Annotated in this window: 123 protein-coding genes and 1 tRNA gene (2 of these 124 only partly in view); 61 read left to right on the top strand and 63 right to left on the bottom strand. The window is 66.4% G+C overall.

Going from position 1 to position 108,485, the window contains the following annotated elements; genetic code table 11:
* Nucleotides 1-68, bottom strand: partial view of a redoxin domain-containing protein gene (locus tag NOW55_RS16905; RefSeq protein WP_256401283.1) — the start only. The gene continues 448 nt to the left of window position 1, outside the view; only the first 68 of its 516 coding nucleotides appear in the window; its start codon is at nucleotides 66-68; its stop codon lies beyond the left edge, outside the window.
* Complete coding sequence (locus NOW55_RS16900) at nucleotides 68-328, bottom strand: glutathione S-transferase N-terminal domain-containing protein (RefSeq protein ID WP_256401282.1); 261 nt, start codon at nucleotides 326-328, stop codon at nucleotides 68-70. Before NOW55_RS16900 ends, NOW55_RS16905 begins: the two co-directional genes overlap by 1 nt.
* A 122-nt stretch (nucleotides 329-450) precedes the next feature.
* Here NOW55_RS16900 and NOW55_RS16895 point away from each other — a divergent pair, with 122 nt between their 5' ends.
* Nucleotides 451-1,857 carry a hemolysin family protein gene (locus NOW55_RS16895; protein ID WP_256401281.1) on the top strand — a complete coding sequence of 469 codons (1,407 nt, stop codon included), beginning with the start codon at nucleotides 451-453 and terminating at the stop codon, nucleotides 1,855-1,857.
* A 15-nt stretch (nucleotides 1,858-1,872) separates the two neighbouring features.
* Here NOW55_RS16895 and NOW55_RS16890 read toward each other — a convergent pair whose 3' ends face one another.
* Together NOW55_RS16890 and NOW55_RS16885 are read right to left on the bottom strand one after the other, a co-directional pair.
* A complete protein-coding gene (locus NOW55_RS16890; RefSeq protein WP_256401280.1) occupies nucleotides 1,873-3,057 on the bottom strand; it encodes an inorganic phosphate transporter in 1,185 nt (394 codons plus the stop codon).
* A 121-nt stretch (nucleotides 3,058-3,178) separates the two neighbouring features.
* Nucleotides 3,179-3,871, bottom strand: a complete 693-nt coding sequence (locus NOW55_RS16885; protein ID WP_256401279.1) for a DUF5828 family protein — start codon at nucleotides 3,869-3,871, stop codon at nucleotides 3,179-3,181.
* A gap of 229 nt (nucleotides 3,872-4,100) precedes the next feature.
* Between NOW55_RS16885 and upp the strand changes: the two genes are divergently transcribed.
* The 3 genes from upp (at nucleotide 4,101) to NOW55_RS16870 (ending at nucleotide 7,897) form a co-directional block, all read left to right on the top strand.
* On the top strand, nucleotides 4,101-4,778 hold the full coding sequence (upp, locus tag NOW55_RS16880) for a uracil phosphoribosyltransferase (protein WP_256401278.1): 678 nt from the start codon (nucleotides 4,101-4,103) through the stop codon (nucleotides 4,776-4,778).
* Between the two features lie 41 nt (nucleotides 4,779-4,819).
* A complete protein-coding gene (locus tag NOW55_RS16875; protein WP_256401277.1) occupies nucleotides 4,820-5,029 on the top strand; it encodes a DUF7569 family protein in 210 nt (69 codons plus the stop codon).
* 375 nt (nucleotides 5,030-5,404) lie between these two features.
* Nucleotides 5,405-7,897: a hybrid sensor histidine kinase/response regulator gene (locus NOW55_RS16870; RefSeq protein ID WP_256401276.1), complete on the top strand. Its 2,493-nt coding sequence runs from the start codon at nucleotides 5,405-5,407 to the stop codon at nucleotides 7,895-7,897.
* A gap of 6 nt (nucleotides 7,898-7,903) precedes the next feature.
* Here NOW55_RS16870 and NOW55_RS16865 read toward each other — a convergent pair whose 3' ends face one another.
* The 4 genes from NOW55_RS16865 to NOW55_RS16850 form a co-directional block, all read right to left on the bottom strand.
* Nucleotides 7,904-10,018 (bottom strand): S9 family peptidase, encoded by a 2,115-nt coding sequence (locus NOW55_RS16865; protein WP_256401275.1) that lies wholly within the window; start codon nucleotides 10,016-10,018, stop codon nucleotides 7,904-7,906.
* Nucleotides 10,019-10,166: 148 nt separating this feature from the next.
* Nucleotides 10,167-10,763: a cupin domain-containing protein gene (locus NOW55_RS16860; RefSeq protein WP_256401274.1), complete on the bottom strand. Its 597-nt coding sequence runs from the start codon at nucleotides 10,761-10,763 to the stop codon at nucleotides 10,167-10,169.
* A 356-nt stretch (nucleotides 10,764-11,119) separates the two neighbouring features.
* Nucleotides 11,120-11,719 (bottom strand): IMPACT family protein, encoded by a 600-nt coding sequence (locus NOW55_RS16855; RefSeq protein WP_256401273.1) that lies wholly within the window; start codon nucleotides 11,717-11,719, stop codon nucleotides 11,120-11,122.
* Nucleotides 11,716-12,237 (bottom strand): hypothetical protein, encoded by a 522-nt coding sequence (locus NOW55_RS16850; protein WP_256401272.1) that lies wholly within the window; start codon nucleotides 12,235-12,237, stop codon nucleotides 11,716-11,718. Before NOW55_RS16850 ends, NOW55_RS16855 begins: the two co-directional genes overlap by 4 nt.
* A gap of 337 nt (nucleotides 12,238-12,574) precedes the next feature.
* Between NOW55_RS16850 and NOW55_RS16845 the strand changes: the two genes are divergently transcribed.
* Nucleotides 12,575-12,952: a hypothetical protein gene (locus NOW55_RS16845; protein ID WP_256401271.1), complete on the top strand. Its 378-nt coding sequence runs from the start codon at nucleotides 12,575-12,577 to the stop codon at nucleotides 12,950-12,952.
* Nucleotides 12,953-12,959: 7 nt separating this feature from the next.
* On the opposite strand, the gene trpY is transcribed toward NOW55_RS16845, so the two are convergent.
* Together trpY and hisB are read right to left on the bottom strand one after the other, a co-directional pair.
* On the bottom strand, nucleotides 12,960-13,463 hold the full coding sequence (gene trpY, locus NOW55_RS16840; RefSeq protein ID WP_256401270.1) for a TrpY family transcription regulator: 504 nt from the start codon (nucleotides 13,461-13,463) through the stop codon (nucleotides 12,960-12,962).
* A gap of 48 nt (nucleotides 13,464-13,511) precedes the next feature.
* Complete coding sequence (gene hisB, locus NOW55_RS16835; RefSeq protein WP_256401269.1) at nucleotides 13,512-14,099, bottom strand: imidazoleglycerol-phosphate dehydratase HisB; 588 nt, start codon at nucleotides 14,097-14,099, stop codon at nucleotides 13,512-13,514.
* 334 nt (nucleotides 14,100-14,433) lie between these two features.
* Between hisB and NOW55_RS16830 the strand changes: the two genes are divergently transcribed.
* Nucleotides 14,434-14,691 carry a DUF8028 family protein gene (locus tag NOW55_RS16830; protein ID WP_465260943.1) on the top strand — a complete coding sequence of 86 codons (258 nt, stop codon included), beginning with the start codon at nucleotides 14,434-14,436 and terminating at the stop codon, nucleotides 14,689-14,691.
* 107 nt (nucleotides 14,692-14,798) lie between these two features.
* Here NOW55_RS16830 and hisA read toward each other — a convergent pair whose 3' ends face one another.
* Complete coding sequence (gene hisA, locus NOW55_RS16825) at nucleotides 14,799-15,527, bottom strand: 1-(5-phosphoribosyl)-5-[(5-phosphoribosylamino)methylideneamino]imidazole-4-carboxamide isomerase (protein WP_256401267.1); 729 nt, start codon at nucleotides 15,525-15,527, stop codon at nucleotides 14,799-14,801.
* A 102-nt stretch (nucleotides 15,528-15,629) separates the two neighbouring features.
* On the opposite strand from hisA, the gene NOW55_RS16820 reads away from it, so the two are divergent.
* The 4 genes from NOW55_RS16820 (at nucleotide 15,630) to NOW55_RS16805 (ending at nucleotide 19,366) form a co-directional block, all read left to right on the top strand.
* The gene (locus tag NOW55_RS16820) at nucleotides 15,630-16,865 is read left to right on the top strand and encodes an inorganic phosphate transporter (protein WP_256401266.1); all 1,236 of its coding nucleotides are present in this window, start codon (nucleotides 15,630-15,632) and stop codon (nucleotides 16,863-16,865) included.
* Nucleotides 16,866-16,946: 81 nt separating this feature from the next.
* A complete protein-coding gene (locus NOW55_RS16815) occupies nucleotides 16,947-18,092 on the top strand; it encodes an inorganic phosphate transporter (protein WP_256401265.1) in 1,146 nt (381 codons plus the stop codon).
* A gap of 96 nt (nucleotides 18,093-18,188) precedes the next feature.
* Nucleotides 18,189-18,578, top strand: a complete 390-nt coding sequence (gene fer, locus NOW55_RS16810) for a ferredoxin Fer (protein WP_256401264.1) — start codon at nucleotides 18,189-18,191, stop codon at nucleotides 18,576-18,578.
* A gap of 248 nt (nucleotides 18,579-18,826) precedes the next feature.
* Complete coding sequence (locus tag NOW55_RS16805) at nucleotides 18,827-19,366, top strand: hypothetical protein (RefSeq protein ID WP_256401263.1); 540 nt, start codon at nucleotides 18,827-18,829, stop codon at nucleotides 19,364-19,366.
* Between the two features lie 78 nt (nucleotides 19,367-19,444).
* On the opposite strand, the gene NOW55_RS16800 is transcribed toward NOW55_RS16805, so the two are convergent.
* From NOW55_RS16800 to NOW55_RS16760, 9 genes are all read right to left on the bottom strand, one after another.
* Complete coding sequence (locus NOW55_RS16800; RefSeq protein WP_256401262.1) at nucleotides 19,445-20,542, bottom strand: P-loop NTPase family protein; 1,098 nt, start codon at nucleotides 20,540-20,542, stop codon at nucleotides 19,445-19,447.
* Nucleotides 20,542-21,300 carry a hypothetical protein gene (locus tag NOW55_RS16795; protein WP_256401261.1) on the bottom strand — a complete coding sequence of 253 codons (759 nt, stop codon included), beginning with the start codon at nucleotides 21,298-21,300 and terminating at the stop codon, nucleotides 20,542-20,544. Before NOW55_RS16795 ends, NOW55_RS16800 begins: the two co-directional genes overlap by 1 nt.
* On the bottom strand, nucleotides 21,297-22,103 hold the full coding sequence (locus NOW55_RS16790; protein WP_256401260.1) for a DUF8063 family protein: 807 nt from the start codon (nucleotides 22,101-22,103) through the stop codon (nucleotides 21,297-21,299). Before NOW55_RS16790 ends, NOW55_RS16795 begins: the two co-directional genes overlap by 4 nt.
* A 182-nt stretch (nucleotides 22,104-22,285) precedes the next feature.
* Nucleotides 22,286-24,238, bottom strand: coding sequence for an Env/VP5 family phage fusion protein (locus tag NOW55_RS16785; protein ID WP_256401259.1), 1,953 nt, complete (start codon nucleotides 24,236-24,238; stop codon nucleotides 22,286-22,288).
* Nucleotides 24,239-24,246: 8 nt separating this feature from the next.
* Complete coding sequence (locus NOW55_RS16780) at nucleotides 24,247-24,429, bottom strand: hypothetical protein (RefSeq protein ID WP_256401258.1); 183 nt, start codon at nucleotides 24,427-24,429, stop codon at nucleotides 24,247-24,249.
* Between the two features lie 200 nt (nucleotides 24,430-24,629).
* Nucleotides 24,630-25,121 carry a hypothetical protein gene (locus NOW55_RS16775; RefSeq protein WP_256401257.1) on the bottom strand — a complete coding sequence of 164 codons (492 nt, stop codon included), beginning with the start codon at nucleotides 25,119-25,121 and terminating at the stop codon, nucleotides 24,630-24,632.
* A 676-nt stretch (nucleotides 25,122-25,797) separates the two neighbouring features.
* On the bottom strand, nucleotides 25,798-26,016 hold the full coding sequence (locus tag NOW55_RS16770; protein ID WP_256401256.1) for a hypothetical protein: 219 nt from the start codon (nucleotides 26,014-26,016) through the stop codon (nucleotides 25,798-25,800).
* Entirely contained in the window at nucleotides 26,016-28,427 is a 2,412-nt protein-coding gene (locus NOW55_RS16765) for a DNA primase family protein (RefSeq protein WP_256401255.1), read from the bottom strand. Before NOW55_RS16765 ends, NOW55_RS16770 begins: the two co-directional genes overlap by 1 nt.
* Nucleotides 28,428-29,152: 725 nt before the next feature.
* Nucleotides 29,153-29,335 carry a hypothetical protein gene (locus NOW55_RS16760; protein ID WP_256401254.1) on the bottom strand — a complete coding sequence of 61 codons (183 nt, stop codon included), beginning with the start codon at nucleotides 29,333-29,335 and terminating at the stop codon, nucleotides 29,153-29,155.
* A 500-nt stretch (nucleotides 29,336-29,835) separates the two neighbouring features.
* Between NOW55_RS16760 and NOW55_RS16755 the strand changes: the two genes are divergently transcribed.
* Together NOW55_RS16755 and NOW55_RS20960 are read left to right on the top strand one after the other, a co-directional pair.
* Nucleotides 29,836-30,159: a hypothetical protein gene (locus NOW55_RS16755; protein WP_256401253.1), complete on the top strand. Its 324-nt coding sequence runs from the start codon at nucleotides 29,836-29,838 to the stop codon at nucleotides 30,157-30,159.
* A 58-nt stretch (nucleotides 30,160-30,217) separates the two neighbouring features.
* Complete coding sequence (locus NOW55_RS20960) at nucleotides 30,218-30,586, top strand: DUF7344 domain-containing protein (RefSeq protein ID WP_438266581.1); 369 nt, start codon at nucleotides 30,218-30,220, stop codon at nucleotides 30,584-30,586.
* Here the strand turns inward: NOW55_RS20960 and NOW55_RS16750 are convergent.
* The 4 genes from NOW55_RS16750 to NOW55_RS16735 are packed head-to-tail and all read right to left on the bottom strand — an operon-like array spanning nucleotide 30,583 to nucleotide 33,409.
* Nucleotides 30,583-30,822 (bottom strand): DUF8139 family protein, encoded by a 240-nt coding sequence (locus NOW55_RS16750; protein WP_256401252.1) that lies wholly within the window; start codon nucleotides 30,820-30,822, stop codon nucleotides 30,583-30,585. The two genes, NOW55_RS20960 and NOW55_RS16750, sit on opposite strands and share 4 nt — an antisense overlap.
* A gap of 2 nt (nucleotides 30,823-30,824) precedes the next feature.
* Nucleotides 30,825-32,192 carry a class I SAM-dependent methyltransferase gene (locus NOW55_RS16745; RefSeq protein WP_256401251.1) on the bottom strand — a complete coding sequence of 456 codons (1,368 nt, stop codon included), beginning with the start codon at nucleotides 32,190-32,192 and terminating at the stop codon, nucleotides 30,825-30,827.
* A gap of 41 nt (nucleotides 32,193-32,233) precedes the next feature.
* Nucleotides 32,234-33,082: a hypothetical protein gene (locus NOW55_RS16740; RefSeq protein WP_256401250.1), complete on the bottom strand. Its 849-nt coding sequence runs from the start codon at nucleotides 33,080-33,082 to the stop codon at nucleotides 32,234-32,236.
* A 57-nt stretch (nucleotides 33,083-33,139) separates the two neighbouring features.
* The gene (locus tag NOW55_RS16735; RefSeq protein ID WP_256401249.1) at nucleotides 33,140-33,409 is read right to left on the bottom strand and encodes a hypothetical protein; all 270 of its coding nucleotides are present in this window, start codon (nucleotides 33,407-33,409) and stop codon (nucleotides 33,140-33,142) included.
* Between the two features lie 107 nt (nucleotides 33,410-33,516).
* On the opposite strand from NOW55_RS16735, the gene NOW55_RS16730 reads away from it, so the two are divergent.
* The 4 genes from NOW55_RS16730 (at nucleotide 33,517) to NOW55_RS16715 (ending at nucleotide 35,871) form a co-directional block, all read left to right on the top strand.
* Complete coding sequence (locus NOW55_RS16730; protein ID WP_256401248.1) at nucleotides 33,517-33,939, top strand: hypothetical protein; 423 nt, start codon at nucleotides 33,517-33,519, stop codon at nucleotides 33,937-33,939.
* Between the two features lie 116 nt (nucleotides 33,940-34,055).
* On the top strand, nucleotides 34,056-34,364 hold the full coding sequence (locus tag NOW55_RS16725; protein WP_256401247.1) for a hypothetical protein: 309 nt from the start codon (nucleotides 34,056-34,058) through the stop codon (nucleotides 34,362-34,364).
* A gap of 294 nt (nucleotides 34,365-34,658) precedes the next feature.
* On the top strand, nucleotides 34,659-35,003 hold the full coding sequence (locus tag NOW55_RS16720; RefSeq protein ID WP_256401246.1) for a hypothetical protein: 345 nt from the start codon (nucleotides 34,659-34,661) through the stop codon (nucleotides 35,001-35,003).
* A 589-nt stretch (nucleotides 35,004-35,592) separates the two neighbouring features.
* Complete coding sequence (locus NOW55_RS16715; protein WP_256401245.1) at nucleotides 35,593-35,871, top strand: hypothetical protein; 279 nt, start codon at nucleotides 35,593-35,595, stop codon at nucleotides 35,869-35,871.
* 167 nt (nucleotides 35,872-36,038) lie between these two features.
* Here NOW55_RS16715 and NOW55_RS16710 read toward each other — a convergent pair whose 3' ends face one another.
* From NOW55_RS16710 to NOW55_RS16665, 10 genes are all read right to left on the bottom strand, one after another.
* Complete coding sequence (locus tag NOW55_RS16710) at nucleotides 36,039-36,686, bottom strand: hypothetical protein (protein ID WP_256401244.1); 648 nt, start codon at nucleotides 36,684-36,686, stop codon at nucleotides 36,039-36,041.
* A 174-nt stretch (nucleotides 36,687-36,860) separates the two neighbouring features.
* Entirely contained in the window at nucleotides 36,861-37,460 is a 600-nt protein-coding gene (locus NOW55_RS16705) for a site-specific integrase (protein ID WP_256401243.1), read from the bottom strand.
* Nucleotides 37,450-37,887, bottom strand: coding sequence for a hypothetical protein (locus NOW55_RS16700; RefSeq protein WP_256401242.1), 438 nt, complete (start codon nucleotides 37,885-37,887; stop codon nucleotides 37,450-37,452). Before NOW55_RS16700 ends, NOW55_RS16705 begins: the two co-directional genes overlap by 11 nt.
* 153 nt (nucleotides 37,888-38,040) lie before the next feature.
* Nucleotides 38,041-38,325, bottom strand: coding sequence for a hypothetical protein (locus NOW55_RS16695; protein ID WP_256401241.1), 285 nt, complete (start codon nucleotides 38,323-38,325; stop codon nucleotides 38,041-38,043).
* Nucleotides 38,322-38,537, bottom strand: coding sequence for a hypothetical protein (locus tag NOW55_RS16690; RefSeq protein ID WP_256401240.1), 216 nt, complete (start codon nucleotides 38,535-38,537; stop codon nucleotides 38,322-38,324). Before NOW55_RS16690 ends, NOW55_RS16695 begins: the two co-directional genes overlap by 4 nt.
* Entirely contained in the window at nucleotides 38,530-38,769 is a 240-nt protein-coding gene (locus tag NOW55_RS16685; RefSeq protein WP_256401239.1) for a hypothetical protein, read from the bottom strand. Before NOW55_RS16685 ends, NOW55_RS16690 begins: the two co-directional genes overlap by 8 nt.
* A 291-nt stretch (nucleotides 38,770-39,060) precedes the next feature.
* Entirely contained in the window at nucleotides 39,061-39,252 is a 192-nt protein-coding gene (locus NOW55_RS16680; RefSeq protein WP_256401238.1) for a hypothetical protein, read from the bottom strand.
* A 202-nt stretch (nucleotides 39,253-39,454) separates the two neighbouring features.
* Nucleotides 39,455-39,604 (bottom strand): hypothetical protein, encoded by a 150-nt coding sequence (locus tag NOW55_RS16675; protein ID WP_256401237.1) that lies wholly within the window; start codon nucleotides 39,602-39,604, stop codon nucleotides 39,455-39,457.
* Between the two features lie 184 nt (nucleotides 39,605-39,788).
* A complete protein-coding gene (locus tag NOW55_RS16670) occupies nucleotides 39,789-40,835 on the bottom strand; it encodes a tyrosine-type recombinase/integrase (protein ID WP_256401236.1) in 1,047 nt (348 codons plus the stop codon).
* Nucleotides 40,836-41,417 carry a hypothetical protein gene (locus NOW55_RS16665; protein ID WP_256401235.1) on the bottom strand — a complete coding sequence of 194 codons (582 nt, stop codon included), beginning with the start codon at nucleotides 41,415-41,417 and terminating at the stop codon, nucleotides 40,836-40,838.
* Nucleotides 41,418-41,666: 249 nt separating this feature from the next.
* Here NOW55_RS16665 and NOW55_RS16660 point away from each other — a divergent pair, with 249 nt between their 5' ends.
* On the top strand, nucleotides 41,667-42,371 hold the full coding sequence (locus tag NOW55_RS16660; protein ID WP_256401234.1) for a helix-turn-helix domain-containing protein: 705 nt from the start codon (nucleotides 41,667-41,669) through the stop codon (nucleotides 42,369-42,371).
* On the opposite strand, the gene NOW55_RS16655 is transcribed toward NOW55_RS16660, so the two are convergent.
* Nucleotides 42,357-43,586 (bottom strand): M20 family metallopeptidase, encoded by a 1,230-nt coding sequence (locus NOW55_RS16655; protein WP_256401233.1) that lies wholly within the window; start codon nucleotides 43,584-43,586, stop codon nucleotides 42,357-42,359. The two genes, NOW55_RS16660 and NOW55_RS16655, sit on opposite strands and share 15 nt — an antisense overlap.
* On the bottom strand, nucleotides 43,583-44,878 hold the full coding sequence (thrC, locus tag NOW55_RS16650; RefSeq protein ID WP_256401232.1) for a threonine synthase: 1,296 nt from the start codon (nucleotides 44,876-44,878) through the stop codon (nucleotides 43,583-43,585). Before thrC ends, NOW55_RS16655 begins: the two co-directional genes overlap by 4 nt.
* Nucleotides 44,879-45,394: 516 nt before the next feature.
* On the opposite strand from thrC, the gene NOW55_RS16645 reads away from it, so the two are divergent.
* The gene (locus tag NOW55_RS16645; protein WP_256401231.1) at nucleotides 45,395-46,549 is read left to right on the top strand and encodes an A24 family peptidase C-terminal domain-containing protein; all 1,155 of its coding nucleotides are present in this window, start codon (nucleotides 45,395-45,397) and stop codon (nucleotides 46,547-46,549) included.
* On the opposite strand, the gene NOW55_RS16640 is transcribed toward NOW55_RS16645, so the two are convergent.
* A complete protein-coding gene (locus NOW55_RS16640; protein ID WP_256401230.1) occupies nucleotides 46,546-46,770 on the bottom strand; it encodes a hypothetical protein in 225 nt (74 codons plus the stop codon). The genes NOW55_RS16645 and NOW55_RS16640 overlap by 4 nt on opposite strands.
* Before the next feature lie 183 nt (nucleotides 46,771-46,953).
* Here NOW55_RS16640 and NOW55_RS16635 point away from each other — a divergent pair, with 183 nt between their 5' ends.
* From NOW55_RS16635 to NOW55_RS16615, 5 genes are all read left to right on the top strand, one after another.
* Nucleotides 46,954-47,688 carry a DUF7504 family protein gene (locus tag NOW55_RS16635; RefSeq protein WP_256401229.1) on the top strand — a complete coding sequence of 245 codons (735 nt, stop codon included), beginning with the start codon at nucleotides 46,954-46,956 and terminating at the stop codon, nucleotides 47,686-47,688.
* 66 nt (nucleotides 47,689-47,754) lie between these two features.
* A complete protein-coding gene (locus NOW55_RS16630) occupies nucleotides 47,755-48,537 on the top strand; it encodes a DUF7504 family protein (protein WP_256401228.1) in 783 nt (260 codons plus the stop codon).
* 148 nt (nucleotides 48,538-48,685) lie between these two features.
* On the top strand, nucleotides 48,686-50,581 hold the full coding sequence (locus NOW55_RS16625; RefSeq protein WP_368407774.1) for an SLC13 family permease: 1,896 nt from the start codon (nucleotides 48,686-48,688) through the stop codon (nucleotides 50,579-50,581).
* 55 nt (nucleotides 50,582-50,636) lie between these two features.
* A tRNA-Pro gene (locus NOW55_RS16620) sits at nucleotides 50,637-50,709 on the top strand.
* Nucleotides 50,710-50,853: 144 nt separating this feature from the next.
* On the top strand, nucleotides 50,854-51,651 hold the full coding sequence (locus tag NOW55_RS16615) for a group I intron-associated PD-(D/E)XK endonuclease (protein WP_256401227.1): 798 nt from the start codon (nucleotides 50,854-50,856) through the stop codon (nucleotides 51,649-51,651).
* On the opposite strand, the gene NOW55_RS16610 is transcribed toward NOW55_RS16615, so the two are convergent.
* Nucleotides 51,618-52,472: an alpha/beta hydrolase gene (locus NOW55_RS16610; protein WP_256401226.1), complete on the bottom strand. Its 855-nt coding sequence runs from the start codon at nucleotides 52,470-52,472 to the stop codon at nucleotides 51,618-51,620. The genes NOW55_RS16615 and NOW55_RS16610 overlap by 34 nt on opposite strands.
* 84 nt (nucleotides 52,473-52,556) lie before the next feature.
* Between NOW55_RS16610 and NOW55_RS16605 the strand changes: the two genes are divergently transcribed.
* Genes NOW55_RS16605 through NOW55_RS16580 form a run of 6 tightly spaced genes read left to right on the top strand, consistent with a single transcriptional unit; the run spans nucleotide 52,557 to nucleotide 58,742 of the window.
* Nucleotides 52,557-56,069, top strand: coding sequence for an LAGLIDADG family homing endonuclease (locus NOW55_RS16605; protein WP_256401225.1), 3,513 nt, complete (start codon nucleotides 52,557-52,559; stop codon nucleotides 56,067-56,069).
* On the top strand, nucleotides 56,069-56,377 hold the full coding sequence (locus NOW55_RS16600) for a DUF7854 family protein (protein WP_256401224.1): 309 nt from the start codon (nucleotides 56,069-56,071) through the stop codon (nucleotides 56,375-56,377). Before NOW55_RS16605 ends, NOW55_RS16600 begins: the two co-directional genes overlap by 1 nt.
* A gap of 38 nt (nucleotides 56,378-56,415) precedes the next feature.
* The gene (locus tag NOW55_RS16595) at nucleotides 56,416-56,754 is read left to right on the top strand and encodes a DUF7855 family protein (RefSeq protein WP_256401223.1); all 339 of its coding nucleotides are present in this window, start codon (nucleotides 56,416-56,418) and stop codon (nucleotides 56,752-56,754) included.
* Nucleotides 56,751-57,623, top strand: coding sequence for a DUF7856 family protein (locus NOW55_RS16590; protein WP_256401222.1), 873 nt, complete (start codon nucleotides 56,751-56,753; stop codon nucleotides 57,621-57,623). Before NOW55_RS16595 ends, NOW55_RS16590 begins: the two co-directional genes overlap by 4 nt.
* Before the next feature lie 25 nt (nucleotides 57,624-57,648).
* Nucleotides 57,649-58,056: a DUF7857 domain-containing protein gene (locus NOW55_RS16585; RefSeq protein WP_256401221.1), complete on the top strand. Its 408-nt coding sequence runs from the start codon at nucleotides 57,649-57,651 to the stop codon at nucleotides 58,054-58,056.
* Nucleotides 58,053-58,742: a nucleotide-binding protein gene (locus tag NOW55_RS16580; RefSeq protein ID WP_256401220.1), complete on the top strand. Its 690-nt coding sequence runs from the start codon at nucleotides 58,053-58,055 to the stop codon at nucleotides 58,740-58,742. The genes NOW55_RS16585 and NOW55_RS16580 overlap by 4 nt, the downstream gene beginning before the upstream one ends.
* Here NOW55_RS16580 and NOW55_RS16575 read toward each other — a convergent pair.
* Entirely contained in the window at nucleotides 58,696-59,577 is an 882-nt protein-coding gene (locus tag NOW55_RS16575; RefSeq protein WP_256401219.1) for a transcription initiation factor IIB, read from the bottom strand. The genes NOW55_RS16580 and NOW55_RS16575 overlap by 47 nt on opposite strands.
* Nucleotides 59,578-59,747: 170 nt before the next feature.
* On the opposite strand from NOW55_RS16575, the gene NOW55_RS16570 reads away from it, so the two are divergent.
* On the top strand, nucleotides 59,748-60,263 hold the full coding sequence (locus tag NOW55_RS16570; RefSeq protein WP_256401218.1) for a DUF7858 family protein: 516 nt from the start codon (nucleotides 59,748-59,750) through the stop codon (nucleotides 60,261-60,263).
* Nucleotides 60,264-60,269: 6 nt separating this feature from the next.
* On the opposite strand, the gene NOW55_RS16565 is transcribed toward NOW55_RS16570, so the two are convergent.
* The 3 genes from NOW55_RS16565 to NOW55_RS16555 are packed head-to-tail and all read right to left on the bottom strand — an operon-like array spanning nucleotide 60,270 to nucleotide 62,405.
* Nucleotides 60,270-61,118, bottom strand: a complete 849-nt coding sequence (locus NOW55_RS16565) for a DUF7847 domain-containing protein (RefSeq protein ID WP_256401217.1) — start codon at nucleotides 61,116-61,118, stop codon at nucleotides 60,270-60,272.
* Nucleotides 61,119-61,160: 42 nt separating this feature from the next.
* Complete coding sequence (locus NOW55_RS16560) at nucleotides 61,161-61,931, bottom strand: MinD/ParA family ATP-binding protein (protein WP_256401216.1); 771 nt, start codon at nucleotides 61,929-61,931, stop codon at nucleotides 61,161-61,163.
* 48 nt (nucleotides 61,932-61,979) lie between these two features.
* Nucleotides 61,980-62,405 (bottom strand): HIT family protein, encoded by a 426-nt coding sequence (locus NOW55_RS16555; RefSeq protein ID WP_256401215.1) that lies wholly within the window; start codon nucleotides 62,403-62,405, stop codon nucleotides 61,980-61,982.
* A 397-nt stretch (nucleotides 62,406-62,802) separates the two neighbouring features.
* On the opposite strand from NOW55_RS16555, the gene hisI reads away from it, so the two are divergent.
* The 3 genes from hisI to NOW55_RS16540 all read left to right on the top strand — a co-directional run bounded on the left by hisI (nucleotide 62,803) and on the right by NOW55_RS16540 (nucleotide 65,028).
* Complete coding sequence (gene hisI, locus NOW55_RS16550; protein WP_256401214.1) at nucleotides 62,803-63,174, top strand: phosphoribosyl-AMP cyclohydrolase; 372 nt, start codon at nucleotides 62,803-62,805, stop codon at nucleotides 63,172-63,174.
* A complete protein-coding gene (locus NOW55_RS16545; protein WP_256401213.1) occupies nucleotides 63,167-64,270 on the top strand; it encodes a DUF7118 family protein in 1,104 nt (367 codons plus the stop codon). Before hisI ends, NOW55_RS16545 begins: the two co-directional genes overlap by 8 nt.
* A gap of 89 nt (nucleotides 64,271-64,359) precedes the next feature.
* Nucleotides 64,360-65,028, top strand: a complete 669-nt coding sequence (locus NOW55_RS16540) for a hypothetical protein (RefSeq protein ID WP_256401212.1) — start codon at nucleotides 64,360-64,362, stop codon at nucleotides 65,026-65,028.
* Between the two features lie 46 nt (nucleotides 65,029-65,074).
* Here the strand turns inward: NOW55_RS16540 and glmM are convergent, their stop codons facing one another.
* Nucleotides 65,075-66,439, bottom strand: coding sequence for a phosphoglucosamine mutase (glmM, locus tag NOW55_RS16535; protein ID WP_256401211.1), 1,365 nt, complete (start codon nucleotides 66,437-66,439; stop codon nucleotides 65,075-65,077).
* A 120-nt stretch (nucleotides 66,440-66,559) separates the two neighbouring features.
* Between glmM and NOW55_RS16530 the strand changes: the two genes are divergently transcribed.
* The 4 genes from NOW55_RS16530 (at nucleotide 66,560) to NOW55_RS16515 (ending at nucleotide 69,325) form a co-directional block, all read left to right on the top strand.
* Nucleotides 66,560-66,805 carry a DUF8593 domain-containing protein gene (locus tag NOW55_RS16530; RefSeq protein WP_256401210.1) on the top strand — a complete coding sequence of 82 codons (246 nt, stop codon included), beginning with the start codon at nucleotides 66,560-66,562 and terminating at the stop codon, nucleotides 66,803-66,805.
* A gap of 69 nt (nucleotides 66,806-66,874) precedes the next feature.
* Nucleotides 66,875-67,777: an HVO_0234 family beta-propeller protein gene (locus NOW55_RS16525; RefSeq protein WP_256401209.1), complete on the top strand. Its 903-nt coding sequence runs from the start codon at nucleotides 66,875-66,877 to the stop codon at nucleotides 67,775-67,777.
* Nucleotides 67,778-67,864: 87 nt separating this feature from the next.
* Entirely contained in the window at nucleotides 67,865-68,719 is an 855-nt protein-coding gene (locus NOW55_RS16520) for a ribose-phosphate diphosphokinase (protein WP_256401208.1), read from the top strand.
* 69 nt (nucleotides 68,720-68,788) lie between these two features.
* Nucleotides 68,789-69,325, top strand: coding sequence for a heme NO-binding domain-containing protein (locus NOW55_RS16515; RefSeq protein WP_256401207.1), 537 nt, complete (start codon nucleotides 68,789-68,791; stop codon nucleotides 69,323-69,325).
* 24 nt (nucleotides 69,326-69,349) lie between these two features.
* On the opposite strand, the gene NOW55_RS16510 is transcribed toward NOW55_RS16515, so the two are convergent.
* The 4 genes from NOW55_RS16510 to NOW55_RS16495 form a co-directional block, all read right to left on the bottom strand.
* Nucleotides 69,350-71,464 (bottom strand): CARDB domain-containing protein, encoded by a 2,115-nt coding sequence (locus NOW55_RS16510; protein ID WP_256401206.1) that lies wholly within the window; start codon nucleotides 71,462-71,464, stop codon nucleotides 69,350-69,352.
* A 45-nt stretch (nucleotides 71,465-71,509) separates the two neighbouring features.
* On the bottom strand, nucleotides 71,510-74,701 hold the full coding sequence (gene ileS, locus NOW55_RS16505) for an isoleucine--tRNA ligase (RefSeq protein WP_256401205.1): 3,192 nt from the start codon (nucleotides 74,699-74,701) through the stop codon (nucleotides 71,510-71,512).
* Nucleotides 74,702-74,789: 88 nt separating this feature from the next.
* On the bottom strand, nucleotides 74,790-74,936 hold the full coding sequence (locus NOW55_RS16500) for a hypothetical protein (protein ID WP_256401204.1): 147 nt from the start codon (nucleotides 74,934-74,936) through the stop codon (nucleotides 74,790-74,792).
* 91 nt (nucleotides 74,937-75,027) lie between these two features.
* On the bottom strand, nucleotides 75,028-75,276 hold the full coding sequence (locus tag NOW55_RS16495; protein ID WP_256401203.1) for a DUF8151 family protein: 249 nt from the start codon (nucleotides 75,274-75,276) through the stop codon (nucleotides 75,028-75,030).
* Between the two features lie 80 nt (nucleotides 75,277-75,356).
* On the opposite strand from NOW55_RS16495, the gene NOW55_RS16490 reads away from it, so the two are divergent.
* The 3 genes from NOW55_RS16490 (at nucleotide 75,357) to NOW55_RS16480 (ending at nucleotide 76,650) form a co-directional block, all read left to right on the top strand.
* Nucleotides 75,357-75,584 carry a DUF7860 family protein gene (locus tag NOW55_RS16490; RefSeq protein ID WP_256401202.1) on the top strand — a complete coding sequence of 76 codons (228 nt, stop codon included), beginning with the start codon at nucleotides 75,357-75,359 and terminating at the stop codon, nucleotides 75,582-75,584.
* 222 nt (nucleotides 75,585-75,806) lie between these two features.
* On the top strand, nucleotides 75,807-76,028 hold the full coding sequence (locus NOW55_RS16485) for a hypothetical protein (protein WP_256401201.1): 222 nt from the start codon (nucleotides 75,807-75,809) through the stop codon (nucleotides 76,026-76,028).
* Between the two features lie 67 nt (nucleotides 76,029-76,095).
* Entirely contained in the window at nucleotides 76,096-76,650 is a 555-nt protein-coding gene (locus NOW55_RS16480) for an NADPH-dependent FMN reductase (protein ID WP_256401200.1), read from the top strand.
* Here the strand turns inward: NOW55_RS16480 and NOW55_RS16475 are convergent, their stop codons facing one another.
* Both NOW55_RS16475 and NOW55_RS16470 read right to left on the bottom strand, forming a co-directional pair.
* A complete protein-coding gene (locus NOW55_RS16475; RefSeq protein WP_256401199.1) occupies nucleotides 76,651-76,896 on the bottom strand; it encodes a GIY-YIG nuclease family protein in 246 nt (81 codons plus the stop codon).
* Between the two features lie 60 nt (nucleotides 76,897-76,956).
* Entirely contained in the window at nucleotides 76,957-77,106 is a 150-nt protein-coding gene (locus NOW55_RS16470) for a DUF7563 family protein (RefSeq protein WP_256295867.1), read from the bottom strand.
* A gap of 412 nt (nucleotides 77,107-77,518) precedes the next feature.
* Between NOW55_RS16470 and NOW55_RS16465 the strand changes: the two genes are divergently transcribed.
* Entirely contained in the window at nucleotides 77,519-77,686 is a 168-nt protein-coding gene (locus NOW55_RS16465) for a DUF1931 family protein (protein ID WP_256401198.1), read from the top strand.
* 134 nt (nucleotides 77,687-77,820) lie between these two features.
* Here the strand turns inward: NOW55_RS16465 and rpiA are convergent, their stop codons facing one another.
* Nucleotides 77,821-78,522 (bottom strand): ribose-5-phosphate isomerase RpiA, encoded by a 702-nt coding sequence (rpiA, locus tag NOW55_RS16460; RefSeq protein WP_256401197.1) that lies wholly within the window; start codon nucleotides 78,520-78,522, stop codon nucleotides 77,821-77,823.
* Nucleotides 78,523-78,737: 215 nt separating this feature from the next.
* Here rpiA and NOW55_RS16455 point away from each other — a divergent pair, with 215 nt between their 5' ends.
* The 5 genes from NOW55_RS16455 (at nucleotide 78,738) to NOW55_RS16435 (ending at nucleotide 83,918) form a co-directional block, all read left to right on the top strand.
* Nucleotides 78,738-79,481 carry an ABC transporter ATP-binding protein gene (locus NOW55_RS16455; protein ID WP_256401196.1) on the top strand — a complete coding sequence of 248 codons (744 nt, stop codon included), beginning with the start codon at nucleotides 78,738-78,740 and terminating at the stop codon, nucleotides 79,479-79,481.
* Complete coding sequence (locus tag NOW55_RS16450; RefSeq protein ID WP_256401195.1) at nucleotides 79,478-80,716, top strand: ABC transporter permease; 1,239 nt, start codon at nucleotides 79,478-79,480, stop codon at nucleotides 80,714-80,716. The genes NOW55_RS16455 and NOW55_RS16450 overlap by 4 nt, the downstream gene beginning before the upstream one ends.
* 52 nt (nucleotides 80,717-80,768) lie before the next feature.
* Nucleotides 80,769-82,046, top strand: a complete 1,278-nt coding sequence (locus tag NOW55_RS16445) for an MFS transporter (RefSeq protein WP_256401194.1) — start codon at nucleotides 80,769-80,771, stop codon at nucleotides 82,044-82,046.
* 115 nt (nucleotides 82,047-82,161) lie between these two features.
* Nucleotides 82,162-83,541 (top strand): phosphohexomutase domain-containing protein, encoded by a 1,380-nt coding sequence (locus NOW55_RS16440; RefSeq protein WP_256401193.1) that lies wholly within the window; start codon nucleotides 82,162-82,164, stop codon nucleotides 83,539-83,541.
* Nucleotides 83,542-83,603: 62 nt separating this feature from the next.
* Nucleotides 83,604-83,918, top strand: a complete 315-nt coding sequence (locus NOW55_RS16435) for a DUF8066 domain-containing protein (RefSeq protein WP_256401192.1) — start codon at nucleotides 83,604-83,606, stop codon at nucleotides 83,916-83,918.
* A 25-nt stretch (nucleotides 83,919-83,943) separates the two neighbouring features.
* On the opposite strand, the gene NOW55_RS16430 is transcribed toward NOW55_RS16435, so the two are convergent.
* The 4 genes from NOW55_RS16430 to NOW55_RS16415 form a co-directional block, all read right to left on the bottom strand.
* Nucleotides 83,944-84,384, bottom strand: a complete 441-nt coding sequence (locus tag NOW55_RS16430; protein ID WP_256401191.1) for a GNAT family N-acetyltransferase — start codon at nucleotides 84,382-84,384, stop codon at nucleotides 83,944-83,946.
* Nucleotides 84,377-84,901 (bottom strand): peroxiredoxin family protein, encoded by a 525-nt coding sequence (locus NOW55_RS16425; RefSeq protein ID WP_256401190.1) that lies wholly within the window; start codon nucleotides 84,899-84,901, stop codon nucleotides 84,377-84,379. Before NOW55_RS16425 ends, NOW55_RS16430 begins: the two co-directional genes overlap by 8 nt.
* Nucleotides 84,898-85,095, bottom strand: a complete 198-nt coding sequence (gene samp2, locus NOW55_RS16420) for a ubiquitin-like small modifier protein SAMP2 (protein WP_256295876.1) — start codon at nucleotides 85,093-85,095, stop codon at nucleotides 84,898-84,900. The genes NOW55_RS16425 and samp2 overlap by 4 nt, the downstream gene beginning before the upstream one ends.
* Before the next feature lie 66 nt (nucleotides 85,096-85,161).
* The gene (locus tag NOW55_RS16415; RefSeq protein WP_256401189.1) at nucleotides 85,162-86,226 is read right to left on the bottom strand and encodes a bactofilin family protein; all 1,065 of its coding nucleotides are present in this window, start codon (nucleotides 86,224-86,226) and stop codon (nucleotides 85,162-85,164) included.
* Nucleotides 86,227-86,387: 161 nt separating this feature from the next.
* Here NOW55_RS16415 and NOW55_RS16410 point away from each other — a divergent pair, with 161 nt between their 5' ends.
* Both NOW55_RS16410 and NOW55_RS16405 read left to right on the top strand, forming a co-directional pair.
* Nucleotides 86,388-87,368, top strand: a complete 981-nt coding sequence (locus NOW55_RS16410; protein ID WP_256401188.1) for a replication factor C small subunit — start codon at nucleotides 86,388-86,390, stop codon at nucleotides 87,366-87,368.
* Between the two features lie 128 nt (nucleotides 87,369-87,496).
* Nucleotides 87,497-88,087, top strand: coding sequence for a HalX domain-containing protein (locus tag NOW55_RS16405; protein WP_256401187.1), 591 nt, complete (start codon nucleotides 87,497-87,499; stop codon nucleotides 88,085-88,087).
* A gap of 13 nt (nucleotides 88,088-88,100) precedes the next feature.
* Here NOW55_RS16405 and NOW55_RS16400 read toward each other — a convergent pair whose 3' ends face one another.
* Nucleotides 88,101-90,038, bottom strand: a complete 1,938-nt coding sequence (locus tag NOW55_RS16400) for a GAF domain-containing protein (protein WP_256401186.1) — start codon at nucleotides 90,036-90,038, stop codon at nucleotides 88,101-88,103.
* A 62-nt stretch (nucleotides 90,039-90,100) separates the two neighbouring features.
* A complete protein-coding gene (locus NOW55_RS16395; protein ID WP_256401185.1) occupies nucleotides 90,101-90,616 on the bottom strand; it encodes a TspO/MBR family protein in 516 nt (171 codons plus the stop codon).
* Nucleotides 90,617-90,791: 175 nt separating this feature from the next.
* Here NOW55_RS16395 and alaS point away from each other — a divergent pair, with 175 nt between their 5' ends.
* From alaS to NOW55_RS16380, 3 genes are all read left to right on the top strand, one after another.
* The gene (gene alaS / locus NOW55_RS16390; protein WP_256401184.1) at nucleotides 90,792-93,569 is read left to right on the top strand and encodes an alanine--tRNA ligase; all 2,778 of its coding nucleotides are present in this window, start codon (nucleotides 90,792-90,794) and stop codon (nucleotides 93,567-93,569) included.
* A gap of 84 nt (nucleotides 93,570-93,653) precedes the next feature.
* Nucleotides 93,654-94,508 carry a hypothetical protein gene (locus tag NOW55_RS16385; protein ID WP_256401183.1) on the top strand — a complete coding sequence of 285 codons (855 nt, stop codon included), beginning with the start codon at nucleotides 93,654-93,656 and terminating at the stop codon, nucleotides 94,506-94,508.
* 89 nt (nucleotides 94,509-94,597) lie between these two features.
* On the top strand, nucleotides 94,598-95,686 hold the full coding sequence (locus tag NOW55_RS16380) for a DUF4013 domain-containing protein (protein WP_256401182.1): 1,089 nt from the start codon (nucleotides 94,598-94,600) through the stop codon (nucleotides 95,684-95,686).
* Nucleotides 95,687-95,957: 271 nt separating this feature from the next.
* On the opposite strand, the gene NOW55_RS16375 is transcribed toward NOW55_RS16380, so the two are convergent.
* The gene (locus tag NOW55_RS16375) at nucleotides 95,958-97,160 is read right to left on the bottom strand and encodes an HD domain-containing protein (protein WP_256401181.1); all 1,203 of its coding nucleotides are present in this window, start codon (nucleotides 97,158-97,160) and stop codon (nucleotides 95,958-95,960) included.
* A gap of 70 nt (nucleotides 97,161-97,230) precedes the next feature.
* Nucleotides 97,231-98,274 carry a twin-arginine translocation signal domain-containing protein gene (locus NOW55_RS16370; protein WP_256401180.1) on the bottom strand — a complete coding sequence of 348 codons (1,044 nt, stop codon included), beginning with the start codon at nucleotides 98,272-98,274 and terminating at the stop codon, nucleotides 97,231-97,233.
* Nucleotides 98,275-98,331: 57 nt separating this feature from the next.
* Between NOW55_RS16370 and NOW55_RS16365 the strand changes: the two genes are divergently transcribed.
* The 7 genes from NOW55_RS16365 (at nucleotide 98,332) to NOW55_RS16335 (ending at nucleotide 104,574) form a co-directional block, all read left to right on the top strand.
* Nucleotides 98,332-99,102 carry an alpha/beta fold hydrolase gene (locus NOW55_RS16365; protein ID WP_256401179.1) on the top strand — a complete coding sequence of 257 codons (771 nt, stop codon included), beginning with the start codon at nucleotides 98,332-98,334 and terminating at the stop codon, nucleotides 99,100-99,102.
* A gap of 419 nt (nucleotides 99,103-99,521) precedes the next feature.
* A complete protein-coding gene (locus NOW55_RS16360) occupies nucleotides 99,522-100,229 on the top strand; it encodes a type 1 glutamine amidotransferase (protein WP_256401178.1) in 708 nt (235 codons plus the stop codon).
* A gap of 85 nt (nucleotides 100,230-100,314) precedes the next feature.
* Entirely contained in the window at nucleotides 100,315-101,136 is an 822-nt protein-coding gene (locus tag NOW55_RS16355; protein WP_256401177.1) for a DUF8054 domain-containing protein, read from the top strand.
* A 275-nt stretch (nucleotides 101,137-101,411) separates the two neighbouring features.
* A complete protein-coding gene (locus tag NOW55_RS16350) occupies nucleotides 101,412-102,575 on the top strand; it encodes an acyl-CoA dehydrogenase family protein (protein WP_256401176.1) in 1,164 nt (387 codons plus the stop codon).
* A 57-nt stretch (nucleotides 102,576-102,632) separates the two neighbouring features.
* Nucleotides 102,633-102,770 (top strand): hypothetical protein, encoded by a 138-nt coding sequence (locus NOW55_RS16345; protein WP_256401175.1) that lies wholly within the window; start codon nucleotides 102,633-102,635, stop codon nucleotides 102,768-102,770.
* A 118-nt stretch (nucleotides 102,771-102,888) separates the two neighbouring features.
* Nucleotides 102,889-103,644, top strand: coding sequence for an HAD family hydrolase (locus NOW55_RS16340; protein ID WP_256401174.1), 756 nt, complete (start codon nucleotides 102,889-102,891; stop codon nucleotides 103,642-103,644).
* 42 nt (nucleotides 103,645-103,686) lie between these two features.
* Nucleotides 103,687-104,574: a DUF7979 domain-containing protein gene (locus tag NOW55_RS16335; protein WP_256401173.1), complete on the top strand. Its 888-nt coding sequence runs from the start codon at nucleotides 103,687-103,689 to the stop codon at nucleotides 104,572-104,574.
* A gap of 111 nt (nucleotides 104,575-104,685) precedes the next feature.
* Here the strand turns inward: NOW55_RS16335 and NOW55_RS16330 are convergent, their stop codons facing one another.
* Together NOW55_RS16330 and NOW55_RS16325 are read right to left on the bottom strand one after the other, a co-directional pair.
* Complete coding sequence (locus NOW55_RS16330; protein WP_256401172.1) at nucleotides 104,686-105,063, bottom strand: DCC1-like thiol-disulfide oxidoreductase family protein; 378 nt, start codon at nucleotides 105,061-105,063, stop codon at nucleotides 104,686-104,688.
* A gap of 68 nt (nucleotides 105,064-105,131) precedes the next feature.
* The gene (locus NOW55_RS16325) at nucleotides 105,132-105,599 is read right to left on the bottom strand and encodes a cupin domain-containing protein (RefSeq protein WP_256401171.1); all 468 of its coding nucleotides are present in this window, start codon (nucleotides 105,597-105,599) and stop codon (nucleotides 105,132-105,134) included.
* Nucleotides 105,600-105,677: 78 nt separating this feature from the next.
* Between NOW55_RS16325 and NOW55_RS16320 the strand changes: the two genes are divergently transcribed.
* Complete coding sequence (locus NOW55_RS16320; RefSeq protein WP_256401170.1) at nucleotides 105,678-105,998, top strand: tRNA-binding protein; 321 nt, start codon at nucleotides 105,678-105,680, stop codon at nucleotides 105,996-105,998.
* Nucleotides 105,999-106,086: 88 nt separating this feature from the next.
* Entirely contained in the window at nucleotides 106,087-106,410 is a 324-nt protein-coding gene (locus NOW55_RS16315) for a 4Fe-4S dicluster domain-containing protein (protein ID WP_256401169.1), read from the top strand.
* Nucleotides 106,411-106,446: 36 nt separating this feature from the next.
* Here the strand turns inward: NOW55_RS16315 and NOW55_RS16310 are convergent, their stop codons facing one another.
* Both NOW55_RS16310 and NOW55_RS16305 read right to left on the bottom strand, forming a co-directional pair.
* Nucleotides 106,447-106,608, bottom strand: coding sequence for a DUF6757 family protein (locus NOW55_RS16310; RefSeq protein ID WP_256295896.1), 162 nt, complete (start codon nucleotides 106,606-106,608; stop codon nucleotides 106,447-106,449).
* Nucleotides 106,609-106,697: 89 nt separating this feature from the next.
* Nucleotides 106,698-107,477, bottom strand: a complete 780-nt coding sequence (locus NOW55_RS16305; protein ID WP_256401168.1) for a PHP domain-containing protein — start codon at nucleotides 107,475-107,477, stop codon at nucleotides 106,698-106,700.
* Between the two features lie 135 nt (nucleotides 107,478-107,612).
* On the opposite strand from NOW55_RS16305, the gene NOW55_RS16300 reads away from it, so the two are divergent.
* Nucleotides 107,613-107,903, top strand: coding sequence for a DUF5789 family protein (locus NOW55_RS16300; RefSeq protein WP_256401167.1), 291 nt, complete (start codon nucleotides 107,613-107,615; stop codon nucleotides 107,901-107,903).
* A gap of 58 nt (nucleotides 107,904-107,961) precedes the next feature.
* Here NOW55_RS16300 and NOW55_RS16295 read toward each other — a convergent pair whose 3' ends face one another.
* Nucleotides 107,962-108,485, bottom strand: the 3' portion of a protein-coding gene (locus NOW55_RS16295; RefSeq protein ID WP_256401166.1) for a DUF5784 family protein. It continues 484 nt past the right edge of the window; 524 of the gene's 1,008 nt are visible here — the last part of the coding sequence; the start codon falls outside the window, past its right edge; the stop codon is at nucleotides 107,962-107,964.

The raw sequence follows: 108,485 nt of genomic DNA, 5'->3' as shown, positions 1-108,485 counted from the left end.
GGTGCCGTCTCACCGGCCGTCACGGGGTCGCTGTCGGGCAGTTCGACCACGTCGAACTCGAGTTCCATCAGGCCTCACCCCCGTAGGTCGCGTGGAGGTAGTCGACGATGTTCGCGCTCTCGGACATCGTGACGCCGGTGTTCTCGTCGACGATGGCCGGGACGGTGCGCTTTCCGGAGACACGCTTGACGACGTTCCGCCGGGAGTGCAGCGGTTCGACGAACCGCGAGCGGTAGTCGAGGTCGTACTCGTCGAGCACGCGGACGACGCGCTCGCAGAACGGGCACGCCTGGAGCCGGTAGAGTGTGATAGCTGGGCCGTCGGTCATGTCCACAGGTAGGGCCGTCGTCTCCGAAAGGGCTTCGCTCGCGGCAGCGCCCCCGAGTCGGCCGAACCGGTCAGGAAACAAGAAAAGAGTTAATCCCGGGGGCTACCAAGGCTCACTGTCGAATGGGTTCATTGCTTAGTCTCGCGTCAGTGGAGCCCCCCGCACTGTACGAGGTTCCGATTATCGGCGTCAACCTCTCGGAGTCCGTCATCACGGTGCTCGGTGTCGTGACCATCGGGATTCTCATCGGCCTCTCGGCGTTCTTCTCCTCGTCCGAGATCGCGATGTTCTCGCTCGCGAAGCACCGGATCGAGTCCATGCGCGAGGAGGGGAAGCCGGGCTCGGCGACCGTCGCCGAGCTGAAGGACGACCCCCACCGGCTCCTGGTCACCATCCTCGTCGGGAACAACCTCGTCAACATCGCGATGTCGTCGATCGCGACGGGGCTGTTCGCCATCTATCTCGACCAGGGACCGGCGGTCGCCGTGGCGACGCTCACCATCACCGCCCTCGTCCTGCTGTTCGGCGAGAGCGCACCGAAGAGCTACGCGGTCGAGAACACCGAATCGTGGGCGCTGCGCATCGCCCGCCCGCTGAAGTGGTCCGAGTACCTGCTTCTGCCGCTCATTGTCCTCTTCGACTACCTCACCAGGGTCGTCAACAAGGTCACCGGCGGCCGCTCGGCCATCGAGACCTCCTACGTGACCCGCGACGAGATCCAGGACATGATCGAGACCGGCGAGCGCGAGGGCGTCATCGAGGAGGAGGAGCGCGAGATGCTCCAGCGCATCTTCCGGTTCAACAACACCATCGCCAAGGAGGTGATGACGCCGCGGCTGGACATGACGGGCGTCCCCAAGGACGCCGCCATCGACGAGGCCATCGAGACGGCCATCCACTCCGGGCACGCCCGGGTCCCGGTGTACGAGGGCAGCCTCGACAACGTCATCGGCGTCGTCCACATCCGCGACCTCGTCAGGGACAACAACTACGGCGAGGCGGAGCCCGAGGACATCGAGCTGGAGGACCTCATCCAGCCGACGCTGCACGTCCCCGAGTCGAAGAACGTCGACGAGCTGATGGCCGAGATGCGCGAGAACCGCATGCACATGGTCATCGTCATCGACGAGTTCGGCACCACCGAAGGGCTCGTGACGATGGAGGACATGATCGAGGAGATCGTCGGCGAGATACTGGAGGGCGAGGAGGAAGAGCCCATCGAGTCCGTCGACGACGACACGTTCATCGTCAAGGGCGAGCTCAACATCGAGGACGTCAACGAGGCGATGGGCATCGACCTCCCCGAGGGTGAGGAGTTCGAGACCATCGCCGGCTTCATCTTCAACCGCGCGGGCAGGCTCGTCGAGGAGGGCGAGCAGATAACCTACGACGGCATCGAGATAACCGTCGAGCAGGTCGAGAACACCCGCATCATGAAGGCTCGCCTCGCTCGCATCGCGGACGGTGCGGGGGACCTGGGCGACGGCGATGACCCCGACCCGGAGCCCGGCGAGGTCCAGCCGGAGTAAGCGGTTCTCCCGTTCTCAGACCAGCAGCGCGTCGACCACCGTGAAGCCGGCGTAGGCGACTGTGAACGACAGCACGAGCGAGCCGACCCACGCGAGCACCGTCTTCACCATCTTCTCGCGGCTCACGCCGCCCCCGCCGGCCGCGTAGCCGCTGCCGATGATGGCGCTGACGATGATCTCGTTGAACGAGACGGGGATGCCGAAGAAGATGGCCACCTGTGCGATGGCGAAGCTCGGGATGAGCGCGGCGATGGAGCGGCGCGGCCCGAGCGAGGAGTAGTCCTGCGAGAGCGCCTTGATCATCCGCGGCGCGCCCGTCCACGAGCCGACGAGCAGGCCGAGCCCGCCGCCCACCAGCACGGCCACGAGCGGCACGTCGAACTCCGAGAGCAGCGGCGCGAGCGGGCCGACAGCGAGCCCGACCTGGCTCCCGCCCGCGGAGAAGGCGACGAGCCCGCCGAGCACGAGGAGGAACCGCCGCTGTGCACCCGCCTGGTCACGGGCCACGTCGCGGGCGAGGACCAGTGCGGCGGCCAGCGCGATGCCGAGGGTGACCAGCACTGTCGCGGTGAGGCCGGGCAGCGGGAGGACAGGCGCGAGCGTCGCCGCGATGGACGCGCTCCCGTCGGGCGGGCCGAGCAGGGCGAACTCCACGTTCGCGAGGATAGCACCGACGAGCCCGGCGAGCCCGGGCACGAGCCAGCCCTCGTTCAGCGCGTCGCCCCGCAACGCCCGCGCGGTGGCGTACGCAATTCCTCCGCCGAGAAACGGCGTCAGCACCCACAGCGTCGTTATCTCGACGTACTTGCCGAACTGCGGGGTGCCGCCCATCGCGAGGCCGACGCCGACGACCGCGCCGGTGACGGTGAACGCGGTGGCGATGGGGTAGCCCGCGAAGATGCCGATGGCGACCAGTACCGCGGCGACGAGCAGTCCGACGGTGGCGGCCTCGGCCGATAGCGTCACGCCGCCGATGAGTTCCTTGCCCACCGCCTCGGTGACACCCTGGCCCTGCAGCACGGCCCCGGCGAACCCGAGGATGCCGACGAAGAAGCCCGCCCGCATCACCGAGATGGCGTTCGCCCCGACCGCCGGCGCGAACGGCGTCGAGCCCGAGGAGCCCGCGCCGATGGACCACGCCATGAACAGACTCGCCAGTCCCGCGACGAAGAACGTCGCTATCGTCGCGGCACCTACCATTGCCTGGAGCGTCGGCTGGCGGCTATAAGTGGGTGTCGTCTCACGGGTCCCGTTGCTGGCTCTGGTGGTGCAGTCGAACGGCGCGCACTCGCCGTGAGAACCCGGGGTATCGACGCTCTGTTCAGTTCGTCGACGGCTTCGACCGGTCCTCGGACGGCGGCGGTTCGACGCCTTCGGCGGCCTCGACGTGTGTGGTCTCCTTCTCGACGTCGACGTGCCAGCGGTCGACGGTGTCCTCGTACTCGTAGAGGCGGTCGCCGACTTCTCCCTTGAGGTCCTCGTCGTTGACGTTGACCTCGAAGATGAACTCGTCGTCCTCGCCGGCGGACTGCTGGAGGTTCGCGCTGACGAGCTCGTTGTCGAAGTAGTACGGGGCGAGCTGGGTCATCACGCGCTGGTAGACGGTGTCCTCGACCTTGCGCAGGGCCTTCCGGCCGGCCGAGTCGGCCGCGCGAGCGACGTACCCGATGGACTCGTTCCACTTGTCCACCGCCGAGTCGGCGTCGCCGTCCTCCAGCTTCTCGTAGGACTGCGAGAGCTTCTCGCCGGCGGTCTGGACGTCCTCGTTGGGTTGCTTGCCTGCTTTCTCTCCCTGCCCTTCGCCGACGCTGGCCTGCTCTGCGGTCTTCTCGCTGACGTCCTCGTCGATGTCTTCGGTGGCCTTCGGTCGCCACTCGTTCCACTCGGCGAAGGCGTCGGCGTGGTCGCCGTCGTTCACGTCCAGGTCGCGTAGTGCCCTGGTGACGCGTTCGCCGTGTTCGACGACCTCGGGCCAGGTGCCGCGGATCTTGAACCCGGAGATACTCTCTTCCATCGGCTTGCACCGGCCTATGCCCCCGTCAGTGATAAACTTTCTATCCGGTTTCACCCGTGCGATGGCGAAGCGAACCACGGTCTTCCGGTGCCGTCGGGGAGGGCCGTTCCGCTCGACCGGTACACTCGACCCGCCCGCTTCGGAGGTTCAGTGCCCGCGTTCGGTCGTGGGTGGTCCGCCAGACTGGAGAATCGAACGATTTTACAGGTTCGCCCGCGCTGTTGGGTGTATGACTATCGAAGACCGTGGCGACGCGTACCTCGTCACCCACGCACTGGCGACGGACACGCTCACGAAGCTCCGGAGCGTCGAGACCGAACAGGTCGCGTTCCGGAAGGGCCTGGTCAAGCTCGGGCGAATCTGTGGCTACGAGATCATCGACGGCCGGATGGAGACGCAGTACGTCGAGGTGCAGACGCCGCTGGAGAAGACGATGGGCGAGCGCGTGAAGGGCCTCGACGACGTGGTCATCATCAACGTCCTGCGCGCCGCGACGCCGTTCGTCGAGGGGCTGCTGAAGGCGTTCCCGCGCGCCCGACAGGGCGTCATCTCGGCCTCGCGCGACGAGGAGGCGGGCCGCAACGAGGCGGGCGAGTTCCCCATCACCATCGACTACGTGAAGCTGCCGGAGATACACGAGGAGGACACCGTCATCGTCGCCGACCCGATGCTCGCGACGGGCTCGACGATGAACGCGGTGCTCGACCACGTCACCGAGCAGGCACCGGACCCGGAGCACCTCATCGTGCTCTCGGCGGTCAGCGCGCCCGACGGGCTCATCCGCGTCGGCGAGCAGTTCCCCGAGGCGGACCTGCTCACCGTCGCCATCGACGACCATCTCGACGACAACGGCTTCATCGTCCCCGGGCTGGGCGACGCGGGCGACCGCGCGTTCCGCACGACGTGAGGACCTGAACGCCTTTAACTGCCGAGTGCGACGGTCCGCCCATGACCGAGGACCCGTGTGACGACTGCGGCGAGCCAGTCAGTGACGCGCTCTCGCGGACCGTCCAGCTGGCCGTCGACCGCACGCAGATCGACGCACAGCGGCTCTGCCCCGACTGTTTCGCCGAATGGATCGACCGCTACCAGCACGAGATGAGCACCGACGACGGCTCGTCCGTCGACATCGACGACGACGACATCATCGTGGACTGAACCCCCTCGCTTCGCGTCGAACCCGCACGCAGGCGGCGGGGGAACCGTGGAAATTCTCCGTCTGAAACGACCCGATAGAGCCCTCCGGAGCCGAGTGGACCGCGATGGAGCGACCGGTTACCGTTTCCTCGGCCCCGGGGCCGAACCCCTTCGTTTCGGCTCCGAACCGATAGACGAGGGCGGGTCGAGCCGGAGAAATCTCCGTTCGAAACGCACCCCCGTTTGGCAATATGTAGCGAGGAGACGCCTGCGGTCGGGCCGCCCCGCGGCGGTCGACGAACCGTCGCTGGTGGGACGACGACACGCGTGGCCCCGGGCGGCGAGTACATCTTTACTCTAGCCGCTCCCAGGGACGACACGGAAACACTGGTCCACATGTCAGGGACAGCCGACACTATCGACGTCCTCCACGTCGACGACGACCCGGCGTTCGCCGAGCTCGTCGCGACGTTCCTCCGTAGCGAGGACGAGCGAATGACGGTCAGCACGGCGACGAACGCCGCCGAGGGGCTGGCGCTGCTCGACGACGGCGACGTGGACTGCATCGTCTCGGACTACGACATGCCCGGGCAGAACGGCATCGAGTTCCTCGAGGCCGTCCGCGAGCACCACCCGGACCTCCCGTTCATCCTCTACACGGGCAAGGGGTCGGAGGAGGTCGCCAGCGAGGCCATCTCGGTCGGCGTGACGGACTACCTCCAGAAGGGGACCAGCAGCGACCAGTACGCCATCCTCGCGAACCGCATCGGAAACGCCGTGTCGGCCCGCCGGTCGGCCAGCGAGGCCGAGCGACGGCGGCGACGGCTCGAGGAGACCACCGCCCGACTCGAGGTGCTGTTCGAGGACTCTCCCGACATGGTCAACGTCCACGACGCGTCGGGCTCCATCATCGACCCGAACGCGAAGCTGTGCGAGGCGACGGGCTACACGCACGACGAGCTCACCGAGATGACGGTCTGGGAGCTCGACCGGGCACTCTCGCCTGCGGAGGCGGCCGACATCTGGGACGGGATGGCCGTCGGCGAGAGCCGCCGGCTGGACGGCGTCTACGAGCGTCGCGACGGCTCGTCGTTCCCGGTCGAGGTCCACGTGAAGCGGCTCGACCTGGAGGGGGCGGACCGGTTCGTCGCCATCAGCCGCGATGTGTCCGAGCGCGTCGAACGCGAGCGGAAGCTGGAGCAGCTCCGCGAGCGCACCCAGGAGCTGATGTACACCGAGACGTTCGCGGAGAGCGCCGGCCACGCGGTCGCGGCCGCGGACGAGATAATCGGCGCGCCGCTGAGCGGTATCCACCTGGTGAACGAGGCGGGTGATGCGCTCGAACCGGCCGCGACGGTCGAACCCCTGTCGGACGTCTTCGACGAGCTCCCACGGTTCGAGCGGGACAGTAGTCCCGGCTCGCGGGCGGCACTTGTCTGGGACGCCTACCGGAGCGGCGAGCCCGTGTACGTCGACTCGCTCTCGACGTCCGACCGGGTGACCGAGGAGAGCCCCGCAGAGAGCGTCGCCATCCACCCCCTCGGCGACCACGGCGTGTTCATCGTCTCGTCGAAGGAACGGACGGCGTTCACCGAGACGGACCGGCTCCTCGTCGAGATACTGGCGAACAACCTCGAGGCGACGCTCGACCGGGTCGTCCGCGAACAGACGCTCCGGACGCGGGAGAACCGCCTCAGGCTGCTCCACGAGGCCACGCGCGACCTGATACGTGCCGACTCGACGCGGGAGGTGACCGAGCGCATCGCCAGGGCCGCCGAGGAGATACTCGGCTTCTCGCTCACCGTCGTGCGGCTGTACGACCCCGACGAGGGAGGGCTGGTGCCGGTCGCACAGACCGAGGCGGTCGGGAGCGTCTTCCCGGAACGGGAGGTGTTCACGCCGGCGGACGGGAGCCTCAACTGGGAGACCTACGAGTCCGGGGAGGTACGGATCATCGACGACATCGAGTCGCTCGACGGCTCGGTGGACCGTGGCACGGGGCTGCGGAGCCTCATGCTGCTCCCGATGGGGGAGTTCGGCACCATCTCCGTCGGCGAGACCGTCCCGCGGGCGCTCGACGACACCGACGAGTTCCTGGCCCGCATCCTGGCTACGGCGGGGGAGACGGCGCTCCAGTCCCAGGAGCAGCGGGCCGACCTCGAGGCGCGCCAGACCGAACTCGAGCGCCAGAACGAACGGCTGGAGGAGTTCGCGAGCGTCATCAGCCACGACCTCCGCAACCCGCTGAACGTGGCGAGCCTGAACCTCTCACTGGTCGCCGAGGAGTGCGACAGCGAGTACCTCGACGGCGTCGAGCACGCACACGATCGGATGGAGGCGCTCATCGATGACCTCCTCACGGTCGCACGCGAGGGCGAGACGTCGACCGCGGTCACCGACGTCGAACTGGCGTCGCTCGTCCCGAACTGCTGGCGCATCGTCGACACGCGCGGCGCGACGCTGGTCACCGAGACCGACCGGACCATCCGTGCCGACGAGGGACGGCTCCGGCAGCTGTTCGAGAACCTGTTCCGGAACGCCGTGGAACACGGTTCCACGAGCCCCCGCTCGCACGCTCGCAGGGACGCCGTGGAACACGGTTCCACGAACGACGGGACGGAGGCGGACGACGCCGATGGCGGGGTGACGGTGACCGTCGGCGACCTGACGGACGGGTTCTACGTCGCCGACGACGGCCCGGGCATCCCCGAGAGCGAGCGCGAGCGGGTGTTCGAGGCCGGCTACTCGACGAGCGCCGGCGGGACGGGCTTCGGGCTCCGTATCGTGGCACAGGTCGCGGAGGCCAACGGCTGGGACGTGCGGGTGACGGAGAGCGAGGACGGCGGTGCGCGCTTCGAGTTCACCGGTGTCGAGCTCGTCGCGGAGTAGCCGGGCTCAGCTCTCGTCCGTCCCGGTGTCGTCGCTCCCGCCGGCCGACAGGCCGGCGTCGGGGTCGCGTTCCAGCGCCGGCGGGGCGTCGTGGTGGTCGCTGTAGCCGTCGAACCAGCGGCGGATGCGCTCGATGCGGTCCACGACGTGGCCGGGTTCGCCGGAGCGGGAGAGCTCGTGGCCCTCGCGCGGGTAGCGCACGAACCGGGTGTCGGTGCCGGTCTTCCTGAGCGCGCGGAAGAGGAACTCCGCGCCGTCGACGGGTACCCGGAAGTCGTTCTCCGCGTGGATGACCAGTGTGGGTGCGTCGATCTCGTCGGCGTGGGCGACGGGCGAGTGCGCCCAGAGGAACTCGGGGTCGTCCCACGGGTCGGTGCCGAAGTCGCCCTCGACGAGGTGGTAGGCCACGTCCGTCGCGCCGTAGAAACCGAGCAGGTCGTAGACGCCGCGCTGGGCGACCGTCGCGTCGAACCGGTCGCTGGTCGCCGCGAGCCACGCGGTGAGGTAGCCGCCGAAGGAGCCGCCGGTGAGGAAGACGGTGTCGCCGTCGACGCTCTCGCGGTCGGTGACGTGGTCGACGCCCGCCAGCACGTCCGCGCCGGTCACGTCGCCCCAGTCGCGCTCGATGGCCTGCATGAACGACTCGCCGTAGCCCGCCGAGCCGCGCGGGTTGCAGAAGAAGACGGCGTAGCCCGCCGACGCGAGCGACTGGAACTCGTGCCACATCGTCCCCGAGTTGGACCACATGATGTGCGGGCCGCCGTGGACGTCGACGACGAGCGGGCTGGGGCCGTCGGCGTCCGGCGGCGTCAGCAGCCAGCCCTGTATCTCGTCGCCCTCCTCGTTCTCGAACCGGAGCGCCTCCGGCTGTGGGACCGCCACGCCCTCCAGCGCGTCCGCGTTGACCCGGGTGAGTCGCGTCCCCTCGCCCCCGCCCGGGGTGGAGACGAACACGTCGCCGGGGTGGTCCCACTCGCTGGCGGTGTAGGCGAGCACGTCCCGGCCGACGTGGGCCGCGTCGACGTCCATCCCCTCGCCCGCGACGACCGCCGAGGGGTCCGGTGCATCGACTCCGTCGTCGGCGTCCCAGGGGAGCCGGCGGAGCACCACGGAGCCCTCGTCGGGCGTCGTGACGTACAGGCGCTCCTCGTCGGCCCCCCACTCCAGCACGGCGTGGTACGCCATCGTCCGGTCCATGCCCGCGGTCGGCGTGTGTGTCTCGTCGCCCACCGGGTCGTACACCCGGACCTCGGTCTGCTGCAGGGTGGAGCGCTCCTCGGGTGACTGGAAGTACGCCACCCGACCGTCGCTCGCCGCCCGGACGAGCCCGCCCCAGCCCTCGTCGCGCGTGAGCAGCTCGTCGTCGCCCGGCTCTGTCGGGTCGCACGTCCGGAGCTCGAACCGGATCGCGTCGTCGGCGTCGGCCTCGCCATCGCGGGGGACCCGCCGGCCGTAGTACAGCGTCTCGTCGTCGACCCACGACGGACAGAAGTGGTCCGCATCGGCGTCGGTGAGCCGGGTGATCGCCTCGCCCGCGCTGTCCCCGTCCGTGCTCTCGCTGGCGGCCACGTCGCCCGCGTCGTCCACGTCCACGACGTACACCTGCGGTCGCTTCCGGTCGAAGTACCGACCCTCCGCCCGGTACACCGTGCGGTCGATGACCCGCGGGTCCGGCTTCGCCGGCTCGTACTCCTCGTCGACCCACCGGTCCCGCCCCGCCTCGCGGTCGTCGGGGGCCATCTGCTGGACGAACGCGAGACGGCTCCCGTCGGGGCTCCAGGTCGGCGTGGCGACCCCGCCCACGACCGACGTGACCTGTCGGGCCTCCCCGCCGTCGGTCGGCACGACCCAGAGCTGGCTCCGGTCGCCGTCCCCGCGAGTGCTCGTGAACGCCAGCCGGTCACCCGACGGCGACCAGCGCGGGGCCGCGTCGACCCCCTCGCTGACGGTGAACCGCCGCGGCTCGTCGCCGCCGACCGGCGCGACGTACACCGTCGCCTCGTACTCCTCGTCGTCCTCGGGGACCGTCCGGACGTACGCCACCCGCTCGCCCCCCGGCGCGACCCGCGGGTCCGAGACGCTCGCGAGCTCGTGGAAATCGCTGGCCTCGATGGAATCCATGGCCCTGCGTTCGGGTGGCTTGTGGTTAGACGTTCGGTTCGGCGAAACGGGTGGTGTGTCGTAGCTGGCGGTGAGGTCGTTCGGGCTGCACGAGGATGGCCGGAAGGCCCCGGGTGTAGGACCTCACGCTCCGCAGTCGCTGGCTTCCCTACTGTCGATGCCCGGTCACCGCCTCGACTGGATTGGCACGATAGCCGAGCGCACTCGCGAGCGGAGCCAATGCTCCGAACACAACCTTCTGGAGACGAAGCGGTGGGCTCGCCAGGTGGAGCAACTCGTACCCGTAGGCATCGTAGAGGGCTGCGACCTGAAGCAACGACGGTGCCCCGTCGCTCCCGACTTCGCCGCGTCGAGCGAGGGCGGCGAGATCGCGGAGGAAGGCTTCGGTCTGCAACCCCGGCTGGAAGCGAACTGTCAGGTGCAGTCGTGCGTCACCGGCATTCGTCCACGAATGTGGGGTCCCGGCCTCGATGGTCACCGCCTCACCCTCGCGGTACTCCGACCCAACGCCGTTCCGGCGCACCTCGATGGTGCCGTCGTTCACGACGAACGTCTCGTCCTGCTTCGCGTGGACGTGTTCGGCAAGCGGCGACATCTCGGGAGTCGCCCAGATATCGAGCGCCAGCGGGTCGGTCTCCGGATCGGCGGGGCTGGAGTGAAACCGGAACCGTTCGCCAGTGACCGGGTTCTCGACGTAGGTAGGGTCGTCCGAACTCACGCCATCCGGTACAGCCAGCTCTACCATGTGTAGTGTTATCTAGTACCACGCATTAGCTGTGCGGGTTCGTTCGGGACGGACGATCGACGAGGCTGTGACCCGGACGGAAGTGGCGATATATCGATGTCTGACCGGTTGCACGACCGGATGTGTCTCATCGAGATTCGCACGAATCACTGTGTGCCGTCGCCGGTGACGGAGCACGCGTTCCGGAACCAGGGTGTCGGTGCCGCCTGACGGCCTCGAATCGACCAGCTTGCCTGCCATGCTACTCGTGAAGTACGAGGAGGAGCAGGCCCTATCGTGTCGGTAATCACCGACTACCGCCGACTGGATTCACCGAACGACGTGGGCTGCTGCGTACACCGTCCGTCCCCGAGGGGCTACGACAGCTCGACGCGCCCGCTCGTCGCGCTGCGGAGCCGGTCCCGGAGCGCCTCGGCCTCCGAGACGGGCACCCGAGCGTCGAAGCTGACGCGTTCGGCGTAGTCGGCGTCGAACTCGCAGTCTGCACTCTCGAGGATGCTCCGGACGGTGCCCGAATCGTCGTAGTCGACGGTGATGCCGACGGCTTCGTGGGGGCGCTCCTCGACGACCCCCGCGGCGTCGAGCGCGTCCTTGACCGACTGGCCGTAGGCACTGACGAGGCCGCCGACGCCGAGGTTCGTGCCGCCGTAGTAGCGCGTGACGACGACCACGACGTTCTCAATCTCCTGCCCCTGGAGCACGTTGAGGGCGGGTTTCCCCGCGCTGCCGGAGGGTTCGCCGTCGTCGCTGGCCCACTCGCGGAACGGGTCGGCGCGGACCCGGTAGGCGGGAACGTTGTGGGTCGCGTCGTCGTACTCGGCGCGGATGTCGTCGACGAACTCCTCCGCGGCGGCGACGCTCTCGACGGGACTGATGTGGCCGATGAACTCGGAGCCCTGCACCGTGAAGGAGGTGCGGGCCGGCTCGGCGACGGTCAGGTAGGGCTCCCCGGTCACGGGGTCGCCTCCGCTTCGGCGTCACCGGTGTCGTCGGTCGTGCCGTCGGCCGTGTCGTCGCCGAACCGCTCGTGGTACAGCAGCACGACGAGGATGCCGAGCAGCACCGTCTCGATGGTCTTCGTCGTCACGAGCCAGATGGAGCCGAACAGGTGCTCGACGAGCGTGCCGAGCGGCGAGCCGTGGGTGTGGCCGGTGGACTCCCAGGCGTAGGCGATGATCTCGGTGCCCTCGGGGTGGCCGCCGAGCAGCAGCCAGCCGACGATGTACGTCAGCGCGAGGACGATGCCGAGTCCGTAGACGTAGTCACGACGGAAGCCGTACGCGGCCAGCCCGATGCCGACGAGCACCGCAATCGAGGAGAGCACGAACAGCGCCTGTCGCGGGTCGGTGAAGGGGCGACCCGCCTGCGTGTACAGGACCAGCGGCCGCAGGCCGATCCAGAGGTGGATGCCCGCGGTCGCGGCCGCGAGTTGCGCCGCGGTGAAGCGCAGGGCGACCTCGACGTTCTCGTCCATACCCGAACACGGGTCGCCGAGCCCAATAGCGCGTCGGTTCGAGCCGCAGTGCCGGTCGAACGGTCGGCATCGTGACACACGTTGACATAACCGTGTCTGAGAACTGTAATACAACGATGTGGATAAGTTGTTCCAGTTGAAACGAAGGGGTCCGAGACGGGTGATTTGACGAATCAGTTAGTTGTGAACGGTCTCTAGGGGCTTTCTAACGCGACTCTTTGGCCCAACTAGTTAGGTGCCAAATCATAGCTGCCGGACACGAGTAGCATACTAGTACTGTTATTTTCAGAAATACACAGTTAGGTTTACTATAATCGGACGAGGTGGTTGGCAACGCATGGACGGCGCTCCCCCCACTAATCGACCCTGCGTGACCTGTGGGTCACGGCACGCACTCGACTACGTCGTGCAGGACCGGGGGAGCGGACTGACCGTCGGTGGATTCTGCCGATTTTGCGCGCTCGACGAGTTCGGCGAGTCGCTCAACCGTGGCCTCTGGAAGCACAGCGACGGCTGCGCGGTCTGTGAACGGGACGGCTACATCGCGATTCTGGAGAATCGACCCCACCTCGTGAGCGACGGCGGGCGGGACGTCATCAAGCACGAACCCGCCGCCGAGCCGTCGATGCTCCTCTGTGACGAGCACGCACACGGCGTGCTGCAGGTGGTCCGGTCCCCGGCCGCGGAGAGCCACGGCCGCGACGGCGCGGACTGACGGCCGGTCACTGGAGCTCTATCTTCCGGACGAACGGCAGCGCGCGGATCTCGTTGATGAGGTCGCCGGGGAGCGACTGGTCGGTGACGAGGTGGAGCTTCGGGTCGTCGGTGAACTCGGGGTCCTCGCTGATGGTCTGGCGGATGGAGATGTCGTGGTCGGCGAGCAGCCCGGTCACCTGCGAGACGATGCCCTGCTGCTCGGCGTCGGAGACCTCGACGGTGAGCACGGTCAGGTCGAGCACGGGCGCGAGGTCCATCAGGCTCGGCACCTGCGAGATGTTCTGGAAGATGCGTCGCAGCTCCTCGTCGTCGAGGATGGCGTCCGTCGTGGAGTCGACGACGCGCCGGTCGACGCCGATCTCGCGGGCGATGCCCGTGTTGGGGATCTCGATGCCGCCGGAGACCACCCGCCCCTCGTCGTTCACGGAGAAGCCGCGCTCGAGCAGCAGCCGGATGACCGCCTGCTGGCTGGGAGAGCCCTCGAACTTCTCCATGATCTCGTCGAACATGCCTGTCGGAACCGACGACAGGCGACGCGAAAGAACTGTCGACTCGGGCTACAGCTCGCCCTTCGTACTCGGCGTGTCGCTCCGGCGCTCGTCCACCCGCGTCGCGTCGTCGAGTGCCCGCGCCAGTGCTTTGAACAGCGCCTCGACCTCGTGGTGGGCGTTGTCGCCGTCGACCTCGCAGTGCAGGGTCAGGCCGGCGTTCATCGCCAGCGACATCGCGAAGTGCTCGGCCATGTGGCTGGTGAACTCGCCGACGGACTGCTGGGAGAACTCGCCGTCGAACTCGAAGTACGGTCGGCCCGAGACGTCGACGACGACGCCCGCGACCGCCTCGTCGAGTGGCACCTGCCGGTCGGCGTAGCGGACGATGCCGCGCTTGTCGCCGAGCGCCTCCGCGAACGCCTCGCCGAGGACGATGGCGACGTCCTCGACGGTGTGGTGGTCGTCGACAGCGAGGTCGCCGTCGCAGTGGACGGTCAGGTCGAACAGCCCGTGCTTGGCGAACGAGGCGAGCATGTGGTCGAAGAAGCCGACGCCGGTGTCGACCTCGCTGTCGCCGTCGCCGTCGACGACGAGTGTCAGGTCGATCTCCGTCTCGGCCGTCTCGCGCGAGACGGCCGCGCTTCGGTCGCTCATACCGGAACCCAACCACCGGGCGGGCAAAGCCGTTGCGCTCGCCGCAGGCTACACCTACGGTCGGCGCGTACTGGCCCGCGCGACGGATGGGTCCGCGTACTGCACCGGCGACCACAGCGGTCGGACGCGCTCCCCCCCGTGAACGGGGACCGTAGGAGACAGACGCAGGATTCTGGCTTACGGCCTTAGAACCGGTTGTAAAACATCAAAACGTCTCTCGTCGCTTCGAAAAACGTCAGCATTCACGATAAAACGGGTCGAAATAGACGAAAGGCTCGCCCCGTTATATGATGCTCCCGACTGTAGGAATGGATGCGAATCAGGTGTCCCCGATATGGTCCCCGCAACTCCAAACAAACTCCCTTCGATTCCGAGCCCCGTCAGCGAGCGACTGAGCGTGAGCGCGGTCGTTGCACAGCTCCGGATGGCGTGCTTCTGGCTCGCCGTCGTGTTACCGTTCGCGTACCTCTCGCTGCTCGTGTCGGGTATCGACTCGACCGCAGAAGTGCAGGCGTTCCTCGTGCTGCTCGGGCTGAACCTCGGGACGCTCGTCGTCGGTCACGGTCACCGCAGCGACCGGAGCGACGACTGACCGCGCATCCGTCCCGGGGACCGCCCTGAACCACCCGCCCTCCTCCCACACCAACACCACACTTCTACCGCCTGACAGCGGGGGCTCCGTACGCTCCGTGGCGTCGCCTACGACGACTCGACGGCGGCCATCGCCTCGCGGAGCGTGAACCGACCCTCGTACAGCGCGCTCCCGACGACGACGGCCGCCGCGCCCGCGCCACGGAGCGCACGCACGTCGTCGAGCGTGGCGACGCCGCCGCTCGCGACCACCGGGATGTCGACCGCCTCGACCAGCCGCCGGACCGGCTCGGTCTGGACGCCGTCGAGCCGACCCTCGACGTCGACGTCGGTGAACAGGATGCCCGCCGCGCCGAGGTCCTCGTACCGGCCGGCGGCCTCGGCGGGGTCGAGCCCGGTCCCTTCGGTCCACCCCGAGACGACCACCTCGCCTTCTTTCGCGTCGAGGCTCACGAGCACGCCGTCGGGGTACTGCTCGCTGATCTCGGCGACGATGTCGGGGTTCTCGACGGCGGCGGTGCCGAGGATGACCCGGTCGACGCCGCGGTCGAGCAGGTCCACGGCGTCCTCGGCGGTACGGATGCCGCCGCCGAGCTGGACGGTCACGTCGACCGCGTCGAGGATGGCGTCGATTGCCGGCGCGTTCGCGCGCTCGCCCTCGAACGCGCCGTCGAGGTCGACCAGGTGGAGGGTCCGCGCGCCCTGATCGACCCACCGCTCGGCCGCCGCGACGGGGTCGCCGTAGGTCTTCTCGGTGCCGCGCTCGCCCTGGACCAGCTGGACCACCTCGCCGTCCTGCACGTCGACCGCGGGGACGACCTCGAACTCGGGGAACATGGCCGAGGGTGGGCGACGGCGGGAGGTAAGTGCGACGGTCCCGGTTCACCGTCCGACGTATCGACGCAATCTTTGAAGTAATATCGAGCCCCAGATGTGCTCGTGGTCGAAGCACTGCTCGTCGTGGGTCTCGTCGTCGCGGCGTTCGTCGGGTTCAACATCGGCGGCTCGTCGACCGGCGTCGCGTTCGGCCCGGCCGTCGGGAGCGATGTCGTCTCCAAGGCCGGAGCCGCCGCGCTGATGACCGTCTTCGCCCTGCTCGGTGGGCTCACCGTCGGCCGGAACGTCGTCGACACGATGGGCGGGCGCATCGTCCCGTCGTCCGCGTTCACGCTGGAGGCGAGCATCGCCGTGCTGTTCTTCATCGGCTTCGCGCTGTTCCTCTCGAACCTCGTCGGCGTCCCGGCGTCGACGTCGATGACCGGCGTGGGTGCCATCGCCGGGCTCGGGCTGGCCCAGGGCAACCTCGACGTGGACGTGATGCTGACCATCGTGAGCTACTGGGTGGTCGCGCCGGTCGCCGCGTTCTGGGTCAGCGCGGTCGTCGGCCGCTACCTCTACCCCGCGCTGGTCGAACGGTTCGCGGTCGGCCAGACGGAGGGCTCGCTGCTCGTGCTGGACCGTTCCGGCGCGGTTCCGCGGCCGGTGTTCGGTCCCGGGACGACGCGCCGTGAGTTCGTCGGCACCGCACTCGTCGTCGTCATCGGCTGTTACATGGCGTTCTCGGCCGGCGCGTCGAACGTCGCGAACGCCATCGCCCCGCTCGTCGGGAGCGGGTACGTCGCCATGACGCCCGGTATCCTGCTCGCAGGGGCGGCCATCGGCGTCGGCGCGTTCACCATCGCACGGCGCACCCTCGATACGATGGGCAACGACCTCACCCAGCTGCCGCTGCTCGCCGCGCTCGTCGTCGAGGTGGTCAGCGCGAGCATCATCACCGCGCTGTCGGCCATCGGCATCCCCGCGAGCTTCGTCGTCGTCGCGACGATGTCCATCGTCGGGCTCGGCTGGGGACGCGCGACCCGGACGGTCCGGCTCGCTGATACGGTCGAGGGGCAGCGGCCGAAGCGTCCCCAGCGCCCGAACGTCGGCGCTCTCGCGGCCGATGCGGAGGACGAGAGCGTCCCGACGGTCGCAGACCCCCGGCCGGAGGGCGTCGAGGAGGGGAAGACGGCCGAGGTCCCGCCGATGGGCGACGAGGACCCCGAGGACCTCCCGGCGACGAGCGACCTGTTCGAGCCGCGCGAGACCGCCCGTGTCATCGCCATGCAGAACATCGTGCCGGTGCTGGCGACCGTCGCGGCGTTCCTGCTGTTCCGGTTCGTCCCGTCGCTCTGAGCCACGGTCACCCGGGCCGCGGGGCTCCGTGCGACCCATGGACCACCATTTTAAGATGGGTGTCCATACGACGTGGTAAACATGGTCGAACTCCTCTTCGCCGTCGGTATCGCCGTCGCCGTGTTCGTCGGCTTCAACATCGGTGGGTCGTCGACCGGCGTCGCGTTCGGCCCGGCCGTCGGCAGCGGGACGCTCTCGAAGCTGCTGGCGGCCGGACTGATGACCGGGTTCGCACTGCTCGGGGGGTGGACCGTCGGCCGGGAGGTCGTCAACACGATGGGGGGACAGATCGTCCCCCAGGCACGGTTCACGCTGGCCGCGAGCGTCGCGGTGCTGTTCTTCGTGGGTTTCGCCCTGCTCATCTCGAACCTCTCCGGCGTCCCGGCCTCCACGTCGATGACCGCGGTCGGAGCCATCGCCGGCCTCGGTGCGGCGAGCGGCAGCCTGAACATGGAGAAGATGGGCGAGATCATCTCGTGGTGGCTCATCGCCCCCGTGGTCGCGTTCTGGCTCTGTGCCGTCGTCGGCCGGTACTTCTACCCCTACCTCGCCTCGAACGTCGACCTCGAACCCGACGCCGACGGGAACGTCACGACGAAACAGCGGGTCGGCCAGGTGATGGTGGTCGTCATCGGCTGTTACATGGCGTTCTCGGCCGGCGCGTCGAACGTCGCGAACGCGGTCGCGCCACTCGTCGGGAGCGGCGAGCTCGGGCTCGAACCCGGCATCCTGCTCGCCGGCGGGGCCATCGGGCTCGGCGCGTTCACCATCGCTCGACGGACCCTCGACACGGTCGGCAACGACCTGACCGACCTGCCGCTGCTCGCCGCGCTCATCGTCGAGGTGGTCAGCGCGAGCATCATCACGTTCCTCTCCGCCATCGGCATCCCAGCCTCGCTCGCGGTCTCGGCGACGATGGCCATCGTCGGGCTCGGCTGGGGACGCGCGACCCGCACGACGACGCTCACCGAGGCAGCCGGGAAGGCCGTCAGCGGCGAGGCTCCCGAGCAGGTGGCCACGAAGAAGAGCGTGAGCGGGGCCCTCAGTGCCGACGAGCCCGGCGGTGAGGTCGCCCGGATCGGCGAGGAGGAGCCGGACGAGCTCCAGGCGAGCGACCTGTTCAACCCCGGGACGACCGCTCGCGTCATCTCGCTGTGGATACTCACCCCCAGCATCTCCGCGGCGGCGTCGTTCCTGCTGTTCTCGGTGTTCCCCATCTACGGGTAGTGGCCGACGGCAGGAGCGGTCTGTCAGGATTATTCTACATGTTCGAGAGGCTCAGAACAGCAAGTTCTTAGGGTAGGGGGAACCAACCGTCGGGTGATGCCCACGGTAGAATACCTCAACTACGAAGTGCTGGACGACCACGGCTGGGACATGGACGACGACGACCTCTTCGAGCAGGCCGCCGACGCCGACCTCGGCGACGAGGACTACGGCTCCCTCGAGGTCAACCAGGGCGAGTACATCCTGGAGGCCGCGGAGGCCCAGGGCTACGACTGGCCCTTCTCCTGCCGCGCTGGCGCGTGTGCGAACTGCGCCGCCATCGTCATGGAGGGCGACATCGACATGGACATGCAGCAGATCCTCTCCGACGAGGAGGTCGAGGAGAAGAACGTGCGCCTGACATGCATCGGCTCCCCGACCGCCGACGAGGTCAAGATCGTCTACAACGCGAAGCACCTCGACTACCTCCAGAACCGCGTCATCTAAACCAGCCACGGCGTACAAACCGATGCACACGCTCCGTCCCTGATTTCCGCCCGTCTTTCGGAACCATTGAAATCCCGGACGTGGGGCGTTTTTACTGCGGTTTAGGGATACCTGTTGTGTTCCCGGCAGAACCGCGTTTTTCACCGACAGAGTCGTCTCGCGGTGGCTATGCCCGTCACTTTCTCTGCCTGAAGATAATTCCCAGCCCTCCCGTTTGAATTAAACCTAGTGAGACACTATCGTGTGGTATGTCAACAAAAACATTCCAATCGAAAAACCAAACACAGCTTTTCCCCCGCTTCCACAGCTTCGTCCGTACGCTCGAATCGCACTCGCGTGCGCTCTGGGCTGCGATCACCGCACTCGCCGTCGGTGACGCAGCGTCTACGTATGCCGCTCTGTCCCTCGCTCGAGAACTAAGCGAGTCGAACCCGCGTGTGGGCGAGGTGAATCCAGCGACGAAAGGCTATCTCGAATTGGTGGATTCGGCGCTCTCAGCCATGGGTGTGACTGCTCACGAGCTCACTCTCGCCTCTCTATTCCCCCGGGTCTTGCTTGTGCTGGCAATTCTGTACGCTGGGTATCGAATCCTTCCAAGCGACTACCGCGCGCTTGCACTGCCCGTTTACGCATCGACACTCGGTTTCGCGGTAGTGAACAACACGATGCTCGCGATCCCACTCTACGAGCGACTCGTTTGGGACAGCGGTTTCCATATCATGATCGGACTGTTCGTAGCCGGTACAGCGTTCCTCGCACTGGTGGCTGTCGTTTCAGCTAATTCTTAAAACAACATGAGGGGGAGGGGGGTGTACCGCGACTCAATGCGCGGGCGACCACGTGTGCGCACGCGAAGCGAAAGCGAATCACTCGTTCTCGACAATCTCATCCAACTTATGCCGGTGATTCACACAAACCAAGGGGTCACCGGACGGATGTTTCGCATCATTCGGGCACTGACTCCCTGAATTCGTTTCAGCCTGGCACTGCGGTTTCTCATCGACAACCTCTTTTTCCTCGTCCTCACCGTCGATGTCCCACTCGAACTCGCCCTTATCGTCATAGCTGTCGTATTCTATGTTGGTGGGTGGGATGCGACCGAGTTCGTACTCGACGTTCTTGATTCGCATCTCTCCACTCGGGTCTTCCTCCAATTTGTTCCCGAGCTTCGCCCCCTTCTTGTCCTCCTTCCTGGCGTACACGACTTGCCGGCGGATGTCCTTCGGGATGTCCTTCCCCGTGTGCGAAATCAGCACGAGGTGGCAATTGTACTTCCGCATCAGGCGGATAGCCAGCCCGAGAACGTCCCCTGCACTCATGTCCTGGTGTTTCAAGCCCTGGGCTGCTTCGTCGAGAATCAGAAGTTTCGGGCCATCCGTCTCTTGCATCCACTCTTCGGCTTCACTCCACTTCTCCACCTGCTTGAACGGGTCTGTGTCGTTGTTCGTCGCGATCTCCAGCTCTCCGTTGTAGGCACGCCGCCCGCCCTCGGCGAGTGTGTATGCGAAGTCTGACTTCCCAGTACCGGTGTTCGACCCTTTCTTAATGGAGGGAGTAGGGCCGTATAGGATCATGTTCAGCATATTGTCGCGGTCGTCTGGCTTCCACAGATCGCGCGTGATGATGTCCGCGGCGCGCCAGCTGCTGGTGTCTGTGTCCCCGTCTCCGGTCGGCGCACCCGCGATACCGCGCATCGAGGACACGTCTCCCGACCGCACGGCTTCATGAGCGGTCAGCGTCTCGAGACGACTGAGCAGCAGCTGGTACATACCGTCTTCTTCGATGTCGTCTGGGTTCTCCGGGTCGTCGCTGTTGTAGTAGAGGACGTAGTTGGCGAGGGCCAGTGCTGTCTGTCTCGTCGGCGCGCTCAGGACTTCTGGTGGAGCGCCGACTTCGCCGTTGCTGGCCTTCTCGATGAGGGCTTGCTGGAGGTCTGTGGCCGTCCAGTTCTGTGCGTCACTCATTACTCATCGCCCCCATCAGCATCGTCTACAGAGGCTTGTGCAGCGTCCTGAATCAGCTGTTCAGCCTGCACCGCGACTTGCTGGTCGTCCATCTGCTGGAGGTTGATATCGCCATCCCTGACGTCTCTGAGTGCCTTCGAGAACATGTCTACGGCGTCCCCCATCGCAGACTCTCGAATCACTTCTTCATCGACCGTGATGCGCTGGCGTTCACGGGCGTCCTCGAGGAGCGCTTCGCGGTATTGGGCGATTTTCGCCCCATCGGCATCGTCACCGATCAAGTCCAAGTCGTCGGGGTACTTGTCGTCGTCAAACTCCTGCGCAGGCACAATCACCTGGTTGTCGAAGTCGATGGCGCGAGCAACAAGCACCTTCCCTCCCGTAATCAGCCTTCTATCCGGGAATTTCGTGCCGACAACACGGAACTTCGAGAACGTCTTCCGAGGGACTTTGATAACGTCGTGAACCCCGCTGTTCACAGGCGCGAGAGACAGTCTGATGCGCCGGTCGTCGAGATAGTCCTGGAGTTCGTATAACACGGCTGAGGAGCCAATTGTCGCACCTGCGGCAAGCGCGAGGGCGACGAACCAGTGCGCGAAGGTGACGCGTGGGAGGTCGATCCAGCCGAGATTCCCCGCGATCAGCAGCACGAGTAGTGCACCGGCGATGTAGCGCTTGTACCCGACAACAACATCGGCTACAGCATCCCATTTCGTCCGCTTCCTGCCTTCTGTGTAGTCTTCGTAAGCGTCACTCATCGACCATCACCCCCGCTGGTTTCGCTGTGGTCGATACCGACCGTCCCGCCCTCGATTTTCGTGCCGTCGAGCGTTTCGGGGTCGCCGGTTTCCTGCTTCCGGTAGAATTTGTACCCGACTCTGACGATGATTCCGGCCATGAACGCGCCGATTGCGGCGAGCGCGAGCCCGAGCGACACTAGCCGGTCAAGCACGGTTTGGCCATTTCCGGGCGTGTTGATGGGGATTGTCGCGTAATTTTCGCCTGCGCCGAGCGTCACGCGTGCACCGCCATCATACCTGGTCGCAGGCACCTCGACGCGATACGTACCTTCATCGAGGCTGTAGGTGTTGACGGTGCCGGTGACGATTTTCTGCGAAGACTGTCGAGTGTCGAGCCCACGGAACACGTCCCTGTACGCCAGCTCAACACCCGATGGGCGTTTCACGGTGAGTTCGAACCAGGCTTTGTCTTCGCCTTTCACGTACCCGTAGTCGTGAATGACGACGTTCGGCCCGACCTGCGCCGCCCTGTCACTTGTGTCGATTTCGTCGCCATTGCCGTCACCGACGTTCACCACAATCCCACCCGGAGATTGGTCGGAACCTGCGTCGACGTGCACTGTCTCATCGCCATCGTCAGAGTCGGTTCCGTTATCTTCAGGGGTTGTTGTTGGGGGCGAGGGAGTTGTTGTGGTTGTGTCGTTGTCTGGTGTATCTGTACTGCTGTTGTTGTCTGGCGCAACTGCTGCTGCTGGTGCCGCTAGCGCCCCGAGAAGGGCGACGGTTAGCAGTATTGCTGCGGTTTGTTTGCTTCGTTTCATTGTTGGAGGGAGACGAACGCGGAGACGCTCGCCGGAGTGGGGTGCCGGGGAATCGAACCCCGATTGGGCTTGGAAACCGCCAACCGGTCTATTACCCACGCGTGTGGCGGAAAACACGGCCCAGAAGGCCACACACCCCAAAAAATTGCAATATAGGTTGCGAACAAAACCGAGGAGTTCGGTTACTTGTTACCACCCCGACCCTTGCCGGATGTGACGACGTACGTATCGCCCGAACCTCCGCCACCACCGCCGTTCTGTTGGAGGTAGAGGTAAATTGCACCGCCAATCACGACCACGATGATGATCCCGCCGACGCCGAGCGCGTCGCCGAGACCGCTGAATAGGCCGTCCCCGCCGCCGATCGTCACCGTCGGATTCCAATTATCCCGGTATTGCTGGCGGTAGTCGAGGATCTTCTCGACTTCCTCGAGCGTGAGGGAAGCGTCCGTGGTTTGGGTGTTGTAGTCTTCGAGCGTCGTGGAATTCACCGATTCGCCGGTGGTCGGATTGTACATCGAATTGATGGTGAACGTGCCGTCAAGGGTGTGGTAGCCCTTGTTCACGCCATCGCTATCGAGGAAGATGACGGATTCACCGCCAGCGTTGGCAGTGTCGTACGTCTGATTCACTGTGAACGAGCTGTTCGTCACAGCCGGCGCCCAGTCGGTGTACAGCGCACCATCAAGCTCGACGCTTGCTCCGCCGTTCGGAGCGTACGTCCACGTCCCGATGTCAATCCGGGTCGCAGTCCCGCTTGCGGTCGCTTCAACGCTCGCGGTGACGGTGTCACCGTTTGTGAGCGTGCTGTAGTTCCCTGCGGTGAGGGCACCGTTGTACGTTCCGTCAGCGTTCCCATCGGTGAGCGGTACCGACGTAATCACGCTGTCGTCAGCCGTGCTGTGAAGCACCAACTGTGGTGACGAGATGTTCGTACCGTCCAGGTCAACGCTGAACGACTCTGTGCCGGTCACGATCGCGTTCGCACCAATCGACACAGATGTCATGTTGAGATCTGGCGTCGATGCAGTAACGGAGGTGTCACCAACGAACGTTTCACCCGAAGCAGGGGTGTAGGTCACAACGAAGCTGTTGTTGACGTTCGTGTCGTACCCAGCCGTCGCAGCCGCAGCGCGAGCCCAGGAGAGGCTTCCTGTGGAGTCCGTGTCGGTGCCGAGCGTGTTCAGGCTGCACGCGCTGTGCAGTTCCTGCGCGTCAGTATCGCTGAAGTCGCTGGCGTTGTAATTCGCGTAGACGTCCTCGACGTACTGCATGCTGTTGTTCGTGACGTAATCATGTTCGTCTTGGATAGCATCCCAGACGTTCGCCCACGACTGCTCGTGGTAGAGATAGTCTGCGTTCTCCGCGTTATTGTCATAGTTTGCGTACGTTTTCCCGGGTTCGAACATCCAAAGGGATTCGTCCCGGTCAGCGCTTGACAGGCTAGAATTGAATGGGTTGAACGTCGTGCTGGCGCCATTATCATGGACATAGACAGCATTGATTTCTGTCGTGTTACCGTCGACGAGATTCACCGTCCGGTTCACTGTCCCGAATGTCTCGGACGAATCGATCTGGTAGTTCAGCCCATAGTCGCTGCCACCGTCGTTGTCAGTCCACATCGTCTGGTACAATTCGCCGTTCTGGATTGTCGCCATCACGTAATACAGCTCTGAGGTTTGTGAGGCGTGAGACTGGATGACGTTGTGTTGGATTGCTGCGTAGTGACTGTCGATCGTCTCGTTGACCTTGTCTTTCGCAGCAGTCTTCGATGTGCCGTTTTGCAGGGCTTCGATGACGTCAGCCTTCACTTTACACAGGCATGTATTCCGACTGTGGTTCAGCTGGTTCTGATAGTTTGTTGTAGACAACTTCTGCTTGTCAAACGCTGACAAGCCCTGTGTGTAGGTATCAGCGTGTGTCTGCGCAACTGTTTCAGCCGGCGTTTGGCATTGCTTCACGTCGATTCCGAGGAATCCACCCCAGAACCCAGCAGACCCGCGCAGACTGCATTCTGCGCCTGTCGCGGCGTCGCCTGGGTCGGCGGCGACCGGAGCCACCGAGGCTTGCAGCATGATCGCTGCGACCAGCAGTAGCGTGCCGGTTTTCTTGATTGTCTGTGAATAGTTATTCATGATTCGATTCACCCTTGGTTGTACTTCGCGTGGAGGTACCCGAACGCAACCGCTGCGAGTCCAATGCTGAGGACACTGAACCCGGCGATAGCGGTCACTGAGAGCATGTCGAGCCCGGCGACGCCGGCCCCGACCCCCACCAGAAGACTTGGAATGTCGATGTCGATTGACGCTACACTAATTGTTGACATAAATTTGAATCACCTAATTGTTATTAGATTCCATCCAGGAGACGAAAATCCCGACAAGTACAAGCAGCATCAGCAGCGTCTGCAACCGCAAATCCGGCCCTAAAGTCAGCCGGATGATGTTGCCGGCAATACCGTGCAACATCGCAGACGCAAGCAACAAATGCAAATTATCCTTCATAGATTGTCACCTGGATGGAATTTTAGTCGAGATACACCACCGCAACTGCGCCGACCGTGCCAAGCACCATCATCGCGACGCTGAACGTGGTCGTGCCCGCGAAATCCGTCCAGAGATTCCCGACGTCGAACAGCTTCACAGCTGGGACGATGAGGAACAGGGACGCACCGGCGAGTTCGAGTGCGGCTTCATCGATGCGCGCTCGGAATTCGGCGGGAGACAACTTCTCGAACGCCATGTCCCCGGTTACGGGGTCTGACATGTATGCGCCGACGATCCCGACGATTGACAGGCCCATCGCCCATGTCACCACGTAGGTTGTGGCATCCCAGTCGAAACTGTAGAATTCTCCTGTGGTGGAGAACAATCCGCTGGCGCCGTGGGTGGGCAGGGCTGTGAATGAGCCTGTGAATTTGATTACTGCGGCATACCCGAGCAGCGCGATGAACGCGAACAGGTATGCGATGTTGTTCTGGATAGTGTCGATAACGTCTTGTGAATTGTTGATTGCCATATTTGATCTTGGACTTATTTTCACTCGACCAACTATTTCTCAATGGGAGCTGCGACAGAGCGTGGAGGGCACTGGCGTAGCGGGCGACTGTGTCATCGGTTCTAGATAAGTGTTTGTTACATTAAAGGGTTATGCGTCGGTTGTAAAACCGAGTGATACTAACCGGCTAGCACTATCAATCTGCTTACGAATCAAGAATTAGTAACTCCAAACGCACCCTCGACCACCTCGGCTTGCCGGCTAGCCGTCGCTACCAATGTGACTGCCGGGAACGGGGCTGAGCGGCGGAAATAATGCCGGAAACCCGTTCTCGACAGCGCATCGGTCGCTACAATCGTAGCGAGTGTTATTCTGACATCGGAGTCTACCGCTAAACAAAAAACATATTCCCCGCTCCGGGCCTATCCGGCCAATATATTCCGCGAACGCGTCGCTACATTTGATGCCAATTCTCATATATCGTTGATCCTCGAATATATTCCCCGCTCCGGGCCTAAGCGGTCAATATATTCCGCAAAATGCCGTGCATGGTCGGCCAAACGTCCCAAAGAACCCCCTATCATGCAGACCATGCAGACTGGAAACGACGGTGTCGGGTCGAAGTGAAGAGGTGGCAAACGCACCCCTCAGAATGCTACATCAAGAAAATGAAAAGAAACGAGGGTGCGGCGGAACGTCAGTTGGCTTCGACAGCCCTCTCAGCCCACTCGATGAATTCCCGAAGAGTCCCATCAATCAGATACCGATGCACCGTCTCATCTCCCACACGAATCGCGGCATCATACCGAATCAACCCCGACTCTCTGCCTTCATCGAGGAGGTAGTCCAGGTCGACCCCAAGACTATCCGCGTGATATTGCAGCACAGACTCAGTCGCGACTTCTTGATCCGACATTAGGCATCACCCTTCCGAGGGGCGAAGCGCGTACCTGGCTTCCGTTCCAGTTCACCTTCGTCGACCAGTGACTCCAAGACCGGCAGGACATCTCCAGCACTCTCCTCGATGCCACCAGCAACCGTCGGTGGCGTCACTCCGTCTTCACCAGCACTACTCTTTACCTCCGCGAGTACACGGTTACACAGGTCTTCATCGACACCATCCTCACCGCCTTTGTCGAGCACGTCGTCTTCGACCACGTGGTAAACGCCGTCGTCCTGTTCGATGACGCCACCCTCTTCGAGCGTGTCGACGGTATCGAGCAATCCGGAAAGTTCCTCCTCGTCACGACAGTGCTCGACAATCGACCGGAAATTAGCTTCTGAGTCGTTTTCCTCGTTCAGATGGGTGATAGCACTAACAACACGACCGGACAGGTCTTCGCACCCCTCATGCTCCGTGTCAGAGTCATCACCGCCGGCCATGGTCGGGACATCCACTTCATCGACCCGCAGATGAAAACGCTTCTGCGTGGACGTTATCGCGTGCCTGAACCCATGTTCGGTGAACGCCAGGTACTTCCGCGAATTCGCACCGTCAGCGTCCCCCGGATGGTACTTCTCGATGTCCAAATTCCCAATCTTGTTCAGTTCCTGCGCGAATTCACTCTCCGGCATCGGGGTCTCATCGTGATCATGACAGTAGCTCGCGTAGGCGCTATGAATCTCGTTGAACGTCAGGTAAACCGGCGTATCCGTATCATTGTACGTCGTACGGACGTTCTGTAGACATTCGTGCTGGAACTTCCAGAACGTATCTGCCGCCGACTGATACGAATCGAAGAGCTCCCGCTGACTGCGCTCGTAACTGAACCCATCATTCTCCCGGAGCCGACGGAGACCCTCTGCCATGACTTGCAGCCACGCAGCACGACTCTCATCCGTTGTCAGCTTGTCCTCTTTGTCGGAGTCACGAACCTCCTGCATCGGGTCATCATCATCAACTTCATCCTCCGGCAGGAACGCATACGGCAACTCGACCGGCTTGATACGACGGACAATAGCGCGCTTCTCTTCGTCGAAAATCGACGGTTTGTTCATGCCGAAAATCATCTTCGCAGTGTTCACCGCGCTGAATTTGTCCTGCCCTTTGAACTCGTGCGACGTAGCGTCGTTACCCGTGTTGTTCTTGATGGGTGCTGTGTTCACAATCCTCCTTGCCGACACTTCAGGGTCGAGATTCGCCCACGCACCCATCCCACCGGCCATCTGCCCAGACGCCCAACGCGTCTCCGCGATGTCGTGCAGCGACTCGGTCGAGACGTTTTCATGCCCCAACACCGCTCGCAGCACGTTCAGCAGTACCGACTTACCATTCGCACCACCGCCGTACAGCATGCCGAACCATTGTCGTTTATAGTGGTCGGTCAGCGTGTCTCCCATCATTTCCGCGAGCACCTTCGCGTCAATGTCGTTCTTCGTGATCTCGTCAAGGAAATCCTCCACATCGCTGGTATCGACGTCCGGGTTCCAAGCTGCGTTGATGCGCCGGGTGAACCGGTACTCTGGGTCGTGGTCGTACAGCTCCCAGGTTTCAACGTCCAGCACACCGTTTTCGACACAGCGCAGCGGCTTGTCACCGGCATTCATCTCGTCGACTGACGTCACCTTATTCGCGGCCTTCAGCTTCCGCGTCACCTCATTGACTTCGTGAGTGTTGCTGTGCCGTCCGAGATGTTCGTCCATCAGCCGACCGACGACGTCTTTCGCATCGTCAACGTAGTACCCGATGTCGTCGTCGTACGCGTAGAATTCCTCGATACCACGATTTTTGTCAACAAGATACACCCAATGGTAGTTGTCGTTCATGAACTCGACACACTTCTCGCGAGCCCATGACGTCACATCGCTCTTCGTCGTGACGTCGGTCGCGTCGACCATACTCGGGTCGCACCCGTAACCGGCCTTCACCATATCCCACGTCAAGTCTGTGTCTCCCATCGCGCGTTCCGCAGCAGAGGCGACACCGACTACGTCGCCGTCTTTGACGGAGGCGACGACGTTCAGCGCGCTATCAATCGACGATTCATCTTCTTCGAACTCACGTGCGAGCTTCAGGGTGATGTGTTCGAAGTTGATGCGTCCGTCGTGGTTCTCGACGATTTCTTCGATGCGCTCCTCAAACTCGTCGCTACGTTCGAGTTGGTTCTCGAACATCTCCTCGATCTCGTCGGTAATCTCGTCCGAACTGACTGACTCTTCGTCCAACTCGTCTGTGTCGGGAGAGTCTCCGTTAGCTGGGATAGAATCGCCGACTTTGCCGTCGATGTCGGAACCGTGGTTGTTGCAATCGTTGGTTGTGTTCTGTTCGTCTGCGTCTGCCGTGTGCGGAGAGTCGTCTGACTGTCCGCGGTTGTTGCTAGATACCATGATAGGCGTGCCACAACAAACTCGATCCCGTCTGGTTAGGACGGCTCGTCTGTTGCTTACCCTGACATTCCACCTTGTTTGTATTAAGGCTTTGGCAGATTCCGAGAAGCACGTCACCGCAGCTAATTTTCATCACGTCCGCACTTGCAGCGACAGCACCGACAGCAGTGTGGCGAGGGCTGACGGGTCGACAATATCTGGGGTATTGGGGGGTAGGCCATTTTCTACAAAGAGGTAGCAGCAATTGTAGCTCTGTGCTGGCTCTGAGTTTTTCTGATTACCCCCGATACCCCCGATATGGTGTTTTCATCGTCGTTACGTCTGGCGATTTCGGATATCGGGGGTGCTCTGGCACCTAGAGAGTGGCTGTACCTGCCGATTCCAAATGCGGGCCGTGCGTAACACCTACATGGTGAGACGATAAACGTCGGGTGTCACCGGTCAGGTGACTGTGGCGATTAGAAAAGCCATGATAGGCATGCCACATGACGGGGATGGTTCCCCCGTCTTTCTAAACTGATTAGCTAGTGGCATTCGTGGGTAATATTTAAGTTCTCTCGGTTCTTAGGTTAGTGTAGGACACATTCGTGTCCCGTGTCACAACATCTACCCGGGGTGGTGCCTCGGGACACTTTTCCTCATTCTCGACCCACTACCGGCAGGCAGGTTTGGCTTGCCGGCTAGTATTCTCTGTGATTCGCGTTGGTTTTATTGCTAGCCGGCTCCTACTTTTGCTTGCCCGCTTGGGCCTTGACAGGATCGCGTCCATATGCATAGTCCGTCTTTGTTTGGTTCCCCGTGGTGACCTTCCCCCTTTTTCTCTTGTCAAGGGGGATTTCATCTTCAACGCAGTTGGGTTCTCTCCCTCCTCCTTCGCTTTTCTCGTCTTCATCGCTTCCCAAAATCACGTGTCGTGTGGTGGTTCTCGACACCAATGTTAAACCTGTTTAGTCCTAAAATTAGTGTGTGATATAACAAATGAATAATGGTCAGGAAGTCGAGCGTGCGTTGGTCGAAGAGATCGCGTCGAGCGAGCGGAACCCTGTCACATGCAGCGTGTGTGGTGACGTCGCTGATGGTCTTCGCATCCTCAGGCAGTTCGTGGAAGAAGAATCGATTCAGAATCCGTGGGTGTGCCCCAGCTGCGACCAAGACCGGGGTGGTGCCGGGTGACGTTTTTAGCGTGTGCTCACTGCGACACACGGTTAGTTTTGATCGAGAAGGAGAATGCGGCTACATATCGCTGTCCCCAGTGCCGGGACGACTCTCGTTGGCAATCGCTCTTTGATTCAGCCTCTTCGATTCTGCCGATTCGTCGATAGCGACCGGATTTAGGCTGCCATTAGTCACTCTTTTGACTGGTTTAGGGTGGTCGTATACATACTCTCTCCCCATCGAACCCTGGGGTATGCCCTCTGAGAGTGTCGAGCTCGCGATGCTACGGGTGGTCGCCTGGTATGACCCCATCGACTCCCATCGACTCAAACGATTGGTAAGAGAGCGGGTGGGCGGAGGTTACGACTCTGACCGGCACCGGGAAGCCCTGTCGAATCTCAAGGAACTAAATATGGTAGATCGAGGCGGTCTCGGCCACGAATACGTGCATATTACTAATTTTGGATGGCAACATCTGGGCGGCGAAACCTCTCGCCACGACGAGGAGATTGAGTCGGTCGATGCGCCGGTGTGTGATGTGTGCGCGGAAGACGAACTGGTCGAAAACGCTTGGTAAGAGACCTGGTCTTCGCTTTTATACCTAGCCGTTGCGCAGACTCGGACAGAGGGAATTGATGCGTCTGCTTGACAGAATCAGAGACACCGTATCGCAACAGACCGACACCCCTGCGACTACATCGATCAATCCAGAGGACGCCTATCGAGCGCTATCTAACGAACGTAGACGGCGCGTCATCGAGTTCCTTGCCGAGTCTGACGTTGGGGACGACGTGCCGGTCGGTACGCTAGCAGACAGGTTGTCGGACGGCACTAACAGGACTGCGTGCTACGTTGCGCTCGTACAGAATCATATGTGTGTCCTGAGTACTGACGATGGTATTGGAGTCGTAGACTACGACTGCCAAGCAAAGATCGCGACTGTGCGTCCAGAACTGTTCTCGCTACATCGAGCCCACACAGCGTTCGAAAGCAAACTCGACTAACAGTCGCTACCTTCGAGAGAGGGTCGGACGTCGCGCCAGCGGAACCACATCGACTCCCCACCGTCGCTCTCGACCCGATACTCAATGCTATCGCGTTCGTCGCCGGTCTCCATCCCTGCATCGTCCTCCCGGATATCGACGACGGTACCTTCGGTACCGTGCCACCGTTCATGATCCGGGTCGCTCTCGTCCGGGATGTCGACGCGAACGCGTTCACCCTCGGCGAATCGCTGCATCGTCACAGTTCAGTGAGTTTCGCCTGGCGGGACTCACCGAACTCCTGTGGAACCGGAAGTTGCTTCAGCACAGTCGATTGCATACGCAGGAATCCGTTCGCCGCGCGCTGGCAATTCGCCTCTAACCACGCCGATGCATCCGGCCCGTTCAGATACTCCTGAAGCTCATCCAGTTCTACCGAATCTTCCGGAATCAGGTAATAGACGCTGTGTCTCGGTACAACCTCACCAGTGTCGTCGCGCCAGAAGTGTGGCGATTCAGTAATGTCCTTGCAAACGATCTTCGGCTGGAGGATGTCCTCCATTGGTGGGTTCTCGTGCCAAGCGTACCAAGCACGCTTCCCCTTCTTGTAGCATGACCGGTCTTCGAGACGCTCCCTGTGCAGGTCGGCCCAATCACCGAACGCCCCGAGTTCATCCTCGGACGTCAGACTCCCGTGTTCATCGTATGCACTGATGAAGACTTGGCCACTGTCGGGCCCGTCGTTGATCCGGAGTTGCTTCCCGGAGGTCGTCGGGTACGTCCATTCCTCCAACTGGGGTGGTACTTCGTCTTCATCGACCACGAACACGCTGTCTGCGCCGGTCGCCACACCACAGCTGATGCGTTCGCACACGTCGCCGAGGGTGACACCGGAGTCAATGTCAGGAGCACCGCCTCGGACTGTTGCCGCCCAGCTGGAACCGTCTGAAGGCAGGGAGACGGTGCGTTCGTCACCTTCGCGAGTGATGATGCGGGTATCCGTCGGTTCGGTGTTGTTGACGGTAGTGATGACGGGGAAAGTGACCAGATCGCCGAACGAGTCTTCGTCGACGTGCTCGATTTCCTCGATGTCGTACGTCGAAAGAATCCGCCGGAGCGGTGCAGTTGTGCTAGTGTATTCGAACTTCTCCGGCGTGATGAAAGACAGCCTCCCACCATCGGCTAGAAGTTTGAGTGCCTGTTCGTAGAACAGGACGAACAGATCGAAGCGTCCCTCTGCGGTGTCAAACCTGGCTTTATAATCTTCTTTCTCCTCCTCGCTGAGTCCTTCAATCGGGACGTATGGTGGATTGGCGATGATATAGTCGAACTCGCTGAAGTCCTCCAGAATCGAGTCGTCAAGGAAGTCACGTTCCAGCAGTTCGACGTTCTTGTTGGCGTGGTTCTCGCGGGCTTTGGTAAGATGCTTTGGGTCAAGTTCGACACCGACGCCGTCCGGTACAGGCAGGTCGTTCGCGTCGCAGTAACGGTGGACGGCAGCAACGAACGGGCCAGTCCCACAGCCTGGGTAGAGAAGTGTATCGCCCTCTGTGGGTTCGTGGCCGTCGAATAACTTCGCAACCATGTGGTCGGCGAGGTCGTCCGGTGTGGGGACGTGCCCTTTCATTCGTTCAGCAATACCCCAGCGACACTACTTAAAGGTATTTATCACTCGAGTTCCGACAACGACTGTTGGGCGTTCTCCGGAACATCCCACTCCTCTAACTGCTCAATGAACTCGTCACGCTCATCATGGAAGAACACCGCATCTATCTCTGACGCCCCGTCCTTATTGATCTCGCTCCTCACCGTCTCTCGACCGTGGCCTTCGAGATACTGACGTCCAAGGTTCGCCACCACAACGAAGTGGATATTGTCAAAATTCGTATGGGCTTCGTGCGCTTCAGTTCGGAACTCCTTGAATCGTTTCTGCTTGTCCTTCTGCTGAATTACTCGAATCTCGCCAATCACGTGAAACGGCTCCGAATCAGGGATGACGATGTCGGGCTCGCCCGGCAAGCTGTTGCCCTTCCACGCCTCGTACCCTTCCTCGTTCAGGAACTCCAGGAACTCGTCCTCATACCGCATTCGGTAGAACCGGCGCTGGTCGCCCTCCCAGGCTTTGTAGAACGCAAACAACGCCGCTTCCAGAGACAGCGACTCCGGCATCAACTCCGCTAACGCTTCGGCGAACGTCTGTGCGTCTTCGACATCTTTCAGAGAGGATTTCCGGTCGCGAAATCGGGAACCGAGGCCGCGCACGCCGTACTGTCGTTCGAACTCGCGGTCGGGCAGTCCGGCGATTTTCTGAAACAGGGCAATCATCGCCGCGTGGTCAGCGTCGATTGCGTTCAGGAAGTCTTCAGGTGTGGCCTCGCCGAATTGAATGCGCTCTTCGGGATGATCTTCGATAGTGAAGTGGTTTCGCAATTCCTGCTCTGCGGTTCGGGCCATCTCGTCGATGTCTTCGTACATGTCCGGCAGTTCTTCTTCTGACGGGCGGGGCCAATCGTCCATAGTGCGCCTGTGACAGTGCAGACACACTAATGGTATGGTTTTCGAGCTTATCTGACGCTAATCCTTTACGTCCTCGTGCACGGCCTCTAGTTCTCTCTGGATGTCGTCGAGGACGTCCATCACAGCTGCGTGTTGCGTCCCGATACAAAGTTGTTCTCGCAGCTGGTCGGCCAATTCTGGTTCTTCCTCATCTAGAATTTCTAAATCCTGTTCTAAGCGCTCGATGCGTTTTCGGACGTGAGATCTGATGACTGGTCGACGGTCGTTTGTGGGGTCGTGTTGGAGGATTTCTCGGTCGCGTTCGGTTAGTATTCCGCGGTCTTTCATACAGGATGTTTGTGCGTGCATGCATTTAGTAGTTTTGTCCATGAATTAATTGGATTACGCTATAGACCAAACCCTTTTATTTACACATGTCTTTAGAACTAATTGCAATGACAGACAAGAAGTACCAAGACGAAATCGACACCATCGAAGCGAAAATCGAATCCCTCCGCAACCACTCTCTCTCCGACGAAAAAGCCGAAGAACTCTCTCGCGACATCCCACAGAAAGACCCGCGAGACATCCATGAACGGCACATCGTCGCCGTCAGCTACGAAGGCAACGGCGAGATCGACGTTGGCGGCGTCACCAAACTGGCCGGCAACGAAAACATCCGCTGGAAAGACAAGGTCTACGGCACTTTCGGTGCAGCCCCGGAAACTCCTGACGGCATCCGGGAGAGCTATCGAGAAGCGAAAGCACGCTGGATTCACTATCTGTCCGACGAGCGTAATCGGTACCTGAACGCCCGTCGCATGGACGTCCCAGTATGGGACGCACCGGCCACCGAACCGCCAGAGGGTGATTGCTAATGTCGCGAAATTACGATTCCTCAGTCCCTCTCTGCGATTCCTGGAGCGTCATCTACGATCGCGACTCAGAGCGTATTTACGAACACTCAGAGCACTGTGCGAGAATACAACTACAAATGGAAGGTGACAACGTGGCCCGCGTTCAGCTCCTCCGACAAACACCGAACGATGGCTGGACAGTCGATGTTGACCTCGGCGCGGGCGACAGGCCGTCCCACTCAGACAGCCATCAGAACGAGATTGTGCTGGACGCCGAACGTGCCTTCGGCATCCACAAAGACGATTTCCGCCTTCGAGACGCCCACGGCGACGAAGATGGGCCGGACGTGACTGAAACCGACCACGTCACCGTTATCGACAACACAGACGACCACCCGACTCTCGAGGAATCGCTTGAAGGCACAGACATCCTCGTTTCGGACTAACCGGTCGGTTCTACGACTCTCTCTTGCCCTCCTGGCGGCGTGTCGTCGGTTCGAATCCGGCGTAGGGCACTTCGACGAAGCGTGTCCCCGCTTCGTCACCCCTCCACATATGAGCCGAACACTCAACGAAACAACGGAGAAGAACGTGAAACGCCTCCGGCGCAAACTCTTCTGCGCCGCGTGCAACACCGACCGAGACACCGTCGGTGAACAAATCGACATCGGGAACAACCGCTGGATATGCAGCGATTGCGACCAAACCCGGCTCGCCGACTTCCTTAAAGGTGACCGTCGATGACCCGGGTGCCTGTCGAATCCTACGACACCCTCGATTCCACATCAGAAATCTCTGGGAAGGGCGCTGCTGTCATTGCTGAACTGATGAACAAAGGCATCGACACTGTTGTCTACATCCCCGGTTGGATGGCTGACGACAACGACCTGAAACCGGTTGCAGGTGGTAAGACGCTGTATGTCGCTACCGTCGAAGACTACTCCGCAAAAGCCTGGAAGGTCAGTCAGTCTGATGGAACGTCCGAGTTCGTGGCCAAGTCACAGGCGGTGGTTTTCGACCGCAGATCGTTCGAGATCGAGACCCCACAGCAGCGGCTCGGCGAATTCGCCGGTGAATCCCGATGAGCACAGCTGTCCCTCGGGACGTCCGTCTGGAATCGCAGCGTGCAGACCCTGAAACCCTGTTTAATCACGGTCAGCGACGGGCTATCAAAGAGGCGGTGAACTACTGCCGGGTAGTCGGTGCCGGGATAGCTGACTACGATCGTCTCCTCAATAGAATCGGACGAGATCTCGTGCTGACGAAGCGAGATCGGAGGATGCTCCAATCGATTCTCAACGAATATGGCAAGGAGCGTCTTGATCCTCAAGAACGCCGCATCAATTCCTGGGCGAAGTCCGAGCTGTGGGACGCGCACCGCCCCTAATGCCTACTATTTTGACAGCCCGGATTGAATTTCTGAGTATGCCTGACCACGAATGTGCCGTCTGCGGCGACCCAGCGACCCGCCACGAGCCCGAGACGGACGAATGGCTTTGCGACGATTGCTCCAAAGAACGGTTCCGCGAACGGCACGGCTAATGCCTTGATAGCGCATCATAGGGGTTTCGTGGATGGATTTTCAGTCTTATATTCGGTGAATCGTCTCCTGGGTAAGCCTACAGGGCTCAATACTCCAGTAGACTTAATGTAGAACCTAATATGATGGATAATATGGACTCTGAACTGCTTGACGACGAAAAATATGAAGAGCTTCTCCGATCCCGAGACAAAGAACTAACTAGCAGCCAGATACATGACCTGCGGAAGATCGACAGGGTGGAAGTTATGTTGAATCTCTATGAGGACGAATTGTCGCAAGACATCCGGAATGAGACTTTCAAAATCCTGAGACGAAGACAAATGGAGATTCTAACAAATGAAGAGAAAGGGACATCGGAACAGCTTTCGGATTTGTTACCTGATTCTGTGCAAATAGCATTAGGGCTCTGAGTTCCCACTATTGGTTCTGCTTCTATTCTATATTTTTTCAGTACCAGAAATGGGAATACATGTGTATCAAGTACTCTACGGCACTATGGCCGGCGGAGCACTGACGTTCTCTCTCGGTGGTAGTAGAGAGGCAGTTTCTTGATGTCGAATCGGGGGTGTACTGGGGATTAGTCGTCTCTGCGGATGCGTCTCCAGATCACGGGCAAGAATAACAGCACTATCGCAGTACCGATTGAAGGAACATCCCCCTCAGCGATGTTCCTCGTGATCAATTCCCCTTCCACGAACCCGCCAGTCACCAGAATCTGAATCCCGACTGCGAACACGAACAGCACTATCGAAACGTTGGTATTCACACTGGTGTAGGCCTTCGCTCGGTAATCTGCCGGCATCCCGTCCTCGTCGGTCGCACCTTCCAACTCTGCGGCCATCATCGACGGTGAACGAAGTGATGAAACGAATCCGTTGATTGTGACTAGCGCGAGGAAGATGACGCTGTATATTCCTGGATTCAGGGGGTGCAAGAGGTCGTAGCTGCCAAGCAGGAAGGCTGCCCAGACGAACATCTTGAACTTCGGGACATCTGTGTATGCTTGGAAGAGCGCTATCTCGGCGAGAATCTTAGATCTCGTGTCAGTGTCGTAGTGATCTGTGTCGACTACGCCCTCGAGAAGTGGGAGGATGTACTTGATGCCGATTTGGGTCGACCTGGAGACGTCGCACTGGTCGTACAGTTCTTCCCGGAGTGCTTGCTCTTCTGACTCCGGTTCTGTGTCGGAATCTGTCGGTGTCTCCAGTGTCTCCTCGTTCTGCACGCTGATGTTTCTGTACTATCAGGTAATAATTCTAGCCGGTTCTCTCGGAGTCCAGCCTCACTCATCTTTTTGGCTTCGAAGTTTGGGAGAGAGATACGCTTCAGAAGGGAGAGCGTGCCCTGCGCGGCCCGTCAATCGGCACAGACAACCTGCGCTGGTAACTCAGCAGGAGTGCTATCGCAGTCCGGCTTCGTCCATCATCTGCACGGCGAGGTGGTCTGGTTCTTTTCCGAGGTAATTTTCTCGGAACGTGTCGCCGTCAGTCCAGCCGCCCCACTGCATAATCACTTCCAACGAATACGGTGCAGAGAGGCTATAGTACGTGGATGTAGCCCACGTTCTGCGGCAGTCGTGGGCCGAGACGTGTAGCCAGTCGTCGTTCCCCGTTCTCTGTGCTAAATCTTCGGCTGCGTTCGCTACCCAGCGTTGTACGGTGCGTGCGGAGACATCGACGAGTGGGTCTTCCTTGGTGGCGCTCTGCGCGTTCTTCAGCGTCTGCGCAAGGGTGTGGGTCTCGTTGCTCACTGGACACTCTCGCCACCCAGTTTTGCCTTCTCTGACACGCAGCTTGTATGCTTCTTCATCAGCGTCGAGGCGCCGGAAGTCTCGGGTGGCGACTCTCGGTACTTCTTCTGACCGGAGGCCGTCAAGCATCAACTCGACGGCCAGACGCTTCTTCGGCTCCGTGTTATAATAGCTGGTGAGTTGGTCTTGTTCAGTCGGGGAGAGCCAGCAGCGGTAGCCGTCGTCTTCGTCGAACGGCTCAATTTGCATCCTTCGTCACCCCCTCTGGGTCTACCTTTTGCAGTATTCCTTCGAAGAACAGAGCGAGGACAAGGCAGACCGTTAGACAGCCCCACAATGCGCCTCGAAGAATTGTCAAACCGGCACGTGACGCCTTCTGAGCCAGTAGCGTGAAAGACTTTTCACCGACACCAGTAGGCTTTGTACGTGCGAAGTCGTCGAGGTTGGCATTAGGGTAATCGTCGGGGTCAGGGCGGTGAATGTTGATCCAGGTGTGGCCACAACGTTCGCAGCGGTTCCCGGTCGCTTCCTCGGTCGTCCGTGCAACTGACGTGTGCCCCAGGTCGGTGCGGTAGATTCCATACACGTCCTGTTTCGTGTTGCAGGACGGGCAGTAGTCTACGGGGTGGTCTTCTCGGTACGTTTCGTCGGCGTCTGTTGGAGGGCTTTCAGTCATGTCGTATCTACTCTATATCTAGTATCTTCCGACACTTAACACTTCTCGCCAGAATAAAACGCCCTGAAAAGAACCCTCAAAGCACGATCGACCGCCACTCACCCCCGGCTAGCTCACCCCGCACGTCGTAGAAGCAGGGTAATGCGACACCACTCACTCGTCGGTGCGCGGCTCCCTATCGTGCATTTTGTCGTGTTCCTTGTTCCACTCCCGCATTTCGATGCCTGCGAGGAGGGTTGCGATCCCGATCCCGGTCAAAAACATGACCGTCGGTGCGATATGGTAGGTTTCTGCAATTCCTATCGCTATTAGGAATCCTACTGCCGAACAGAAAACTCCGTCCTTGAGCCCGGTTGCATAATTTCGCTTGAAACCCTCCACCACGTCATGCAGTGCCGAATTAAACTCCTCCTCTATATGTTTAATATCGTCACTCATCTCGCACCACCCTTGCCGAGCTTTCTGTCGAGCAACTGCTGTTCCTTTCGCCAGACAAACGAGCCAATACTTCCGGTAGCAATCGCCGATGCGAGTGGGTTCAACCAAGCAATCGCATCAGCCAACAAGATCCCTATGAGGCAGAACGAACCGATGAACATTGCCTGCATCAGGATATCTCTGCCCTTTTCGTACATCGTTACCTCACTCATCGGCTCTCACCTCTGGAACAGGCCTGCCATCGAAGATGAACATCGGCAACCACTGCGTGATTGGCAGCCCTCGAAGTCGCCAGTACGCGGCGTTGATAAACACCAAAGCAGAACAAGCGGTGATTACAGCACCTTCCACCGGTAAGCCTGCTGCGAGGTGCCCTGCGAGACTGACGACGGTCACCAGACTAGTGCTGATGGCCATTTCGCTCCAGGTGACATCATCACTCATCGCTCGAACCCTCCGTCGAGTGCATATTCGCCACCTTATCGATCAGACGTGGACGCGATACATGCTCCATCTCGGCACCACAATCGAAGCAGTGTGACCTATCGAAGTCGGGGTTATATTCGGTGGCGCAATCAGGGCACCGTTTCTTGTCTCGGTTCTTGAACAGCACGTATAGCCCGACTGAGACGACAACCACGCCGAGCAGGAACCCACCGAACGCACCAATAGACGGGCTAGATTCGGCTGCGTGAGTGGTCGTCTCTGTTGTATGCAAGACGATGTCGGCACCCATCATCGGGAATCACCTTCACGTTCTTCGACTCGCTGGAGTGTTCGGAGTACAATTTCGCGCCGCCAGTCTTCAAGCATTACTGGGAGTTCGACGCGTAGCTCGTCGGTTTCTCCGTTGTCGAGTTTTGTTTCGATGTCTTCAATCAGGCGCACTGTAGGGTCGCCTTCGGGCGTTTCAATTGTTTCTTCCATACGATAATAGTTAGTATTTTGTTAGGTAAAAGGGTCACGCCCGTTAGTAGTCGATTCTCTCGATTTAGGTGGGTAGCGACGCTGTTGTGTCGGGCTAGCCGGCTAGCCAAACCCCACTGGGACACCCCTTTATCGAAATGAAGACCCCATCTTCGAAATGAAATCGCCGGGACACCCCTTTATCGAAATGAAACCGCGACCGTCAGTCGCCGTCGTCGCCGTCGTCGGCGGTGGCAGCGTCGCCGTCCAAAACCGCCAAAAACTCATCCGAGAGCGCTTCCTCTCGGGTCGCTCGTTCGTACTCTGGATCTGCCTCCCAACCGTCGTTCACCGCGGTTGCAAACTCGGACATCAAACCCCACGTCTCGCCCCACCCACATACCTTTTTTCACTAGAAAATGAATTGTGAAAAGTCACAGTCACCAGTCACAAACACATGTGACCGTGACTTGTGATTCGGTCGAGTCACAAACACAGAACACAGTCACAGAGAGTCGAAAGTCGGCTCCTGACGCGACAACCCCTGGGGTTCGACGTTACTTAGGCACGAATTCGTGTGCCTCGTCCACCCCGGCCCGAGGGTCATATTCAATGTACGTTTGCTCGGTCACCTCCACGCTCTGGTGCCCAAGGTACCGACTGACTTCGTACAGCGACATCGGCGTCTCATGCACCAAGTGAGAACCGAGTCCGTGCCTGATGTTATGGCTGGAAATCAGCCAGCGGTTCGGCTCCGGTTCGCTCCCATCCTCGGGTTCTACGGCATTGGCGTCCGCGTACGTTTGCCTGTTGATTCCAGCGTTGTCAGCGGCTCTAATCACTATCTCGTTAATCGCCTCCGCGCTCAGAGGCGCTCCTCGTTCCCCCACGAACAGGTGGTCATGGTCGCGCCCACCGAGATAGTCGTCTCGAAGCCCACCGATCCACTGGCGTAGTAGGCCATCGAGATTCGGTTGCCAGGCAACAATCCTGTCCTTCCCGTTCTTCGTCACACTACTCGGGAGATGGATTTCTCTCTCATCCTCGTCCATCATCTCCAACGTCACAGCTTCAGCCTCCCCGCGCCGCATCCCAGTATGCCAAAGAAGTCGGATTAGCAGCTGGTCACGAACGCGATTTCGACCGACGTTCTCCTCCATGGCTCGAACGTCTTCTGCATCCACCGCGTAGTCCTCGTCGTCCCCCAGCTGCTTCGATTGCTCCGTCGATTTCGACATGCCCCACAAACTCTTCTTATCACCATTCCAGCGTTCCAACGGATTCCGGTCAATTTTCTCGAGGGCTACGAAGTGGTCGTACATCGCGTAAATTCTATCCCAACGATATCGCGGCGTAGTACCGTTATACTGGTCTGTTAGCTCTTCGCCAATCTCCAACGCTTGCTCCGACGTGACATCGTACGCTGAGTCGATGTTGTGCTCGTCGAGCCAGTGGTCGAACCAGCGTACGTCCTGCTTGTACCGTTTCGTTGAAGCGGTCGCTCGCTGATCCTCGTCGTTGTCGTCAGTGCCGGATTCCAGGGTTTTCGCGTACGCTTTAATTTCCGGACGGCACTCCTCAATGTCCTTGAATCCACGCGGCATCTATTCTGCCTCCGAAATCCGGAAGTACCGACGTTCTCCGAGATCGTCGTCGTGAACCCACTTTACGTCAGGATACCAACTCGCAGCACGTGACAGTGCCCGACGTGTCTTATTGGCATCAGCATCGACATAGTCCGACCATGCCCCAACCGTCGATATATCTCGTGCATAGTCGATACCGTCGACGTCACCGTGCGTCGCTTCCCGCAACACATCGTTCCCCGGTTTGAATCCATCCCCCGAATCCATCACCGGTAATTGAACCGCAATGTCGTCAGCCAACGTATCGATATCCTCCTCATCAGGCTGGACTGCGGTATCGACGCGTGCCACTTCCTGTTCGATTCGCTCGAGTCGCTCCGTCACGTCACCGATGGCAATTTCAACCGCGTTCGTCACTTCCTCAGCGTCAATGCTAGCGCCCTCACCACCGCGCATGCGTCCCTCGACTTTTTCGTTCGCACTCGCTCGTAGTAATTGACTCAGCGATGGATACTCGCCGGTCTCCTCCAGATACTCCTCAAACTTCTCCTTCTTCCGTGGAGTCATCCGCACCATGATTCGCTCCGTCCTATTCGGCATGCTCAGGGCGTCTCAGTGCAGAACCAAAAGTGTGTATAACTGTTTGAACGCCTCTTAGCAGGGAGAACCGCGTCATCTGAGGACCCACCGACGTTCGACGGTCGCGTCTCGTTTTCGAGCGTCGCACCCGGCCGTTTCTCTCTCTCCGACTGGTCGAACCACGGTCTGCCTCCGTCTGGACCGAGCTCGGCCGTTCGAACGACCGAGCGGTAGCTATACGGGTTGTGCCGCGTACCCCACAGCAGAGCAATGAGCGCCGACCCCGACCCGCTCCGGGTGACGCTGTCGGTCTGGCATCCCGACTGCTGGACCATCGAGACGACCGAACGGACCGACGTGGGCGTCCTCGGACGCGTCGTCGCGACGACGACCGGGGACCGGACCACCTCGCTCGTCACGCTCTACGCCGACCGGCGGCGGGCGCTCGACGACGGCGAGGAGACGATACGGTCGTTCCCGCAGGTCCACGCCGTGACCCCGGTCCCGGCCACGACGCTCGGGTCGGCGGCACGGACGGCGAAGCCCGGGAACGCGACCCGCGACCTGCTCATCGACCACGACGCGAGCGCCCAGATCAGCGGCGCGTTCCTCTCCCGGGAGTTCGTCACCGCACGGCCGGTCGACACGCACGACGGCCGCGAACGCTGGACGCTCCTGACGACCCGGAGCCGCGAGGATGTACACGACGTACTGGCGCGCATCGAGGCCGAACGGGACGCCGACATCTCCGTCGAGGGGCTCACACGCACCAGCGACGCGGCGGGCGAGGCCCCGTTCTCGCTCACGTCGCTCTCCGCCCGCCAGCGGGAGGTGTTCGAACTGGCCCGTGCGAGGGGCTACTACGAGTGGCCGAAGCAGGTCACCGGCACCGAACTCGCCGACGAGCTCGGCATCGCGACGGCGACACTCCACGAGCACCTCCACAAGGCCGAGGCGAAGCTACTCGGGAGCTGAGCCGTCGGCGTCAACGTGGCCGTCGGTCAGGAGCTCCCTGGCCGCCCGTTCGAGCACCGCCAGCCCCGTCTCGGCCTCGGCGAGGTCGATGTACTCGTCGACGCTGTGGGCCTGGTCGAGGCTCCCGGGTCCCCAGGTGATGGCCGGCACGTCGAACCGCTCGACGAACTCGCGCACGTCGGTCGAGGCGCGGATGCCCCACGGTTCCGTCGGGGCGTCGGTGAGCGCGTCTGTGTGCTCCCGGACGACCTCGGCCAGCTCGTGGTCGACGGGAATCTCGGCGGCGGCGTACGTCTCGTGGCGCTCCCACGTCGCCGGGACGCCGTGGTCGCGTTCGAGGGCCGCGACGAGTTCGTCGACCTCCGCGTCGACGTCCTCGATGCGCTCCCCTGGCAGGATGCGGCGGTCCAGCGTCACGAACGCCCGCTCGGGTAGCACCGCCTTGTTCGAGTCCGCGCCGGCGACGACCTGCGTGACGGTGCCGTACGCGCGGCCGCAGAGCGGGTCCGTCCGCTCGCGGAGCTCGGCGTCGTAGTCGGCCAGCGCGGCCAGCACCGCCGGGAGGTGTCCGTTCGGGTTCACCCCGTTGTCGGGGCGGCTCGCGTGGGCGGGCTCGCCCGGCCAGGAGAGCTCGTACCACGCCATCCCCTTCTCGCTCGTCGCGACGCGCAGCTCGGTCGGTTCGAGGACGACCCCGTAGTCGCCGGTGAAGCCCGCGTCGAGGAGCGCCCGCGTGCCGGGTTCGGCCGTCTCCTCGCCCATCGCGGCGTGGACGACGACCGAGCCGTCGAGCGCTCCGTCCTCGATGTCCGGCCGCAGCCGGAGTGCCGCGAGCATGGCGACGGCGACGCCGGTCTTCATGTCGACGCTCCCGCGGCCGTAGAGCCGGCCGTCCTCGACGGTGCCCTCGTAGGGCGGGTACGTCCACTCGTCGTGGTCGCCGGCGGGGACGACGTCGAGGTGGCCGTTCAGCACGAGCGTCGGGCCGCCGCCGTCGCCGCTCCCCCCGACGCGGGCACCGACCTGCGGCCGGTCGGGGTCGGGCTCCTCGACGAGCGTCGCCTCGATGTCGTGGCGGTCGAACCAGTCGTGGACGTACTCCGCGCAGGCGCGCTCGTTCCCGGGTGGGTTCTCCGACTCGATGCTGACCAGCACGGCCGCGAGCCCGGCGAGGTCGGTCGGGTACTGGTCGGGGCCGTCCTCGAAGGGACTCATGCGCCCCGCCCCGTCACCGAGGAGCCCTCGGCGTCACCCTCGCCACCTGCACCGTCCGCGTCGCCAGCGCCGTAGAGGGCGGCCACGTCGTCCAGCGACGGCGCGACCTCGGTCACGTCGCCGACCGCCTGCTTCGCGCCCGCGGTGTCCTTCAGCCCGAAGCCGGTGACGACGGCGACGACCGACTCGCCGGGTTCGATGATGCCCTGCTCGCGCGCCTTCTGGATGCCGGCGACGGGGGCCGCGCCCGACGGCTCGGCGTAGATGCCCTCGGTCCGGCCGAGCAGCGTCTCGGCGTCGAGGATGGCCTCGTCGGTGACGGTGAGCGCGGTCCCGCCGCTCTCCTCCAGCGCTCGGCAAGCCTTCACCGTGTTCCGGGGTCGCCCGACCGCGACGGCGTCGGCGAGCGTGTCGGCGACGGTCTCGTAGTCCTCCGCACCGTGGAAGGCGTCGTGGATGGCGCTCGCGCCCTCGGGCTGGACGCCGAGCATCTTCGGGGTGTCGTCGACGTAGCCCAGCTCGGCGAACTCGCGGAGCCCCTTCCAGCAGCCCGCGATGGTGCAGCCGTCGCCCATCGAGAACACGACCCAGTCCGGACTCGACTCCCGGGTCTGCTCGGCGAGCTCGTGACCGACGGTGCGCTTGCCCTCGATCTGGAACGGGTTGATGGCGGCGTTCCGGTTGTACCAGCCGTAGGCGTCGGTCACCTCCAGGCTCAGGTCGTACGCCTCGTCGTAGCTGCCGTCGACCGCGAGCACGTCCGCGCCGTACACCCGTGGCTGGACGAGCTTCCCCTCGGGCGCGGCGGCCGGGACGAAGATGCGGCAGTCCAGGCCGGCACGCGCCGCGTAGCCCGCGAGCGAGGCCGCGGCGTTGCCCGTCGACGCGCAGGTGACGACGTCCTGGCCGGCGAACCGGGCCTTCGTCGCGGCGATGCTCGTCGCGCGGTCCTTGAAACAGCCGGTCGGGTTCAGCCCGTCGTTCTTCACCCTGAGGTCGACGCCGAGCTCGTCGCCGAGCCGTGGCGCGTCGAGCAGGTCGGTGCCGCCCTCGTCGAGCGTCACCGGCTCGGCGTCCGTGTCGACCGGGAGGAACGCCCGGTACTTCCACTGGCTCGGGATGTCGCCGTCGAGGTCGGCGTCGAACCGGTCGTCGACGACGTCGTAGTCGTAGACGACCTCGAGGATACCCGCCACTCCCTCGTGGTTCGGGCAGGTGTAGACGACCTGTTCGGGGTCGTACGTCGCGCCGCAGAGCGTGCATTCGAGCGTCTCCACGTGGTCGAGTGTCATGCTTCGACGGTGGACGTGCTGGGTCAAGGTGGTACCCCCGGCTATTGTCGGGGGTGCGAAGCTACGGACCTCGAAAGTTCACCATATCTGTAAACCTCCGGCGACGACGAGAGCCACTCAGCCGGGTGGCGCGCGGCTGGCGAGACCGCGACCGAAGGGAGCGTGTCGAGCCATCCGCGCGAGGGACGAGAAGCGCAGGGAGCTTGCGACCGAGCATCGCAGGAGGCTGGGGAGGTGTGAGGTGCGGTGCGGTGGGTGGGACTGAAAGGGGCGAGTCGCTGGAGGAAGGCGGCCGACGCAAGGACCGCAGGAACGAGGACCGGTCACGAGACGCTCGCGTCTCGTGAGCACACCAGAAATCTTCGATTTCTGGGGACGCAGCGAGGCCCCCGACACCAGCGACTCGGGGCTTTCTGGCTGTTCGTAGCCCCTCTATCGTCTACCAAGACGCGTTGGTTACCCCGCGCCGCTTTCCTCACCGGAACCTCTAATTGCCTCGGCGCGGGGGAGGGAGTTGTGGTAGACGTTGGCCCCATCTCCGGGACGCTGCCCGACCTGTTGCGACTGGCGACCGTCCCCGTCTTCGGCGTGCTGGCGTACCGGGACATCCAGACGCGACGCATCGACAGCATCACCTGGGTCCCGCTGACGCTGCTCGGCGTGCTCCTGCTCGGTGTCGAGTGGCAGCGCGCGGCCGCAGCGGGTGGGACCGACCTCCGCGTGTTCGTGCTCACGACCGCCATCAGCGTCGGCTTCGTCGTCTCGATGGCGTACGTGTTCCACTTCCTCGGCGCGTTCGGCGGCGCGGACGCCCGGGCGCTGATGACCATCGCGGTGTTGTACCCGAGCTATCCGGGCTACGTCGGCGGCGAGGTGCTGTCGGTCGCGGGCGTCACGCTGCCGGTGTCGGAGCCGGCACCGGTCGCGGTGCTCTCGTTCACCATCCTGACCAACGCGGTCGCCTGGGGCATCGCGTACCCGCTGTTGCTGGCGGGCCGCAACGGGGCGATGGGCCACGTCTCGAAGCGGATGTTCGTCGGCATTCCGGTACGCTGGGACGCTGTCCCGGAGACCCACGGGAAACTGCTCGACTCGGGGAGCAAGGGCATCGGTGAGCGGTTGCGGGCACTCGCCTACCCGCGGGGTGCGGGGCTGGACCTCGACGCCGTGCGGATGTACCTGCGCTGGCGGGGTGCGACGCTCGTCGAACTCCGGGACGACCCCGGGCGGTTCCGGGACCCCGACTCGCTCCCCGCGGAGCCGAACGACCCGACCGACGGAGCGGTCGACCTCGACGTGGCGACCGACGGCGGGGAGCCGGTGGACGATGCGGAATCCACGGACGAGACGGGGCCGGTTGACGACGTGAAGCTGGAGGACGATACGCTGGACACGCCCGCGAGCGACGAGCCCGAAGCCGTCGCCGACACCGAGGACGGGTCCGGCGACGACCCCTGGGGCGCGGCGGCGTTCCTCGACGACATCGAGGGCGACGCCTACGGCACGTCGCCGGCACGCCTCCGGGAGGGCCTGGACCGGCTGACGACCGAAGAACGGCTGTGGGTCACGCCGGGCATCCCGTTCCTCGTGCCGGTGTTCCTCGGGCTGGTCGCCGCGTTCGTCTACGGGGACCTGCTCGTCGGGCTGCTCCGGGCGCTCGGGCTCATCTAAGCGGCGAACGCGTCGTAGAGGGGGTAGCAGACGTTCCAGAGGACGGTGACGGCGACGCCGACGACGACGACGGCGAGCCACAGCGGCCGCGTGCCGTCGGTGTAGCCGAGCGCGAGCAGCGCCATCGTGCCGAAGAAGAGCCCGACGCAGGCGAGGAGACTGCCGAGAGAGAGCGAGACGAGCACGGGGGCCGCCCTGAACTGGTCGGCGAGACTGGCCATGTGCGGTGGTCCGTCGCCGCCGATATAACCGTGTCGCCGTGGTCCGTCGCCGCCGCAACCGCCCCGGCAAATCGCAGGGGGCCACAACGTTCATCACCAACCTTTCAATCGGCCGAAACTACCTTTAGGTGACGAGCCGATTCACGGACAACGACCGGGGGTGGGGTCCCCAGCCGATCTACCATGACTGACCGAGACACCATCGAGGACACTGGAAACGTCCTCGTGACCACCGAATCGACGACTCACGACCACTGCAGCGACCTGCTGGAGACCGGCGACCCGAACACGCGGGCAGAACTGACCATCTCCCTGCCGGAGGCACAGGCCGAACAGACCGGCTTCGGGAGCGCGTCGAACACGCAGCCGGCACGCAAGGGGCTCATCTCTGTCGGCGACGTGCTTCGGTCGGCAGCGGAGGGCGGGCCGGACTTCGGCGCACCGGTCGTGATGGACGCCGTCGCCGAGCCCGACGACCTCCAGGGCATCGGCACCGCCGTCAGCCGCTACTGCCAGCGCTGGGACGAGGAGGACTACGACATCGTCGTCTGCTTCGACTCGCTGACCGAGCTGCTCGACCACGCCAGCCCGGAGGTGGTCTTCCAGTTCTGCCACGTTCTCACCAGCCGTCTCGACTCCGTCGACGCCCTCGCGCACTTCCACCTCGACCCGCACGCACACACCGACGAGACCGTCGCCACCTTCCAGTCCATCTTCGACGAGACCGTCGGCGAGACGACCGAGGCCGACGCCATCGAGGCGTTCGCGGAGGCGACCGACGACGACATCGCGGCGCTCACCGAGAGCTGGAGCGCCGAGGCGAACTACTCCATCGTCGGCGACGACGACTACGCCCGCCCGGACGAGGTCACCGAGGCCTCCGACGACGATATCGCGGACTCGCTGCCCGTCGAGTAACCCGAAGTGATTTACGTGGTGGTCAAGTAACATGTTAGCAATCCCGGGGGGTCGGGGTGGATACATATGAGTGAACACGGCACAGACGGCGGCGCGAGAACAGTCCTACTACTCGACGAGATGGCCGAGGACGAGGTCGGCGAGCACTGCGACGGTCTGATGGGGGGACCGGCCGCGGACCAGCGCGCCGAACTCGTCGTCTCCTTTCCCGAGGACGTGACCGACAGACTCGACTTCAGCTCGCTCTCCGGCGGGCGTCAGCCGACGAAACGCGGTATCGTCACCGTCGGCGAGACGATGCAGGCCGCCGGCGCGGGCACGCCGGACTTCGACGAGCCCATCGTCGAACAGACGGTCGCCGACCCGACCGACCTCCAGCGACTCGGCGAGGTCGTCAGCCAGTTCTGTGGCGTCTGGGACGACGCCGGCTACGACATCGTCGTCTGTTTCGACTCGCTGACAGAACTGCTCGAAGCGAACGACCCCGAGGTGGTCTTCCAGTTCTGCCACGTGCTCTCGGGTCGACTCGAATCGGTCGGCGCGGTCGCGCACTTCCACCTCGACCCGAACGCACACAGCCAGCAGCTCCAGCTCACCTTCGAGCAGATACTCGACGAGACGCTGGTCGAGGAGATCGACGTGGAACACCTCGTCCCCGGCGGGAGCAGCCGGGCCAGCGACGCCGACGTCGCCCGCGAGACCGAGACCGTCGAGCTCGACGACCCGAACGAGGTATCGGCCGCGAACGAGGTGTCGGCCGCGAACGAGTCGGCCACGGAGTCGTCCGTACCTGCCGGTCGGTCCGGCGAGGCCTCCGACGACGACATCGCCGACGCGCTGCCGGACTGAGGCCGTTCGAGCCCGGCGATTCTCACGACACGGACCGAGCAGGAGCTCGCTGGCTGCTGGCGTCGCCAACGTCCTCGACGGAGCCGCTGAACACGACAGACGACCGGAGTCCGTAGCCTTTTCTTCCGGGCCACCGTCTTGCGACGCTGTGGCCGCGCTCACACCCGAGATACTGCTCGTCTTCGCGCTCGTCACCGTCGTGCTCGTCCTGTTCGCGACGGAGCCGGTGCCCGTCGACATCACCGCACTCGGCCTGATGGTCGGGCTCATGGTTCTCGGGCCGCTCTCCCAGCAGCTCGCGGCGGCCGGACTCATCGGCGGGCCGGTGGAACTCCTGCCGGACAACCCGGCCGACGGCCTCGCGGGCTTCGCGTCGACGGCGACCCTCACCGTGCTGGCAATGTTCATCCTCTCCGACGGCGTCCAGCGCACGGGTATCGTCCAGATCCTCGGGCGCAAGCTCGCCGCGCTTACCGGCGACTCGGAGACACGCCAGCTCGGGGCGACGATGGGCGTCGTCGCCCCGCTCTCGGGCTTCATCAACAACACCGCGGCCGTCGCCATCCTGCTGCCGATGGTCACCGACATCGCCCACAAGGGCAACACGTCGCCGTCGAAGCTGCTCATCCCGCTCTCCTACGCCTCGATGTTCGGCGGGACGCTCACGCTCATCGGCACGTCGACGAACATCCTCGCCAGCGAGATCGCCGCCGACGTGGCCAACAACGTGGCGGACCCCGGCCCGGCCGTCGTCGCGCTACAGGACGGTTTCTCGATGTTCGAGTTCACTCTGCTCGGGGTCGTCGTCACCATCGTCGGCTTCGCGTACTTCTTCGTCGTCGGGCGCTACCTCCTGCCGTCCCGCATCGAGCCCGAGGACGACCTCGCCGCCGAGTTCCGCCTCTCCGAGTACCTCACCGAGGTCGTCGTCCGCGAGGACTCCCCGCTCGTCGGCCAGACCGTCCGCGACGCGCTCGTCGAGACCGAGTTCGACGTCGACCTCGTCCAGCTCATCCGCAACGACGAGGTGTTCCTCGAACCGCTCGGCCCGAAGACCATCCAGGCCGGCGACCTGTTCACGGTGCGGACCGACCGCGAGACGCTCGTCGAGCTCCTCGACGTCGAGGGGATGGACGTCGTCCCCGAGTTCGAGGCCACCGAGGACGAACTCGAACGCGCCGACCCCGCCGCCGAGAACCTCGTCGAGATCGTCGTCGCGCCCGGCTCGCACGTCGTCGGCGAATCCATCGCCTCCGTGAACTTCCGCCAGCGCTACGACGCCACCGTGCTCGCGCTCCGGCGCGGCGGCGAGCTCATCCGGAAGCGCATGGACCACATCGTCCTTCGGGTCGGCGACACGCTGCTCGTCCAGGGCACCGCCGACAGCATCCAGCGCCTCGACGACAACCGCGACTTCATCGTCGCCCAGGAGATCGAGCGCCACGACTACCGCGAGGAGAAGATCCCCGTCGCCATCGGCGTCATCCTCGCCGTCGTCGGGCTCGCCGCCGTCGACCTCCTCCCCATCGTCGTCTCGGCCCTCGCGGGAGCCGTCGCCATGGTGCTCACCGGCTGTCTCAAGCCCGGGGAGGTGTACGACGCCGTCCAGTGGGACGTCATCTTCCTGCTGGCCGGCGTCATCCCGCTGGGCACCGCCATGCAGCACACCGGCGCGGCGCTGTACCTCGCCGACCTGCTCGTCCGGACCGAGGCCTACCTGCCCGCAATCGCGGTGCTGGGGCTGTTCTACGTGCTCACCGCGACGCTGACGAACGTCGTCTCCAACAACGCCAGCGTCGTGCTCATGATCCCGGTCGCGTTCGACACCGCCGCACAGCTCGGCGCGTCGCCGTACGCGTTCGTCCTCGCGGTCACGTTCGCCGCCTCGACCGCGTTCATGACCCCCGTCGGCTACCAGACCAACCTGTTCGTCTACGGCCCCGGCGGCTACAAGTTCACGGACTACACCGTCGTCGGGACGCCGCTGCAGCTGATATTCGCGGTCGTGACGACGCTGGGTATCGCCGGTATCTGGGGCGTGTGAGTCGACTGGGAGGGAACGAAACGTTTTACCCGTGATGGAACTGATTTATATGCGCGGGCCGGTGGGGTAGCTTGGTAACCTTCAGCGTTTGGGACGCTGTACCCCCGGTTCAAATCCGGGCCGGCCCATACTATTCGGAGCCGAAGGCGGAACACTTCTCGGACGTGGTGAACCAGATTCAGCCAGCGACCGCGTTTCGCGACGACGCGGGTGTGAGGACACCAACGACGGAGCGGCCAAGGTCTAAACCGTATCGGGAGCCAGAGGTGGCGATGGAGTCACATCGGAAGGGCGACCTGACGGAAGCGATAGTGTTGACCGAGCTCCGACGACGGGAGATCGCAGTCTCTCATCCGTTCGGCGACAACGAGCGATACGACCTCGTCGCAGAATGCGGAGGCGGTGCTCTCGTCAGGGTTCAGGTTAAGACGGGCTGGATTGCGGACGGTCGCATACAGTTCAGTACCCAGTCAACCCACACGAACTCGCAGGGGAACGTCCGGAAGAGCTACGACGGTGACGTCGACGTGTTCGTCGTCTACTGCTACGAGACGGAGACAATGTATCTCGTCGGTGAGCAGGAGTTCGACAAGAGCATCTCGCTACGGGTCGAGGAACCGGAGGTTCACCACCGGAGTATCAACTGGGCTGCCGACTTCGAGTTCGACGAGCGGTGGCCACTCGACGTGGCCGCAAAAGAATACACGCACGGGACGACCGACCCGACTACTGTCGCTTGTCTGGACGCACTCGAAGCAGCCGGTGTGTCTGTTTGGCGCCAGATTCGTGGCCGGAGCGAGCGCAACGTCGTCGTCGAGATAGACGGGACGCTGTACCGTGTCAGAGTCGAAACTGGGTTCGTATGGGACGGACGAATAAAGGTCAATCCCGACGAGACGGAGACGGACTGCTATCTCGTCTACTGCGACGACCTGGATACCGTCTACGCCGTCGACGCTGACGAGGTAGCGGACTCGTTCTCCCTCAGGGTGAGCGAACCCGAGCGAGTACGGTCGGACACCAAACTCGCGGAGAACTACGAGATAGCGACGAACTGGCCACCGGTCTGATTCGCACACGCCACAGCCTCGCCTTCGGCACAGAGCCAGTCGACCACCGCAGCAACCACACGCTCGTGCGCGGACGCCGTCGAGATGGTCGCCTCGTCGTCGCCCTCCTGTGCACCGTAGTTCCCGAACTGGGCGTGGTTCATGCCCTCGACCGAGACGAACGTCGCGTCCGGGGGGAGGAGCCGGCGGTTCGACTCGAAACGCTCCCGGTTCAGCACGCCGTCGCGCGTGCCCGTGATGGCCATGGTCGCCAGCCCAGAATCGCTGACGTTCACGTCGCAGTACGACGCCGCGAGCACCAGCCCGTCGATGCGTCCCGAGTTCCCGTTCGCGTAGCGGCAGGCCATGGCACCGCCCAGCGAGTGCCCGCCGACGTACCACGAATCGACGCCGTCCTCGCGTGCGATGGGCGCGCTGGCGGCGTCGCTGTCCAGCACGGCGAGGTTCAGCGGGACGCCCGGGACGACGACGGTGACGCCGCGTTCGGCCAGCGGCGCGAGCGTGTGGACGTACGCGCCGGGTTCGACGCGGCCGCCGGGGTAGAACACGAGGCCGACGCGCTCGCCGGCCGGCGGCTGGTCGTCGGGCCGGACGACGTAGCCGCCGTAGCCCGACTCGACGGTCACGTCGTACGCGGACTCGACCGCCGATGGCGACTCGGTCGGGCCGTACGCGAGGGAGTCGAAGTACACCCACGCGCCCGCGCCAGCGAGCAGGACGAGGAGGACGACCACCGCGACGGCGTACGGTGCGAGCCGACGGGCCCAGTCCCGGTATCGTTCGTCGTCGGCCGGCGTGAGCCTGCGCAGGCGGTCGCGCATACCGACACCTCCGGGGGCTGGCGAGTAACACTTTCGCCTCGCTTTGCCAAGCTACTTACCCGATGGTGGCCTTAGTCCGTGCCGATGGACGCAGGGGACAACGCCGAACTCGTCGACGCCTTTCTGGAGTTCTACAGGAACTACTATCGCGACGAGATCGGGAGGCTCGCACAGGAGTACCCCAGCGAACGCAAGTCGCTGTACGTCGACTGGGACGACCTGTTCACGTTCGACCGAGACCTGGCCGACGACTACCGGAACCAGCCCGAACAGCTCCAGGAGTACGCCGAGGAGGCGCTGCGCCTGTACGACCTGCCCGTCGACGTCAGCCTCGGGCAGGCACACGTCCGCATCGAGCCCCTGCCCGACGCGACCGAGATCCGCGCGATCCGCTCCCGGCACGTCAACACGCTCGTCACCGTCCGGGGCATCGTCCGCAAGGCGACCGACGTCAAGTCGAAGATGCAGGTCGCCGCGTTCGAGTGCCAGCGCTGTGGCACCCTCACCCGCATCCCGCAGTCCACTGGCACCTTCCAGGAACCCCACGAGTGCCAGGGCTGCGAGCGACAGGGTCCCTTCGTGCTGAACCACGACCAGAGCGAGTTCGTCGACGCCCAGAAGATACGCGTACAGGAGTCGCCCGAGGGCCTGCGCGGCGGCGAGACGCCGCAGGCGATAGACATCCACATCGAGGACGACATCACCGGCGAAGTGACGCCGGGTGACCACGTCGCCGCCACCGGCATCCTCCGGCTCGAACAGCAGGGCAACCAGCAGGAGAAGTCGCCCCTGTTCGACCACTATCTGGAGGGCGTCTCGGTGCGCATCGACGAGGAACAGTTCGAGGACATGGAGATCTCCGAGGAGGACAAAGCGGAGATAATCGAGCTCTCGAACGAGCCCGACATCTACGAGCAGATGGTCGGCTCCATCGCGCCCTCCATCTTCGGCTACGACCAGGAGAAGCTCGCGATGATCCTCCAGCTGTTCTCCGGCGTCACCAAGTTCCTCCCCGACGAGTCCCGGATTCGGGGCGACCTGCACATGCTGCTGATCGGGGACCCTGGGACGGGTAAGTGCGTAAGAGGAGACACCAGAGTCACGCTGGGCGACGGCACGGAAGTGGAGATTCGCGAACTCGTCGAGTCGAATCTTGGCGACCCGAAGGAGATCGACGACGGCTGGTGGGACGAGGTCAGTATCGGGGTTCCCTCCCTGCAACCCGACGGGAAGATAGGGACGGAGCAGGCGACGAAGGTTTGGAAGCGCGAAGCCCCTGAGACGATGTACCGGATTCGGACGGATACCGGGAAGGAAATCGAGGTGACACCGTCGCACCCGCTGTTCGTTCCCGCTGGCGCAGGGTTCCGTGCGGTCGAGTCACGGGAGCTGAGCGAGGGTGATTTCGTCGGGGCTCCGTCCAGTCTCGACCACGACTACGACGACACGCTCGCTGTCGACTACCGCCGAGCAATCTCACACAACGCGATTCCGCTCGACCTTCCCGAGGAGTGGACGCCGTCGCTGGCCCGATTGGTCGGTTACATCGTCGCCGAGGGATACGTCGAGCAGCGTTCGGACAACACCGGGTTCGTCAGCATCACGAACGACGACCGCGAGATTCTAGAAGACAGCATCGACGCGCTGGAGGCACTCGGACTGAACTGGACCGAGCGGGGAGCACACGAGGGGAAATCTGCACGCGAAATCATGTGCTCCGCCGGTGAGTTCGTTAGCTTCCTCGAATCCCTTGAACCGGCGATGCTCGGACGGTCGGCCGAGCAGCGCGTCCCCGAACCGATATTCCGTAGCTCGCTGGAGATTCAGCGTGCGTTCCTGAAGGCGTACATCGACGGGGAATGCCACATCTCCACATCGCAGCGCGAAATCTCGGTTGCCTCGATGAGCCGCGAGTTGCTCGACGGTGTTCGAAGTCTGCTGCTCTCGTTCGGTATCACGGCACAACTCCGGGAGAAGGCTGGCGGGAGCTACAGACTCAGAATCAGCGGTGATGCCTTCGCGAGCTACGTCGAGCGGATTGGATTCGTGACCGGGCGGAAAGCAGCGTCGGCAGCAAAACACGAGGGAGTGAACTCCAACACCAACACGGATGTTGTCCCTGCTGTAGGCGACTCGCTGCGTCGGATTCGTGAGTCTCTCGGGCTGACGCAGTCCGACTGTGGTCTCCCCCGGTCGACGTACCAGCACTACGAACGGGGTGACCGTAACCCGAGTCGGGAGAGACTCGATGCGGTCGTGCAGACGTTCGAGGACAGTCTTCCAGGGACCGAGTATCAAGACGCATCTGAGGTCGTCGCTGATGGTGGGTCGATACCACACGAAGTTGCAGCCCTCCGACGACTCTGCGATAGTGACCTACAGTGGGAACGCATCGAATCCATCGAACCCGTCACGCCCGACTACGACTGGGTGTACGACCTCGAAGTCGCGGGAACCCACAACTACCTCTCGAACAATCTGGTCTCGCACAACTCCCAGATGCTCAGCTACATCCGTCACATAGCACCACGCTCCGTCTACACCTCCGGGAAGGGCAGCTCCAGCGCAGGGCTCACTGCAGCTGCGGTCCGCGACGACTTCGGCGACGGCCAGCAGTGGACGCTCGAAGCGGGGGCGCTCGTCCTGGCCGACCAGGGCATCGCGGCGGTCGACGAGCTCGACAAGATGGCCGCGGACGACCGCAGTGCCATGCACCAGGCGCTGGAACAGCAGGAGATCTCGGTGTCGAAGGCGGGCATCAACGCGACGCTGAAGTCGCGCTGTTCGCTGCTGGGGGCGGCGAACCCGAAGTACGGCCGGTTCGACCAGTACGAGCCGATCAGCGAGCAGATCGACCTGGAGCCGGCGCTCATCTCGCGGTTCGACCTCATCTTCACGGTGACGGACAAGCCGGACGAGGAGCACGACCGCGACCTCGCACAGCACATCCTGAAGACGAACTACGCGGGGGAGTTGAACACGCAGAAGGCGGAGCTGACGAACGTCGGCGTCGACCAGGCGGAGATCGACGAGATGACCGAGAATGTGGACCCGGTCATCGACCCGGAGCTGATGCGGAAGTACATCGCGTACTCGAAGCAGAACTGCTTCCCCCGGATGACCCAGGATGCGCGGGACGCCATCGAGCAGTTCTACGTGGACCTGCGCTCGAAGGGGATGGAGGAGGACGCACCGGTGCCGGTGACGGCACGCCAGCTGGAGGCGCTGGTGCGGCTGGCGGAGGCGTCGGCGCGGGTCCGTCTCTCCGATACGGTCGAGGAGTCCGACGCTGACCGGTCGATCACCATCGTCCGCGACTGCCTGAAGGACATCGGCGTGGACCCGGAGACGGGCGAGTTCGACGCGGACGTGGTCGAGACGGGGACGTCGAAGACCCAGCGCGACCGCATCAAGAACCTCAAGCAGCTCATCGGCGACATCGAGGAGGACTACGACGAGGGCGCGCCGGTCGACGTGGTGCTCGACCGGGCCGACGAGATCGGGATGGACCCCTCGAAGGCGGAACACGAGATCGAGAAGCTCAAACAGAAGGGCGAGGTGTACGAGCCCCGCACCGACCACCTCCGGACGACCTGATGGACCGAATCTCCGCGCTACGGAACGTCGAGGACGCCCTGGCGTCGTTCGAGGACGGCGACTGCGACCTGACCGACCTCGAACGGCGCGTCCAGACCATCCTGCGGACGTACGTCAGCGAGTTCGACGTGGGCGAGTCGCTGGCGGTGTACCGGGTCACGCCGACGGACGGGGGTGGGGACCCCCCAGCCGACGGCACCAGCGGACTCGTTCTCGTCGCCGCGGGGCCGAACGAGGCCCGGGCGCAGGCTCGCGAACTCGCTGCCGACCTCCCGGAGTCGCTGTCGGTCGAGCGTGTCTCGGACTGACCGGTGACTTTTTTACACAGCGTTTCGCACGAAACCACGTGTTCCTCGTCATCACGTACTCGACGGCGGCGCGGGAGACGCTCCGGAACGTCTGTCGGGCGCACGAGGACGCGGTCGTGCGGCGGTTCGGGCGGGCGGCGCTGTTCGACCGGACCGAGTTCGGCGCGTTCTGTGCGCTGCGGCTCCGGGCGAAACACGGCGGCGACGTGCAGGTCGAGCGGACCGAACCGCTGAACGAGTTTGAGCCGACCTACGAGCGCGTCCGTGCGGCGGCCGAGGCGTACGCGGAGCGGGACTCGCCGTACACGCCGTACGAGCGGTTCGCGACCGGAACCGACCATCCATCACCGGGCGAGATGCGGGCACGGGAGCTGTGAAGGTCGTCTACGGCGCGTGGTCGGCGACGGGCACAGCGGTCGACCTCCGGAATCGTGGACTCACCGTCGAGACGGTGCTGCACGCGGTCCGGTGCGACGGTGCCGTCGGAACCGGCGGCAGCACGCAGGGTGGCGGGCCGACGCTCCGAATCGACTGCCCGGACCCGGGGCCGGTCCACGAGGCGGTCGGCGTCGTCGAGGCGGACGGGTCGGTCAACACTCGCCGGGCGCTGGCCGCCGTGGCTTGCCAGCGGGGGCTGGAACCGCCGCAGGCGGACCGTATCGAGACGCTGGAGCGGGAGCTGGCGGCGGTCGACGCGGATGAGGGTGCTGCGCCCGCCCGACGGCAGGCACGCAAGCGCGTCTCCGAAGCGGGTGCCAGGGAGGCGGAACTCACGGAGCGCGTCGCGTCGCTACGGGGCGCGCTGCGCGAGCGACGGCGACTCGACGAGCCGACCGGGGAGCTGGAACGGGAGCTGCGCGAGGTGGCACGCGAGCTGACGGACGTGGAGACCGACCGCATCGCGGCGGAGGAGGCGCTGGCGGCGGCCCGCCGTGCGGCCAGGGATGGCCGGGACGCGCGGGAGCGACGGCTCGCCATCGAGGACGACCTGGCGAACGCCCGCCGGGCGGCGCGCGCGTGGCTCGCCGCGCGGGTCGACGACGAGTTCGCGGACGCGCTGGCGGTGGTTCCGGGCGAGGCGTCGCCCGGCGAGACGCCGGGAGCGTACGACGGGGACGACGTGACGGCCGCGCTGGCGGTCGCCCGCGTGGCGACGCTCGACGCGCCGGTCGTGCTGTCGTGCGACCGGTTCGCGTCGGCTGGAGCCGCTGCGACGGCGCTCGATTCGCCCGTTCTCACGGTTTAAGCGCGAACACGCGGCCAGAGTGGGCATGGTCGAACTCGACGTGGAGACGGAACGACGCGACTGCGTGACGTTCGTCGCGGCGACGGTCCACAACGACGGGCACACCGCACGGCGAATCACGCTCAGAACCGACTGCCGCCCGGTGTGGCCGCCGCGGCGACAGGGCGTGCCGGCGGCGGGCTGGGACGAGGAGGGGGTCACGCTGACCGTTCCCGCGGGCCGGACCCGTGGTATCGGCTTTGCGACGCCTGCTGCACCCGACGGGACGGCACTGACGGTCGCGGAGTCGGTGGCAGTTGACGGGGACAGCGAGACACAGGTCGACCCGACCCCCGAGCACGTCGTCCGTGCGCTCGGCGATCCGACGCCACCGGCGGACGCGGTGCCCGTTGCGGGGGCGACCGAGGCGACGACAGCGGAGGAGAAACGATGAGGGTCGCGGTCACGGGCGGGAAGGGCGGCGTCGGCAAGTCGACGGTCGCGTACAACCTCGGCGCGGTGACCGACGCGGTCGTCGTCGACGGCGACCTCGGGATGGCCGACCTCCCCGGTGGCACGGGCCCGGACCTCCACGACGTGCTCGCGGGGAGAGCCGACCCGGTCGAGGCGGTGCGGGAGGGCGGTCCCGTCGACCTCCTGCCGTGCGGGCGCTCGCTCGCCGGGGCCCGGGCGGCCGACGTGCGGGGGCTCGTCGACGCGGTCCGGGCGGTCGAGCGCGCCTACGGCGACGTGGTCGTGGACTGTCCCGCCGGACTGGCCGCCGACGCGGGGATGCCGCTGCTCGCCGCCGACCGGACGGTGCTGGTCGCGCTGCCGGACGCGTTCGCGCTACCCGACGCGCTGCGGACGCGAGCACTGGCTCGCGAACTCGACGCCGGGCTGGCGCAGGTCGTGCTGAACCGGACGGGGACGAACCCGCCGCGGGCGGCGGTCGAGCGCGCACTCGGCGCGCCGGTGACGACGGTGCCGGAGTCCGACGGGCTCGCCCGGGCCACGGCGGCGGGCCAGCCGGTGACGGCGACGATGCCCGATTCGGCCGCTGCCGAGTCGTTCCACGCGCTCGCGGCCGCCATCACGCCGCCCCGTCGCGGAGCGCGTAGAACCCGGACCGGACGGTGACCGAGGACACGTCGGCCACGTCGGCGGCCTCGGCCTGGGTGACGTCGTGGTCGTGCTCCCGCGCGGCGAGGTAGAGACACGCCGCGGCGAAGCCACCCGGGTTGCGGCCCGCCGCGGTGCCGTCCTCGACTGCCTCACCGGCCAGCTCGCGGGCGCGGGACTCGACCACCGTCGGGAGGTCGAGTTCGGTCGCGTACCGGGCGAGGTACTCACGGGGGTCGATGGGACCGGTCGGCAGCCCGAGCTCGCGGTTGAGCGCGTCGTAGGCGGCCTTCAGCTCGGCGGCGGTCGCACGGGCGGGCTCGACCACCTCGTCGATGGTGCGCGAGATGCCCTGCACGCGGCAGACGGCGTACACCGTCGCGGCGGCGAACCCTTCGAGCGACCGGCCCTGGAGCAGGTCCTCGTTCTGTGCGGACTCGAACAGCGCACACGCCTGCTCGCGGACGTGCGCCGGGAGCGACAGCGCGCCGACGACGCGGCGGACCTCGGTGAAGGCGTACACCTTGTTGCGCTCGCGCTTCGAGCCGGTGCGGGCGCGGTTGTGCTGGCGGCGCATCCGGGCGACGGCGCGGCGCTTCCGTCCCGTGAGTCGTGTCGTCTCCCCGCGGCCGTAGCCGATCTCGGTCGAGAGCCCGCGGTCGTGCCGGGAGCGCGTGAGCGGCGCGCCGGTGCGTTTCTTCGACGACTCGCCCTCGGTCGTGGAGCGCCACTCGGGGCCGCGGTCGATGCGGTCGGAGCCGACGACCAGGCCGCACTCGTCACAGACCGTCTCGTCGCGCTCGCGCTGGAGGTGACCGCTGCATTCGGGACAGCTCGTCTGAGCCTTGCTCATACCTGAAGGTTCGCCCCGACGGGTTATTTAAACGGGTGTGGTCGGTGGATGGAACCGGGCGGAACGGCGACTCGAACCCACCGGTGACCGGTAGGTTCGGCTGCGGGATGTCGCGCCTCGTCGGCGGTCGACCCGCACCCTTTTATTCAGGCGCGCACGAAGCGATAGCTATGGGTCTGGCGGACATCGCCGAGGGACTGTGTGTGACGACGGAGCAGCGCGACCGCGGCGTCGCCGTCGCCGACGGGACCGCGGGCGACCTCTCCGAGCGACTGGCCGACTACGCCGACGACCTGCCGTGTTCGGTCGAGACGGCGGCGGCCGTCGTCGACGCCTACGTCGGTGGGAGTGCGGTCGACGCGGCCGGCCACGAGGCCGGTGTCGTGCCGACGACGGCCGCGAAGGTGCTCCACCTCCTCGGGCTCGAAGGCGTCTCGCCCGTGTCGCCGCAGGGCCGCGAGTTGGTGCGTGACTGGCTCGCCGGCGAGCTCTCCCGGACCGACGCGCGGGCGCTCAGCGGCGCGAGCGAGCGCGAGTTCGCGCTGGCGGCGTTCGTCGAGAGCCACGAGCCGCTGTCGGGTGCGGAGGACGTGGTCGCGGACGCGTTCTCGCGGTCGGACGACGCGTCGGTCGCGAAACGGGACGCGCTCGCAGAGACGATGAGCGGTGCGGACGACTTCCTCTGAGACGGTTCAGACGCCGGCAAGTGTCTCGACGCCCTCGTCGTCGAACTCCCGGTACATGACCGCCTGCGAGCTGTAGTTGAGTGCGGTGAACAGCCCGCCGACGACGGAGTAGCCGAACAGGAACTCGGGGCTCGGGATGGTCGCCGAGACGGTCGAGGAGCCGACCGCGGTGTACCGGAGCACCATCGCGGACTGGGAGACCAGCTCGCGGTTCTCCGCGGAGAACGAGAGCACGCCGCCGCTCTCGATGGTTCCGGGGAACGGGATGCCGAAGGCGTAGGCGATGAGGAGCGCGGCGAGCGCCGAGAGCACGCCGGTGACGAGCTGGACGCCCAACACGGTCACGACGTTGCCGCCGGCGCGCTCCCAGCTCTGGCGCACCGCGTCGGTGGCGGTCTCGCCGTCGATGAACGCGGCGGGGAGCGCGAGGTGGAGGCGGAGCGCCACGTACAGCACGGGGAGGACGATGCCGACGATGCCGACGAGGACGGCGAGCACCAGCAACGGCGGGAAGACGAAGCCGACGAGCGCGACGGTGCCGACGATCATGAAGCCGGCGAGGACGATCGAGACGGCGATGATGGCGACGACGATGGTCGCGCCGATGGCCGAGAGGGTGCGCCGGAGGTAGCTTCGGTCCGTCGCGGGCGCTCCGACGAGCGCTTGATGCGTCAGTACGACTGCCAGGCCACCGACGACCGGGGAGGCGACGTTCGAGACGTAGGGGACGAACCCCAGCCCCACCACCGCGACGCCGGCGAGGAGGATGCGGGGGTCGGCCGAGAGGGCGTCGGCCGCACGCGAGAGCACGCCGACGGTCCCAACGTCGGACGGACGGGCGGGTTCTACTGCCATACGAGAAGGGATATGTAACTTACCGTAAAATTTTTTCGTCTCTCAGAAGCGTGCGGAGAGGCGCGTCCGCAGTCCCTCCTTCGGGAACTCCACGTCGAGCTGGGTGTCGAAGACGGCCTCGGCCGTGGTCGCGAGGCTGCGGGCGAACGGCCCCGTCGCGCCGTCGACACAGACCGGCGCGCCCGCGACCTCGCGGACGTCGCTCTCCGGGACCGCAACGTCTGCCGACTCGACGGGCGTCGAGTCCCGCGTCGCCGGTTCGTCGGCGCGGTTCGCGACGACGCGGTGTGGCTCGACGCCGATGTCGGCCAGGCGGTCGCGTACCCGCGCAAGCGTGTCCGCCCCGCGCTTCGAGGACGGCACGACGCAGGCGACGTTGTCGGTCGCGTTGACCGCCGCGATGGAGGGGTTGTCCGCCACCGGCGGCGTATCCACGAGCACGTGGTCGTACGCCACCGTCGCGTCGCGGAGCTCCTGACCGAAGCGCTCCGCCGACGCGCCGGACTTCGCGCGGGCGATGCGCTCGAACGGTGCGTAGGTCGGGCAGACGCTCACGTCGCCCGGCGTGTCCACGCGCAGGTCGACCATCGCCTGCTCCGGCGTCACGTCCTCGTCGGTGAGCAGTCGCGTCAGATCCGCGTCGATGCGCCCGTGGACGTACTGACTCAGTCCCTGCGTGGCGAACGCGGCGTCGAACACCGCCACGTCACGCCCGTCGCGCGCCAGCGTCGTCGCCAGCTCGACCGTCAGTCGCGTCGCACCCGCGCCGCCGGCGACGCCCACCACGGCCGCCGACCGGTCCTGTTCGAACATACAAATTCCTCGGTCGGTTCGGGTTAAAAAATGTCCGGATCGACCCGGTCAGTCGAGTGCGGCCCCGATGTCGTCCGCGATGTCGTCGAGCTCGTCGTCGCTCACGTCCGTCGGTCCGTCGAACAGTGCGTGGATGGGACCGTAGCCGTCGCCCTCGTAGCGCGGCACGACGTGGTAGTGGACGTGGGGAACCTCCTGGCCGGCCGCCTCGCCGTTGTTGCACGCCACCGTCGTCGCGTCGGCGTCCATCGCCGCCTCGACCGCCGGGGCGACCTCGTGGACCGCCGCCGCCAGCGCCGCGCTCCCCTCGTCCGGCAGTTCGCCCAGCGTCTCGTGGTGCGATTTCGGGATGACCAGCGTGTGCCCCGGCGCGAGCGGGTTCACGTCCAGGAACGCGAACGCGTGCTCGTCCTCGTAGACGGTGCGGCTCGGGATGTCGCCAGCGACGATCTGACAGAAGATGCAGTCCTCCATACGTGTGGGGTCTGCTGGATTCCTCAAGAAGGTTTCCCGCGCGTCTCCGTCGTCGGGATGTTTGGGTCGGCCCACGACCCCTTCGTTTCGACTCGAACCCCCGCGACACAATCTGGTGCGTCTCTGGCCTGTAGCTGGTTGGAACCGGCTGGGACCGCGTCTGTCGGTGAACGCTCCGGAACCGCGAACAGCCAGGAAGCACCGGGGTTCTCGGCTCCGGCCCCTCCTCGCGCCACGCGGGCCGGTCGGGGGCCTTAGCACCCGCGAAGTTTACAATAATCGTAAACTATCGGCGTCGGGAGTTCCGGCGTGCACGACCCCCGAACCAGCCACGCCGACTCGCGAGTCACCCATCCACAGGAAAAGACCCATATCCGCGACGGCCGAGGCTTCGACAATGACAGACGCGCTGTCCGAACTCGACTTCGGCGACGACGGCCTGGTCCCGGTCGTCGCGCAGGACGTCGACTCCGATGAGGTGTTGATGCTCGCCTACGCGAACGACGAGGCGGTCGAGCGCACCGTCGAGACGGGGCGGGCGCACTACTACTCGCGGTCGCGCGACGAGCTGTGGGAGAAGGGCGCGACGAGCGGGCACACGCAGGCCGTCGACTCGGTGCGCCTGGACTGCGACGGCGACGCCCTCCTCTACCGGGTTACGCAGGAAGGCGGCGCGTGCCACACGGGGTACCGGTCGTGCTTCTACCGGACCGTCGAGGGGGAGACGGTCGGCGAGCGGGTGTTCGACCCCGACGACGTGTATGAGTGAGGCAGTCGAGCGCCTGCGACGGGCGCGCGAGGCTGTCGAGTCGGCGGTGGCGGCAGTGGAGCGCCACGGTCGGGACGAACTGGAGACGGTCGAATCGGCGTCCGATTCGGCGACGAAGCTGCTCGATCAGTACGAGGACACTGCGACGGGGACGGGCGACTTCCAGTCGTTCGTGAAGTTCCAGGACGAGTTCGCGACGACCGTCGAGGAGCTCCCGGACGACCTGCCGCGGCGGGACGCGTTCGAGGAGGCGCTCGACGCGGTGGACCAGCGTCGGCTCTCCGAGTCCGACTTCGCGGCGGCCCGGACGGTGCTCGGGCCGGCGACGGAGCTGGTCGACGTGCTGGAGCGCGAGCGCGAGGCCCGCGCGGAGCTGCGGGAGGCCGAGCGCGAGGCGAAGCGCCGGCTGCAGGCGCTCGACGACGCTATCGCGGAACACGAGCGCCTGCTCGAACTCGGCGACGCCGACCTCGATGCGCCGGTCGAGAAGCTCAGGGACCCCCTCGAGAGGTACGACGAGGCGATCGTCGCGGCGTTCACCGACTACCGGACCGACGTGAGCGCACGCGAACTGCTGGAGTTCGCGTCGAGCGCGGCGCACTACCCGCTCGTGGACGTGCAGGCACCGCCGGCCGACCTCGTCGAGTACGTCGAATCGCACGAGGCCGGCACCGAGACGGTGCCGCGGCTGCTCGAGCTCGCGGACTACTCGCGGTCGAAGCTGGACCACTACGTCGAGGACGCGACCGCGCTGAAGCGCGCGGTGGCGACCCGGCAGACGTACCTCGACCGGCTGGACGGCTCGGCGCTCCAGCTGGAGTGGCCGCCCGGCCCGGCGGCGGAGCTGCGCCGGCGCTGCGAGGAGCGCATCACGCTGGTCTCGCGGGTCGCCGGCGAGGACGTGGTCGCGACGCTGCGGACGGTGCGCGAGCTGACCTGGGACGACGAGTACGAGCGGCTGTGGACGGCTGCGGTCGCGCTGGACGAGCTCGACGCCGAGGGGCGCGAGCGGCTGGCTTCGGGCTCCGTCGCGGACGAGCTGGCGGAACTGCGGGCGGAGCGGGAGTCCCTGCGGGAGGCGCTCGGCGACCGGTAGCCCGGCGACACGACCTCGACGCTGGACCGTACATTTCTGGACCCTGATTGGTAACAATCGTTTCAAATCGGTTCCGCGTAGCTTCGACTATGCGACGCAGAACAGCACTCGAACTCGTCGGCGCGGCCGGCGCGCTCGGGCTCGGCGCGGGAACCGTCACGGGGAGTCGAGGGACGGACGAACGACGGCTCGTCATCGAGAACCGGACCGACGAGGTGTGTCGGACCGAGGTGCGGGTCGACGGCGACGTGAGCCTCGACGACGGCCGGAGCTACGCCGGACGGGACTCGGCCGTCGACGGACGCATCGTCAGCATCACGGACCCACACGGGAGCGACAAGTTCCGCATCGACGGGGAGATCCGACGCATCCGCTGGGACTGCGACGAGCCACCGCGCATCACGATCGACGGCGATCGTATCGACCCGCGGGACTACGACGAGGGCGACGACGATGACGATGACGATGACGATGACGACGACGACCACGACGACCAGCGGCCAAGCCGGCTGGTGATGACCTCGCGCGACGACGACGCTCGCTTCCGGGTGCGGTTCACGGGGCGGAGCATCGGACGGCGCGGCACGCGGACGGAGACGTACGGGCCGAACCGGACGATCAGTACGCGGGTCCTGAACAGGACGGAGTTCCGGTACGCGGGGCGGCTCGCGCTGCTGGAGCTTCAGGGGTCGGTCGACGTGGACATCCGGCAGCGCACCGGCGAGGAGGACGACTGGTGGGAGGACTGGTGGGACTGAGGACCGGTGGGATCGAGGACAGTGGCGGGGGAAGCGTGCGACCGACTCAGGCGGACTCCTTCGCGTCGAGGAGCGCCTCGTACATCCCGTCGGCGAGGTCGGCTGCGCGGGCGGCATCGTGCGCCTCGGCGTAGACCCGCACGAGCGGTTCCGTCCCCGACGGGCGGGCGAGCACCCACGCGTCGCCGTAGTCGAGCCGGAAGCCGTCCTTCGTGTCGAGCTCGGCGTCGGCGTTCTCGGCGCGCCCCTCGGCGGCGGCGAGCATCGCGGTGCGCTCTGCCTCGGTCTCGTACTCGACGTTCCGGCGGACGTTGTGGTAGCCGCCGTAGGGTGCGACGACCTCGCTGACGGGCGCGTCGGCGAGCAGCTCGAGGAAGCGCGCGGCGGTGTAGGCCCCGTCGCGGGCGATGTGATAGTCCGGGAAGAAGATGCCCCCGTTGCCCTCGCCGGCGAGCGGGACGTCCTCCCCGTCGGCGAGTAGCTCGCGGACGCGGGTGATGATGTTCGTCGAACCGATGGGCGTCAGCTCGAGCCGTGCGCCGGTCTCCTCGGCCACGTCGACGAACCGCTGGGAGACGTTCACGGCGGAGACGGTCACGTCGCCGGGACCGAGTTCGGCGGCGGCGAGCGCGGCGAGCGTGGCGTCGCCCTCGACGTACTCGCCGGTCTCGTCGTAGAAGATGGCGCGGTCGGCGTCGCCGTCGTGGGCGATACCCACGTCGGCGTCGGTCGCGCGGACGAGGTCGCCGAGGTCGCCGAGGTTCTCCGGGACGGGCTCGGGGTCGCGGCCCGGGAAGTGGCCGTCGGGCTGTGCGTTGACCGTGACGACACGACAGCCGAGCCGACGGAAGAACTCCGGCGAGGTGAGCGCACCCGCGCCGTGGCCGGGGTCGAGCGCGACCGTCAGGTCGGCGTCGGCGATGGTCTCGCGGTCCACCACGTCGAGCACGCGGTCGACGTAGCGGTCGGCGGCGTCCTCGACACGGGTGCTGCGGCCGACCTCGTCCCACGTCGCCGGCTCGAACGTCTCGCCGAGGAAGATGTCCTCGACGCGTTCGAGGTCGGGGACGGCGAGTTCGACGCCGTCGTCGCCGACGAGCTTGACGCCGTTGTACTCCGCCGGGTTGTGGCTGGCCGTGATCATCATCGCCGGCACGCCCTCGTGCTCGGCGTAGGCCTGTGCGCCCGGCGTCGGCACGCGGCCGAGCCGGTCCACGTCGACCCCGACGCTGGTGAGTCCCGCGGCCGCCGCGTCGGCGAGCATCTCGCCGGTCACCCGTGTGTCCCGCGCGATGGCGACCCGGTCGGCACCCCACGCCGTTCCGGCCGCCTTGGCCACGCGGAGGACGAACGTCGGCGTCAGCGCCTCGTTGGCGACGCCGCGTGTCCCGCTGGAACCGAATACCTTCATTCAGGTGGGTCTGAGTGTGGCGGCGTCAAATGGATTCCGAAGCTGTGTCGGGCGTCCGACTACCGGTCCCGTGCTCGGACCGCACCTTTATTCCGCATCGAGACCCATCGTTCAGATGGAATGACAGTGCTCTCTAAGGCAGACGAGGGGAAGTATCTCATGGACATCGAGGGCGAACAGATCGGCATCGTGACCGAGGTCGACGCCGAGAGACAGATCGCCTACGTCGAGCCCGAGGCGGGCATCTCCGAGGCACTGATCCAGAGCTTCGGCTATGGCGACGCCGACGAGGACGACATCGAGGTCCACGCCGATTCGGTCGAGACCGTCACCGACACCGAACTGCGCGTCGCGACCGACCTCTGAGGGTCGGGACACGTCGCCGCCCGCGCGCCGACCGCATCGTTTTCGACCCCGGCCCACCGACGTCCAGGTATGAGCGCCGAGAAGGACATCAGCCTCGACGAGAAGCGGGTCTACGACGGCGACGAGCGCAAGGCGACGCTGTACGTGGCCTCGGGCGTCGGCTGCGTCGCGGTCGACGTGGTCGACGAGCGCGTCGGTGGCTTCGAGCTCGCGGTACGCGGGACGGCGCGGGACGTGGCAGCCGGCGGTGGCGTCGTCGCCGTGGCGACCGATGCGGACGTGCTGGTCGGCCGGGTCGGGACCGATACGGAGGAGACGCACGTCGGCGGGTTCGAGGAGACCGGCCACGGCGAGGCGGTCGCCGTCTCGGTCGTCGGGGCGGGCGCGGACGGCCCCGCTGTCCTCGCGGCGGGACCCGACGGCGACCTCTCGCGGCTGGTTCTCGTCGGCCAAACCGACGCCGGAGACGCGGACTGGGCCGACTGTGGCTCCATCGACGCCGACATCCGGGCGCTCTCCGGCGACCTCTGCGCTGCGGCGGACGGTGTGTACCGGGTCGGCACCGGGCTCACCCACGTCGGCCTCGACGACGCCCGCGACGTGAGTGCGGCGGGCACCCCGCGGGCGGCGACCGCGGCCGGACTCTACCGGCTCGGCAACGGCTGGCTGGACGAACTGGCGGGCGAGGCGACCGTGGTGGCCAGCGACGGCGGCGACACCGGCACCGAGGACGCCGACGCGCCCGAGCGCGCCCACGCCGTCGTCCGCGACGCGTTCGTCGCGCTCGCGGCCGGCGAGTGGGTCGCCTACCCAGAGCAGCCCGACGGGACGGTCGTCGGGGTCGCCTACGACCGGACGACGTACCTCGTCACCGCCGAGGGCCGGGTGCTCGCGGCGGCCGACGACGGCTGGCGGGGACAGTCCCTCGGCGTGCCCGACGTGGCCGGGGTCGTCGCCGTCGGGCCGAACTGAGCTCCCGGCGAGGACCGTACCGGAACCGGAACGCGACCCACTCGGCATAACGAAAGTGGAATTAGGCAGGCCGGCGAGCACTCCCACATGATACTCCCAGGCTCGGCCTCCCAGTCGCTGGCGGCCGAACTCGCGGCCGAACTCGGCGAGCCCATCGCGCCCGTCGAGTACGAGCGCTTCCCCGACGGGGAGCTGCTCGTCCGCATCGGCGACGTGTCGCCCGGGCGTGCGGTCGTGGTCGCCTCGACGGCCACGAGCGACGCGTTCGTCGAACTGCTCCAGCTGCAGGACGCCGCACGCGAGGCCGGCGCGAGCGAGGTCGTTACCGTCCTCCCGTACATGGGCTACGCGCGGCAGGACGAGGCGTTCAACCCGGGCGAACCGGTGTCCTCGCGGGCCGTCGCCCGGGCCATCTCGACCGGTGCGGACCGGGTGCTGACGGTCAACCCGCACGAGGAGCGGGTCTGCGAGTTCTTCGACCCGCCCGCGGTCGCGCTCGACGCCGCGCCACGGCTCGCCGAACCGCTCCCCGACGACCTGGCCGAACCGCTGTTCCTCGCGCCCGACGAGGGGGCCTGCGACCTCGCCGCGTCGGTCCGAGACGCCTACGGTTGCGGCGAGACGGACTACTTCGAGAAGGTCCGGCGCTCCGGCACCGAGGTCGAGGTGAGCCCGAGCGACGCCGCCGTCGCGGGTCGGGACGTGGTCGTCGTCGACGACATCGTCGCCACCGGGTCGACGATGAGCGAGTCCATCGGCGTGCTGAACGAGCGCGACGCGGCCCGCGTGTACGTCACCACGGTCCACCCGCTGCTCGCCCGGAACGCGCCGACGAAGCTCGCCCGGGCCGGTGTCGAGGCCGTCTACGGCACGGACACGCTCGAACGCCCGGTCAGCGCGGTCTCCGTGGCACCGATTGTCGCGGCCGAACTATCGGAATAAAAACACGGATTCTTTATACCTCGTCTCGCTCGTAGGGTACGTAGCCCCGCAGGGGGCGGTGGTGTGGCCATGCACGGGATACTACACAAATCACTCAAGGGGTACGTCGGGGAGCACGTGCCGGGGACGGCCTGGGACGAGGTACTGGAGGCGGCAGGTATCGAGCCGAAGCTCTACCTCCCGGTGTCGCGCTATCCGGACGAGGAGTTCACCGGCGCGATCACGGTCGTCGCCGAACAGACCGGCACTGCGGAGGCCGTCGTCCAGCGCAACGTGGGGGCCTACCTCGCGCCGGAGCTGCTCAACACGTTCAAGGCACACGTCAAGCGCGGCTGGGGTACGAAGGAGGTCGTCGCCAACCTCGAAGGCATCTACCGCCAGATCGAGACGGGCGACGAGGAGGCCGCGCTCCCGACCATCTCGACCGACCGCATCAGCGAGGACACGTACGTCGTCCAGTACCAGTCCGACCGTCGGCTCTGTCACCTCGCGAAGGGCATCATCGAGGGCATCGCCGACGACTTCGACGACGAGGTCGCCATCTCCGAGGGCGCGTGCATGCACGACGGCGACGGCCACTGCGAGCTGACCGTCGAGTTCGCGTAACGCGGCCGAAACTGACCTTTCCGCTTACTGCCGCCGCTGTAGTCCGAGTCCCGCGAGCAGACCGACCAGCGCCGCCACTGTACCGGCGACACCGAAGCCGGGCATCGGCAGGGAGCCGCCGGGTCCACCGTCGCCGTCCCCGCCGCTGGTGTCGCCGCTCCCATCGCGCGCATCGGCCGTCGTCTCCGGTTCGACGGCGGTGACGGTCACCTGTTCGCCGCCGACGGCGACGACGTGCTCGCCGGCCTCGCTGACGGTCACCGTCCCGGTGTAGGTCAGCCGGCTCGCGGGCGGGAGCCGGACGGTGTCGGTGCGGCTCTCCTCCCCGTCGAGCGACAGCGACACGGCTCCCGCGGCCGGCCAGGCCGCCTCGTTGTCGACGGTCGCCCGGACGGTGAACGCCTCGCCGACGGTGACCGTGTCGGGCGCTTCGATGCTCGTCACCCGCGGCGTCGCCGGCTCGCGCACGGTCACGGTCAGCTCGCGGTTGGCGACCCGCACGTCGTAGGTGCCGGCCTCGTCGAACGTTCGCTCGAACGCGAGCGTCTCCGTCTCGCCGGGGTCGAGCTCACCCGACTCGGTCGCCTCGACCGTGCCGTCGACGACGAGCGCCGCCTCGTAGCTACCGACACCACCGCCCACGTTCTCGACTGTAGCCTCGATGGCCAGCGTCTCTCCGACGGCCAGCGTCGGCGACATGCTGACCGTCGTGTTCCGGTACGGCCCCGCGACCGCCGGCGAGCCGTCGGCGAGCATGTACGCGAACGAGGCCGGAACCGGCCCGAACAGCTCCGAATGGGTCTCGCGCGACCAGGTGCCCGGCGCGCCGGAGCCGGTCGTGTACCGGTCGGCGTACGAGCGCGTGTCCGACCCTGCCGCCGCCTCGACCGCGTCCAGGATGTCGGCGTTGTCGACGGTGTCCTCCTGGCCGTTCAGCCGACGGAAGACGCGCTGGAACGTCGCCCCACCGTCGGTCGTGCCCCGGAGTCGCCGGTCGATAGCACCCGTGACGAGCGACCCCTTGAGGTAGTTCGCGCTGTTGCTCCAGGTCGCCGGCTCGGCGAGCACCGCCGTCGACTGCGGGTCCTCCGTGCCCCGTTGGAGTTTATCGCGGAACGCGTCGAAGCCGACGTGGCCCTGCTCGTACGCCAGCAGCGCGGCGTAGTAGTCCGCCGTCGCCTCGGTCAGCCAGCGCCCCGACCGGTTCGTCCGGAACTCCTGTCTCGTGTGGACGTACTCGTGGAGCCAGACGTTGTTCGCGCGGTCGAGCCGCGCGTCAGCGACGACCCACGCGTCCGTGTCGCCGTACTGGAGCCCCGCCGAGGACCAGTCCACGGCCCGCGGTGCGGCGATGACCAGCGCCGTCTCGTCGCGCTGCCCGACCCGGAGCCGCTCGCTCGCGTTCGCGAGGCTGGCGAGCACGGCCTCGGGCGACTCGCGCATCTCCGCCGCGTCGGGTACGGCGAGCGTGATCTCCTGGTCCTGCACCGTCTCGCTGTACGTCGTCATCGGGCCGAGGTAGGCCATGTAGCCGCCGGTCGTCCCCTCGCCGGCGACCGTGACCGTCTTCTCCAGGTCCACGTCGTCCGCGTCTCTCCAGCGCCACGAGCTGCCGAGCCCCGGAACGCGCGTGATCGCCCAGTCGCCGGTGTCGGCGAAGGCGTACTCGGCCGCCTGCGTGTCGGTGCTCGTGGCACCCAGCCTCTCGGCGAGTGCGGCGCGGCCGCCGGTGTCGCTCGTCTCGTTCGCGTCGTAGGTGAACGTCACCGAGCCGCCCGAGCCGTCACCCGTCCAGGCGTACTCCCGGTCGCTGTCGCGCTCGAAGTGCTCGGTCGACTGCACGTCGGCGTTCGACTGCAGCTGGAGGGTGAACTCGGTCACCTCGTCGGGGACATCGACGTCGACCACGGCGCGGACCTCGCCCGGCTGGCCGGGCGTCAGGTGCAACGTGAGCGTGCGGGTTATCGTCGGGTTCGCCTGCGCCGCCGCGGCCGTCGGTCCGGTCGTCGTCACCGGGTCCGTCGCCGACCCCGAGGCCCGCACCGCGCTTGCGTCGGCGGGCTGCGCCGCCGGCGTCGCGGCGGGGACGGCGACGAGCGAGACGAGCAGTATCGAGAGAAGCGCGACCCGGCGATCCATCTGTGTCGACTGACGGTCGGCGAAAAGATGTGTCTTGTGCCCGGCTCAGTCGTCGGCGGTCGCCTCGGCGACGGGTTCGACGGCGAGGGTCATCGTGACGCCCTCGACCTCCCACTCCTTGCGGTGGCCGTCCTCGACGCCTCCGAACTGGGCGCGGGTCTCCTCGGTGATGAGGTCCTCGTGACGGCGCACGAGGTCGGCGACGCGCTCGTCCTCGACGTCCACCTCGAGGCGGATCTCGGCGTCGATGTCGAGTTCGAGGTCCTTGCGCATCTCCTGGACGCGGCGGACGACCTCGCGGGCGTAGCCCTCGCTCTCGATCTCCTCGGTGAGCGTCGCGTCGACGTAGACGACGCCGCGCTCGTCGCCGGAGACGTCGAACCGGCTACCGGTGACGCCCTCCGGCGTCTCGCTGACGAACTCGACCATCTCGGCGGTGAGGTCGGGCTCGCCGACGGCCTCCCGGAGCGCGTCGAGGTCGGGCGCGTCGATGCGGGCGTCGTTGAGCGCGTTCATGACCTCGGGCGCGCGGTCGCCGAAGGCCGGGCCGAGCTCGCCCATGTCCGCGCGGGCGGCGTAGGCGAGCTCGCCCCAGTCGGTGTCGGGCGAGACGAGTTCGATCTCGCGCGAGTTCAGCCGGTCGGCGAGCAGTGCGCGGTGGCGCTCGACGGCCTCGTACGCCCGCTCGTCGTCGGGGACGACGACGACGCGCTGGACGGGCCAGCGGAGCTTCCGGTCGGCCTGCTGGCGGGCGTTCGAGCCGGCCTCCTCGACCGCGCGGAGCAGCTCCACGTCTGTCTCCAGCTGCTCGTCGGCCCAGAACTCGTCGGGCTCGGGCCAGTCGCACATGTGGACGGTGTCGTGGCCGTCGTCGCCGGTCAGCGCGTTGTAGATGCGGTCGCTGACGAACGGCGCGTACGGCGCGAGCAGCTTCACGACGTCGTTGACGACGGCGTAGAAGGTGGCGTACGCGGCCGCCTTCGACGCGCTCTCTTCCTCCTCCCACATCCGCTCGCGGACGACCTGGATGTAGAACCGCGACACGTCCTCGACGACGAACGAGAGCAGCGCGTCCAGCGCGCGGTCGGGCCGGCGCTCGTCGAGCCACTGCTCGCTCATCTCCGCCTTGACGGACTGGAGCCGGGCGAGCACCCACTCGTCGACGAGCTCCGTCTCGGCGTCGGTGACGTCGACCGTGTCGGGGTCGAACCCGTCCATGCGCATGTACGGGAGCGGGAACCGGAACACGTTCCAGAGGATGTTCAGGTCCCGGGTCATGTTCTCCAGCTCGTCCCACGAGAAGCGCATGTCCTCCTCCTGCGGGTTGCGCGAGAGGAGGAACAGGCGCATCGGGTCGACGCCGTACTCGTCGATGACCTCCTTCGGGTCGACGAGGATGCCCTTGGACTTGGACATCGTGCGGCCGTCGGGCATGAGCGCCCAGCCGTGCATCAGCACCTCCTCGTAGGGGATCTCGCCGAGGGCGGCGCTCCCCATGCCGAGCTGGGACCAGAACCAGCCGCGGGTCTGGTCGTGGGCCTCCATGATGAGGTCGGCGGGCCAGAGCTCCTCGAAGTCCTCCGTCTCGCTCGGGTAGTCGAGCGTGCCCCACGAGGCGACCGAGGAGTCGAGCCACACGTCGAACACGTCGGGGACGCGGGTCGCCTCGGCACCGCAGCCGCCGCAGTCCATCGTGAGGTCGTCGACGGTCGGCTTGTGCAGGTCGACGGCGTCCGGGTCGAGGTCCTGGTGGGCGCGGTCGGCGAGCTCCTCGCGTGTCCCGACGACGTTCAGGTGGTCGCACCCGTCGTCGTCGCACGTCCAGATGGGGATGGGGATGCCCCAGTAGCGCTGCCGGGAGACGTTCCAGTCAGGCGAGCCCTCCACGAAGTCGCGGAACCGGTTGTCCCGGGCGTCGGGCGGGTGCCACTCGCTGTCCTCGATGTTGGCGAGCAGTTCGTCCTTGATGTCCGAGACGGTGATGAACCACTGGTCGGTGACGAGCCGGACGATGTCGGTGTCACAGCGCCAGCACTTCCCCTCGCCCTCGACCAGATAGTCCGGGTCGTGGGCGAGCAGGAGGCCCTTCTCGTCGAGGTCCGCGATGACGTTCTCGTTGGCGTCGCGGACGAACTGGCCGGCGTAGTTCCCGCCCAGTTCGGTGTAGCGGCCGTCGCTCCCGACGGGGCAGAAGATCTCCAGGCCCAGCTCGCTGCCGCGCTCGAAGTCCTCCTCACCGTGGCCGGGCGCGGAGTGGACCATCCCCGACTTGTCGCCGGCGTCGGCGTACTCCGCGGTGTACACCTGGCCTGCGCCCTCGCCCGTCGGGTGGTCGGGGACCTCCTCGGGTAGCGGGTACTCGTACTCCATGCCGACGAGGTCGTCGCTGGTCAGCTCCTCGACGACCTCGTAGTCGTCGTAGCGACCGGCCTTGAGGACGGTCTCGACCTGGCTCGCGGAGACGTACAGCACGTCGGTCTCGCCGTCGCGCTCGGCGCGGACCTTCGCGTACTCGGCACCGTCCTCGACGGCGACGAACGTGTTCGCGGGGATGGTCCACGGGGTCGTCGTCCAGATGACCAGCGAGCCCTCCTCACCGACCAGTGGGAACTGCACGTAGATGGCGGGCTTGTGCACGTCGTGCCGTTCGACCTCGTTGTTCGCGATGGCGGTCTCGCAGCGCGGGCACTGGTTGATGGAGCGCTGGCCCTGCTCGACGAGGCCGCGGTCGTGGGCCTGGTCGAAGCCCCACCAGGCGGCCTCCATGTACTCGGGAGTGACCGTCCGGTACGGGTTCTCCCAGTCCATCCAGACGCCGAAGGACTGGAAGTCCTCCTGGAGGCCCTGGAGCTGCTCGTTCGCGAACTCCTTGCACGCCTCGATGAAGGCGTCCTCGCCGTACTCCTCGATGTCCTTCTTGTTCTCGAAGCCCAGCTGCTCCTCGACGCGTGTCTCGATGGGCAGCCCGTGCATGTCGTAGCCCGGGCGGTCGGTCACGTCGTAGCCCTGCATCCGGTAGAAGCGGATGAACGCGTCCTTCAGGGACTTGTTCCACGTCGTCCCCATGTGCGCCGCACCGGAGGTGTACGGCGGGCCGTCCACGAAGAAGAACCGTTCACCGTCGGCTCGGTGCTCCTTCGTCTGCTCGTAGGCGTCGACGTCGTCCCAGTACGAGAACATCCCGTCCTCGACCGCGTCCGGGTCGTACTGGTCCGACACCTCCCCGAATCGTTCCATGTCGGAGGTGTCTCGCTCCGACATTAAAGGACAATCGGTCCTGCAGACGGCGGCGAGACACCGGACAGCGGCGCCGAGGCCGCCGCCGTCAGCCGTCCTCGGTGAGTCGGTACGACCGGCCGCCGTCGATGACGACCATCTCGCGTTCGGGCTCCCGGAAGATGCTCTCCGGATACTCGTGTGTGCGGTTCCCCTGGTCGGTGGAGAAGATGCTCTCCTGGCCCCCTTCCCGCATACGCGACGCTTTGCGATACGTTGACATTAGTCTGGTGGCCACCGTCCCGCGGTTTCCTTTCGATGTCAGGGTCGCGACGACACCGATGCGGTCACTCGGCGACGACGCGGCGCACGCGCAGCAGCACCTGCTCGTAGCCGACGAGGTAGATCGCCCCGTAGAGGATGGCCGCGCCCATGAACGCGTACCAGACGGTCATCACGGAGAGGCCCTCCGCGAGGAAGGTGTGCCAGCTCTCCAGCTCGGCACCGAGACCGAGGACGGCCAGCAGGCTCGCGACGACCGAGTAGCCTGCGATTGGAAGCAGTTCCGGCAGCAGTTCCAGCAGTGTCCACGACATGGCTGTTCGAAGCCTCCTGACGCTCATCTATCTTTCGGGGTCACGAAAGAGCTTTGAGGAATCATCGACGACTCGGCTCCATGCACAGGCGCAACTCGATGGACTACGCCCGTCTGACGAAACTCGGCTTCCTGCTCGGCCTCGCACTGTTCGTCGCCGGTGCCGGCGGCGAGTTCGTCGGCCACGCCATCTGGGGGACCCTGCCCGCGTGGGAGGAGACCCTGCTGACGGACTCAGTGGGGCTCGGTATCATCGTCGCCTTCGTCTCCGTGTTCGGATTCGGTATCGCGATGCCGCTGCTGGAGTGACCCACCTCCCCGACGTCGACGACCTGCTCGTCGTCGACCCCGGCCGCGAACTCGACCGACTCGTCCGGTGAGCTGGTCCGGCGAGGGCAGGTCGCCGAACGGAACTGATTCAGCCGGCGGTACAGCCGTTGAACGGCCTGCTCACGGCTCGAAACCCCGAACTCCACTTTCACTTCCACCGCGCTACGCTCACCGCTTTCACCCTGCCGTTCGTGGTTGCTGATGGCGTCGGCACACTCCCGTCCCCGGCTCCCGACGCACGCCGCACTGCGTCGCAAAACGACGACAGCGGCGGAGGTGACGACACTCAGCACACAGCTCCGCGTGGCACTCGCGACCGGTGGCGTCACCCTGCTCGCGCAGGGGATGGCGTCCGGCTGGCTCCTGCTGGCCGTCGCGGTGCTCGCGCCCAGAGGCGACCGACGTGAGGAACAGTCCGAGTGAGAACGGTCGTATCGACCCGCGACGACAACTGACGCGCTTTTGTACGTCGACTCCCGAGTTCGGGACAATGACGAGTTCGCCGACGGTGCTCGCCGTCTCCGGCAGTCTCCGCGACACGAGCTACACGCACAGCGCGCTGGTGCACGTCCTGCGAGCGGCCGAGGGGGAGGGTGCGGACACCGAGATGCTGGACCTCCGCACCGCCGACGTGCCGATGCTCGACCCGGACGCGGACGACCAGGGCGTCGAGCGCTACACGCGACGGGTGCGGGCGGCCGACGCGGTCGTGCTCGGGACGCCGGTGTACCACGGGTCGTACTCGGGCGTGCTGAAGAACTTCCACGACTACTGCGGCTTCGACGACTACGAGGACACGCCGGTCGCGCTGGTGGCGACGGCGGGCGGCGGCTCCTACGGCAGCACGCTGGAGCACCTGCGGAGCACGGTTCGCGGGGTCCACGGCCACGTCATCCCGGGGCAGGTCGGCATCCGGAGCGCGTCCTCGAAGTTCGCGCCGGAGCCGGACGAGCCGGACGGCCGGGCGGTGACCGACGCCGACATCGCGGACCGGCTGGAGACGCTCGGCGAGGATATCGTCGCGGCGGCACGGCGCTTCGAGTAGTCAGTCGTCGACGAGCCGCTGTTTCCGGGGCCGCGAGAGCTGTTTGATCTCGTACTCGCGGGCCATCGCGGTGCCCCGGTCGTCGTAGGACTCGACGTGGACCAGTTCGACCGGCGTGCGACCGCGGGTGTACTTCGCGCCCTCGCCGGCGTCGTGTTCTGCGACGCGGCGTTCCACGTCGGTGGTGTAGCCGGTGTACAGCGTGTCGTCGGCACAGCGGAGGACGTAGACGTGGTGGTCACTCACGGCTGGTCGGTTCGGTGTGGGAGTACTGAAAGGCTTCGCGTGCCGGGCGACCGTGTCCTTTCAGGGCTGCTGTGCGCGTCGCTTCGCCTCTTCGGCGATTCCCGCGTTCGCCGAACAGTTGACGCACGCGAGTATCTCTCCGTGTTCGTCGGCGAACACGCGGGCGAACTGTTCCGAAACGTGGGAACCGCAGTTGTCACACGATGGCATGGTGGGGTTCCGTCGGACGGGCGTCCGGTGTCCGTCGCTACGGTTCGGACCACCAAATACCTGTTCCAGATTCTCACCCAAATTCGTACAAAGACAAATGAAATTGCTGAATAGTAAGCTCCGGTTTGCACTCACCACTGGTTGTTGTGGTGAACAGAATAAAACTTGTTTCAGATGGAAGCCCCGGGCGGGATTCGCCCGACACCGAAGCGGGCCATTCGGTGACTGTATCTGGTGAGAAAAACGCAAGCAAGCGTCGGTTTCGTACTGGTGTCCAGTGGTTTCGACGACGGTCACATCCGGCAACCGACGTGTCCGTCTCGGCGGGTGTCACGGCTACACGCCCGTCTCAGGGCCTATGGCCGGACTATTTGGCAAGTATTATAAAGGGTGCGCGGGAATCACCGCTCGTATGGCAGACCTCATCGTCAAGGCAGCCGTCAAGGAAGCGCTTCAGGACAAGAACGTCGCATCGGACTTCTACGACGCACTCGACGAGGAAGTCGAGGAGCTCCTCGAGGACGCCGCCCGACGCGCGGAGTCCAACGACCGGAAGACGGTCCAGCCGCGCGACCTGTAAGCGCGTCTCCTTCACTTCTAATCGTTTCTGCACCCGGTAGCGACGCCCGTGTCGCCCGGGTGGGAATCCACCGTCCCGAGCGACAGCCGTGCCACTCGGGCCGATGTCCACGGTGCCCAGCGACGGCGTCGTCCTCAGCGACCTAGCACGTCGACGTCGTCCGCGTGGCCGATGTGGACCTCGTCGGCGAGTCCGACGAACAGTCCCTGCTCGAGGACGCCCGGGAGCGCGGAGAGCCCGGTCGCGAGCGTCGCCGGGTCGTCGATGGGGCCGAAGTCGCAGTCGAGCACGAGGTTCCCGTTCTCGGTGACGACGGGGCCGTCCTTGCGCCTCGCCGTCCGGAGGGACGGCTCGCCGCCGAGTTCGCGCACCGCCTCGGCGACGGTCGGCCGGGCGTCGGGCAGCACCTCCACCGGCACGGGGTAGTCGAGCGGGTCGACCAGCTTCGAGGGGTCGGCGACCACGACGAACCGGTCCGCCGCGGCGTCGACGACCTTCTCGCGAGCGTGGGCCGCGCCGCCGCCCTTGACGAGGTCGAAGCCGCCGTCGTCGCGCGCTGCCACCTGATCCGCGCCGTCGATGGCGAGGTCGACGCCGTCGACCGCGTCGAGGCTCGTCAGCGGGATCTCCGCGTCGAGCGCCAGCTGGCGGGACTGGAACGAGGTCGGGATGGCCTGCACGTCCAGGCCTGCGTCGACCGCCCGCCCCAGCGCGCGGATGGCGTGGGCCGTCGTCGAGCCGGTGCCGAGCCCCACGACCTCGCCGTCCTCGACGAGGTCCGCGGCGTGCTCGCCCGCGCGTCGCTTCGCCTCGGAACTGCCGCCCGTGTTCTTCATGTCCGTACGTGCGTCGGGCTGGTCCTAATGCGTTCCCGTGTGCGGTACCGCGGGGGCTCCGGCCGCGATGGCGACCGGGAACGTACCAGTCGAGAACCAGTTCCGCTGGAAGCCCGGGACTGAACGGAGGGCCACGGAGCGCCCCGTTCGAGGGTTTCACACGGCCGCATTCGTTGCCACGCACCTTTTTATTCACGACGACCCTTCAGATGCGTATGGGTTCTACAGGGGATAGTGCGGCCGTCTCGCTGGAGGCGGTCAGGAAGACGTACATGGTCGGCGAGCCCGTCCACGCGCTGGACGGTGTCGATCTGGAGATCCCCCGTGGCTCCTACGTCGCCGTCATGGGGCCGAGCGGCTCCGGCAAGTCGACGCTGATGAACGTCATCGGCTGCCTCGATACGCCGACGGAGGGGACCGTGTACCTCGACGGGCAGGAGGTCACCGCGATGTCGGACCGCGAGCGAACCCGTATCCGCGGGGAGGAGGTCGGCTTCGTCTTCCAGACGTTCAACCTCATGCCGCGGCTCACCGCCGTCGAGAACGTCGCACTCCCGCTCGTGTTCCGCGGCGTGGCCCCGGACGAGCGACGAGAGCGAGCGACGGAGCTGCTGGAGCGTGTCGGGCTCGGTGACCGGCTCGGCCACGTCCCGAACGAGCTCTCGGGCGGACAGCGCCAGCGCGTCGCCATCGCCCGGGCGCTGGTGAACGACCCGGCGCTCATCCTCGCCGACGAGCCGACGGGCAACCTCGACACGGAGACGGGCGAGAACATCATGGACCTGTTCGCGGAGCTGCACGCCGAGGGCAACACCGTCGTCATGGTCACCCACGAGCGACACATCGCGGAGCACGCCGAGCGCATCGTCCACCTGCTCGACGGGGAGATCGAGCGAATCGAGGAGCTCGACTCGGTCGGTCGCGACGTGGGGGGTCGCGACGCGGAGGTGGAGTCGTGAAACCGCTGACGAACCTCCGGATGTCCTGGCGGGCCATCCGCAGCCACAAGCTCCGCTCGACGCTGACGACGCTGGGCGTGGTCATCGGCGTCGCCGCCGTCATCACGTTCGTCACGCTCGGTGCGAGCCTGCAGGCGGGCATCATCGGCGACATCAGCCCGGACGACAGACAGAACATCTACGGCTGGGCCGCCCCCGAGGAGTCCTCGAACCAGGGCCCGCTCGCCGGCGCACAGCCGGTGTTCACGCAGGCCGACGTGGAGAACCTCTCCACCCAGCCCGGCGTCAGGGCGGCCTACGGCTACACGCCGATCCCGTCACAGAGCGTCGACTTCGGGGGTGAACGCATCCCCAGACAGGACGCGGTGGTCGCGACCGGGCCACCGTACGTCGACGCCGACGAGATAGCCGAGGGTCGCCAGTTCCGCATGGGCGAGCGCGAGGCCGTCCTCAACCCGGCGATGGCGAACGCCTTCGAGCGGAACGTCACCGTCGGGGACACCATCACCGTCACCACCTTCGGCGGCCGGCAGGTGAACGCCACCGTCGTCGGCATCACCGCGGACTCGGAGTCGCGCTCGCCGTTCGAGGGCTTCGGCCCCGGCCCGCGGGTGTACCTCCCGCTCGACCCGTACTACACCGAGTTCGTCTCGGGCGCACAGGAGACGCCCCGGTTCGCCGCCATCGTCGTCGAAGCGGAGGGCCTCGATGCGGTCGACCGCGCGAAGGAGTCCACCCGGACCTACCTGGAGACCGAGTCCGACGCCGAGGCGCAGGCCGGCGACGAGCTCACCTACCAGCTCCAGACCAGCGTCGAACTGCTCGGGCAGCTGCAGGCCGTCCTCGACCAGCTGCAGGCGTTCGTCGTCGGCATCGCCGCGCTCAGCCTCGTCGTCGGGAGCATCGGCATCGCCAACATCATGCTCGTCTCCGTCACCGAGCGGACCCGCGAGATCGGCATCATGAAGGCCGTCGGCGCGCAGAAACGGGACATCCTGACGCTGTTCGTCACCGAGGCGGTCATCGTCGGCATCATCGGCTCGATTCTGGGGACACTGCTCGGGCTCGCGGCGGGCTGGGCCGGTGCCCAGTACATCGACATCCCGCTCACGTACCCCATCGAGTGGTTCGGCATCGCCATCGCCGTCGGCATCCTCGTCGGCGTCGCGGCCGGACTCTACCCGGCCTGGCGCGGGGCCAGAACCGACCCCATCGACGCGCTCCGGTACGAGTGACCCGGCACGTGCGGCGGTCCGGTCGCCAGCGCGCGGCCCCGGGTGAGCCCCGATGACGGCCACCCACGCCCAGCCGACGCCGCAGTCGGTCCCGCGACGCCGCGCGATGTTCGCGGTCGTCCTCGTCGTCTTCCTCGACCTGGTCGGCTTCGGTATCGTCATCCCCATCCTGCCGTTCTACGTCCGGAGCTTCGCCGTCAGCGACTTCTACATCGGCCTGCTCGCCGCCTCGTACTCGGTGATGCAGTTCGTGTTCGCACCCCTGCTCGGTCGTCTCTCCGACGCCCGGGGCCGCCGCCCCGTCCTCGTGCTCTCGCTGTTCGGGAGCGTCGTCGCCTGGACCGTCTTCGGGCTCGCCGGCGCGCTCTGGGTGCTGTTCGTCGCCCGGATGCTCGCCGGCGCGATGGGTGGCAACATCGCCACCGCGCAGGCCTACGTGGCCGACATCACCCCCCCGACGGAGCGCGCCGCCGCCCTCGGAATCCTCGGCGCGTCGTTCGCACTGGGGTTCATCTTCGGCCCCGCTATCGGCGGCGTCCTCGCCAGCGACGCCGCCGTCGCGACCGCCCGCGACGTGTTCCCGGCGTTCGTCCCGGCCACGCGCTTCTCGCTGCCGAGCTTCGCCGCTGCCGGCATGTCCCTGTTCGCCATCGTGGTCGCCCTCGCGTTCCTCCCCGAGCCCGACCGTCGCCGCACCGCCGGCGAGCGCGAGACGCTGCTCGGGAGCTTCCGGACCGCGCTCGCCGACGCGAACCTCCGCGGGCTCGTCGTCGCCTTCTTCCTGGTCTCGCTCGCCTTCTCCGGCGTGCAGGTCGCCTTCATCCCCTGGCTCGCGGACACCTTCGGCTACGGCGAGCCCGAGGCCGCCCTCTTCCTCACCTACGTCGGCGTCCTCGGCGTCGTCGTGCAGGGCGGGCTGGTGGGTCGTGTCTCCCGGCGCATCGGCGACACCCGGATGGCCGTCGTCGGCGCGACCGCACTGACCGTCGCGCTCGCCGCCATCCCGTTCGCACCGACGCTCGGCCGGGCGCTGCCCGCGGTGGCGTCGCTGCCGCCCTCGGCGTTCGCGCTCGTGCTGGTGCTGCCGTTGCTCTCGTTCGGGAACGGACTGTTGAACGCCGCGCTCGGGGCGCTGGTGTCGAGGAGCGCGAGTGCGGAGCGACAGGGCAGTGCGTTCGGGGTCACCCAGGGGGCCGGGAGTCTGGGGCGGACCGTGGGGCCGCCCGCGATGGCCGGCCTGTACGCCTTCGCCGCCCACTGGACGCCGTTCGTCGTCGGCGGGTTGCTCGTGGTTCCTGTGGTCGGGATTCTGCTTTCGAGATGGCGGTGATCCTCGGCCGTTCGTGTGTCGGTTGGCGGTCGTGCTGGTGGCGAGAACAGCCAGAAAGCCCCGGACCTCGGTACGGCCGGCGGGGTTTTATCGCGCCGGCCGTGGATGGTGGCGTATGGACGCGATTTCGTTCGGCACCGACGGCTGGCGTGCGACACTCGACGAGTTCACCGCTCCACGGGTCAGGATGGTCGGGCAGGGGGTCGCCACCTACCTGCGCGACGAGGGCCACGAGGGCGGGACCGTCGCGGTCGGCTACGACGCCCGGGAGTCCTCGCCGGGGTTCGCCGAGGAGCTGGCGCGGGTGCTCTGTGCCAACGGCTTCGACGTGGTGATGCCGGAGGGCCGCGACCGACCGACGCCGCTGACGGCGTGGCAGGCCCGGGAGCGGGACCTCGCCGGCGCGATGATGATCACCGCGAGCCATAACCCGCCGGAGTACAACGGCGTGAAGTTCATCATGGGCGACGGCTCGCCGGCGCTGCCCGAGGCGACGGACGCCATCGCGGAGCGGCTGGCGGAGCCGGACCCGCTGCCCGAGGACCAGCACGGGACCGTGTCCGAGGTCGACGAGGTGACCCCGCACGCCGAGCACGCCCGCGAGCTGGTCGGCGCGGACCTCGACGGCCTGCACGTGGTGTACGACGCGATGCACGGCTCGGGCCGGGACACGACCGACGCGCTGCTGGAGTCCGAGGGTGCGACGGTCGACCGCATCCGCTGCGAGCGCGACTCGGAGTTCGGCGGCTCCTCGCCGGAACCCAGCGAGGAGAACCTCCAGGAACTCATCGAGACGGTTCGCGAGCGCGACGCCGACCTCGGCATCGCCAACGACGGGGACGCCGACCGCATCGCAATCGTCACGCCCGAGCGCGGCTTCCTCGACGAGAACCTGTTCTTCGCGGCGACGTACGACTACCTGCTCGAATCCGACTCCGGGCCGGTCGTCCGCACCGTCTCGACGACGTTCCTGCTCGACCGCATCGCCGAGGCCCACGGCGAGGAGGTCGTCGAGACGCCCGTCGGCTTCAAGTGGGTCGCGCAGGCGATGGGCGAGCACGACGCGCTGATGGTCGGCGAGGAGTCCGGCGGCTTCGCGGTCCGGGGCCACATCCGCGAGAAGGACGGCGTGCTGATGGCGCTGCTCGCCGCCGCCGTCGAGGCCGAGCGGTCCTACGACGAGCGCGTCGACGCCCTCCTCGACGAGTTCGGCGAGATCCACCAGCACAAGCTGAGCGTCGACTGCCCCGATTCCGAGAAGGCCCGTGTCGTCGCCGACCTCGGCGAGGACATCCCCGAGGAGGTGGCGGGCGTCGCCGTCGCCGACGTGGTGACGAAGGACGGCTTCAAGCTGCTGTGCGACGACGGCTCCTGGCTGCTCGTCCGCCCGAGCGGCACCGAGCCGAAGATGCGCGTCTACGCCGAGGCGAGCAGCCCGGAGCGCGTCGAGGCCGTCCTCGCCGACGGGAAGGCGCTGGTCGAGGCGCACGTCTGAGGCGTCCGCCCTGCCGACCGGTCACGCGGGATTTTATCGTGTAGGACTGAGAAGAGGTAGCCATGGAACGGACCACCCTGAACGCCCTCCTGCTCTCCATTGGAGCCATCACGGTCGTCTACTCGTTCATCACCGCGACGCTCCTGCTCGGTGTCGTGGTCATCCTGTTCCTGCTCGCGGTGTCGCTCTTCCACCGACTCGTCGTCGCCGTCGAACGCCTCGCCGACAATGTCGGTCGGCTGGAGGCGGCGACGGGCGACGGCGGCCGGTCCGGTTCGGGGACCCGAACCAGCGACCGCCGCTCCGGCGGGGCGGACTGGGACGACGATGACCACCCACCCGCCGAGGAGCGGGACCCCGACGAGCTGTTCGAGTAGCGGCGACCACCGGTCGCCGATCCGCTCACCGCACGCCGAACAGTCGGCCGTCGCGCTCGCGTATCTCGAACCCCAGCGACTCGTAGAACGGCCGTACGTCGGCGTCGAACGCGGCGGTCAGGTGCTCGTCGGCCCCACCGCGGTCGAGTGCCGCTGCGACCAGCGCGCGTCCGATCCCCTGTCCGCGCCGGTTCGGCCGGACCGCGACGGCGTCGACGTGCGAGCTGTCGGTTTCGGGGTCGACGTCGCCGGGAACGAGCACCAGCGCGCCCAGCAGGCGGTCGTCGGCGGCGGCGACCAGCACGTCCCCGCGGTCGAGTGCGGCGGCGAGTTCGTCCGTCCGGAGCATCGCCGCGTCGAGTACCCCAGCGACGCCCTCGCGTTCGTCGGGCCGGGCCGTCCGGATGCGAACGTCGGCGTGGGTGGAGTCGTCCAGACGCGGGGGGTCGGGGCCGCGGTCAGCCATTCCTCGGCGACCCCTCGGCCGGGGCTGCCTCCCGGAGCCGGTCGAGTTCGGCGAGGATGTCGTCGATGGTGGGCCGGTCGAACGTCGACTCGCCCGCGTAGGACCACGCCACCGTCGGCGGCCCGTCCCGACAGTCGACGACGACCACCTCGGGCATCCGGCCGAGGAAGTCGCTGAATCTGCCGAGGATGCCGAACCTCACCGGCTGGTCGTAGGCGTCGCTGGCGACCGCTTCGGGGTCCGCGAGGAGGGGGTACGGCAGGTCGTAGCTCGACTGCCACTCCGCCGCCCGCTCGCGGTCCTCAGGCAGCACCGAGGCGACGATGGCGTCGCGTTCGCGGAACTCACCGTACCGCTCCTTGACGTCCTGGATCTGCTCCCGGCAGTTCGTGCAGTAGAAATCGCGCTGGAACAGCAGCACGACGAACTCGTTGTCGGCAGCGAGGTCCCGCAGCGAGCACGGGTCCGGGCCGGGGCCGACGTTCGCCAGCTCGAAGTCGGGCGCGAGTTCGGTCATCCGCCCTTGATGAGCCGCAGGACGGTCACCTCGCTCGACTCCACCGGCTGGTCCTCGGGCACGGGGCGACCGTCGACGAGCACGCTCACCTCGTGGGGGCTCAGGTCGACCGCCGCCAGGAGGTCGGCGTACGTCGGCTCCGGGAGGTCGACCTCGTGGGTGGTCTCGCCTTTCACGTCCACCGTCACCTGCATGGGTCGAGGTTGGCGGTCCGTCCGCCTAAGGGTGTCGTCGTGCGACGCAGCGGGACGGAGTTCGGTTCAGGCCGCGGGCGGGACGCCGCCGCTGTCGACGTCCTCGCCGGCCTCGGCCGCGGGCTCCTCGCGGGAGCCACGGCCGTACCGGGCGTACAGCACCAGCACGAGCGCGCCGAGCCCGACCAGCGAGACGATGCCGTCGACGAGACCGCCGACGATGGGCAGCAGGCCGAACAGCGCGCCGAGCAGGAGGCCGACGGTCAGCGCGACCCAGCGGTTGTCGCCGCCGGCGCGGGCGACGAGCCACGAGCCGAGGGCGAACCGGCCGTAGACGAGCGCGACCCACGCGAACAGCCCGAACAGGACCGCGCCGGCCACCGCGAACGGGATGCCGACGAGCGTGAGCACGAGCAGCACGAGCAGGACGGGCACGCCGACGACGGTCAGCAGGCCGACCCCGCCGCTGCGGAGCGGGTCGGTGACGGCGCGGTCCGCGACCGCCCGGGAGAAGCCGGGCAGGACGAGCAGGAGCGCCGCCCCGAGCAGGAGGTTGGCGACGAAGCCGTAGACGGCGAGCGCGCCGTCGACGACCCAGGGCGCGACGTCGACGCCGACGTTGACCCCGCCGATGGATTCGTCACGAACCACGCTGCCCGCGACGCTGGCGCTCTCCGCGCCGCTGATGTCGCCGTCGTAGCGGAGGTCGCCGCCGACGACGGCCGTGGGGGCGACGCGGATGGTGTCCGCGCCGACCACGACGTTCCCGGCGACGTTCCCGGCGATGCGCACGTCGCTCGCGCCGACCCGGAACTCGCCGCCGACGACGGCGGTCTCGGCGAGCACGACGGAGGCCCCGGCGGCCGACACGTCGCCGTCGACGCGGCCCGCGATGTCGACGTTCGCGGCGGCCACGTTCACGTCGCCGGTGACGACGCCGGTCTCCGCGACGGTGACGTCGGCGGCGAGGCCGCTCAGGTCACCGTCGACGGTCCCCCTGACGACGACGGTCGCGCCGACGACCTCCAGCCCGTCGACGGTCTCGCCCTCCTCGACGACGTAGGAGTCCGCGATGGCGGTCTCCGCCGCGACGAGCCCGGGCATCGAGCCGAGGACGAGCACGATAGTCATTAGCAGTGCGATCAGTCTTCTGCGTGGGCTAGAAGTGCTCATGATTGGATATACGCCGAAAGGGGATTTATAAATATTGAGGATTTTATGTTTCTGGGAATTGCGGACCCACGCTGCCTCGTCTCGGGGGCTTTATGCACGGACGACCCTTCCCCACCTGTATGAGCGAGGCCGACGCGACCGGCGACGGAACAGGGGGTCGCAAGCAGGTCTGGATCGAGAAGTACCGCCCCGACGGGCTCGACGAGGTGGTGGGCCACGAGGACATCATCGGGCGCATCCGGAGCTACGTCGAGCAAGATGACATTCCGCACCTCATGTTCGCAGGCCCGGCCGGCGTCGGGAAAACGGCAACATCTGTCAGTATTGCGAAAGAAATATACGGCGACGACTGGCGCGAGAACTTCCTCGAACTGAACGCCTCGGACCAGCGCGGCATCGACGTGGTCCGGGACCGCATCAAGAACTTCGCGCGGTCCTCCTTCGGCGGCTACGACTACCGCATCATCTTCCTCGACGAGGCCGACGCACTCACGAGCGACGCCCAGTCGGCGCTGCGCCGGACGATGGAGCAGTTCTCGAACAACACGCGGTTCATCCTCTCGTGCAACTACTCCAGCAAGATAATCGACCCCATCCAGTCCCGCTGTGCGGTGTTCCGGTTCTCGCCGCTGTCGGACGAGGCGGTCGCCGAACAGGTGCGCTACATCGCCGGCGAGGAGGGCATCGAGTACACCGAGGACGGCGTCGACGCGCTGGTCTACGCGGCCGACGGCGACATGCGCAAGGCCATCAACGCGCTGCAGGCGGCGTCGGTGATGGGCGACGCCGTCGACGAGGAGACGGTGTACGCCATCACGTCGACCGCCCGCCCGGAGGAGGTCGAGGCGATGGTGACCGACGCGCTGGACGGCGACTTCGTGGCGGCGCGGGCGAAGCTCGACGAGCTCATCACCGAACGCGGGCTCGCGGGCGGCGACATCATCGACCAGATACACCGGTCGGCGTGGGAGTTCGAGCTCGACGAGCAGGCTGCGGTCCGGCTGCTCGACCGGCTCGGCGAGGCCGACTACCGCATCACGACCGGCGCGAACGAGCGGGTGCAGCTGGAGGCGCTGCTCGCCTCGCTCGCGCTGGAGTAGTTGGTTGTAGGAACGGGGAATCCATAATTCGAGGCCTGAGGCCGCAAATTTCAACCGTTTAGACGTTATTCTGGCCGAGACATTTATGTCGGCCAACACCATGGACCGTACACGAACTACGGGGTATCATGAGAAAACGTAGCACCGACGTCCTCGTCGTCGAGGACAACACGGAGTTGGCGAGCCTCTACTCGTCCTGGCTGGGTGCCGAGTGGGCTGTCACGACGGTCGCCGACGGCGACGAGGCCGTCGACGCCGTGACACCCGAGACCGACATCATCGTCCTCGACCGACGGCTCCCCGGTCGCTCCGGTGACGAGGTGCTCGAACGTGTGCGGGAGGACGGCAACGACTGTCAGGTCGTCATCGTCACCGCCGTTGAGCCCGACTTCGACATCATCGAGATGGGCTTCGACGACTACCTCGTCAAGCCGGTCGACCGCGAGACGCTGAACCGCTGTCTCGACAGGCTCCAGTGCCGGAGCGAGTACGACGAGGAGCTCCGCGAGTACTACGCACAGGTCTCGAAGAAGGCCGTACTGGAGGCGAGGAAGCCGAAACACGAGCTTCGTGAGTCCGAGGAGTACCGCGAACTGGAGGCACGCGTGGAGGACCAGGCCGACCGCGCCGACAGCCTCCTCAACGAACTCATCGAACGAGGTGGCGACGTCCAGCTGTTCCACGGCCTGCTCGGTGGCCACGCCGGCACCGCGAACTGAGCCTCGCTGCCCCCTATCCCGTCCCGTTCTGCTCGACGGCGAACTCGAAGCGGAGGCCCTCGTCGTCGACGACGTCGACCGACCAGCCGTGGGCTTCGGCGATCTCGCGAACGATGGTCAGCCCGAAGCCGGTGCCGACCTCGCTCGTCGTGAAGCCGGACTCGAGGATTCGAACGGGGTCGTCGTCGCCGTCGTAGCCGACGCCGTCGTCGCCGACGAAGAACCCGTGGCGGGCGTCGAGCGGCCCGACCGTGACGTGCAGCGGTTCGCCGTCCGGCCGGCGACCGGAGGGCCCCTCGGCATCCGCGGGGTCGTCCTCCTCGCCGGTACCGTGGGTCACCGCGTTCCGGAACAGGTTCTCGAGCAGCTCGACCAGTCGGTCGCGGTCGGCCTCGACGGTGACGGCGTCGGCGACCGAGAGCGTGGCGTCGCCGGTCCGGACGCTCGCCCAGGCCTGCGTCGCGACCGGGCCGAGGTCGACCGGCTCGGTCTCCCCGACGACGTTCCCCTGTCTGGCCAGCGTGAGCAGGTCGTCGATGAGCGTGTTCATCCGCCCGTGTGCGCGGCGGATCTCGTCGAAGTGCTCGGGGTCGCCCGTCTCCTCGGCGAGGCCGACGTAGCCCTGCGCGATGGAGAGCGGGTTCCGGAGGTCGTGGCTGACGATGCTCGCGAAGGCGTCGAGGCGTTCGTTCTGGCGTTCGAGCTCGCGCTGGCGCTGCTTCTCGTCGGTGATGTCGGTGTAGATGGCGAAGCCCTGGAGGCTGCGCTCGCCGCGCTCGAACGGGACGACGTGCAGCAGGAAGTCGCGCACCTCGTCGTCGGTCTTGCGGCGTGAGACCACCTGGAGGCTCTCGCCGGCGAGGAGCTTCTCGTTCAGCGACGCGGCCTCGTCCTCGAACCCGTCCGGGACGATGTACTCGTCGATGTCCTCGCCGACGACCTCCTCGGCCCGCCAGCCGAACACCGTCTCGAACGCGGGGTTGACCTCCTGGACGCGGAGCTCACCGTCGACGAGCGCGAACCGGACCGCGGGGTCGGGGACGTTCTCGAACAGCGCGGAGAGCCGGTCGTGCTGGCGGCGCAGACGGTCCTCGGCCCGGAGTCGTTCGACCGTCTCTGCGACGTGGGTCATGAGCAGTTCGACGAGCTCCCTGTCCCGGCCGTCGAACGCGTTGGGGTCGGGCGAGCCGGCCTGCAGAATCCCGAAGTCGCCGACCGGAACCGAGAGGATCGAGCGGTACTTGGGGTCGTCCCCGTCGAGGGCGAGGTCGTCGCGGTCGAGGTCGAGCACGTCGGCGACGACGACCGACGTGCCGGTCCGGTACGTCTCGCCCGCGATTCCCTCGTCGACCGCGATCTGGCCCGCGTCCGCGTAGCCCTTCTCCTCCATGTCGCCGGACACCGCGACCGGCACGAAGTAGCCGTCCTCGACGACGTCGATGCCGACGAGGTCGAGGTCGAGTATCTCCTCGGCGGCGCGGACGGCCGCCTCGTACACCTCGTTCTCGCTCTCGCAGCCGACGAGCTCCGTCGCGACGCGGTGGAGGCGGGTCACCGTGGCGGCGCGCTCCCTGAGTGCGGTCGGGTGGTCGTCGCCGGCGACGTGCCAGGCGACCTCGTCCACGAGTCGGCTCGTCGCGCCGTCGGTGCCGTCGTCGCGGACGAAGCCGTCGAAGGCCGCGAGCCGCCTGACGGCCGCCGGGTCGGTGTCGGCGAACACGACCGTCGCGGCGTCGACCGCGGCGGCCGCTGCCCGGAGGTCGTCGTCCGTGGTCGGGTCGGCGGCGACCACGAGACAGGTGGGGTCGTCGAGTTCGTCCGTGGACGCACCGGTCAGGACCGTCCACTCGCCATCGAGTGCGGCTGCGACCGTCGCGGCGCGCTCCTCGTCGGGCGCGAGCACCGCGACCTGCACGGAGACCTGCTCGGCCCCCGCTTCGACATTGCTCACTGTCAGACCGATACCGCCGCTGGCGGTTTAACTCTGCGGCCGGTGCGTGCAGGGTCTGACGGTCAGTTCAGCGACCAGAGAGCGTAGTTCAGCACGGTCGCGAAGCTCACCCACGCGAGGTACGGCACGAGCAGGGCCGCAGCGGGGCGGTCGACGCGGTCGAAGGCGGCGATGGTGCCGGCGACGAGCACCCAGAGGACGGCGATGACCCCGAGCGCGAGGCCGGGGCGCTGGAGCGTGAAGAACGTCGGCGTCCACGCCACGTTGAACACCATCTGGAGAGCGAACGCGCCGATGGCGAGCCGGACCGCGCGGCGCTCGGTGCCCTCGCGCCAGACACGGTAGAGTGCGACGCCCATGAGCGTGAACAGGATGGTCCAGGCGACGCCGAACGCCCAGCCCGGCGGGTAGAACCACGGCTTCTCGAGGGCCTGGAACCAGGCGCTGTCCGGGCCGCCGAGGACCGCCGGCGTCGCGCCGACGACGTTCACCAGCACGACGAAGCCGACCAGCCGGAGGAGGTCGCCGCCGTCGGGGAGCCGCGAGGCGGCGGTCGAACCGTCGTTCGTGGAAGGCATACCGGTAGATTGGACGCCTCGCAACTTAACGAGGGTCGGTACCATGTCGTGCCCCGGGCGACGGCGTCTCGTGCTCCGCGGCGGACCGCGTGCCGCGCCGGCCAGCGGCGCGAAATTTGCAGGAAGGGCGGTTGCGGAACTGTTTTACCGACCGAAGGGCCAGTGTGGGACAACAATGAGCGAACTCGAGGAGGAGTACCGTCTCGACTATTTCGAGACGGAGGGGTTCGTCCGCCGGGAGTGCGACAGCTGTGGCGCTCACTTCTGGACGCGCGACCACGACCGGGAGCTGTGCGGTGAGCCACCCTGCGAGGACTACAGTTTCATCGACAACCCCGGCTTCGACGAGGAGTACACGTTGGAGGAGATGCGGGAGGCGTTCCTCTCCTTTTTCGAGGACCACGACCACGAGCGCATCGAGCCCTATCCCGTGGCGGCGAACCGCTGGCGGGACGACGTGCTGCTGACCCAGGCATCTATCTACGACTTCCAGCCGCTCGTCACCTCGGGACAGACGCCGCCGCCGGCGAACCCCCTGACCATCAGCCAGCCCTGCATCCGGATGCAGGACATCGACAACGTGGGCAAGACGGGCCGGCACACGATGGCGTTCGAGATGATGGCCCACCACGCGTTCAACACGCAGGAGGACGTCCCCGAGGACAGGTACGCCTACCACGGGGAGGTGTACTGGAAGGACGAGACCGTGCAGTACTGCGACGAGCTGTTCGAGTCGCTCGGGGCCGACCTGGACGAGATCACGTACATCGAGGACCCGTGGGTCGGCGGCGGCAACGCCGGGCCCGCCATCGAGGTCATCTACCGCGGGGCCGAGCTCGCCACGCTCGTCTTCATGTGCATGGAGCAGGACCCCGAGGGCGAGTACGAGATGAAGGACGGCAACCGCTACTCCTTCATGGACACGTACATCGTCGACACCGGCTACGGGCTGGAGCGGTGGACCTGGATGTCCCAGGGGACGGCGACGGTGTACGAGGCCGTCTACCCCGAGATGATCGGCTTCCTCAAGGAGAACGCCGGCATCGACCTCTCCGAGGAGGAGGCCGAACTCGTCAACCGGGCCGCCAAGCTCGCCGGCCGGATGGACATCGACGAGGCCGAGGACATGGAGACGGCTCGTGGCGACATCGCCGAGAAGCTGGACGTCGAGGTCGACCGGCTGGAGTCGCTGATGGAGCCGCTGGAGGACATCTACGCCATCGCCGACCACTGCCGGACGCTCGCCTATATGTTCGGCGACGGCATCGTCCCGTCGAACGTCTCGACGGGCTACCTCGCCCGGATGGTGCTCCGGCGCACCAAGCGCCTCTGTGACAACGTCGGCGTCGACGCGCCGCTCGACGAGCTCGTCGACATGCAGGCCGACCGCCTGGGCTACGAGAACCGCGACACGGTCCGCGACATCGTCCGCACCGAGGTCGAGAAGTACCGCGAGACCCTCGACCGGGGCAGCCGGCGCGTCGAACAGCTCGCCGAGGAGTACGCCCGGAAGTCCGAACCCATCCCGACGAGCGAGCTCATCGAGCTGTACGACAGCCACGGCATCCAGCCGGACATGGTCGAGGCCATCGCCGACGAGGCCGGCGCACGCGTCAACGTGCCGGACGACTTCTACTCGCTCGTCGCCGAGCGCCACGACAGCGCCGCCGCCTTCGAGGAGGAGGACGAGAGCGAAGCCGAGCGCCTCGACGACCTGCCCGAGACCGAGCGGCTCTACTACGAGGACCAGCAGCGCACCGAGTTCGAGGCGGTCGTCCTCGACGTGTTCGAGCGCGAGGACGGCTACGACGTGGTGCTCGACCAGACGATGTTCTACCCCGAGGGCGGTGGCCAGCCCGCCGACACCGGGAGCCTGTCGACCGACGACGTCACCGTCGAGGTGACCGACGTCCAGCGCCGCGACGGCGTCATCCTCCACCGGACCGACGAGACCCCGGGCAAGGGCGAGTTCGTCCGCGGCCAGATCGACACGTACCGCCGCAAGCAGCTGATGCGCAACCACACCGCCACGCACGTCGTCATCCACGCGGCCCGGCAGGTGCTCGGCGAGCACATCCGGCAGGCGGGCGCACAGAAGGGCGTCGACTCCTCGCGCATCGACGTCCACCACTACGAGCGCATCACCCGCGAGGAGGCCAAGGAGATCGAGCGCTACGCCAACGAGCTGGTGATGGAGAACACGCCGGTGAAACAGGAGTGGCCCCACCGGAACGAGGCCGAGGAGAAACACGGCTTCGACCTCTACCAGGGCGGCATCCCGCCGGGCACGAACATCCGGCTCATCCACGTCGCCGAGGACGTGCAGGCCTGCGGTGGCACCCACGTCGCCCGAACCGGTGACATCGGAGCCATCAAGATCCGCACGACCGAGCGCGTGCAGGACGGCGTCGAGCGAATCAGCTTCGCCGCCGGCGACGCCGCCATCCAGGCGACCCAGCGCACCGAGGACGCGCTGTACGATGCGGCCGACGTGCTCGACGTGACGCCCGAGGAGGTGCCCGAGACGGCCGAGCGCTTCTTCGAGGAGTGGAAGGCCCGGGGCAAGACCATCGAGGACCTCAAGGAGCAGCTCGCCGAGGTCCGCGCCTCGGGTGCGGACGGTGCCGAGGAGGTCGACGTGGGCGGCACGCCCGCGGTCGTCCAGCGCGTCGACGCCGACATGGACGAACTGCGTGCGACGGCCAACGCGCTCGTCGAGGAGGGCAAGATAGCGGTGCTGGGCTCCGGGCTCGACGGCGCGCAGTTCGTCGTCGCGGTCCCCGACGGCAGCGAGGTCAACGCCGGCGCGGTCGTGAGCGAGCTCGCCGCCAAGGTCGGCGGCGGCGGCGGCGGCCCGCCGGACTTCGCGCAGGGCGGCGGCCCCGACACCGACGCGCTCGACGACGCGCTCGACGACACGCCCGACGTGCTCCGGGCCGTCCTCGACCACTGAGACCGACGGAACGTTTTTCCTGCCGACACGTCTCGTTGGACGTATGTGTCGACAGCGGCGCCGCCTTCCGGGGGAGGTGGGTCCGTGAGCCGCGACGACGAGTCCGAGCCGATGTGGGACGACGTGGCGTCCGCTCCCCGAGACACCGACAGGCAGCGGTGGGACGACGGTGCACGCTCGCCGCCGCGGCGCGACGGGGGCGCTCTCCACGACCGTCGCGGCCCGGACGATGCGGGCTCGGACCGCTGGGTCGACCGACTCGGCGACCAGCAGTACGAGCGGCGAGTCGCCGAGTCGCGGTCCGACGAGGGCATGGACCCGGGCATCTTCGACGCCGGCGTGGTGACGTTCAGCCTCCGGTACCCGTTCGGCGAGGGTGGGTCGGCGGCCCTGCTCACCGGCGTCCTCGGCATCGTCTCGTTCCTCGTCGTGCCCGGCGTGGTGGCCGCCGGCTACATCACTCGCCTCGCCGGCGGAGCCGCGCGAGCAGAGGAACCGCCCGGATACGACGACATCTGGGGCATCGCGAAGGTCGGCCTCGTGGTCACCGCGCTCTGGTGGGGTGCCGTCGGGGGGCTGGGGACGCTGGTGTACCTGACCGCGGGCGAGAGCGTGCTGCTCGCCAGCGTACTCGCCCTCGGCGGGTCGTACCTCCTCCCGGGGCTGTTCACGACGTACGCGGCGACCGAGGACCTCCGGGAGGCCGCCGCCCGCACGCCCGAGTTCGCGTTCACCCGGAAGTACGCGCTCCACTTCTTCGCCGACAGCGTGCTCCTGGTCGGGCTGGTGGTGGTGGGCTTCCTCCTCCTGCTGCTGGTCACCTTCGCGGCACTGCTCCTGCCGCTCGCGGCGATGGTGCCGGCCGCGTACTGGGGGTACCTCTACGGCGAGGCCATCGAGGAGGGGCTCGTCGAACCGCTCCCGGCCACCGGCGAGTAGCGCCGCCCGCCTGCCGGAAGGTTTTTTCCGCCCACCACCAAACGTGTCAAATAGATGGCGTCCCACAGCGTTCGGCAGGTGACGGCCGCATGAGCCGGGACGGCGACCCGGACGACGAACGCACCACCGACCGCGGGCCGGGCGACGGCGACGACTCCGACGACGAGCCCGCGTATCCGAGCTACAGCTGGGAGGGCGGCGAATCCGAGTGGCGCGCAGACAACGAGCCGACCGACCGCCGGGAGCACCCGGCCGACGACCGACGGCACCCGGCCGACACCCGCGACGAGCGACGACGCGCCACCCGCCCGCCCCGCGAGGACCGTCGCCGACCGGACGACCGACGCGACCATGCGCGACGCCCCCGGAACCCGGCGGGCGGCGACCCCACGGAGACCCGCGACGGCGTCGGCTGGAACTTCGACAGCTCACACCCCCACAACGGCGCGCGCCGCGACGACTACGAGCGCCGGCAGCAGCCCCCCCGCGAGCCGACGAACCGGCTCGACGGCAGCGACGGCGTGAAACACATCGACTGGCGGCAGAAGGGCGCGTTCGACTTCGCGTTCTCCTACCCCACCCAGCGCGGCTGGGGCCCGCTGCTGAAGGCCGGCGCTATCGTGCTGGTCAGCCCACTGCTCGTGTTCCTCCCGCTCGTGTTCCTGTTCGGCTACGTGTTCCGGCTCACCCGCTACGCCGCACAGGGCCGCACCCAGCCCGAGTTCGCGGACTTCGGCGAGATGCTCACCGACGGCGTCGGCTACACCCTCGCGTTCACGCTCACCGGAGCCGTCTGGCTGGTCGCCATCGTCGCCGGCGCGGCGCTCCACGACGTCGTCGCCTGGACCTTCGCGCTCGTCGGCTTCTACCTGTTCCCGGCCGCGCTGACCGCCTACCCGGTCACCGGGAGCATCACCAAGACGTTCTCGTCCAGTCTCACCTTCGACATCGCGTTCAGCAAGCACTACGTCAAGCACTACCTGCTCTACGTGGTGCTGCTCATCGTCCTCCGCATCGTCAGCTCGTTCAGCATGCTCCTGTTCCTCATCGGCATCGCCTGGGGCTGGGCGTTCACCTACTTCGCCAACGGCGCCTACTGGGGCTTCGTCTACTACAAGGGTGCGAACGAAGGCGTGCTGCCGTCCGCGGAGGAGGTCGACCAGCGAAACGGCTACTGAAAATCCAGGGGAGCGTCTTCTCGACCCGTCTCCGAGCGGGTAGCAGCACGTCTCTGAACGGTGCAGCCGCCTCTCGAGTCGCCGGGCCGAGACCGACAGAAGCAACTACGCACCGTGGTTCGACGCCACCAAAAGGATATGATAGTGGCGTATCCCAGTCCCCACTCGGTCCCGGCCGAGCAGGGCATCGATCAGGAGGCAACGACTGATCCGATCTGGGGGGTCGTAACCCCGTATACGATTCCGAGACGCACCACTGTAAACGTATTGGCTAAACGAACGCTTCGCGGTCGCCGGAGGGGCGGGTGCCGGACGACGGGAGGTCGAGGGTGTCGAGGGCGGCCTCGCGGACGGCCTCGACGTGCTCCTCGGGGGCGTAGACGCCGAGTCGCCACTGGACGGTGCTGGCGGCCTGGAGGCCCTGGACCAGCGGCGAGGCGTCCTGCAGCCGGCGGACCTCGCCGCTGACGACGACGCGGGTCGAGGACTCGGGCATGGCGGGGCGGCCGGGGACGTCGAGCAGGACGGCGCGCTCGGGGACGCCGGCGGCCTCGGCGATGGCGCGTTCTGCCTCGCGCTCGTCGTCGTGGGTCGCATCGACGACGCGGTCGGGCACGTCGTCGAGTTCTGCCCAGACCGCACGCTTGTAGAGGTCGCGTTCGGCGAGTCGGGCGGCCGCCCCGGCGGTGGGTTCGTGGTCGCGCAGGGCAGCGACCAGCTCGTCGTCGGTCATCCGGGCGAAGCGCTCGGCGTCGAGGTCGGTGCCGTCCAGCAGGCGCTCGCAGGCGCTCTCCAGCATCTCGCCGGCGATGCGGGGGACGTGGTGGCGGTAGACGGTCGCGTTCATCAGCGCCCGGGCGACGAGCATCGACTCGGCGGTGGCGAGGTTGCCCTCCGCGAGCGCGAGGTCGCCGTCGATGAAGGTGAGCGCGCGGAGCAGGCGCGCCTGGTCGATGGTGCCGTAGGGAACGCCCGAGTGGTGGGCGTCGCGAACGAGGTAGTCCATCCGGTCGACGTCGAGCTCGCCGGAGACCAGCTGGCCGAGCTCGCCCTGTCCGTCGACGAGGTCGGCGACCACCGTCGTCGAGAGCCCGTGCGACTCCAGCACGTCGGCGAGTTCGCTCCCGGCGAGCAGGTCGTGCACCTCGTCGTGGTGCCGGCCGAGACGGCGCTCGATGATGCCCTCTGTCTGGTGGCCGTACGGGCCGTGGCCCACGTCGTGGAGGACGGCGGCGGCCTGCACCGCCTCGGCGCGTCCGCCGTCGACGTCGAGGTGCCGGCAGGCTCGGCTCGCGAGGTGGTAGACGCCCAGCGAGTGCTCGAACCGGGTGTGGTTCGCGGAGGGGTAGACGAGCCGCACCGTGGAGAGCTGCTTGATGTGGCGGAGCCGTTGCATCGCCGCCGTGTCGAGCAGGTCGGCGACGACGCCCGACACCTCGATGTAGTCGTGGACGCTGTCCTTGATCGCGTGCATTGTCGATACCTCGCAGTGGCGTGGCAAAAGAAGCCCGGAACGGTCGGGGACGACGGTAGTGGGGGAGCGGTCAGTCGGACGGTGGTCCGGTGGTGTCGGTCGTGGTAGCGTTCCGCGTGGTACCGTTCAGCGTGGTACCGTTCGTCGTGCCGTCGTCGTCCTCGTCCGGCAGGCGGTACGGACGGTCCGTGGTGCGGTCGTCGAAGTCGTTGTCGTCGATCTCCACGAGGTACTCGGTGCGCTCGTACTCGGCGACCGACACCCAGTCGGCGTACCCGACGTCGAGCGAGTCGTGGCTGCGGAGGCGGTCGAGCAGTGCCGAGAACGCGTCGGAGAGCTCGCGCTCCTCGTCGTAGCCGCCCTCCATCGCCGAGTCCAGCATCTCACGTTGCTCCTCGGAGAGGTCGCTCGCGGCGAGGGTGAACACGACCGACGCGGCCAGCTGCTCGACGTACGCCGCCGTATCGGGCGCGAGCCGGTCGAGCTCGTAGCGGAAGCGGCCGTTCTCGACGGTCTCACGTCCTTCGTACTCGACAGCGAACGTCTCGCCCTCGTAGTCGACGGCGTCGTAGGCCGGGTCGGGGAGGAGCACGGAGTCGTGGTCGTCGGGGTAGTCGTGGGTGTGGAGCACCGCGGTTCCGTCACCCGCTCCGAGGAGCGAGTCGGGGTCGAGCGCGTCGAACATCGCCCGGTCCGCCGGCGGGAGGTCGCCGTAGTCGACGACGCGGGCGTCCTCGTCGAGCTCGTAGGTGGTCCCGTCCCCGTCGCCCGTGTAGATGACCGCGAACGTCTCGACCGTCCGGTGTTCGACATCGACCCGGGTGGTGCGGATCTCGAACACCGCTCCGTCGTCGCTCACGAACTGGCCGTCGGCGAGGAGTGGGCCCGACTCGTCGCTGACGGTCCGGACGTAGGAACCGTCCTCGCGGGCGCGTCTGACCGCGGTCGCCTGGGGTGGGTCGAGGAGACGGCGGGGGGTCACGAGCCGCTCCCCGAGCCCCGATTCGTGGAGCGGCGTCAGCTGCAGTTCGACGCGGGGCGGGCGGCTACAGCCGGCGAGGGCGACGGCGAGGGCGGTGCCGGAGCCGGCGAGGAACTGACGGCGTCGCATCATGTTCCATGGCGGGGAGCATCCGTGAATAGTTTCCGGTGGGGCCACCTCCCACCAGCCATGCCGACCACGACGCGCGACGGGACGACGCTGCAGTACCGGACCGACGGCGACGGGGAGACGGTGGCGTTCGTCCCCGACATCGGGGTCGGGCCGTGGTTCTGGGGCTGGCAGCACGCCGGCCTCGCCGGGCCGTTCGAGACGCTGACGTGGGCGATGCGCGGGACCGACGGCTCCGACCCGCCGGCCGGTCCACTGTCGGTGGCGACGCTGGCGAACGACCTCGACGCCGTGCTCCGGGACCACGGAACCGACTCGGTCCACCTCGTCGGCAGCGGCCTCGGGGCGATGGTCGCGCTGCACTACGCCCGCAACTCGGGTCGGGTGCGGAAGCTCGCCCTGCTCGCCGGCGCGGCGACCGGCGACGCCTACGAGCCGGGCCCGCTGTTCGCCGATCCGGATGACCCCGATGCCTGCCGGGAGACGCTCTCGTCGGTGTTCTCCGCCGAGTTCCGGGCCGCCCAGCCCGACGTGCTCGACGGCATCGCGGAGTGGCGAACGGGCGAGGATGCGGACCCGGAGTCGTGGGAGCACCAGCGCGCCGCACTCGACGGCTTCGACGCCGAGCCCCTGTACGAGATAGACAACCCGACGCTGGTCGTCGTGCCCGACGCGGACGAGCTGCTCGACCCGGCAGCGGGGCGTCGACTCGCCGAGGGACTGCCCCGCGGCGAGGCGGTCGAGTACCCCGACGCCGGCCACTTCGTCGGCATCGAGCGGTCACGCCCGGTCAACGACGCGCTGCTGGGCTTCTTCGAGCGGGAGGACTGACCACCGTCTGGTCGGATGGAGCGGCCGCGAAAGGTGGATGGCGGGAGGGGGAACGGATGACGGGCGTGGCATGGCCGGACTGCAGCCGGCGCGAGCGAGGAGACAGCGGTGGGTTGCGGTAGGGTGCGGTGGGGGGTGGCGTGTCGTGACAGGTTGGGTCCGGTCGGTGGACCGTCGTGTCGTGTGGTGGGTGCGGTCTGCGAGCGGTGCGGTCGTGGAGTTCGACGCGCCGAGGGCGACGACACGGTCCGTCCGTCGCCCTTCGGGGGGCTCCGGCGCGCCGACCGCATCCGTCCGTTTGGCGTGGCCGCCGGTAGTGGTGTGTCCTACAGAGTTAGGCATCCCCCGACGTGTCGCCGTCGTCGGCAGGATTCGCCGGGGCGCAACGCCCTTTAGGGCCGGTGTCCTGGGTTTCGAGCATGAGCCGACTCCGCATCGCGCTGCTGAACGCCGCCCACGACGGGGCGGACACCCGCCGGAACTTCCGCCGGGAGCTCGACGCCGACGTGTCGGAGTTCTCCCTCACCGACGGCGAACTCCCCGAGAGCTTCGAGTACGACGCCGTGGTCGTCACGGGCTCGCGCTCGTCGGTGTACTGGGACGAACCGTGGATTCGCGCCGCACGCGAGTACGCCCGCGAGGCCGCCGGTCACGGCCTGCCCTGTCTGGGGGTCTGCTGGGGCCACCAGCTGCTCGCCGAGGCGCTCGGCGGCGAGGTCGACGCCATGGGCGAGTACGAGATCGGCTACCGCGAGGTCGAGCGCGCCGGCGACGACCCGCTGCTCGACGGCCTCCCGGACCGCTTCACCGTCTTCACCACGCACTCCGACGCCGTCGTCGAGCTCCCCGAGGGGGCCCGTGAGATCGCCACCAACGAGTACGGCAACCACGGCTTCCGGAAGGACCACGTCTTCGGCGTGCAGTTCCACCCCGAGTACGACCCGGAGACCGCCCGCACCGTCACCGAGGGGAAGGACGAGCTGAACGACGAACGCAAGGAGCGTGTCGTCGCCGGCATCACCGACGAGAACTACGCGAAAGCGTGCGAGGCGAAGGCCCTGTTCGACAACTTCCTGCAGTACGCCGCGGCGGTACGCGACGAGCGCCCGGCCACCGCGAGCGACTGAGCCGTCGCCCCCGCGAGACCGCCCGCCCGACGGGTGGCCGCATCGGAAACGAATATAACCACTGGCACCGTTCCTGTAAACAATTATGACAGTGCTGTCCCGCGTCCGAGAGCCGGAGTACACGGGCGAGAACCGGTGCTGGCCCTGTACGACCGTGAACGCACTCATCGCACTCGTGCTGGCGGGCGTCGTCGACGTCGCCCTCCTCACCGTCGCGAACGCGAGCACCACCGTCGCCGGCGGGGCCGCCCTCGCCGTCCTCGTCGTCTCCGCGGCGAGCATCTGGCTCCGGGGCTACCTGGTGCCGGGCACCCCGACGCTCACCAAGCGCTACATGCCCGAGTCCGTCCTCCGCCTGTTCGGCAAGGAGCCCGAACATCCGATGCCGAAGGCCGGCGACACCCGCGAGGTCGACCCCGAGACGTACCTCTCCGACGCCGGCGCCATCGAGCCCTGCGACGACGTCGACGACGTCTGTCTCACCGAGTCCTTCGCCGAGCGCTGGGACGACGAGCTCACCGCCATCGAAGCGCCCGGCCCCGAGGACGTCCGGGCAGTCTTCGGCCTCGGCGACGGCGACTACGACCTCGACTTCCGCGAGGAGGCCGTCATCCTCGAACGCGACGGCCAGCGCGCCGGCGAGTGGCCCTCCCGGACCGCCCTCCGCGTCGACATCGCCGGCGGCCACGCGCTGGCAGACCTCGACCGCGACGCCTGGGCCGGTCTCGACCCGATTGCACGTGGCCGCGTCCTCAACGGCCTCCGCGTGTTCCTGGAGGACTGCCCCGACGGCGGCCCCGTCGAGATGAAGGAGGAGACGGTCGAGTCGTGTTGTAATGCGTACGAGGTCGTCGCGCTGACCTGTGCCGACAGCGGCGAGCGCGTGCTCGAACAGCGCGTCTCGTGACCGCTCCTCGGTCGCAAGCTCCCTGCGGTGCCTGAGCGCTGCGCGCTCATCCCTCGCGCGAGTGTGGCTCGCGGGCGAACGCGACCGCTGCGCTCGCCCGCTCGCCCGTCCGCGCGCCACCCGGCTGGGTCGACGATGTCGCTGGCAGCTAGGGTTTACAATACATGTAAACTCCTCCCGGGCGCGTCGTCGTTTCCCAGTCGTGACCGGAACAGCCAGACAGGTCCGAGGCAACATTTAGGAGTATTTTTCAGCACGTGGCCCCGACCAACTGTATGCTCGACTACGTCGGCCTCGAATCCGACCTCGACGACGAGGAGCGGCTCATCCGCGACACCGCCCGCGAGTTCGTCGAGGACCGCGTCCGCCCGGACATCGCACAGCACTACGAGGACGGCACGTTCCCCACCGAGCTCATCACCGAGATGGGCGAGATGGGCTTCTACGCCCCGAACCTCGACGGCTACGACCTGCCGAACGTCTCGGAGACGGCGTACGGCCTGCTGATGCAGGAGCTGGAGGCGTGTGACTCCGGCCTGCGCTCGATGGCCAGCGTGCAGGGCGCGCTCGTCATGTACCCCATCCACGCCTTCGGCAGCGATGCGCAGAAGGAGGAGTGGCTGCCGGCGATGGGCCGCGGCGAGAAGATCGGCTGCTTCGGGCTCACGGAACCGGAGCACGGCTCGAACCCCTCGGGGATGGAGACGCGCGCCGAGGAAGCCGAGGGCGGCTACGTGCTCAACGGCTCGAAGACGTGGATCACGAACGCACCCATCGCCGACGTGGCGGTCGTCTGGGCGCGGGACAGGTCCAGCGACGGGAACCCCGTCCGTGGGTTCCTCGTCGAGACCGACCGCGACGGCTTCTCGGTGAACAAGATCACGGAGAAGCTCTCGCTCCGGGCGTCCATCACGGGCGAGTTCGGCCTGAACGACGTGTTCGTGCCCGAGGAGAACGTCCTCCCCGGCGTTGAGGGGATGAAGGGCCCGCTCTCCTGTCTCACGCAGGCCCGCTACGGCATCGCCTGGGGCGCGGTCGGTGCGGCTCGCGACTGCTTCGAGGTCGCCCGCGAGTACGCGACGGACCGCGAGCAGTTCGACAAGCCCATCGCCAGCTTCCAGCTCCAGCAGGAGAAGCTCGCCGAGATGGCGACCCAGATAACGACGAGCCAGCTGCTCGCACACCGCCTCGCCGAGCTCAAAGAGCGCGGCGACCTCCGCCCGCAGCACGTCTCGATGGCCAAGCGCAACAACGTCCGGATGGCCCGCGACCAGGCCCGCGTCGCCCGCGAGATGCTCGGCGGCAACGGCATCACGTCGGACTACTCGCCGATGCGCCACATGGCCAACATGGAGACCGTCTACACCTACGAGGGCACCCACGACATCCACACCCTGATTCTCGGGCAGGACCTCACCGGCATCGCAGCCTTCGAATAGGCGGACGCGAACCGAGGCCTGCGCCAAACCTACCCGTCCGGCCCGCGAAGCACGACCATGGCCTCGACACTCGGCTGGTCGCTGCTGAGCTCCGGCATCGTGACCCTCGTGCTCGCCGCGCTGCCCGGCGACGACGTGCTCTGGGGTGTCCTGCTCGTGGTCCTCGGCATCGTCGTGATGGCGCGGCGGCTGTGAGCGCGGGACCGAAACGCTGAATTCGGCGCGCCGACCAGTCGGTATCGTTCTCAGCAGGCAACAGCCGTGGCTGGGCCACGCTGTCGCCGGCCGCCGCACGTCACGCGGCGGAGCAACGATGACAGGCGAAATCCGAGACGACGGAGCCGAATCGACAGCAACGGAACTGACGAGCGACATCGACGCGGTGCTGTTCGACCTCGACGACACGCTGACGACGTACGAGCAGGACGGCGGGGAGATCCTGCCCGCGGCGTTCGAACGCGCGGGCGTCGAGCCCTTCTGCAGCTACGCCGACCTCGAAGCCGTCGCGGTGGAGCAGGCGTTCCCGCCGGACCGGACCCACGCCGACTTCTGGACTTCGGCGTTCGAGCGCGCGGCGGACCGCCACGGCGGCGACCCGGACGACGCCCGGGCGCTGTACGAGGCCTTCGGTGCGGTGCTCGCCCGGGACCGGGTCGAGCTCCTGCCCGGGGCCGAGGCCGCGCTCGAATCGGCCCGCGAGGGCTATCGTGTTGGTCTCGTGACGAACGGCGAGCGGCGGGTTCAGGAGGCCAAGCTCGACATCCTGGGCATCACGGACACCTTCGAGACGGCGGTGTACGTCGACGAAGTGACCGAACCGAAACCAGTGCCCGAACCGTTCGAGACGGCCCTCACGGACCTCGGCGTCGTTCCGGACCGGGCGCTCTACGTCGGCGACTCGTTCCACCACGACGTTCGCGGCGCGGTTCGGGCGGGCCTCCGGGTCGCGTGGTGTCCGCCGGACGGGACGACGCCGAGTGAGGCACGGGCGGCCGCGCCGGACGGCGAACACGTCACGCCCGACCGGGTGCTGGAGAGCCTGCACGGACTCGCCGCCGTGCTCGACTGACACCGACAAAGCACTTATCGGTGGACACGAAATCGGCGGGCGATGCCCTCCCGCAGAGCCCTCCTCCGGACAGGCGGCCTCGGACTGACGGCCGCGCTCGGTGGCTGTCTGTTCGGCGGCGATTCGGACGACGACGACGAGGACCAGACACCGGCGACGACGACACCGAACCGGACCACGACACGGCTCACGGCCGAGCCCGAACCGGTCCAGGAGCTCCAGCGCGTGGACCCCGTAGCGGTTCCCGACGATGCGACCGCTGTCCTCGCCAACGAACGCGTGCGGACCCTCGTCAGCGACGCCGTGACGACCGACGGGCGCGTCGACTACCTGCCCGAGGACGGTCCCGTGGACGAGGACGACCGGCTGGTGTTCGACGCGTTCGACCGCATCCGGTTTCGGGGTGAGACGTACGACCCCACGTCGAGCTACGCCGGGTTCGCACAGGAGCCCTCGTACGCGTACTGGGCGGAGCCGCTGGAGGACGGAATCCAGGAGGGTGGTGCACTCGTCGACTACGCTGAGCTGTCCGACGCCGAACGCGAGATCGCGGACCGACTCATCGCCGGCGAGCAGTACACCGTCGACGGTCACGAGGAGAAACCGGACGCCGCCCTCGTGTTCGAACGGAACGAGTACCTCGGGACGGAGGATACAGTCTACCGGATCACCGTCGCCCACGGCGATAACGTCGGCCACCACATGCTCAGCCTCCGCGCCGCCGACGTGGGTCAGAACTCGACGCTCGTGCGGCTGCAGGACCGGGCGCTCCCGGCGGACCTCCGGGACCCGGTCGGGACCGCCGTCGAGACGGGTTCGGCCGAGCTGACCGACGACGAGGCCGAGACGTTCCGGGAGGTGCTCGGCGAGGCTCGATTCGTCTGCACCGCCCACGCCGCCGTCGAGTTCGTGCCCGGCGGCGCGGGGTGACTCACCCCGTCATAAGAACCTGTGGCCTACCGGCAACTGGTCGCGGTAGCGAAACTGGTTTTACTACGCCCGTACGTAACTTCGGACGCGTCGACTTTCCCACTTCCACTTCTACCCGCCCCGAGCCGGTGGCTCGCAGCGCCGAATCCTGGCGAGGAGGTCCCGATGGTTCGCCAACGACCGGTAGAGCGGCTCGCGGACGGTTGCCCGGACGGACCCGGGGAGGAACTGGAACGCGGCCATCGGCAGGTGCTCCCACGTGTCCATGCGGGCGACGACCTCCTCGGCGGCGGCCCCACAGGAGTACGTCTCGTCGCCGACGAACAGGTGGGCACAGGACTCGTAGTCCGGCGGGAGCCGCGCCAGCTGCTCGTCCGTGAGCTCGGAGAACCCGACGAGGGCGAAGGGACCACGCGCCGCAGCGTACCGCGCGCTCCACGTACAGAAGCCGCAGTCGTCGTCGTAGACGATGGTCGGCCAGGCGTTCATGCGTGACTGTTGGTTCCGAGCCGACATGAAAGGCGGTCCCGTCCGGGGAGCTCGCACCGCTCACCGCCTCAGGTGAACCGGCCGGTCTCCGCATCGCAGTCGACACAGGTGGTGACGACCGCGTCGCGCCCGTCCGTGAGTGAGATGGCCTGCTCGGTGCGTTCGTCGCAGTCCGTGCAGTGGCGGACCATGGTGAGTTCGCCGGACTCCTTCGGCGCGCCCATCGCGAGGACGACAGCACGCTCGTCGGCCTCGTTGGTGCCGAGCTGCCACTCGCCGGGGTCGAACCGGACCACCTCGCCGGCTTCGACGGGCACGTCGCCGTCCTCGGTCTCGAACGTGACGACGCCGGACTCGACGTAGAACACCTCCTCCTGGTCGCCGTGACGGTGGTAACCGAAGCCGAGGCTGTCGCCCGGTCCGAGCTCGTAGTAGTTGAGCGCAAGGCCGGTCGCACCGAGCGCGTCGGTCAGCGGGCGCTTCACATCGGCGGGGCCCATGCGACGGTCGCAGTCGTCGATGGTCACCTTCTCCATGGCTGGTGCGAGGAGGGCTGGCGGCAAATAGCTGCAGGCTGCGGGAGCTTTAGGTGTGGGCGGCGCGACCGGACGGCCATGAGTGGTCCGTTCGACGTGCGTATCCGTGTCGCCGAGGTCGTCGACGCCGAGCCGTTCCCCGAGGCGCGAAAGCCAGAGCTGGTGAAGCTCACGCTCGACGTGGGCGGCGAGGAGCTCCAGTCGGCCGCCCAGCTCGGCTACCATCACGACGTGGGCGACCTCCCCGGCCAGCAGGTGCTCTGTGCGACGAACCTCGGCACCGTGAACATCGCCGGCTACGTCTCGGAGGCGCTGACCGTTGGCGTCCCGGGCGACGACGGCAACCCCGTGCTGGTCACGCCCGACGAGGACGTGCCGCTGGGCGGCGAGCTGTACTGAGGCCGCCACGGGGTCGACTCGCTCCCGTCGAGTCCGTCGCCGCCGTCGAGTCGGGCTGTTTTTCCCCGTCCGCCGCCGACCGACGGCCATGGCCATCGACCCGAACTTCGAGGAGAACCGCGAGGTCGTCGACGACCACGACGGACACGCCGTCTGGGGGCCCGTCGACGAACCGGAGCAGCTGGGCATCCACGGCACGCACGTCGCGGTGGACTTCGACATCTGTCTCGCCGACGGCGCGTGTCTGGAGGACTGCCCGGTCGACGTGTTCGAGTGGGTGGACAGCCCGGGACACCCCGAGTCCGAGATCAAGGCCGACCCCGCCCGCGAGGCGCAGTGCATCGACTGCATGCTCTGTGTCGACGTCTGCCCGGTGGACGCCATCGACGTGGACGCGAGCCGGTCGGCCTGACGGCTCGACGCGAGATGAGAACGGAACGAGAACGCGCTATGTTCGGTCGACGTCGACCTCTTCTTTGAGCTGCTGGAGTTCGTCCGCCTCCGCGAGGTCGTCGAGACGGTCACGGAAGTGCTCCTCGCACAGCCCGACCTTGATGCCCTTGGATTCGACGGCGAACGCGGCATCGAGGTCGCAGTAGTGGCACTTCATGCAGCCATCTTGGCGGTGCAACCGTTTGAACGCTACGCTCGCGGGCGATACCGGTGCGGAACCGTCGGGACGGCCGCACTCCTGCGCCGTCAGGCGATACGGGCCGCGATGCGCTCGTACTCCGCTTCCGCGAGCCCGGTGATGCCGAGGTCGTCGTCGTGGGCGTCGCTCCCGCCGGTGACGAGCAGGTCGTGTTCCTCGACCGCGCGCTCGACGAGTTTGGTGTCGACGGCGTGGCCGTAGTCGTAGTACCGCTCGACGGCGGGGAGGTCGGCGCACAGTTCGAGTGCAGCCTCGGGGTCGGGGTAGCGGAACGGGTGTGCGAGCGAGACGAGTCCGCAGGCCTCGTCGAGCACCGCGTGGCCCTCCTCGAAGGTTGGCACGTCGCGCGGGACGTAGCAGGGGCCGTCGTCGCCGATGAGGTGCTCGAACACCTCGCCGTACTCGTAGCCGGTGTCGGGGTGGTCGGCGACGGCGCGGGCGATGTGTGGTCGGCCGAGCCCGGGGCGGCTCTCCAGCCCGAGGTCGACGCCGAGGCGGTCCTCCACGCGTGCGATGATGGCCGCACCGCGCTGCTCGCGGTCGGTCTGGAGGTGGTCGACGAGTGCGTCGAGGTCGCCGTCGCCGTCGACGCCGTAGCCGAGCAGGTCCACGCGCTGGTCGCCCGCCTCGACGCGGAGCTCGATGCCGTGGACGACGGTCACGCCGTCGCGCTCGGTGACCGGTGCGTCGAGGTCGGGGTGGGTCCGGTCGTGGTCCGTGACGGCGACGACGGAGACGCCGGCGCGCTCGGCGGCCGCCGGCACCTCGTCGATGGTCATCGTCCCGTCGGAGTTCGTCGTGTGGACGTGGAGGTCCGCGTACACCATACCCGCCGTTCGAACGGCCGGGGGAAACGCGTTCCGACACGTCGGACTGCTCACCTTAAGGAGTACAAGGAACCTGGGTCGGTCGAAGGTCCTTTATGGACAATGTTTATAATTATCTTTCACCGAAGTCGTGGTATGTTCCGCAACGGAACGGACGAGCGAATCGAGAACCAGACCTACCCACTGACAGCCGACGAACTCGCCGCGGAGCTCGGCGACGCGCAGCTCGACCTGACCCACGGGTCTCAGACGGTAGCGGAGGTTCTCGAAGGGATCCGCTGTGACGAGACGTTCCAGCGGCCGGAGGACGTCCGGTTCACCCTCGTCGGCGGCGTCTCGGAGGACGCCGTCGGCCGGAAGGGGTACTCGGACCGGGACCCGACGCCGCCGGGCAGCCCGGAGGCTCCCGAGACGGTCTCGTTCTGAGTCACGGCAGCTTCCCTGCGGCCCCCTGTAACACCGTTCTCACGCCCGGTAGTCGTCGCTACAGCAGCGTCATCGCGTTGTCGAGGTACAGCGGCACGTCGCCCTTCGTGTACCCCTCCGCGGAGCCGTCGGGTCGCACCCGGTAGACGACGGCGGGCTTGTGCCGGACGTCGGGCTGTTCGCCCTTCACGGCGGCCCACTGCTCGTCGGTGAACCCCGAACAGTCGACGAACAGCACGACGCCGCCGCCGTGGTTCGCGAGCTGGCCGGTCGTCTTCACCTCCGCCGTATCGCGGACCGCCACGACCGGGCTGTTCGTGCTCCGGCGGTTCGGCGGCCGCGGCCGCGTGACCTCGACGAGGTAGCTCGTGCCGTCGGGCTCTGTCGCCCGGTAGTCGAGGAAGTGGCCCGTCGTCACCTCGATCTCGGGGGTGACGTCGTAGCCGGCATCGGTGAGCAGCTTCGCGGCGACGAACTCCGAGATGGCCGCACACATCCGCCAGTAGTCGAGCGTCTCGCTCGTACCGAGCTTGCCGGCCATCTCCTCGCGGTAGTCGTCCAGGTAGCCCGGCTTCAGCACCG

The organism is Haloarchaeobius litoreus (assembly GCF_024495425.1).
Lineage (GTDB): Archaea > Halobacteriota > Halobacteria > Halobacteriales > Natrialbaceae > Haloarchaeobius > Haloarchaeobius litoreus.
Note: the sequence above shows the minus strand (reverse complement) of the source record. Positions and strands in the feature narration are given on the sequence as shown.

Coding starts and splice junctions, on each gene's coding strand:
- NOW55_RS16325 (WP_256401171.1), bottom strand. CDS start 105,599: ATGGAGAAGGTGACCATCGACGACTGCGACCGTCGCATGGGCCCCGCC.
- NOW55_RS16770 (WP_256401256.1), bottom strand. CDS start 26,016: ATGTCGGATCAAGAAGTCGCGACTGAGTCTGTGCTGCAATATCACGCG.
- NOW55_RS16580 (WP_256401220.1), top strand. CDS start 58,053: ATGAGGGTCGCGGTCACGGGCGGGAAGGGCGGCGTCGGCAAGTCGACG.
- NOW55_RS16310 (WP_256295896.1), bottom strand. CDS start 106,608: ATGAAGTGCCACTACTGCGACCTCGATGCCGCGTTCGCCGTCGAATCC.
- NOW55_RS16305 (WP_256401168.1), bottom strand. CDS start 107,477: ATGGTGTACGCGGACCTCCACGTCCACACGACGAACTCCGACGGGACG.
- NOW55_RS16425 (WP_256401190.1), bottom strand. CDS start 84,901: ATGACCGAACTCGCGCCCGACTTCGAGCTGGCGAACGTCGGCCCCGGC.
- NOW55_RS16765 (WP_256401255.1), bottom strand. CDS start 28,427: ATGGTATCTAGCAACAACCGCGGACAGTCAGACGACTCTCCGCACACG.
- NOW55_RS16430 (WP_256401191.1), bottom strand. CDS start 84,384: ATGGCTGACCGCGGCCCCGACCCCCCGCGTCTGGACGACTCCACCCAC.
- NOW55_RS16660 (WP_256401234.1), top strand. CDS start 41,667: ATGAGCGCCGACCCCGACCCGCTCCGGGTGACGCTGTCGGTCTGGCAT.
- upp (WP_256401278.1), top strand. CDS start 4,101: ATGACTATCGAAGACCGTGGCGACGCGTACCTCGTCACCCACGCACTG.
- NOW55_RS16485 (WP_256401201.1), top strand. CDS start 75,807: ATGGCGTCGGCACACTCCCGTCCCCGGCTCCCGACGCACGCCGCACTG.
- NOW55_RS16890 (WP_256401280.1), bottom strand. CDS start 3,057: ATGGTAGGTGCCGCGACGATAGCGACGTTCTTCGTCGCGGGACTGGCG.
- NOW55_RS16520 (WP_256401208.1), top strand. CDS start 67,865: ATGATACTCCCAGGCTCGGCCTCCCAGTCGCTGGCGGCCGAACTCGCG.
- NOW55_RS16830 (WP_465260943.1), top strand. CDS start 14,434: ATGGTCCCCGCAACTCCAAACAAACTCCCTTCGATTCCGAGCCCCGTC.
- NOW55_RS16870 (WP_256401276.1), top strand. CDS start 5,405: ATGTCAGGGACAGCCGACACTATCGACGTCCTCCACGTCGACGACGAC.
- NOW55_RS16480 (WP_256401200.1), top strand. CDS start 76,096: ATGACGAGTTCGCCGACGGTGCTCGCCGTCTCCGGCAGTCTCCGCGAC.
- NOW55_RS16665 (WP_256401235.1), bottom strand. CDS start 41,417: ATGCCGAATAGGACGGAGCGAATCATGGTGCGGATGACTCCACGGAAG.
- NOW55_RS16900 (WP_256401282.1), bottom strand. CDS start 328: ATGACCGACGGCCCAGCTATCACACTCTACCGGCTCCAGGCGTGCCCG.
- NOW55_RS16470 (WP_256295867.1), bottom strand. CDS start 77,106: ATGCCATCGTGTGACAACTGCGGTTCCCACGTTTCGGAACAGTTCGCC.
- NOW55_RS16675 (WP_256401237.1), bottom strand. CDS start 39,604: ATGTCCGAGTTTGCAACCGCGGTGAACGACGGTTGGGAGGCAGATCCA.
- NOW55_RS16440 (WP_256401193.1), top strand. CDS start 82,162: ATGGACGCGATTTCGTTCGGCACCGACGGCTGGCGTGCGACACTCGAC.
- NOW55_RS16800 (WP_256401262.1), bottom strand. CDS start 20,542: ATGAGTGACGCACAGAACTGGACGGCCACAGACCTCCAGCAAGCCCTC.
- NOW55_RS16805 (WP_256401263.1), top strand. CDS start 18,827: ATGTCAACAAAAACATTCCAATCGAAAAACCAAACACAGCTTTTCCCC.
- NOW55_RS16630 (WP_256401228.1), top strand. CDS start 47,755: ATGAGTGAACACGGCACAGACGGCGGCGCGAGAACAGTCCTACTACTC.
- NOW55_RS16750 (WP_256401252.1), bottom strand. CDS start 30,822: ATGCAGCGATTCGCCGAGGGTGAACGCGTTCGCGTCGACATCCCGGAC.
- NOW55_RS16415 (WP_256401189.1), bottom strand. CDS start 86,226: ATGACTATCGTGCTCGTCCTCGGCTCGATGCCCGGGCTCGTCGCGGCG.
- NOW55_RS16510 (WP_256401206.1), bottom strand. CDS start 71,464: ATGGATCGCCGGGTCGCGCTTCTCTCGATACTGCTCGTCTCGCTCGTC.
- NOW55_RS16560 (WP_256401216.1), bottom strand. CDS start 61,931: ATGTTCGAACAGGACCGGTCGGCGGCCGTGGTGGGCGTCGCCGGCGGC.
- NOW55_RS16875 (WP_256401277.1), top strand. CDS start 4,820: ATGACCGAGGACCCGTGTGACGACTGCGGCGAGCCAGTCAGTGACGCG.
- NOW55_RS16730 (WP_256401248.1), top strand. CDS start 33,517: ATGACAGACAAGAAGTACCAAGACGAAATCGACACCATCGAAGCGAAA.
- NOW55_RS16570 (WP_256401218.1), top strand. CDS start 59,748: ATGGGTCTGGCGGACATCGCCGAGGGACTGTGTGTGACGACGGAGCAG.
- NOW55_RS16680 (WP_256401238.1), bottom strand. CDS start 39,252: ATGGAAGAAACAATTGAAACGCCCGAAGGCGACCCTACAGTGCGCCTG.
- NOW55_RS16605 (WP_256401225.1), top strand. CDS start 52,557: ATGGACGCAGGGGACAACGCCGAACTCGTCGACGCCTTTCTGGAGTTC.
- NOW55_RS16345 (WP_256401175.1), top strand. CDS start 102,633: ATGGCCTCGACACTCGGCTGGTCGCTGCTGAGCTCCGGCATCGTGACC.
- NOW55_RS16655 (WP_256401233.1), bottom strand. CDS start 43,586: ATGAGTCCCTTCGAGGACGGCCCCGACCAGTACCCGACCGACCTCGCC.
- NOW55_RS16690 (WP_256401240.1), bottom strand. CDS start 38,537: ATGAGTGAGGTAACGATGTACGAAAAGGGCAGAGATATCCTGATGCAG.
- NOW55_RS16555 (WP_256401215.1), bottom strand. CDS start 62,405: ATGGAGGACTGCATCTTCTGTCAGATCGTCGCTGGCGACATCCCGAGC.
- NOW55_RS16340 (WP_256401174.1), top strand. CDS start 102,889: ATGACAGGCGAAATCCGAGACGACGGAGCCGAATCGACAGCAACGGAA.
- NOW55_RS16735 (WP_256401249.1), bottom strand. CDS start 33,409: ATGAAAGACCGCGGAATACTAACCGAACGCGACCGAGAAATCCTCCAA.
- NOW55_RS16500 (WP_256401204.1), bottom strand. CDS start 74,936: ATGCGGGAAGGGGGCCAGGAGAGCATCTTCTCCACCGACCAGGGGAAC.
- glmM (WP_256401211.1), bottom strand. CDS start 66,439: ATGAAGGTATTCGGTTCCAGCGGGACACGCGGCGTCGCCAACGAGGCG.
- NOW55_RS16895 (WP_256401281.1), top strand. CDS start 451: ATGGGTTCATTGCTTAGTCTCGCGTCAGTGGAGCCCCCCGCACTGTAC.
- NOW55_RS16615 (WP_256401227.1), top strand. CDS start 50,854: ATGGAGTCACATCGGAAGGGCGACCTGACGGAAGCGATAGTGTTGACC.
- NOW55_RS16515 (WP_256401207.1), top strand. CDS start 68,789: ATGCACGGGATACTACACAAATCACTCAAGGGGTACGTCGGGGAGCAC.
- rpiA (WP_256401197.1), bottom strand. CDS start 78,522: ATGAAGAACACGGGCGGCAGTTCCGAGGCGAAGCGACGCGCGGGCGAG.
- fer (WP_256401264.1), top strand. CDS start 18,189: ATGCCCACGGTAGAATACCTCAACTACGAAGTGCTGGACGACCACGGC.
- NOW55_RS16740 (WP_256401250.1), bottom strand. CDS start 33,082: ATGGACGATTGGCCCCGCCCGTCAGAAGAAGAACTGCCGGACATGTAC.
- NOW55_RS16530 (WP_256401210.1), top strand. CDS start 66,560: ATGACAGTGCTCTCTAAGGCAGACGAGGGGAAGTATCTCATGGACATC.
- NOW55_RS16495 (WP_256401203.1), bottom strand. CDS start 75,276: ATGTCGTGGACACTGCTGGAACTGCTGCCGGAACTGCTTCCAATCGCA.
- NOW55_RS16700 (WP_256401242.1), bottom strand. CDS start 37,887: ATGACTGAAAGCCCTCCAACAGACGCCGACGAAACGTACCGAGAAGAC.
- NOW55_RS16790 (WP_256401260.1), bottom strand. CDS start 22,103: ATGAAACGAAGCAAACAAACCGCAGCAATACTGCTAACCGTCGCCCTT.
- NOW55_RS16640 (WP_256401230.1), bottom strand. CDS start 46,770: ATGGCCAGTCTCGCCGACCAGTTCAGGGCGGCCCCCGTGCTCGTCTCG.
- NOW55_RS16685 (WP_256401239.1), bottom strand. CDS start 38,769: ATGAGTGATGATGTCACCTGGAGCGAAATGGCCATCAGCACTAGTCTG.
- NOW55_RS16585 (WP_256401221.1), top strand. CDS start 57,649: ATGGTCGAACTCGACGTGGAGACGGAACGACGCGACTGCGTGACGTTC.
- NOW55_RS16525 (WP_256401209.1), top strand. CDS start 66,875: ATGAGCGCCGAGAAGGACATCAGCCTCGACGAGAAGCGGGTCTACGAC.
- NOW55_RS16330 (WP_256401172.1), bottom strand. CDS start 105,063: ATGAACGCCTGGCCGACCATCGTCTACGACGACGACTGCGGCTTCTGT.
- samp2 (WP_256295876.1), bottom strand. CDS start 85,095: ATGCAGGTGACGGTGGACGTGAAAGGCGAGACCACCCACGAGGTCGAC.
- NOW55_RS16725 (WP_256401247.1), top strand. CDS start 34,056: ATGGAAGGTGACAACGTGGCCCGCGTTCAGCTCCTCCGACAAACACCG.
- NOW55_RS16300 (WP_256401167.1), top strand. CDS start 107,613: ATGTTCCGCAACGGAACGGACGAGCGAATCGAGAACCAGACCTACCCA.
- NOW55_RS16360 (WP_256401178.1), top strand. CDS start 99,522: ATGAGCCGACTCCGCATCGCGCTGCTGAACGCCGCCCACGACGGGGCG.
- NOW55_RS16850 (WP_256401272.1), bottom strand. CDS start 12,237: ATGGACGAGAACGTCGAGGTCGCCCTGCGCTTCACCGCGGCGCAACTC.
- NOW55_RS16860 (WP_256401274.1), bottom strand. CDS start 10,763: ATGGTAGAGCTGGCTGTACCGGATGGCGTGAGTTCGGACGACCCTACC.
- NOW55_RS16335 (WP_256401173.1), top strand. CDS start 103,687: ATGCCCTCCCGCAGAGCCCTCCTCCGGACAGGCGGCCTCGGACTGACG.
- hisI (WP_256401214.1), top strand. CDS start 62,803: ATGACAGACGCGCTGTCCGAACTCGACTTCGGCGACGACGGCCTGGTC.
- NOW55_RS16635 (WP_256401229.1), top strand. CDS start 46,954: ATGACTGACCGAGACACCATCGAGGACACTGGAAACGTCCTCGTGACC.
- NOW55_RS16785 (WP_256401259.1), bottom strand. CDS start 24,238: ATGAATAACTATTCACAGACAATCAAGAAAACCGGCACGCTACTGCTG.
- NOW55_RS16405 (WP_256401187.1), top strand. CDS start 87,497: ATGAGAAAACGTAGCACCGACGTCCTCGTCGTCGAGGACAACACGGAG.
- NOW55_RS16395 (WP_256401185.1), bottom strand. CDS start 90,616: ATGCCTTCCACGAACGACGGTTCGACCGCCGCCTCGCGGCTCCCCGAC.
- NOW55_RS16695 (WP_256401241.1), bottom strand. CDS start 38,325: ATGAGTGACGATATTAAACATATAGAGGAGGAGTTTAATTCGGCACTG.
- NOW55_RS16610 (WP_256401226.1), bottom strand. CDS start 52,472: ATGCGCGACCGCCTGCGCAGGCTCACGCCGGCCGACGACGAACGATAC.
- NOW55_RS16845 (WP_256401271.1), top strand. CDS start 12,575: ATGGACGGCGCTCCCCCCACTAATCGACCCTGCGTGACCTGTGGGTCA.
- NOW55_RS16565 (WP_256401217.1), bottom strand. CDS start 61,118: ATGGCAGTAGAACCCGCCCGTCCGTCCGACGTTGGGACCGTCGGCGTG.
- NOW55_RS16705 (WP_256401243.1), bottom strand. CDS start 37,460: ATGCAAATTGAGCCGTTCGACGAAGACGACGGCTACCGCTGCTGGCTC.
- NOW55_RS16720 (WP_256401246.1), top strand. CDS start 34,659: ATGACCCGGGTGCCTGTCGAATCCTACGACACCCTCGATTCCACATCA.
- NOW55_RS16365 (WP_256401179.1), top strand. CDS start 98,332: ATGCCGACCACGACGCGCGACGGGACGACGCTGCAGTACCGGACCGAC.
- NOW55_RS16545 (WP_256401213.1), top strand. CDS start 63,167: ATGAGTGAGGCAGTCGAGCGCCTGCGACGGGCGCGCGAGGCTGTCGAG.
- NOW55_RS16315 (WP_256401169.1), top strand. CDS start 106,087: ATGGCCATCGACCCGAACTTCGAGGAGAACCGCGAGGTCGTCGACGAC.
- NOW55_RS16775 (WP_256401257.1), bottom strand. CDS start 25,121: ATGGCAATCAACAATTCACAAGACGTTATCGACACTATCCAGAACAAC.
- NOW55_RS16380 (WP_256401182.1), top strand. CDS start 94,598: ATGAGCCGGGACGGCGACCCGGACGACGAACGCACCACCGACCGCGGG.
- NOW55_RS16670 (WP_256401236.1), bottom strand. CDS start 40,835: ATGCCGCGTGGATTCAAGGACATTGAGGAGTGCCGTCCGGAAATTAAA.
- NOW55_RS16490 (WP_256401202.1), top strand. CDS start 75,357: ATGCACAGGCGCAACTCGATGGACTACGCCCGTCTGACGAAACTCGGC.
- trpY (WP_256401270.1), bottom strand. CDS start 13,463: ATGTTCGACGAGATCATGGAGAAGTTCGAGGGCTCTCCCAGCCAGCAG.
- NOW55_RS16410 (WP_256401188.1), top strand. CDS start 86,388: ATGAGCGAGGCCGACGCGACCGGCGACGGAACAGGGGGTCGCAAGCAG.
- NOW55_RS16815 (WP_256401265.1), top strand. CDS start 16,947: ATGGTCGAACTCCTCTTCGCCGTCGGTATCGCCGTCGCCGTGTTCGTC.
- NOW55_RS16885 (WP_256401279.1), bottom strand. CDS start 3,871: ATGGAAGAGAGTATCTCCGGGTTCAAGATCCGCGGCACCTGGCCCGAG.
- NOW55_RS16780 (WP_256401258.1), bottom strand. CDS start 24,429: ATGTCAACAATTAGTGTAGCGTCAATCGACATCGACATTCCAAGTCTT.
- alaS (WP_256401184.1), top strand. CDS start 90,792: ATGAGCGAACTCGAGGAGGAGTACCGTCTCGACTATTTCGAGACGGAG.
- NOW55_RS16350 (WP_256401176.1), top strand. CDS start 101,412: ATGCTCGACTACGTCGGCCTCGAATCCGACCTCGACGACGAGGAGCGG.
- ileS (WP_256401205.1), bottom strand. CDS start 74,701: ATGGAACGATTCGGGGAGGTGTCGGACCAGTACGACCCGGACGCGGTC.
- NOW55_RS16465 (WP_256401198.1), top strand. CDS start 77,519: ATGGCAGACCTCATCGTCAAGGCAGCCGTCAAGGAAGCGCTTCAGGAC.
- NOW55_RS16600 (WP_256401224.1), top strand. CDS start 56,069: ATGGACCGAATCTCCGCGCTACGGAACGTCGAGGACGCCCTGGCGTCG.
- NOW55_RS16375 (WP_256401181.1), bottom strand. CDS start 97,160: ATGCACGCGATCAAGGACAGCGTCCACGACTACATCGAGGTGTCGGGC.
- NOW55_RS16355 (WP_256401177.1), top strand. CDS start 100,315: ATGACAGTGCTGTCCCGCGTCCGAGAGCCGGAGTACACGGGCGAGAAC.
- NOW55_RS16370 (WP_256401180.1), bottom strand. CDS start 98,274: ATGATGCGACGCCGTCAGTTCCTCGCCGGCTCCGGCACCGCCCTCGCC.
- hisA (WP_256401267.1), bottom strand. CDS start 15,527: ATGTTCCCCGAGTTCGAGGTCGTCCCCGCGGTCGACGTGCAGGACGGC.
- NOW55_RS20960 (WP_438266581.1), top strand. CDS start 30,218: ATGCGTCTGCTTGACAGAATCAGAGACACCGTATCGCAACAGACCGAC.
- NOW55_RS16575 (WP_256401219.1), bottom strand. CDS start 59,577: ATGAGCAAGGCTCAGACGAGCTGTCCCGAATGCAGCGGTCACCTCCAG.
- NOW55_RS16320 (WP_256401170.1), top strand. CDS start 105,678: ATGAGTGGTCCGTTCGACGTGCGTATCCGTGTCGCCGAGGTCGTCGAC.
- NOW55_RS16715 (WP_256401245.1), top strand. CDS start 35,593: ATGGACTCTGAACTGCTTGACGACGAAAAATATGAAGAGCTTCTCCGA.
- NOW55_RS16445 (WP_256401194.1), top strand. CDS start 80,769: ATGACGGCCACCCACGCCCAGCCGACGCCGCAGTCGGTCCCGCGACGC.
- NOW55_RS16795 (WP_256401261.1), bottom strand. CDS start 21,300: ATGAGTGACGCTTACGAAGACTACACAGAAGGCAGGAAGCGGACGAAA.
- hisB (WP_256401269.1), bottom strand. CDS start 14,099: ATGAGCGACCGAAGCGCGGCCGTCTCGCGCGAGACGGCCGAGACGGAG.
- thrC (WP_256401232.1), bottom strand. CDS start 44,878: ATGACACTCGACCACGTGGAGACGCTCGAATGCACGCTCTGCGGCGCG.
- NOW55_RS16745 (WP_256401251.1), bottom strand. CDS start 32,192: ATGAAAGGGCACGTCCCCACACCGGACGACCTCGCCGACCACATGGTT.
- NOW55_RS16865 (WP_256401275.1), bottom strand. CDS start 10,018: ATGGATTCCATCGAGGCCAGCGATTTCCACGAGCTCGCGAGCGTCTCG.
- NOW55_RS16455 (WP_256401196.1), top strand. CDS start 78,738: ATGGGTTCTACAGGGGATAGTGCGGCCGTCTCGCTGGAGGCGGTCAGG.
- NOW55_RS16755 (WP_256401253.1), top strand. CDS start 29,836: ATGCCCTCTGAGAGTGTCGAGCTCGCGATGCTACGGGTGGTCGCCTGG.
- NOW55_RS16540 (WP_256401212.1), top strand. CDS start 64,360: ATGCGACGCAGAACAGCACTCGAACTCGTCGGCGCGGCCGGCGCGCTC.
- NOW55_RS16435 (WP_256401192.1), top strand. CDS start 83,604: ATGGAACGGACCACCCTGAACGCCCTCCTGCTCTCCATTGGAGCCATC.